The organism is Paenibacillus sp. UNC451MF (genome assembly GCF_000686845.1).
GTDB lineage: Bacteria > Bacillota > Bacilli > Paenibacillales > NBRC-103111 > Paenibacillus_S.
On record NZ_JMLS01000023.1, the window covers coordinates 57,672 to 147,352 of the forward strand.

Annotated in this window: 83 protein-coding genes and 1 riboswitch (1 of these 84 only partly in view); of the genes, 65 read left to right on the forward strand and 18 right to left on the reverse strand. The window is 46.7% G+C overall.

From position 1 onward, the window contains the following. The 17 genes from BP97_RS0122380 to BP97_RS0122470 all read left to right on the forward strand — a co-directional run. Positions 1–2,222 carry the 3' portion of a cobyric acid synthase gene (locus tag BP97_RS0122380; RefSeq protein WP_028551115.1) on the forward strand. It extends 643 nt beyond the left edge of the window, so only the last 2,222 of its 2,865 coding nucleotides appear in the window; its start codon lies beyond the left edge, outside the window; it ends in the stop codon at positions 2,220–2,222. Positions 2,223–2,244: 22 nt separating this feature from the next. After that, positions 2,245–2,811, forward strand: a complete 567-nt coding sequence (locus tag BP97_RS0122385) for a cob(I)yrinic acid a,c-diamide adenosyltransferase (RefSeq protein ID WP_028551116.1) — start codon at positions 2,245–2,247, stop codon at positions 2,809–2,811. After that, positions 2,808–3,761 (forward strand): RluA family pseudouridine synthase, encoded by a 954-nt coding sequence (locus tag BP97_RS0122390; RefSeq protein ID WP_028551117.1) that lies wholly within the window; start codon positions 2,808–2,810, stop codon positions 3,759–3,761. Before BP97_RS0122385 ends, BP97_RS0122390 begins: the two co-directional genes overlap by 4 nt. A 169-nt stretch (positions 3,762–3,930) precedes the next feature. Then, entirely contained in the window at positions 3,931–4,296 is a 366-nt protein-coding gene (locus BP97_RS0122400) for an arsenate reductase family protein (RefSeq protein WP_028551118.1), read from the forward strand. 63 nt (positions 4,297–4,359) lie between these two features. After that, positions 4,360–5,385: a site-2 protease family protein gene (locus BP97_RS0122405; protein ID WP_156043287.1), complete on the forward strand. Its 1,026-nt coding sequence runs from the start codon at positions 4,360–4,362 to the stop codon at positions 5,383–5,385. 26 nt (positions 5,386–5,411) lie between these two features. Further along, complete coding sequence (locus BP97_RS0122410) at positions 5,412–6,608, forward strand: LL-diaminopimelate aminotransferase (protein WP_028551120.1); 1,197 nt, start codon at positions 5,412–5,414, stop codon at positions 6,606–6,608. A 244-nt stretch (positions 6,609–6,852) separates the two neighbouring features. Next, positions 6,853–7,935: a Gfo/Idh/MocA family protein gene (locus BP97_RS0122415; RefSeq protein WP_028551121.1), complete on the forward strand. Its 1,083-nt coding sequence runs from the start codon at positions 6,853–6,855 to the stop codon at positions 7,933–7,935. Positions 7,936–7,995: 60 nt separating this feature from the next. After that, positions 7,996–9,018, forward strand: a complete 1,023-nt coding sequence (locus BP97_RS0122420) for a Gfo/Idh/MocA family protein (protein WP_028551122.1) — start codon at positions 7,996–7,998, stop codon at positions 9,016–9,018. A 92-nt stretch (positions 9,019–9,110) separates the two neighbouring features. Then, on the forward strand, positions 9,111–10,088 hold the full coding sequence (locus tag BP97_RS0122425; RefSeq protein ID WP_051620881.1) for an AraC family transcriptional regulator: 978 nt from the start codon (positions 9,111–9,113) through the stop codon (positions 10,086–10,088). 184 nt (positions 10,089–10,272) lie between these two features. Beyond that, positions 10,273–11,154 carry a 5'-3' exonuclease gene (locus BP97_RS0122430; RefSeq protein ID WP_442952384.1) on the forward strand — a complete coding sequence of 294 codons (882 nt, stop codon included), beginning with the start codon at positions 10,273–10,275 and terminating at the stop codon, positions 11,152–11,154. 366 nt (positions 11,155–11,520) lie between these two features. After that, a complete protein-coding gene (locus BP97_RS0122440) occupies positions 11,521–12,282 on the forward strand; it encodes a DeoR/GlpR family DNA-binding transcription regulator (RefSeq protein WP_028551125.1) in 762 nt (253 codons plus the stop codon). Between the two features lie 84 nt (positions 12,283–12,366). Then, the gene (locus BP97_RS0122445; protein WP_028551126.1) at positions 12,367–13,458 is read left to right on the forward strand and encodes an alcohol dehydrogenase catalytic domain-containing protein; all 1,092 of its coding nucleotides are present in this window, start codon (positions 12,367–12,369) and stop codon (positions 13,456–13,458) included. A gap of 211 nt (positions 13,459–13,669) precedes the next feature. Next, on the forward strand, positions 13,670–14,551 hold the full coding sequence (locus tag BP97_RS0122450; RefSeq protein ID WP_028551127.1) for a carbohydrate ABC transporter permease: 882 nt from the start codon (positions 13,670–13,672) through the stop codon (positions 14,549–14,551). A 103-nt stretch (positions 14,552–14,654) separates the two neighbouring features. Then, on the forward strand, positions 14,655–15,482 hold the full coding sequence (locus BP97_RS0122455) for a carbohydrate ABC transporter permease (RefSeq protein WP_028551128.1): 828 nt from the start codon (positions 14,655–14,657) through the stop codon (positions 15,480–15,482). A gap of 29 nt (positions 15,483–15,511) precedes the next feature. Beyond that, the gene (locus BP97_RS0122460) at positions 15,512–16,807 is read left to right on the forward strand and encodes an ABC transporter substrate-binding protein (RefSeq protein WP_028551129.1); all 1,296 of its coding nucleotides are present in this window, start codon (positions 15,512–15,514) and stop codon (positions 16,805–16,807) included. Between the two features lie 25 nt (positions 16,808–16,832). Beyond that, positions 16,833–17,600, forward strand: a complete 768-nt coding sequence (locus tag BP97_RS0122465; RefSeq protein WP_156043283.1) for a glycerophosphodiester phosphodiesterase family protein — start codon at positions 16,833–16,835, stop codon at positions 17,598–17,600. Between the two features lie 97 nt (positions 17,601–17,697). Beyond that, complete coding sequence (locus tag BP97_RS0122470; protein WP_028551131.1) at positions 17,698–18,015, forward strand: cupin domain-containing protein; 318 nt, start codon at positions 17,698–17,700, stop codon at positions 18,013–18,015. Between the two features lie 98 nt (positions 18,016–18,113). Here the strand turns inward: BP97_RS0122470 and BP97_RS0122475 are convergent, their stop codons facing one another. Beyond that, a complete protein-coding gene (locus BP97_RS0122475; protein WP_028551132.1) occupies positions 18,114–18,407 on the reverse strand; it encodes a DUF3055 domain-containing protein in 294 nt (97 codons plus the stop codon). A gap of 207 nt (positions 18,408–18,614) precedes the next feature. On the opposite strand from BP97_RS0122475, the gene ilvD reads away from it, so the two are divergent. Further along, positions 18,615–20,300, forward strand: a complete 1,686-nt coding sequence (gene ilvD, locus BP97_RS0122480; RefSeq protein WP_028551133.1) for a dihydroxy-acid dehydratase — start codon at positions 18,615–18,617, stop codon at positions 20,298–20,300. 68 nt (positions 20,301–20,368) lie between these two features. On the opposite strand, the gene BP97_RS0122485 is transcribed toward ilvD, so the two are convergent. Further along, complete coding sequence (locus BP97_RS0122485) at positions 20,369–20,680, reverse strand: hypothetical protein (protein WP_028551134.1); 312 nt, start codon at positions 20,678–20,680, stop codon at positions 20,369–20,371. A 204-nt stretch (positions 20,681–20,884) separates the two neighbouring features. On the opposite strand from BP97_RS0122485, the gene BP97_RS0122490 reads away from it, so the two are divergent. Then, positions 20,885–21,901, forward strand: coding sequence for an HRDC domain-containing protein (locus BP97_RS0122490; RefSeq protein ID WP_028551135.1), 1,017 nt, complete (start codon positions 20,885–20,887; stop codon positions 21,899–21,901). Positions 21,902–22,012: 111 nt separating this feature from the next. Here BP97_RS0122490 and BP97_RS0122495 read toward each other — a convergent pair whose 3' ends face one another. Together BP97_RS0122495 and corA are read right to left on the reverse strand one after the other, a co-directional pair. Beyond that, positions 22,013–22,444 carry a universal stress protein gene (locus tag BP97_RS0122495; protein ID WP_036746368.1) on the reverse strand — a complete coding sequence of 144 codons (432 nt, stop codon included), beginning with the start codon at positions 22,442–22,444 and terminating at the stop codon, positions 22,013–22,015. Between the two features lie 117 nt (positions 22,445–22,561). Further along, positions 22,562–23,497, reverse strand: coding sequence for a magnesium/cobalt transporter CorA (gene corA, locus BP97_RS0122500; protein WP_028551137.1), 936 nt, complete (start codon positions 23,495–23,497; stop codon positions 22,562–22,564). A gap of 541 nt (positions 23,498–24,038) precedes the next feature. After that, positions 24,039–24,180, forward strand: a riboswitch (SAM riboswitch). A 119-nt stretch (positions 24,181–24,299) separates the two neighbouring features. Between corA and metA the strand changes: the two genes are divergently transcribed. The 21 genes from metA (at position 24,300) to BP97_RS0122615 (ending at position 44,787) form a co-directional block, all read left to right on the forward strand. Then, complete coding sequence (metA, locus tag BP97_RS0122515) at positions 24,300–25,226, forward strand: homoserine O-acetyltransferase MetA (protein WP_028551138.1); 927 nt, start codon at positions 24,300–24,302, stop codon at positions 25,224–25,226. Then, complete coding sequence (locus BP97_RS0122520) at positions 25,223–26,401, forward strand: aminotransferase class I/II-fold pyridoxal phosphate-dependent enzyme (RefSeq protein WP_028551139.1); 1,179 nt, start codon at positions 25,223–25,225, stop codon at positions 26,399–26,401. The genes metA and BP97_RS0122520 overlap by 4 nt, the downstream gene beginning before the upstream one ends. Positions 26,402–26,408: 7 nt before the next feature. Further along, positions 26,409–27,581 carry a trans-sulfuration enzyme family protein gene (locus tag BP97_RS0122525; RefSeq protein WP_028551140.1) on the forward strand — a complete coding sequence of 391 codons (1,173 nt, stop codon included), beginning with the start codon at positions 26,409–26,411 and terminating at the stop codon, positions 27,579–27,581. Positions 27,582–27,798: 217 nt separating this feature from the next. Continuing rightward, positions 27,799–29,175: an EAL domain-containing protein gene (locus BP97_RS39055; RefSeq protein WP_028551141.1), complete on the forward strand. Its 1,377-nt coding sequence runs from the start codon at positions 27,799–27,801 to the stop codon at positions 29,173–29,175. Between the two features lie 162 nt (positions 29,176–29,337). Continuing rightward, entirely contained in the window at positions 29,338–30,474 is a 1,137-nt protein-coding gene (mqnC, locus tag BP97_RS0122535) for a cyclic dehypoxanthinyl futalosine synthase (protein ID WP_028551142.1), read from the forward strand. A gap of 126 nt (positions 30,475–30,600) precedes the next feature. Next, positions 30,601–30,945: a DUF3870 domain-containing protein gene (locus BP97_RS0122540; protein ID WP_028551143.1), complete on the forward strand. Its 345-nt coding sequence runs from the start codon at positions 30,601–30,603 to the stop codon at positions 30,943–30,945. Positions 30,946–31,146: 201 nt separating this feature from the next. Then, complete coding sequence (locus BP97_RS0122545) at positions 31,147–32,064, forward strand: 3-hydroxyacyl-CoA dehydrogenase NAD-binding domain-containing protein (RefSeq protein ID WP_028551144.1); 918 nt, start codon at positions 31,147–31,149, stop codon at positions 32,062–32,064. A 12-nt stretch (positions 32,065–32,076) separates the two neighbouring features. Further along, positions 32,077–33,408, forward strand: a complete 1,332-nt coding sequence (locus BP97_RS0122550; protein ID WP_028551145.1) for a short-chain fatty acid transporter — start codon at positions 32,077–32,079, stop codon at positions 33,406–33,408. Between the two features lie 24 nt (positions 33,409–33,432). Then, positions 33,433–34,110, forward strand: a complete 678-nt coding sequence (locus tag BP97_RS39060; protein ID WP_028551146.1) for a cyclase family protein — start codon at positions 33,433–33,435, stop codon at positions 34,108–34,110. Positions 34,111–34,290: 180 nt separating this feature from the next. Then, entirely contained in the window at positions 34,291–34,986 is a 696-nt protein-coding gene (locus tag BP97_RS37140; protein WP_036746386.1) for a CoA transferase subunit A, read from the forward strand. Next, positions 34,973–35,611 (forward strand): 3-oxoacid CoA-transferase subunit B, encoded by a 639-nt coding sequence (locus tag BP97_RS0122565; protein ID WP_028551147.1) that lies wholly within the window; start codon positions 34,973–34,975, stop codon positions 35,609–35,611. The genes BP97_RS37140 and BP97_RS0122565 overlap by 14 nt, the downstream gene beginning before the upstream one ends. Positions 35,612–35,624: 13 nt before the next feature. Beyond that, on the forward strand, positions 35,625–36,830 hold the full coding sequence (locus BP97_RS0122570) for a thiolase family protein (RefSeq protein ID WP_028551148.1): 1,206 nt from the start codon (positions 35,625–35,627) through the stop codon (positions 36,828–36,830). Next, positions 36,830–37,891 (forward strand): zinc-dependent alcohol dehydrogenase, encoded by a 1,062-nt coding sequence (locus BP97_RS40295; RefSeq protein WP_028551149.1) that lies wholly within the window; start codon positions 36,830–36,832, stop codon positions 37,889–37,891. The genes BP97_RS0122570 and BP97_RS40295 overlap by 1 nt, the downstream gene beginning before the upstream one ends. Then, complete coding sequence (locus tag BP97_RS0122580; RefSeq protein ID WP_028551150.1) at positions 37,888–38,292, forward strand: VOC family protein; 405 nt, start codon at positions 37,888–37,890, stop codon at positions 38,290–38,292. The genes BP97_RS40295 and BP97_RS0122580 overlap by 4 nt, the downstream gene beginning before the upstream one ends. After that, entirely contained in the window at positions 38,292–39,035 is a 744-nt protein-coding gene (locus BP97_RS0122585; RefSeq protein ID WP_028551151.1) for a carboxymuconolactone decarboxylase family protein, read from the forward strand. The genes BP97_RS0122580 and BP97_RS0122585 overlap by 1 nt, the downstream gene beginning before the upstream one ends. A gap of 188 nt (positions 39,036–39,223) precedes the next feature. Continuing rightward, positions 39,224–40,153, forward strand: a complete 930-nt coding sequence (gene ytxC, locus BP97_RS0122590) for a putative sporulation protein YtxC (RefSeq protein WP_028551152.1) — start codon at positions 39,224–39,226, stop codon at positions 40,151–40,153. A 312-nt stretch (positions 40,154–40,465) separates the two neighbouring features. Beyond that, positions 40,466–42,406 carry a threonine--tRNA ligase gene (gene thrS / locus BP97_RS0122595; protein WP_028551153.1) on the forward strand — a complete coding sequence of 647 codons (1,941 nt, stop codon included), beginning with the start codon at positions 40,466–40,468 and terminating at the stop codon, positions 42,404–42,406. Between the two features lie 157 nt (positions 42,407–42,563). Next, positions 42,564–43,268, forward strand: a complete 705-nt coding sequence (locus BP97_RS0122600; RefSeq protein ID WP_028551154.1) for a 3D domain-containing protein — start codon at positions 42,564–42,566, stop codon at positions 43,266–43,268. Positions 43,269–43,333: 65 nt separating this feature from the next. Beyond that, on the forward strand, positions 43,334–43,462 hold the full coding sequence (locus BP97_RS41450) for a hypothetical protein (protein WP_269321922.1): 129 nt from the start codon (positions 43,334–43,336) through the stop codon (positions 43,460–43,462). Between the two features lie 229 nt (positions 43,463–43,691). Beyond that, positions 43,692–44,072 (forward strand): hypothetical protein, encoded by a 381-nt coding sequence (locus BP97_RS0122610; protein ID WP_197035517.1) that lies wholly within the window; start codon positions 43,692–43,694, stop codon positions 44,070–44,072. Positions 44,073–44,304: 232 nt separating this feature from the next. Then, a complete protein-coding gene (locus BP97_RS0122615; protein WP_156043285.1) occupies positions 44,305–44,787 on the forward strand; it encodes a hypothetical protein in 483 nt (160 codons plus the stop codon). 80 nt (positions 44,788–44,867) lie between these two features. Here the strand turns inward: BP97_RS0122615 and BP97_RS0122620 are convergent, their stop codons facing one another. Further along, on the reverse strand, positions 44,868–46,160 hold the full coding sequence (locus BP97_RS0122620) for an ammonium transporter (protein WP_028551157.1): 1,293 nt from the start codon (positions 46,158–46,160) through the stop codon (positions 44,868–44,870). Positions 46,161–46,351: 191 nt separating this feature from the next. On the opposite strand from BP97_RS0122620, the gene BP97_RS0122625 reads away from it, so the two are divergent. From BP97_RS0122625 to glnA, 8 genes are all read left to right on the forward strand, one after another. Further along, the gene (locus BP97_RS0122625) at positions 46,352–46,768 is read left to right on the forward strand and encodes a YugN-like family protein (RefSeq protein WP_028551158.1); all 417 of its coding nucleotides are present in this window, start codon (positions 46,352–46,354) and stop codon (positions 46,766–46,768) included. 604 nt (positions 46,769–47,372) lie between these two features. Further along, positions 47,373–48,929, forward strand: coding sequence for a S1C family serine protease (locus BP97_RS0122630; RefSeq protein ID WP_028551159.1), 1,557 nt, complete (start codon positions 47,373–47,375; stop codon positions 48,927–48,929). 122 nt (positions 48,930–49,051) lie between these two features. After that, a complete protein-coding gene (locus BP97_RS0122635) occupies positions 49,052–49,744 on the forward strand; it encodes a response regulator transcription factor (RefSeq protein ID WP_028551160.1) in 693 nt (230 codons plus the stop codon). A 1-nt stretch (position 49,745) separates the two neighbouring features. Further along, complete coding sequence (locus tag BP97_RS0122640) at positions 49,746–51,275, forward strand: sensor histidine kinase (protein ID WP_028551161.1); 1,530 nt, start codon at positions 49,746–49,748, stop codon at positions 51,273–51,275. Between the two features lie 24 nt (positions 51,276–51,299). Continuing rightward, positions 51,300–52,256, forward strand: a complete 957-nt coding sequence (locus BP97_RS0122645) for a 4-hydroxy-3-methylbut-2-enyl diphosphate reductase (protein WP_028551162.1) — start codon at positions 51,300–51,302, stop codon at positions 52,254–52,256. A 22-nt stretch (positions 52,257–52,278) separates the two neighbouring features. Further along, complete coding sequence (locus tag BP97_RS0122650) at positions 52,279–52,818, forward strand: DUF2062 domain-containing protein (protein ID WP_028551163.1); 540 nt, start codon at positions 52,279–52,281, stop codon at positions 52,816–52,818. 189 nt (positions 52,819–53,007) lie between these two features. Next, entirely contained in the window at positions 53,008–54,051 is a 1,044-nt protein-coding gene (aroF, locus tag BP97_RS0122655; protein ID WP_028551164.1) for a 3-deoxy-7-phosphoheptulonate synthase, read from the forward strand. Between the two features lie 252 nt (positions 54,052–54,303). Beyond that, positions 54,304–55,728 (forward strand): type I glutamate--ammonia ligase, encoded by a 1,425-nt coding sequence (gene glnA / locus BP97_RS0122660; protein ID WP_028551165.1) that lies wholly within the window; start codon positions 54,304–54,306, stop codon positions 55,726–55,728. A gap of 95 nt (positions 55,729–55,823) precedes the next feature. Here glnA and BP97_RS0122665 read toward each other — a convergent pair whose 3' ends face one another. Continuing rightward, positions 55,824–56,297 (reverse strand): GNAT family N-acetyltransferase, encoded by a 474-nt coding sequence (locus BP97_RS0122665; protein ID WP_028551166.1) that lies wholly within the window; start codon positions 56,295–56,297, stop codon positions 55,824–55,826. Positions 56,298–57,025: 728 nt separating this feature from the next. Between BP97_RS0122665 and BP97_RS0122670 the strand changes: the two genes are divergently transcribed. Together BP97_RS0122670 and BP97_RS0122675 are read left to right on the forward strand one after the other, a co-directional pair. Continuing rightward, a complete protein-coding gene (locus tag BP97_RS0122670) occupies positions 57,026–58,342 on the forward strand; it encodes a DUF1800 domain-containing protein (RefSeq protein ID WP_036746371.1) in 1,317 nt (438 codons plus the stop codon). Positions 58,343–58,361: 19 nt separating this feature from the next. After that, positions 58,362–59,603 (forward strand): DUF1501 domain-containing protein, encoded by a 1,242-nt coding sequence (locus BP97_RS0122675; RefSeq protein ID WP_028551168.1) that lies wholly within the window; start codon positions 58,362–58,364, stop codon positions 59,601–59,603. Positions 59,604–59,696: 93 nt separating this feature from the next. Here BP97_RS0122675 and thpR read toward each other — a convergent pair whose 3' ends face one another. Further along, entirely contained in the window at positions 59,697–60,269 is a 573-nt protein-coding gene (thpR, locus tag BP97_RS0122680) for an RNA 2',3'-cyclic phosphodiesterase (RefSeq protein ID WP_051620883.1), read from the reverse strand. 175 nt (positions 60,270–60,444) lie between these two features. Between thpR and serC the strand changes: the two genes are divergently transcribed. Then, on the forward strand, positions 60,445–61,533 hold the full coding sequence (serC, locus tag BP97_RS0122685; RefSeq protein WP_028551170.1) for a 3-phosphoserine/phosphohydroxythreonine transaminase: 1,089 nt from the start codon (positions 60,445–60,447) through the stop codon (positions 61,531–61,533). A gap of 144 nt (positions 61,534–61,677) precedes the next feature. On the opposite strand, the gene BP97_RS0122690 is transcribed toward serC, so the two are convergent. Then, positions 61,678–62,391: a response regulator transcription factor gene (locus BP97_RS0122690; protein ID WP_028551171.1), complete on the reverse strand. Its 714-nt coding sequence runs from the start codon at positions 62,389–62,391 to the stop codon at positions 61,678–61,680. 151 nt (positions 62,392–62,542) lie between these two features. Between BP97_RS0122690 and trmL the strand changes: the two genes are divergently transcribed. Further along, on the forward strand, positions 62,543–63,007 hold the full coding sequence (gene trmL / locus BP97_RS0122695; RefSeq protein ID WP_028551172.1) for a tRNA (uridine(34)/cytosine(34)/5-carboxymethylaminomethyluridine(34)-2'-O)-methyltransferase TrmL: 465 nt from the start codon (positions 62,543–62,545) through the stop codon (positions 63,005–63,007). 130 nt (positions 63,008–63,137) lie between these two features. Beyond that, complete coding sequence (locus BP97_RS0122700) at positions 63,138–63,383, forward strand: AbrB/MazE/SpoVT family DNA-binding domain-containing protein (protein WP_028551173.1); 246 nt, start codon at positions 63,138–63,140, stop codon at positions 63,381–63,383. 302 nt (positions 63,384–63,685) lie between these two features. Here the strand turns inward: BP97_RS0122700 and BP97_RS0122710 are convergent, their stop codons facing one another. The 4 genes from BP97_RS0122710 to BP97_RS0122725 are packed head-to-tail and all read right to left on the reverse strand — an operon-like array spanning position 63,686 to position 68,646. Next, complete coding sequence (locus BP97_RS0122710; protein ID WP_028551174.1) at positions 63,686–64,762, reverse strand: phosphodiester glycosidase family protein; 1,077 nt, start codon at positions 64,760–64,762, stop codon at positions 63,686–63,688. 10 nt (positions 64,763–64,772) lie between these two features. Continuing rightward, complete coding sequence (locus tag BP97_RS0122715; RefSeq protein ID WP_028551175.1) at positions 64,773–65,204, reverse strand: hypothetical protein; 432 nt, start codon at positions 65,202–65,204, stop codon at positions 64,773–64,775. Then, entirely contained in the window at positions 65,201–66,817 is a 1,617-nt protein-coding gene (locus BP97_RS0122720) for a response regulator (protein WP_028551176.1), read from the reverse strand. Before BP97_RS0122720 ends, BP97_RS0122715 begins: the two co-directional genes overlap by 4 nt. Before the next feature lie 44 nt (positions 66,818–66,861). Then, on the reverse strand, positions 66,862–68,646 hold the full coding sequence (locus tag BP97_RS0122725) for a cache domain-containing sensor histidine kinase (RefSeq protein WP_028551177.1): 1,785 nt from the start codon (positions 68,644–68,646) through the stop codon (positions 66,862–66,864). Positions 68,647–68,798: 152 nt separating this feature from the next. Here BP97_RS0122725 and BP97_RS0122730 point away from each other — a divergent pair, with 152 nt between their 5' ends. The 5 genes from BP97_RS0122730 (at position 68,799) to BP97_RS0122750 (ending at position 74,938) form a co-directional block, all read left to right on the forward strand. Further along, on the forward strand, positions 68,799–69,683 hold the full coding sequence (locus BP97_RS0122730) for a carbohydrate ABC transporter permease (protein ID WP_028551178.1): 885 nt from the start codon (positions 68,799–68,801) through the stop codon (positions 69,681–69,683). Beyond that, positions 69,683–70,519, forward strand: a complete 837-nt coding sequence (locus BP97_RS0122735; protein WP_028551179.1) for a carbohydrate ABC transporter permease — start codon at positions 69,683–69,685, stop codon at positions 70,517–70,519. Before BP97_RS0122730 ends, BP97_RS0122735 begins: the two co-directional genes overlap by 1 nt. A 176-nt stretch (positions 70,520–70,695) precedes the next feature. Then, positions 70,696–71,997, forward strand: a complete 1,302-nt coding sequence (locus BP97_RS0122740; RefSeq protein WP_028551180.1) for an ABC transporter substrate-binding protein — start codon at positions 70,696–70,698, stop codon at positions 71,995–71,997. Positions 71,998–72,464: 467 nt separating this feature from the next. Beyond that, positions 72,465–73,697 (forward strand): MFS transporter, encoded by a 1,233-nt coding sequence (locus BP97_RS0122745; protein ID WP_231506366.1) that lies wholly within the window; start codon positions 72,465–72,467, stop codon positions 73,695–73,697. 296 nt (positions 73,698–73,993) lie between these two features. Continuing rightward, on the forward strand, positions 73,994–74,938 hold the full coding sequence (locus BP97_RS0122750) for an NAD(P)/FAD-dependent oxidoreductase (protein WP_028551182.1): 945 nt from the start codon (positions 73,994–73,996) through the stop codon (positions 74,936–74,938). Here the strand turns inward: BP97_RS0122750 and BP97_RS0122755 are convergent. After that, positions 74,935–75,801, reverse strand: coding sequence for a polysaccharide deacetylase family protein (locus BP97_RS0122755; protein WP_231506367.1), 867 nt, complete (start codon positions 75,799–75,801; stop codon positions 74,935–74,937). The genes BP97_RS0122750 and BP97_RS0122755 overlap by 4 nt on opposite strands. A 176-nt stretch (positions 75,802–75,977) precedes the next feature. Then, positions 75,978–76,817: a DUF2161 family putative PD-(D/E)XK-type phosphodiesterase gene (locus BP97_RS0122760; RefSeq protein WP_028551184.1), complete on the reverse strand. Its 840-nt coding sequence runs from the start codon at positions 76,815–76,817 to the stop codon at positions 75,978–75,980. Positions 76,818–76,931: 114 nt separating this feature from the next. On the opposite strand from BP97_RS0122760, the gene BP97_RS0122765 reads away from it, so the two are divergent. The 3 genes from BP97_RS0122765 (at position 76,932) to BP97_RS37145 (ending at position 80,844) form a co-directional block, all read left to right on the forward strand. After that, positions 76,932–78,263 carry a sn-glycerol-1-phosphate dehydrogenase gene (locus BP97_RS0122765; protein WP_064745730.1) on the forward strand — a complete coding sequence of 444 codons (1,332 nt, stop codon included), beginning with the start codon at positions 76,932–76,934 and terminating at the stop codon, positions 78,261–78,263. Positions 78,264–78,460: 197 nt separating this feature from the next. After that, positions 78,461–80,356, forward strand: a complete 1,896-nt coding sequence (locus BP97_RS0122770; protein ID WP_028551186.1) for a PrkA family serine protein kinase — start codon at positions 78,461–78,463, stop codon at positions 80,354–80,356. A 209-nt stretch (positions 80,357–80,565) separates the two neighbouring features. Further along, entirely contained in the window at positions 80,566–80,844 is a 279-nt protein-coding gene (locus tag BP97_RS37145; protein ID WP_028551187.1) for a hypothetical protein, read from the forward strand. 72 nt (positions 80,845–80,916) lie between these two features. Here BP97_RS37145 and BP97_RS0122780 read toward each other — a convergent pair whose 3' ends face one another. The 4 genes from BP97_RS0122780 to BP97_RS0122795 all read right to left on the reverse strand — a co-directional run bounded on the left by BP97_RS0122780 (position 80,917) and on the right by BP97_RS0122795 (position 84,995). Beyond that, the gene (locus BP97_RS0122780; protein WP_028551188.1) at positions 80,917–82,455 is read right to left on the reverse strand and encodes a PAS domain-containing sensor histidine kinase; all 1,539 of its coding nucleotides are present in this window, start codon (positions 82,453–82,455) and stop codon (positions 80,917–80,919) included. Between the two features lie 56 nt (positions 82,456–82,511). Further along, a complete protein-coding gene (locus tag BP97_RS0122785) occupies positions 82,512–83,801 on the reverse strand; it encodes an arsenic transporter (protein ID WP_028551189.1) in 1,290 nt (429 codons plus the stop codon). A 224-nt stretch (positions 83,802–84,025) separates the two neighbouring features. Continuing rightward, a complete protein-coding gene (locus BP97_RS40300; protein WP_156043286.1) occupies positions 84,026–84,181 on the reverse strand; it encodes a hypothetical protein in 156 nt (51 codons plus the stop codon). A gap of 46 nt (positions 84,182–84,227) precedes the next feature. Beyond that, on the reverse strand, positions 84,228–84,995 hold the full coding sequence (locus BP97_RS0122795; protein ID WP_028551190.1) for a YwaF family protein: 768 nt from the start codon (positions 84,993–84,995) through the stop codon (positions 84,228–84,230). A gap of 207 nt (positions 84,996–85,202) precedes the next feature. Between BP97_RS0122795 and BP97_RS0122800 the strand changes: the two genes are divergently transcribed. From BP97_RS0122800 to BP97_RS37150, 4 genes are all read left to right on the forward strand, one after another. Next, positions 85,203–85,970, forward strand: a complete 768-nt coding sequence (locus BP97_RS0122800) for a class I SAM-dependent methyltransferase (RefSeq protein WP_028551191.1) — start codon at positions 85,203–85,205, stop codon at positions 85,968–85,970. 201 nt (positions 85,971–86,171) lie between these two features. Beyond that, on the forward strand, positions 86,172–88,097 hold the full coding sequence (locus BP97_RS0122805) for a DUF2334 domain-containing protein (RefSeq protein WP_028551192.1): 1,926 nt from the start codon (positions 86,172–86,174) through the stop codon (positions 88,095–88,097). 114 nt (positions 88,098–88,211) lie between these two features. Further along, positions 88,212–88,907: a response regulator transcription factor gene (locus tag BP97_RS0122810; protein WP_028551193.1), complete on the forward strand. Its 696-nt coding sequence runs from the start codon at positions 88,212–88,214 to the stop codon at positions 88,905–88,907. A 175-nt stretch (positions 88,908–89,082) separates the two neighbouring features. Then, on the forward strand, positions 89,083–89,376 hold the full coding sequence (locus tag BP97_RS37150) for a MerR family transcriptional regulator (RefSeq protein WP_051620889.1): 294 nt from the start codon (positions 89,083–89,085) through the stop codon (positions 89,374–89,376). Positions 89,377–89,681 lie beyond the last annotated feature (305 nt).

Below are 89,681 nucleotides of genomic sequence, written 5' to 3' on the forward strand. Positions count from 1 at the left end.
ATTCGATTCCCGGCCTTCGCCTCGGTTTCATCGTGGCTCACCCTGATGTGATTGCACAGATGCGGAGCCAACAGGTGCATTGGAGCGTCAATACAATGGCACAGTTGATCGGCACCGCTGTATTGGACGATGAAGCTTACGAGCAGAAGACTCATGCTTGGCTGGCTGAGGAGCGCCCGTGGCTAATAGGCCAACTGCAATCTCTAGGCCTCATCGTCACACCAAGCGATACGAACTACCTTATGTTTTCACTCCGTGGTTTAGGTCTTACGGTGAAAGCTTTACAGACCGAAATGGGGCAGCGCGGTGTATTGATACGGGACGCTTCGCTTTTTCCAGGTCTTGACGAGAATTACGTAAGGGTTGCGATTCGGCTGCGGGAGCACAATGAGCGTCTGGTAGCTGAGCTGCAAGCCTCAATTCAAGCCTTGCTCGAACGATCCGGGCCGACGATACTTTATTCTCAATCGGAGGCTGTTCATTCAAGCTCAGGCCTCACACGCAGTGCATCAAGCAATTTACAAGAACAATCTTTTACTTTATCCGTGTCGGGTCAAGGCTTGAATCCTGAAACAGGCAACAATTCAAAGGATCTTGCTGAAGAGCTCCTATCTGCATCTGAAGGATCGACGGTAACTCCTATAGCCGCAACGCTTATGGTCCAAGGTACCTCCTCTGATGCCGGAAAAAGCCTGATTACGACGGCGCTATGCCGAATTTTATTGCAGGACGGTCTGCGCGTAGCTCCTTTTAAATCGCAAAATATGTCGCTTAACTCCTACGTGACCCCGGACGGCAAAGAAATCGGCAGAGCGCAGGGAATGCAGGCAGATGCCTGCCGCATTCCAGCGACTACAGATATGAATCCAATACTGTTAAAGCCGAAGAAGGATATGGTATCGCAAGTCGTAGTTCACGGGAAGCCGTATCGCGATTTGGATGCCCGAACTTATCGGGAGAAGTATTTAAGCGAAGCCGAATCTATCGTCAAGGACTCTCTGTACAGGCTGCGGCAATCATATGACGCGGTTGTTCTAGAAGGTGCGGGCAGCCCGGCTGAAGTTAACTTGAAGGACAGAGACATCGTTAACATGCGACTTGCAGGTTGGGCGGATGCTCCTGTCGTACTTGTAGCCGACATCGATAGAGGAGGCGTATTTGCTTCCATTGTAGGTACCATGGACATCTTCACTCAAGAGGAAAGGGACCGCGTGCAAGGCTTTATTATTAACAAGTTTCGCGGTGATGTGACGCTGCTGTATCCTGGTCTTGATTGGCTCGAAAAACGGACAGGGAAGCCGGTGCTGGGTGTCATACCATACCTGCCTGACCTGGAGCTCGAGGACGAGGATTCCGCATCGCTCGACCGGAAGCTTGCTACGGGTATTTTGGCCAAAGGCAGCCCTGGAGTGCCCAACATGAAAGGCGATGCAGAGAAATTGGAAGCCGATAATGAGATGCTAGATATCGCTGTTATCCGATTGCCTCGCTTATCCAACTTCACGGATATCGATCCGCTGCTGTATGAACAAGACGTACGCCTTCGTTTCGTCAGCTCTCCTGAAGAGCTGGGGCGTCCGGATGCCGTCATTTTACCGGGCAGCAAAAATACCGTCGATGACTTGCTGTTTCTTAGAGAAAATGGCTTGGATCAGGCGCTGCTGCGACATGCGGAGCAAGGCGGAACCATGGTTGGCATTTGTGCTGGCTATCAGATGATGGGCAGCAAGCTGCTTGATCCAGAGCTGGTGGAGTCGGATCGTCCGGAAACAGCTGGACTTGGCCTGCTGCCTACGGAAACCGTGTTTACTTCCGATAAGCGGACGGTACGTGCTGAAGGAACTACTCAAGCGCGTGAGTTAGGCAACAACACGCTGCCGATTTATGGCTATGAAATTCACATGGGCCGGACGCGATTCTTGGAACCAGTGAAGCATCCGTTTCAAATCAGGGAAGTGGGCGGAAGCGAGGCCTATCATGAAGATGGCGTGATCACAGTGGACGGCAAGCTGTGGGGAACGTATGTGCACGGCATTTTACATAATGACGATTTCCGCCGAGAATGGCTTAACTCGATTCGGAAGGTGAAGGGTTGGCAGCCAAAGGCTGCAGAGCTTCGCTTTCAAGAACGAAGAGAGGCAGCATTTGACCGGTTGGCGGATCATGTGAGACGCCACTTGGATATGAAGCGGGTCTATGAGATGATAGGAATACAATCCTAAAAAAGCTGAGGGAGGCGAATATATGAGAATTTATACGCGAACAGGCGATGCTGGACAGACTGGAGTTATCGGCGGAAGGGTCGACAAGGATGATGTACGTGTAGAGGCTTACGGTACAGTCGATGAGTTGAACTGTTTTGTTGGGCAAGCGATGGGGTTTTTGGATGCAGAGAAGTGCGCCGATTTGTTAGCGGATCTGCTGGAGGTGCAGCACGAGCTGTTCGATTGCGGCTCTGACCTGGCTCTCCTGAAGCAGGAGCTTCGTCCATATAAAGTGACGGCCGAGATGGTCGATCGTTTGGAAGCATGGATCGATAAATATGATGCAGAGACACCGGACATCAAAAAGTTTATTTTGCCTGGAGGTGTTCAGGCATCCTCGGCTCTTCACGTGTGCCGGACAATATGCCGCCGTGCTGAGCGTAGGGTCGTTACATTGGCGAGGACACAGCCGATTAATGAGCAGGTTCGTCGTTATTTGAACCGATTGTCGGACTTCTTCTTCACTGTAGCAAGATTGGCGAACGTCCGCAGCGGCGTCAATGATGTCGAGTATGCGCGTAGTGCCGAGGTGTTCCGCCGTAAATGAATGCGTATTATGAACCCTTAGTGTACCATGTGTCGTCTGAGGAGGAAGGGTTCCTTCTGAAGACAATTTTACAAAATCGAATGCATTTGTCCCGCAAGCTGCTGTCCCGCTTGAAGCTGACGGAACAAGGTATTACGGTGAATGGCCAGCGTCAATATATCAGTGTTCGTGTTCATGAGGGAGATGTGGTAGAGGTTCGGATGATGCAAGAGGAATCCGATGATATTTTACCTCAGGATCTGCCCATCTCGATCATGTATGAGGACGAACATCTGCTTGTTTTGAACAAGGCAGCCGGAATGATCGTACATCCGACGCATGGACATTACGTGAATACACTAGCGAATGGCGTCGTGTACTACTGGCAGCAGAAGGGACTGAGCTTTCGCTTCCGGCCAATTCATCGGCTCGATCAGGAAACGTCGGGAACGCTTGCTGTGGCCAAAAATCCATTCGTTCATCAGCAGGTATCCGAGCAGATGCAGGTTCATCAGGTGAAGAAGGAATACATCGCATTAGTCCATGGCGTTATGGAAGAGGATGAAGGCACGGTTAACGAACCGATCGATCGAGATCCCGAACAGCCCCATATCCGGATCGTGACGGAGACGGGCTACCCTGCGGTTACCCATTATAAAGTGGAGCGCAGGTTCAAGGAAGCTACAATGGTGCGGCTGCGGCTCGAAACCGGGCGGACGCATCAAATCCGGGTGCATATGAAGCATCTCGGCCACCCGCTCCTGGGTGACAAGATGTATAAGCTTGGGATTGTGAATGACGTGGACGAAGCTGATAAGGAGTCGTCTCAAGTTTACGGGCTGGAGCGGCATGCGCTGCATGCTTGTACATTGGGATTTGTTCATCCTTCGACGAAGCAGTGGATTGAGTTCCATGCACCGCTTCCTGAAGATATGGAGCATTGCATCTGTCTGCTGCATGATCTGACTTGAGATTAAAGGATTCTGCGGAAACCGCAGAATCTTTTTTTCGTAATACATATAGATGGTTGCATTACAGTGGGAGCCAAGCGGGTCATGATGCTTCGACTTGACAATACATCGGCTTTCGCCGAAAATTTAATGAAAACCAATGATTTTCCAAAAGGAGCCTTTGACCATCATGAGTAAATCCGTAGTCGTATATCAATATCCACAATGCGGTACTTGCCGAAATGCCTTAAAATCACTAAAGCAAAAAGGCTTGGACGTACAAGCCGTGCACATATTCGATAATCCTCCGAGTCGTGAAGAACTCAAGAAATTGATCTCCGATAGCGGACTCGACGTTAAAAAATGGTTTAATACGTCCGGTGAAGTCTACAAAGAAATGCAGTTGAAAGACAAGCTTGCTCAAATGACCGAGGATGAAAAGATCGATCTGCTCGCTTCTAACGGCAGACTGATCAAGCGTCCTGTTGTGACAGACGGCTCTACCGTGACGGTAGGCTACAAGGAAGAGCTGTATGAAGAGGTTTGGGGCCGTTAAAGCGATACGCGAAGGAGCGTGACAGGATTGCAGCGAAACAATAAGAAGAAAAATCCGTTCTGGATGATCGGCACGGCTGTTGTTTTTCTGTTGGCAAAAGGAAAATGGCTGCTGTCGTTGTTAAAGTTCGGAAAATTCGGCGGCGTATTTATTTCTATGCTGCTTTCCATCGGCGGTTATGCGCTTTTATTTCCTTGGAGATTTTCCATAGGGCTTGTGCTGCTCATACTGGTGCATGAGCTCGGACATGTTGCAGCAGCCAAGCAGAAAGGACTACCCGTTAGCGCGCCTATATTTATTCCTTTTCTCGGGGCGTTGATTAATATGAAACGTCACCCGAGAGATGCGGTTACCGAAGCCTATGTTGCTTTCGGGGGCCCCATTCTTGGGACAGTGGGGGCACTCGCGGCGTTCGGCCTCGGCTACTTACTCAACAGCCCGCTGCTCTATAGCTTGGCGCTAGCTGGTTTTTTGATTAATTTATTTAACCTCATACCGATCCATCCACTGGACGGAGGACGAATCGCAACTGCGGTATCGCGATGGCTGTGGCTTGTAGGCTTAGTCGGCGGACTCGTATTGATCGTGTACAATTTCAGCTACATTTTGCTCATTATCTGGGTTATGTTTGCCTACGATTTGTATAAAAAATTCGTCAAGCACCGCAAGCACGGAGAGCAGCGAATGGTCAGTGCAAGCTTCCTTGTTCCAGCGGAGCCGCTCATTGAACAGGGATATATTATCCCGGGAGAAGAGCATAAACGTGAGCTTCCTTTTGTGACTTATTCCGATTTGGAAGGTCAGCAGTTCGTACGGGTCGTATGGGAAGGCTTGAATTTCCAAGGGACGATTCCGCTAATGCAGCAGGGAATTATCCAGAAGGTGCATGTAACACGACTTGAACGGCTTCAGAAGGAAGAGGGACTGCACTTGATGGTTCATTGCCAGGTCGATTATGAGCCGTTTGAGAATGACAGGTATTATGATGTGCCTAACGCTGTGCGCTGGAAATACGGGATTACGTATCTGGCTCTGGCCGCATTTTTAATCGCTATGATGTCGGTAGTTCATAAAGTTGGAAATATATAATCGAAAAGCAAAGAGGTCGTTGATCGATGAAACAATTTCAATCCAAGCGGTTATCCCATCTGGGATCCGCTATTTTTTCTGAAATGGCGCAGTGGAAGGAAGAGGTTCGCCGACAAGGTGTGGACGTTATTGACCTGGGTATCGGCAGCCCAGATCGGCCGCCTTCCGAGCGAGTAATTAGAGCAATGGAGCAGGCAGTTCGTAAGCCTGAGGTATACGGCTACCCAACTTCGGAGGGGAGTCCGGCATTTCGGCAGGCGGTAGCACAGTGGTATAAGCATCGATTCCAAGTATCTCTCGACCCGGAGACGGAAATCGTTGCACTGATGGGCTCACAAGACGGCTTATCTCACTTGGCGATGGCGGTTGCCGACCCGGGAGATGTCGCCATGGTGCCTGACCCTGGGTATCCGATTTATTCGGCAAGTTTGGTGCTTGCAGGTGTAGAACCGTATTTTCTACCGCTAAGAGAAGAGAATGGATATTTGCCGAAGCTGGATGATATTCCAGAGGAAGCAGCTCACAGAGCCAAGTTTATCTTATTGAATTACCCGAGCAATCCATTATCGGCGGTTGCGACAAGGCCTTTCTTTGAGGAGCTTATAGCCTTTGGTAAAAAATACGACCTGTTGGTCGTTCACGATTTGGCTTATTCGGAAATGGCGTTTGACGGATTCCGTCCGATGAGTATTTTGGAAATCGAAGGTGCGAAGGAAATTGCAGTAGAGTTTCACTCCTTGTCCAAAAGCTTCAATATGGCAGGCTGTAGAATCGCATTTATGGTGGGGCAGCCCGACGCGGTAAGAGCACTGCGTGTCTTGAAGTCAAACATAGATTACGGTGTGTTTTTGGCCGTACAGGAGGCGGGAATTGCGGCACTAGAGGAAGATATGGAGCATAAGGAAACCGTTGCTGGTCTATACGAGCGGAGGCGTGACATCGTTATAGACGGTCTTGCTGCCGCTGGCTGGGTGATCCCTCGCCCGAAAGCGACGATGTTCATATGGGCGCGTATTCCTAAGGGTTGGACCTCTCGACAAATTTCCCGGGAAATTCTGTATCATGCCGGAGTTGTCGTCATTCCGGGCGATGCGTTCGGCAAGGAAGGCGAAGGGTATGTACGGATTGCGATTGTACAGGAAGAGGAGCGTTTACGCGAAGCAGTGAGCAGAATAGAAAGATTCTTACTGACGGTGAAGCCTCCAGAGCAGGTTCAATCGTAACATAGAAGCTGTGGATAAAAATCTCTGATGGCGTTGACCAGCAGGGATTTTTTACGTTTATAGAATTCAACAATGTTGTGGATGCGATATGATGGAATTTTGAAGGATCTAATCCGAGTAGATAACTACCGTTCATGCTATGTCGCCTTTTTGCACTTTTACTTGTCATTTATTTGAAATTTAAACGATTTTACAAACGTGCTAAGATAAAGCCAAGTCGTTATTTCAAAGGAGAGATTATCGAATGTCAGAGAAGCTAAAAGTAGCAATTATCGGCTGTGGAGGCATTGCCAAAGGGAAGCATTTGCCGAGCTTAGTCAAGTTGGAACAGGTGGAGCTTGTCGCTTTTTGTGACATTGTTGTGGAGAGAGCCGAGCAGGCTGCCGAGAAGTACGGTGTCGCCGGAGCAAAGGTGTATGAGAACTATAAGGAGCTTCTGCAGGACCGAAGCATTCAAGTTGTCCATGTGTGCACGCCTAACGATTCTCATGCCGATATCTCGATCGCTGCACTCGAATCGGGCAAGCATGTGATGTGCGAGAAGCCGATGGCCAAGACGGCAGCGGATGCGCGTCAGATGGCAGAAGCGGCAGAGCGTACCGGTAAAAAACTGACGATAGGCTACAATAACCGTTTCCGTTCAGACAGTCTTTATTTAAAGCAAGTTTGCGATTCAGGAGAGCTAGGGGACATTTATTACGCCAAGGCCCATGCGATCCGTAGACGGGCAGTGCCGACATGGGGAGTATTCCTGGATGGAGAGAAGCAAGGCGGAGGACCGTTGATCGATATTGGTACTCACGCACTCGATTTGACGCTCTGGCTAATGAACAACTATGAGCCTAAGGCTGTACTTGGCACGACCTTCCACAAACTTTCGCAAAAAGAAAACGCTGCCAATGCTTGGGGCCCATGGGATCCGAAAAAGTTCACAGTCGAGGATTCCGCCTTCGGCATGATTACGATGAAAAACGGAGCGACGATTGTACTGGAGTCCAGCTGGGCGCTGAATACGCTGGATGTGAAGGAAGCGAAGAGCACGCTATGCGGCACTGAGGGTGGCGCAGATATGGAAGAAGGCTTGCGCATTAACGGAGAGAAGCATAGCCGTTTGTTCAAGAACCAGGTACAACTGGATTCGGGCGGCGTCGATTTTTATGACGGGAAAAAAGAAAGCATGCAAGACACGGAGATTCGTCTGTGGATCGATGCGGTATTGAATGACAAACAGCCGATTGTTACGCCGAAGCAGGCATGCGTTGTGTCGGAGATTCTAGAAGCGATTTATAAATCTGCGGAGACAGGCGAAGCGGTCTATTTCGATTAATATCTTTATAGTGTTCGTGCTGGAAATACGATATGATTTTAACAGGCGGAGGTACATAGGATGATCAGAGTAGCAATGTTAAGCTTTTGGCATGTGCATGCCAACGACTATGCCCGGCAGGCAACAGAGCACCCCGGCACGGAAATTGTGGCTGCATGGGATGAGCTCCCCGAGCGGGGACGCAAGCAGGCGGAAGAGCGCGGCGTACGATTTTATGAGGACTTGAACGAGCTTCTCGCTCAAAAGGACATTGACGGAGTCATTATTGACACACCGACAAATATACATCGGGAAGTACTGATTGCGGCTGCGCGTGCAGGCAAGCATATTTTCACCGAAAAAGTTATAGCGACAACGCTAAAGGAATGCAATGAAATTTTGGCAGCAGTCAAAGAATCCGGAGTGAAACTAACCGTGTCATTGCCTCGTTTGAACGCGGATTATACACTCGCGGTACAAGACATTTTGCGCCAAGGCGCTTTAGGAGACATTACACTGGTTCGCACCCGATTGTCTCATAACGGCGCTATACCGTCCGAACGCGGTCAGCAAGGTTGGCTTCCTGCTCACTTCTTCAATAAAGAGCAGTGCGGTGGCGGTGCTATGATCGATTTGGGCTGCCATCCGATGTACTTGGCGCGTTTGTTCCTGGGGCTGCCTGACAGCGTTTCTGCCAACTACGGCTATGTGACAGGTAAAGATGTAGAGGATAATGCGGTGAGTGTTCTTAGATATGCGAACGGCGCTTTGGCGATAGTCGAGGCCGGCTTCGTAAACCGCTTCTCTCCATTCGTTATCGAGGTGCATGGCACCGAAGGCAGCTTGCTGTATTCTACTCATGACAATAAGCTGCTTGTCCGGAGCTCGAAGCTTGGGGATGAATCGGCGAAGGAATGGCAAGTGCAGCAGCAGCTGCCGGAGAACCGTCCCTCTGCGTTCCATCAGTGGGTAAGCCATATTGAGAACGATACGAACGCTGATGAAAATATTCAACTTGCTTTAGATTTAACCCGCTTAATGGAAGCATCCAATATCTCGGCTAGCAACGGAGAGGCTTTTAAGCTTAGCGATTTGGCGCAATAGTTGTTACGAAAAGTACGGGAAGGGCTTGATCTGACCTTACGTGTGTAAGGAAGGGCGGGCTTTTCCCGCCTATGCTGTACACGGAGGTGAAAATGAATTTGGAATGTTCAACAAGAGTAACCTCTAAACCATATGCTTTCGATCTGATGCAGGAACAGCCCTATGCACTGGATCGGCTTGACCTTGAATTCCGTTGGGGAAACTATGGAATTCGTATGCTGAAATTTCATCATACTAGCTTTCCTCCAGGGCGAACCGTCAGCTTTCACAAGCATTCCGATTACGAATTTCACTATATTCCTCGCGGGAGGGGGAAAGTGATCCTGGGTGAGGTTCCCTACGCACTTCAGGAGGGGATGCTGTACCTGACCGGACCGAATGTGCTGCATTATCAGGAGGCTGACGAGCAGGAAGCAATGGATGAGCTCTGCCTGCATATCGACATTGTGAAGCTTGAGGTTGAAGCAAGCCACGGCAGTTCGGATACGAAGGATTGGGGCATAAAATGGGAGGTAGCCGAGGCAGAGGCTTGTATTCAACAGCTTCAGTCGCTTCCCGTAAGGCCGGCGGTCGACCAGTATCGGGCGATGGATTGCTTTCTGACCGCATACCGGGCGTGGCATGAGAATCAGCCGGGGCTGTTTACGGTGTTGAAGCAGGCGATTATTCAAATTTTGCTTCGCACAGCGCGTACCTATGCATCCGTACCTCAACCGGATTTGCCTTCCCGTGACATGAAGCATTATCGGTATCAGCAAGCGGTTCAATTTATCAAAGACAATTACATGGAACCTTTAACCCTAGAAGTTGTGGCCGAACGGGTTCAGATCAGTCCGAGGCAGCTCCAGCGCATTTTTCGCGAGCATACCAACGCAACCTTCAGCGAATATATAGAGCAGCTGCGCTTGACTCACATTTGCAGCGAGCTCAGTTTAAGCTCAGAGACGATTGATCAAATTGCTTTTCGTAACGGCTTTTCCAGCTCCAATTATTTGCATTACGTGTTCAAAAAGAAATTTGGGATCACACCGATGCAATATCGGCAGCAGCACCATGTCGTGTCCCCCTAGCCTTATTAATTGTTGCGACCAGGCCCAAATCAAAAGACTGTAACCTTGTTATATTTCAGGGTCTATGGTCTTTTTGCATAATAAGGTCACTTAAGCCTTCGGTTAAGGCAAATTCGACCAACTCGCCCCGTTCCTCTTAGTGCCATGGTATAATATATACAAAATGGCTTTGGGAGAGATGATTTTGAATTCATATGAAGAACAACCGCAATCCGTATTATTAGTCGATGGCATGGCTTTGTTGTTTCGTGCTTTTTATGCGACTTCGTACAGCGGGTACATAATGAAAACTAGCGCCGGGGTGCCGACGAATGCCGTCTTTGGCTTCGTCAAATACTTTTGGGACGCCATACAAACCTTTAAACCGACTCATGTCATCTGCTGCTGGGATATGGGCGGCAAGACGTTCCGCAATGAAAAGTTTTCGGATTACAAAGCTAATCGTGTGGATTGTCCGGAGGAGCTGATTCCGCAGTTTGATCTTGTCAAAGATGTCGTCGAAAGCTTCGGCGTGCCAAACGTCGGGTTAAGCGGCTATGAGGCGGACGATTGCATAGGAACTTTAGCCGGTACATATAGCTTGGAGAATGAGGTATATATATTGACTGGTGATCACGACATGCTTCAGCTGCTGCAGGAGCGGGTGAAAGTAGTCATAATGAAGAAGGGACAAGGCAATTACGCAGTATACAGTCCGGAGACGCTAATGGAAGAGAAGCAGCTGACACCTCAGCAGTTTATCGATCTGAAAGGCTTGATGGGAGATACGGCGGATAATTACCCTGGAGTGAAGGGGATTGGAGAGAAGACAGCTTTAAAGCTGCTTCTGGAGCACGGTTCTGTTGAGGGAATTATAGAGAACTTGACTCTTCTGCCCAAAGGAGTACGAACGAAAATCGAAGCAGAGCTTGAAATGCTGCATCTTTCCAGAGATTTGGCGCGGATTCGTACCGATGTTCCAGTAGTATGTGAGTTGGCTGCTGCCAGCTGGGAGGTCGATCGTGAGAAGGTCGTTGCCAAGTTTGAAGAGCTGGAATTTAAAGGGCTGTCCAAGTTATTAGGTTGATCATACATAGCACGTTCTTATTATTTGCACTTATTAAGGCCTCTTAATCCTCCATTGATTTGAATGAAGGAGGAAGGAGGCTTTTTATTATTATAAAAAGGTGCTTGTATGAGAGTGAACCATCTCATTTTGTTGCAATATGCTCGGATAATGCTTGAAAATGTTTGTATGCTTGAGAATATTGAAAAAGAGCATAATCAAGCGGTATTCTTATTTAGAAATATTTGATTTAAGTCCGTGAAAATAGTAATTTTCTATTGACAAATGGCATTTTGACAATGTAATCTAAAGTTACAAAAACAAGCATAAATGAACATATAAATGCGCATTGGTGTTTGTTTTGTTGAGTGTGAAGGGGGGAACATAGTGCTGGCTGCCGAGAGAAAGTGGAAAATCGTTGAATATGTGAGGCTGTATCAAGCGGCTTCGGTTGCAGCACTGGCTCAAGAATTCGGCGTGCATGAAGCGACCATTCGAAGGGATCTGGCGGAGGTTGAGCAGGAGGGCTTGTTGAAGCGAACTCACGGTGGAGTCATTGTTGAGAAGCTCACTAATAACGAGCCATCCTTTAATGAGAGAACGAATGTGCAGCTTGAGCAGAAGATGCGCATCGGCAAAATGGCTGCAAGCCTGGTTGAAGACGGCGATCATATTATTATCGACTCGGGTACGACTACGCTGCATATCGCCAAGAACCTGGTCCACCACACTAATGTAACCGTTGTTACTAACGATATGAACGTAGCAGCGGAGCTAAGGGACGCTCCGGGAGTCAAGGTGACTGTGACCGGGGGAGAGCTGTACCCGTCGAGCTTCATGCTTAATGGCATGTTCACCGATCATGTACTTCGATCACTGCACGTATCGAAAGCGTTTCTCGGGACGCCTGCGATTCACCCTAAGCACGGCTTAATGCATCCGGAAGCTCAGCTCGTACTGGCTAAGCAAGGAATGATTGCTGCTGCCCAGGAAGTCATCGTCGTAGCTGATGACACCAAGGTAGGCAAGATTTCGCTGCACACGGTTACACCGAACAGCTCTATCCATACTTTAATTACCGGCAAGGAAGTATCTGAATACGACATCAAACCGTTTCGGGATGCCGGTATCAATGTTATGACAGTTTAACTCCAGATGAACCTTTCCTGACAGGCTATAACCGGTCGGAAATTCATAATATACAGGATTATTTCCATGGAGGTGTTACGGTAAGTGGCAACAGCAGCAGCGACAGTAAATTCGCGCACATTACGATTGACTCAGCCTTATACCGTTCAAGAGCTGTTCATCGAACGAGGGGTAAGGGAGGGATTTGTAGTCGTTGAACCGACGATCGCAAGCATATGTCATGCCGATCTTCGCTACTTCGGAGGTCAAAGAAAGCCGGAAGTTTTGGCGAGAAAATTACCCATGGCTTTGCTTCATGAGGGTATAGGGACTGTCGTTGGAAGCAATTCGCAGCAGTTTACTCAAGGTCAGAGAGTGGTTATCGTTCCTTATGTTCCGGGTTATCTTCTTCGAGGTCTGCAGCCAGAACAATGCTGCCCGGCATGCCGGGGAGAGATTGAAGATAATTATTGCTCTAACAGTGAGTTTCTAGGGAGTGGCACGGATGGGATAGCTCAAAGCAGATTGGTGCTTCCAGAGCAATGCTTAATCCCTATTCCCGATGACGTGTCTGATGAAATTGCTGTATTGGCAGAGCTGTGCAGCGTTTCATACCGGGCGCTTAGAGGGGTCAGGCATTTGTTGGATAAGGCAAAAGTTGCTGTATTCGGGGATGGACCCGTTGGTTATCTAACCGCAGCGATGCTTCACCACGCATATAAGATCAACAGCGATCGCTTGACTGTATTTGGAGCCATACGAGAAAAGCTGGACGAATTTTCATTTGCTGAAACGAGAATGGTGCAGAGCTATGATTTTGCTGCCGGTGACAAGGTAGATATTGTAGTGGAGTGCACGGGAGGCCGTTTTAGCGAAAGTGCTATCAATCAAGGGATCAGCATTCTGAAGCCGGGAGGTCATCTCATTGCGATGGGGGTGAGCGAGGACCTTGTTCCAATTAACACGCGTGACATACTGGAAAAAGGCATAACGATGCATGGGAGCAGTAGAAGCTCAGACAAAGATTTCCGAGAAGTACTCCATGTGATGGAGCAAGCGGATTGTCAAGCAACGTTAAGGCGGTTAGTGCCCGACCAATTCACCGTAGTGAGCAAAGCAGACGACCTAGCTGGCGCAATGGAATCTGCTCTGGCTCACAGGGACTGGAAAAAAACTTATCTCGACTTTCACTGGTGACACAGTGAAAGTCGTGTAAAAATTGTACTACAGAAACAAGATGAAGTAAACCGAGCACCATGTGCAGACAGGAAAGTAAATCATGTTATGAAAGCGCAATCATTAAGGTTTCGTAAATATTGTCCAAATCAAATCAAGGGGGGATAAGGTTGGCATCGATGGAATGTGCGTTTCATTATTTCGGTGTTGCAAGCAGAAGGAGGTCGACAGCATGAATACCAAAAAACTATGGGAAACCACAGTCCGCCCTTATGTCATGATTGCACCGGCTATGATCGGTATTATCTTGTTTGTCCTTTATCCGGTATTGTATTTGGTCAAGTTAAGCTTTTATAAATACAATTTGCTGAATAAGGACAAAAGCAAGTTCATCGGACTCGATAACTTTATCGAGATTTTCTCTCGAGAGGACTTCTACCAATCTCTGCTAAATACCGTTATTTATACGGTTGGAGTCGTTTTCCTAACCATGTCCTTATCCTTGCTTATCGCTGTTTGCCTGAAGCGAAAGTCGCGTATTAACGAAATTGTGCAGGCCGGTATTTTTACCCCCCACATTATTTCTATCGTATCGGTTGCCCTAGTATGGATGTGGCTTATGGAGCCAAGCCACGGGGTACTCAATTTTATTTTAAAGTCGGCAGGTCTGCCTTCCATGCCTTGGCTTCAAAGCTCCAGCACCTCTTTGTTTTCGGTCATTATTGTCTCGGTATGGCAAAATATCGGCTACTATACGCTGATTATTGTCGCCGCCCTTCACGGGGTCAATCCTCAAATTTATGAGGCGGCTGAACTAGATAACGCCAGCAAGGCTCATGTTTTTTTCAAAATCACGCTACCGCTTATATCTCCACAGCTGTTCTTTATTCTAGTTATTATGACGATCGGCTCATTCAAGGTATTTGACACTGTAAAAATTATGACCGGAGGCGGTCCGAACGGTTCAACGACTACGCTTGTTTATTACATATACGAGTTCCGGTCCAACAGTATAGGATATGCTTCGGCAACCGGAGTCGTATTGATGGCGATTATCGCCGTTCTCACCTTCATCTACTTTAGAGTGCTGTCCAAGAAGGTTCATTATCAATAAGTCTTATATATGTTCAAACGACGCGCAACAAGGAGGTGCTTAACGGGTGCTTGCACAACGAGAAAAGAGTGTAGAAGCAGCTCAAGCTTACAGCATTCGTTCAATGACAGCAGCCAAATCGGCCAAACGGTCTATAAGCTTTTTGCTGAAATTGCTCGTGCTTATGACGTTTATTTTCCCTTTTTTATGGATGATTTCGACCGCTCTACAGACGCTTGAGGAGACGCTGACGTTTCCTCCGACCTGGGTTCCATCCGTTCCTCAATGGATCAACTTTGTTAAGGCAATGAGTGCGGGACCGTTCGCGACCTATGCGAAGAACTCGGTTATTATTACGCTATCCATTATCGTTTTGCAATCGGCTGTTATGATTCCGGCGGCCTATGCTTTTGCCAAGTACAAGTTCAAAGGAAATACGCTCATGTTCGGAATGGTTCTTCTGGCGTTTATGATTCCAGGTCAAGTTACCTTCATCCCTGTATATTTGATGCTGGCGGATGCAGGACTCATTAAGTCGCTGCTTCCTCAAATTATTCCGTTCATGTCGAACGCCTTCGGCATCTTCTTACTTCGGCAATATTTTATGCAGATCCCTCAAGAGCTCATAGAAGCGGCCAGACTGGACAATGCGAGCGAGCTTCATATAATGCGCTCTATTATGATCCCTATGTCGATGCCTGCACTGGCCACAATTGCGCTGTTCAGCTTCGTCAGCCATTGGAACGATTACTTCTGGCCTCTGGTTATGACGGATTCGGCCTCTGTTCGCCCACTTACTATGGGGATCGCTATGCTAAGAGAGACAGAAGGAATTAGCAATTGGCATATTATTATGGCTGGCAACGTAGTTCTAGTCGTTCCAATCCTCATTGTGTATTCGTTTGCTTCCAAGCAAATTGTTAAAGCTTTTGTACATTCGGGCATCAAATAAAAAATGGATAAAAAGAAGGGGATATTCCGATGAAAAAAAGGCTTCCAGCAATCGTAATGGCAACGGCAATGACTACCGGCCTGCTTGCAGGATGTTCGGGAAACCAAACGGAGCAAGCTACTACGAATCCTTCAGGCTCAACCGCTGGAGGGAAAACTACCGTACAGTTCTGGCATTCACTAGGCGGGAAGAATGGAGATTACATTAACGAGCTGATCAAACGCTTTAACGAAACCCATGACAAGATCGAAGTGGTAGGCACGTTTCAAGGCTCTTATGATGAGACGGTAACGAAGCTTCAGCAATCTGTCGCTGCAAAAACAGGACCGGACGTGACGATGCTTGAGCGCGCTTATGTTCAAATGTTTGCGGACGCGGATGTATTAGAGGACTTGACGCCCTATATGAAAAAATCGCAGCTATCCACCGATGATTTCCCACAGGGACTCATGGGACACTCCACTTTTAATAAAAAGCTTGTTTCCTTGCCGTTCAATCGTTCTACTCCGATTCTACACGTTAATAAGACGATGCTGGATGAGAAGGGCCTGGCGATTCCAAAAACATGGGATGAACTTAAGAAAGTGGCGAATGCCCTGGTCATTAAGGAAAATGGGGAATACAAGCGCTATGGCGTCAGCATGCCATATGATACCTGGTACCCTATAGCGATGATTTCCCAAGCAAAGGGTAAATTTTATAACGATGCCGGCACTTCCATTGGCTTTACGAACGGGGAAGGGGTCAAAACGTTCAAGTATCTAAAGGATTTGCAAAGTACGGGTGCACTTTATTATCCTCCGGCTCAGGACTCCGGCAATATCGTCAATCAGATGTTCACAAGCGGAAAGATCGGCATAATGTACCAGTCCACAGGCGTGATCGGAAGCTTAAAGGACAATGTCAAATTTGAGTATGTGACGGCTTACCTGCCAATGGATCAAGTGTATGCCACTCCAACCGGCGGGGCGAACCTCGCATTGATGTCTGGCTCCGCAAATAAAAATGCAGCTTGGGAATTTATGAATTGGGCAATGACCGATCCGAAGGGCGGTCTGCAGTTTATTCTGGATTCCGGATACTTGCCGTTTACTAAGAAAATGGCGGATTCACAGCAAATGAAGGCGTTGTGGGAAAAAGAACCAAACCGCAAGGTAGCCTACGATCAGCTGCAATACGCAGTCGATACGAATAAGCACGTAGCTTGGCCGCAGGATATGCAGGAGTTCTTTAAAGCCATTCAAGCCATTATGTATGACAATAAAGATATCGAAAGCACACTCGACACGTTCAAGAAGGAAACCGAACGAATTCTCAAGAAATAAACATAAAGAATGGAAAGGAACGTTTATGAAAATGATATCTAATCTTCAAAATAACCAATCGATCATCGTCGCAGGCCATAGGGGCTGGAAATCGGAGTACCCGGAAAATACGCTGCTTTCTTTTCGGAAAGCGATCGAATTGGGTGTCGATATGCTGGAGTTCGATCTGCGTTTCTCCAAGGATAAAGTGGTCATGGTCATCCACGACGCGACTGTGGACCGGACGACTAACGGTTCCGGGAAGGTGAGCGATTTTACATCAGCGGAGCTGAAGCAATTGGATGCTGGAGGCTGGTTCGGTAAGGTGTATGAAGGACTTAAGATTCCTACTTTTGAGGAATTTTGTGATTTGATGAAATTGTATCCGGATGTTCTCCTTAATGTAGAGATCAAGCCCAGCCCAGATGCCAAAGAAGTGGCCGATGCTGCCATTGCGATTCTTAGCCGTTACGAGTATCTTCCGAGATGTGTGTTTACTTGCTTCGATGCCGAGGTGCTCGCTTACATTCATGATAAATACGAGCTAAAAACGCAGGGATTTCCCGGCGAGCTTATGTCTAACTACGTTGCTGGAGCTGAAGGCACCTTGTCCAAAATGTGGGCGGTAGGAATCAGCATGAAGCTGCTGACCCCGCAGCGGGTCCAGGAATATGAACAGCAGGGAATTCTCCCGTGGTGTTATTGTCCTGATACGGAGCAGCAGGTGTTCTATGCGATAGGCACAGGCTCCTTGCTTATGACGGTTAACAACCCGCAGCCGGCATTGCAAATCCGTCAGCAACTGAAGCGTTAGGATAGCCAAAGCTTGCGCTAATCAGGTATACTAGATTTCGTTAGCAAACGTTACCAATGATAGGATTAGCGTCTAAATGCAGAGGAGGCCCTAACGGATGAGCAATATCGGAGTATGGGAAAATGCGGAGCCGGGCGTTAAACGTAAAATTTTCGCGCCAGGTCAAACGATTATGATGATGGAAGTCCACTTTGAGCAAAATGCAGAAGGGTATCAGCATAGCCACCCTCATGAGCAGCTGTCTTACTGTCTTAAAGGAAAGCTTGAATTTACTATCGACGGAGAAGTACACGTGATTTCGCAAGGAGAGACGATCTTCATTCCTAGCGGAGCCAAGCACGGCTGCAGAGCGCTTGAGCCAAGCGCATTGCTGGATTCGTTCACTCCGGTACGCGAGGATCTGGTGAAGCGTTAATAATCTTTATCTTTGCTAGTTTACTAGATGGATAATAGACAAAAAGACCGTTTGTACCTGCCATGCGGCAGCTGCAAACGGTCTTTTTATGGACCCGACTAAATGTCGGTGAAATTAATGACTCCAACTACTTGAGACAGGAAATTGGTCAGCTCTACGGCTTCCTCTTCCGTAATTTTGTATACATGCTCCAAGTAGCCTTCTTCCTCCAAATCGTCGGGTCCAATGACCGCAGTCCGTCCGGATTGCAAGTCGGTTACGAGCTTTTTACCAAAGAAACGGTTCGTATTGGTAATGGCCAAATCAAAGCGGCGCATCGATTCGCCAACGAAGCAAACAAAACGTGTCGTTGTATCCTCGCTAGAATCATATAAGTAATCCAAATCTGACATGTAAGCGTCACCCCGTTCTCGCATTTCAATCGAATTGTATTCTGTATTATACATGAAGAATCGCTTGCGGGCAAAAGGCAAACATAATATTTCGCATAAGAACATTTTACATTTTCATTTCTGTGCAAACATGATAGAATTTAAAGAATGATAGAACGACGAAAGTCTGTTTACTAGCCAAAACTAACCTAGGAGGTCACACCAGATATGTCTAAACCGAAAATGAGAAGCGACATGATTAAAAAAGGCTTTGACCGTGCCCCTCATCGCAGCTTGCTGCGTGCAGCCGGTGTTAAAGAAGAAGATTTTGACAAGCCGTTCATCGCGGTTTGTAACTCTTATATCGATATCGTTCCAGGTCACGTTCACCTGCAGGAATTCGGTAAAATCGTTAAAGAAGCTATCCGCGAAGCGGGCGGCGTTCCTTTCGAGTTTAATACCATCGGCGTGGATGACGGTATCGCCATGGGACACATCGGCATGCGCTACTCGCTGCCAAGCCGCGAGATCATTGCAGATTCACTTGAAACTGTAGTATCCGCACACTGGTTTGACGGTATGGTATGTATCCCTAACTGTGACAAAATTACACCAGGGATGATGATGGGCGCACTTCGCGTGAACATTCCTACTATGTTCGTCAGCGGCGGACCGATGAAAGCCGGCAGAACAAGCGATGGCCGTGCGATCTCCTTGACCTCCGTATTTGAAGGCGTTGGTGCTTTCCAAGTTGGTAAAATCGATGAGAAAAGCTTGCTCGAGCTTGAGCAATATGGATGTCCGACATGTGGTTCATGTTCAGGTATGTTCACAGCCAACTCTATGAACTGCTTGGCAGAAGGTCTTGGTCTTGCACTTCCTGGTAACGGAACGATTCTTGCGATCTCTCCAGAACGTAAAGAATTCGTTAAACGCTCCGCTACTCAATTGATGGAGCTTATCAAACAAGATATTAAACCTCGTGATATCGTCACTATCGAAGCTATCGACAATGCTTTCGCATTGGATATGGCTATGGGCGGTTCTACGAATACGGTTCTTCATACTTTGGCTTTGGCTCATGAAGCAGGATTTGAATATCCAATCGAGCGTATCAATGAAATCGCTAACCGTGTACCTCACTTGGCGAAAATTGCTCCGGCTTCCGATTATCATATCGAAGACGTGCACAACGCAGGCGGCGTGAGCGCGATCATCAACGAGCTATTGAAAAAGCCGGGCGCTCTGAACGGCGACTGTATCACGGTAACAGGCAAAACCCTTCGTGAAAACGTAGCGGGCTGTGAAATTGCAGACAAAGACGTTATCCATCCGTTGGATAACCCGCACTCCGAACGCGGTGGCTTGGCTGTATTGTTCGGTAATCTGGCTCCTAAGGGCTCCATCATTAAAGTGGGCGCCGTTGACAAATCGGTTGGCGGCTATCACAAAGGTCCTGCTATCTGCTTTGATTCCCAAGAGGATGCTCTTTATGGTATCGCTAACGGCCATGTAAAAGAAGGACATGTTGTCGTTATCCGCTATGAAGGTCCTAAGGGTGGCCCAGGTATGCCGGAAATGCTGGCTCCTACTTCCCAAATCGTGGGTATGGGTCTTGGCGCGAAGGTTGGTCTGATCACAGACGGCCGTTTCTCCGGCGCATCCCGTGGTATCAGCATCGGTCACATTTCTCCAGAAGCTGCTGAAGGCGGACCTATCGCATTCGTAGAAAACGGTGATATTATCGAGCTGGATTTGGAAAACCGTACGATTCAACTGCAAATTTCGGACGAAGAATTCGAAAAACGCAGATCCAACTGGAAAGGCTTCGAGCCGAAAGTAACTACAGGCTACCTGGCTCGTTATTCCAAGCTCGTTACAAATGCAAGCACAGGCGGAGTTATGAAGGTTTAATTTCATAGCGCAGCTTAAGTAAATGAAGGCAGAGAGGAACTTTTCGTTCCTCCTGCCTTTTTTTGCAGCTATTCCTCTGGTACTCCATGCTCTTCATCGCCGTCAATGTATGAATGAGTTGGATGAGAGCCAGGGTAGTCTCTGGAGATACCAGCATGAAGCTCGCGGTTCTCGTACGTAAACCGATTCTGCGGACGTTGGTCAATACGCCAGGGAGAGCTTTTTTCTGTAGTAGCTTCGTGCAGGTTTGCCCCATAAGGACCCTCTGGAAACTCCTCAGCAGTAAGATCGTTTCTTTGCGATTCAACGGTCTTGAGATCCGTATATTTATGCCGATCCTCTTTGAGGAAGCCGTCTTTTTGATCATCGGTATGACTCATAAACGTAAATCACCTTCCTTGCTGTGATAGTTGCTTATATTAGAATGCCCTTTATCCAACAGCGGCTATGCGGATTGCTTTGAGTGACAGTTTATGATAAAATAGGAATAATTTCAAATCGTTGAGGAAGCACCTCTCTTACCATGTGTCATGTGTAGGAGGGGTGCTTTTTTGCGTTTGAATACGAAAAAAGGAGGGGTTTGTATGAAGCTGTTGTTTTTGAACAGTATGGAGAAGCAAGTAGGAGAGGGGCGCGCTCGAAGCGCTCAGGTTTCGGTGGGAGAGAGCAAGGGGCGTTGGTTTTCGGGATGGCAGGAAACGAAAGAGGATGGGAAGCTGGTTCAAGAAACCTGGTATGAAGGGACGAGCTGGGACGAACTGCAAGCTTCGATTCGCAGGCATCTCATTATGAAGCAGCATGACGGGTTTAAGCCGATGCTGAGGGCGGGTTTGTTTGCTGAAGCGGCGCCTGTTAGCAGCAAATCCGAGTACGCACAGCTCTTGCATTATTACAGCGAAGAGAATTCCGATGAGAAGCTCTATGAAGAGCTGCGGCAATGGCGGCTCAAGCAGGCGAGCAAGGAAGGCAAATCCCCATTTCTCGTCGCAACCAACCGTCTTCTGCGAATGATATGCGCTTATTTGCCACAAACACCGGAAGAGTTGAATCAGCTCCCTGGCTTCGGACCTAATAAAGCGGCAATGTATGGTGCTGAGTTGATTCAATTTACTCAAAATTGTACTAGGACAACTTCATTCCCTCTCGATTGGGTCGAAGCGCAGGTTAATCTCGTAGAGTTCCATGAATGGAAGCAGCGAGAGAAAGAACGAAGAGACCAGGCGGAACAAAATAAAAGAGAGCTTAAGAGCAAGCTCCTTGAAGCGATTTCCCGCGGTGATAGCCTGGAGTTGATTCAGGATGAAACGAAATTACAACGAAGAGACTTAGCAATGTGGATTGAAGAGCTAGATCGCGAGGGGTATGATTTGGATTCCTACATTGAGGCTGTGCTTCAAGGGGTACCCGATGAGGAGCTTCAATTAGCGTGGGATGCATTTGAGCTTCAGGGAGATCGCTTTTTGAAGCCTGTGCTTCAAACGCTTTATAAACAGGACGAGCTTGATACCAAGCAGATTGATACCATCTATGAGTGGCTCCGACTGCTCCGGATTAAGTTTAGACGTATTCAAAATAGTAAAACAACAGCGGCTGCTGGTTAAGTAGTAGCGCAGATGCTGAAAGCGGGGAAGTCGGGTTGGTTCCGAAATTATTAAAGAGAAACTTGGCCTCCCCGCTGCCTAAATAAACTTGAATACTCGCGGCATATAGGATTATTTAACCACCAGCACAGGAATTTGGGCATGCTGTACAATTTCATAACTCACACTGCCTAGAAGAAGTTCTTTGAACGTGCCAAGCCCGCGGCTTCCGACAATGATAAGATCGAATAGATTGGCTTCGGCATAGTCAAGAATCATCTGAGCGGGGGCTCCGCCTTCCAGCAGAGTTGTTGTAGCTAATCCAAGATACGCGATCCGCTGCCTTGCTTCGTCAAGCACTGCTTCTGCAGCATCATGCAGCTCGTCTTGCACTGCAGCGGAGCTGGTGATAAAAGCATCGCCGACGACGATATTATTCAATTGGGCTACATGGACAATTTCCAATATGGAATCCGGAAGCAAGATCTTCATTTCCATCGCTTGCTCTAAGGCATTTTTTGCCGTTTCCGAGCCGTCATAGGCTAATAAAATTTTGCCGAACATAACCAATCACCTCAACCTTCCTGTAATGCTTACTATTACACGCCAAGCCATTGTGGTGAAACAGGAACAAAAAAATCTTGCCCCAGCAGCTTTAGCAGCCAAGGCAAGATTTTGAGGTTACAGCCAATTTTTTTTGCGAAATAATACAAACATAGATATCCCTATGATGAACATAAAAATGACAGCAGCTACTCCGCCATATTCCCAATGAATGCCGGGGATATGCTCGAAATTCATCCCATAAATACCGGTAATGAAAGTCAATGGCATGAATATCGTCGTTAAGGCAGTAAAAATGCGCATAATTTCGTTGGCGCGATTTGATAGGCTGGATTGGTAAGCCTCACGTAAGTTGCCCATCAGATCCCGGAATGTATCGAACGTTTCCGAAATTTTTACGGCATTTTCATAGATATCTCCAAAATATTTTTTGAGCGGATCGCTGATCAGGCGAAGCTCTTTTTTATTAAGCGTATTGATTACTTCTTTTTGCGGTACGAGCACTTTCTTAAGCCATAATATTTCGCTTCGAAGACCGATAATCTCATTGAGATGCGATTTTTTCGTGTTCATGAGGATATCCTCTTCGAGCTTCTCTATCTTCGCTTCGATCCGGTCACCGACATTCGTATAATTATCGACGACAAGGTCGATCAAATGATATAAGAAGCGGTCGGGTGCAGTAACTTCCTCTTCCCACAGCACCGGCTTCAAAACACGCAGCTCGTTAATTTTTTGCCTCGTAACCGTAATAATGTAATGTTTGCCGAGAAATATATTCAAGGCTCTCAGGAAAATTTCTTCATCATCGAACCGGATGCTATTGACCACAATAAAATAATGCGTGTCGTACAGCTCGATCTTTGGCCGCTGCTCTTCCTCAGTTAAACAGTCTTCCACCGCTAATTCGTGAAGATGAAATAAAGGCTGTAAAATAGTCAAATCATCAACGTCGGCATCGATCCAATAAAAACCGTGCTCCGGCGGTTCCATCGTTTGGGTAATATCCTCAATTAAAGTAAAAATGCCGTCCTGAACCAAACGTGCTTTCATCTGCTCCACCCCTTCACATGGCTTGCTAAAGGCCTACCCTAGATATGTAACCATAAGGGCAGCCTTAAATCGGCTCGTGAGGAAATACAAACGGAAGAAACGTCGTTGATTCGTACGGACGGCACCTTCACCAGTAAATGAATTTATGGTTAAAGATAAGCTTGATCGCTGTGCATATGAATAAGCAAAGGAGAAGCCGGCGCATTGAAATCAACGGCGTAAGCCGTCGGCATTCCAAACGAAATATTCGGTTGTAGTTGAACGCAGATACTACTCCTCGGGTCTCCGTCCATTTGTTTGGTGCACCCCTTTGCTAGTGTTGTCGAATTACTTGTCTAGTATAACTGTTCATTTGTTATGCTTCAAGGTGAAATCGATCGATTTTTGTTGTTTTCACTCTATATTACAGTATGCGATTTAAGGACATTGGTGCTTGATAGGGGAAGGGTTTTCCATCGCTGGATATTATTTTAACGTCTTGACGATAAAGTCGTTTTCGTATACAGTATGACTATAAACAACTTCATATCTAAGTTTCAAACTCTTATCAAGAGCAGGTGGAGGGACTAGCCCGATGATACCCGGCAACCGACAGACCTTTCGGCATTCTCGCTATAAGCGGGAATGGAAGGAATGCACGGTGCTAAATCTTGCGGAAGCGTATGGCTTCTGAGAGATGAGAGAGGACATTGTTAAATTGACAAGGCCTTTCTCGTGCGCGCGAAAAAGGCCTTTTTTAGTGCCTTTTTGCAGGAGTTTGCTTCCAAAAAATGAACACCTACAAAAAAGGAGTGACTGACCAATGCCTATTAAAATTCCTGATCATTTGCCTGCAAGAGAAATTTTGCTGAACGAAAACATTTTCGTCATGGATGAAACGGTGGCTTTCCACCAAGATATTCGTCCGTTACGAATTGCTATATTAAACTTGATGCCAACCAAGGAAACAACAGAGACTCAAATATTGCGTCTTATCGGCAATACGCCGCTGCAAGTGGAATTCGTGCTGCTGCATCCGAGGACGCATACGTCCAAGAACACTTCCGCAGAGCATCTGGAGCAATTTTACAAAACCTTTGATGATGTGCGTAACGAAAGATTCGACGGTCTCATCATTACAGGTGCTCCGGTAGAGCAGCTTGACTTTGAAGAAGTGAACTACTGGGAAGAGCTGACGCAAATTATGGAGTGGAGCAAAGAGAATGTGACATCGACCCTGCATATATGCTGGGCTGCTCAAGCCGGCTTGTATCACCACTTCGATGTTCCTAAATATCCTTTGGAGCAAAAGATGTTCGGCGTGTTTACTCATCTCGTGAACACCCACAACGTGAAACTGCTTCGCGGCTTTGACGAAATGTTCTTTGTTCCTCAATCCCGTCATACGGAAGTACGCAGAGAAGATATTGAAAATCATCCTGAGCTCGAAATCTTGTCCGAATCTCCGGAAGCGGGAGTGTATATCGTCGGGACGAAGGACGGCAAGCAAATTTTTGTAACCGGACATTCGGAATATGATGCGTGTACACTGAAATATGAGTATGACCGTGACGTGAACAAAGGTATGGATGTGGCGGTACCGAAAAATTATTATCCGAAAGATGATCCGACCCAACCGCCGCTCGTATCCTGGAGAGCGCACGCGAACCTGTTGTTTTCCAACTGGTTGAACTACTATGTTTACCAAGAGACGCCGTTTGATCTGCACAAGGAGGAGTACTGTATATGAACGAAAACAAGAAGTTACAAATAGAGAGCCGATTGGCACAAATCGGTTCGCAAGAGGAGCCGGTAACCGGAGCGGTCAGCTTTCCGATCTACCAATCCACGGCTTTCCGTCATCCGAAGCTTGGTCAAAGCACCGGCTTTGATTATGCCCGTACAAAAAGCCCTACACGCAAGGTGTTAGAGGATGCTATTGCAGGTCTAGAGTCCGGCGATGCCGGATTCGCCTGCAGCTCCGGTATGGCTGCACTGCAAACGATTTTTGCGCTGTTCAGTCAAGGCGATCATTTGATCGTTTCGCTTGATCTGTATGGCGGGACTTACCGTTTGCTGGAGAAGATCATGTCGCGTTTTGGTGTAACCGCAACATATGTGGACACGAATGATCTGGATGCACTCGAGTCCAACTACCGCTCTAATACGAAAGCTGTGTTGATCGAAACCCCGACGAACCCGCTGATGATGATTACCGATCTGGAGCTTGTTTGCGGCTGGGCCAACAAAAAAGGCATTTTGTCTATCGTAGACAATACGCTGCTGACACCATTTTTCCAACGTCCGATCGAACTCGGAGCCGATATCGTCATTCATAGCGCCACCAAATATTTGGGAGGACATAACGATGTCCTCGCAGGTTTGATTGTTACCAAGGGTAAAGAGCTGTCGGAGCAAATGGCATTTTTGCATAACTCCATTGGAGCTGTATTGAATCCGCAGGACAGCTGGCTGTTGATGCGCGGCATGAAAACATTGGCGATTCGCATGGAGCGCCATCAATATAATGCAACGAAAGTCGCTGAGTTCTTGTTGAATCACCCTCAAGTGGAATCCGTATACTATCCTGCATTGGAAAGTCATCCGGGCCACGAGATTCAGAAGAAGCAATCGTCGGGTAATACCGGTATTTTCTCCTTCAAAATGAAGGATGCCCGTTATATTGAGCCGATCCTACGCCATATTCAACTGATTGCTTTTGCTGAAAGCTTGGGTGGGGTTGAGTCATTGATGACCTATCCTGCGGTTCAGACGCATGCGGATATTCCAGAAGAGATTCGTCGTCAAGTAGGTGTTGACGACCGTTTGCTTCGATATTCGGTAGGGATCGAGCATGTAGATGATCTGATCGCGGATCTGTCGAGAGCTATTGATTTAGCGCAAGAGGAAATTGAGGGGGCTTAAAGCTGGAATGGCCGGGAATAACAACAAGAGCCCACACGCGAATCGACAATTTGCAACGAAGCTGATTCATTTCGGAGCAGAGATTGATCCAAGAACGGGCGCCTCAAGTGTACCCATTTATCAAGCTTCTACCTTTCATCAGTTTTCTCTGGATGAGCCTCAGGAGTATAATTATTCCCGCTGGGGGAATCCGACACGTCAAGCGCTGGAGGATTATATCGCTCTCCTGGAGGGCGGTACCCATGGTTTTGCTTTCGCTTCAGGAATGGCGGCCATATCGGCGGCTTTCATGCTGCTGTCTGCCGGGGATCATGTCATTTGTACAGAGGACGTCTACGGCGGAACGTATCGACTTCTGAACTCGATCATGACTCGGATGAACATAGAAACTACATTTGTCGATATGACCGATCTTGATCAACTGAAGGCGGCACATAAGCCGAATACGAAGGTTGTCTACTTGGAGACCCCGTCAAATCCGACGCTAAAGATTACCAATATTGCTCAAGTTACAGCTTGGGCTAAGAAGCAGGGCCTTCTGACGATACTCGACAATACGTTCATGACCCCATATCACCAGCGCCCAATCGAATTCGGAGTCGATATCGTATTACACAGTGCGACCAAATTTTTGGGAGGCCATAGTGACGTAACGGCTGGCTTGGCTGTTGTAGCTGACGATACTCTTGGAAACCAGCTGATGCAGGTGCAGAACGTGCTTGGAACGATTCTAGGAGTATACGATTGCTGGCTGCTGATGCGCGGCATGAAGACGCTGCAGACACGGATGGAAGCGCATGAAATCAGTGCAAGGCGTCTTGCTGACTGGCTTTCTTCTCATCCATTCGTAGACAAGGTGTACTACCCTGGACTGCCGAATCACCCAGGTCGAGAGATCCATGAGAAGCAATCCAAAGGCTATGGAGCCGTCGTTTCCTTCGACGTAGGCTCGGAAGAGCGCGCCAAGCAGGTGCTTGGCAAAGTACAAATACCGCTCGTTGCTGTTAGCTTGGGAGCTGTTGAGAGTATCTTGTCATATCCCGCTTTGATGTCTCACGCGGCGATGCCTAGGGAAGTGCGGCTCGAAAGAGGCATTACCGACGGCCTTGTTCGCTACTCCGTTGGCTTAGAGAACATAGATGATATTATCGAAGATTTGGACCAAGCTTTGCGCGATTAATAAATATAGGAAAGCCGGTTAGATGCCTTACGCATTTGACCGGTTTTTTTGTGTTTGAAGCCGGTATAGCAACGGTTGACAGCATATTTCGACAAGGGTAGTTCTAAAGCATTATTTTGGGCCAATAGCCTCTTTCCTAGGACATTATGTCTATTCAACGTTAGGGTCTCATGTTATGATGGTTCAAAAAGGTGCTCGCAGGTAGAGGGGGAAAAAAATGCCGTCGCTTTTTATCAATATGTGGAAACAACGATTCAAAATGCTTTCCTATTTACCCTTCTCCAACCGTTCCCTGAAATATTTTCCTCCTGAGTTTATATTACGCGATCCCGTTACCTCGATGGTAAAGCAGCAGCGTCTCCAAGGTAAGGGCTGCAATTTGATCTTGTTTCATATGGAGGATGTTCATCAGCTATTCTCAACGTACTCTTATTCAAGCATTCAAAAGCTGCAGCAGCAAATCAATGATACGATAATGGACATGCTGCCGCAGTACTTTAAGCATCAGGATATAATCGGCATTAAACGATTCGGTCATGAAGATATTTGCTTGTTTGTGAAGCAGCAGCCAAGCTTTTCCTATGATACCCTTCAACAAAAAGGGCAGCAGTTGTGCGCGGAGCTGCAAGCCAGCTTGCGTATGCCAGGCTTTGCCAAGCAAGAGAGCTCTTTTTCCTTCCAATCCGGCTGTTATATGATGGGTCCTGAAATGGAGAATATCGAAGTAGCGATTCAATTCGCCTATCGGTATGCTTTGTCTATTGCTACAAAGAGGCTGCCTGTTCATTTCTCCCAATCAAGGCAACAGCTAATTGATATAATAGAGACGGAGAATATTTCCGTATTAGCCCAACCAATTATGAATTTAACGAGCGGAGACATCTTTGGATGGGAAATATTGACCCGCGGTCCACAAAATACTCCTTTTCACAGCCCTGCCGAGCTGTTTGATTTTGCTTATCAGGCGGATGTGCTGTCTAAAATGGAGTTTTTGGTCATGAAAAAAGCTTTCGAGGAAATGTCTAAACGAAGCATCAAGGAACAAGTGTTTATTAATATAACGCCTGTGACGTTATCTCATCCGTTATTGCTGGAGCAATTGCTGATGCTTCTAAAAGAGCATCCTTCGGTGGCTCCGTCCCAGATCGTACTAGAAATAACGGAGCGGCATGCAATTCGAGATTTTAATTTCATGGGAGCGTTGATGGCCAAATACCGTTCTCTTGGCTTCCGATTCGCCGTAGACGATGCGGGTGCAGGTTATTCCAGCCTTCAATCGATCACAGAGCTCATTCCCGACATCATCAAAATTGACAAGTCCGTCATTCAAAATATCGATCAAATGACCGTGAAGCAATCCCTGCTTCGCTCGCTCATGCATTTTGCCGAAAACATTAATTGTCAGGTTATTGCAGAGGGCGTAGAACGCGAAGAGGAAGCGGAGATGCTGTACGATTTGAAGGTGCAAATGGGACAAGGCTTCTACTTTGCAAGACCGGAGCCTTTGGCGGCAGACCAGGAACGAGTGCAGCGGTTCGATCTGCTAAAAGCAAAAATTCAACGCAGCCGCCAAGCGAACATGGTGCTGGTATAATTGCCAAAAGTGTGTCAGGAGATTGTCGGAGCGGGGAGAAGCCTCGATCTGCCAGTCTCTTTTTTAATGACTAGGCCCTCGGTTTGTGGTACGATTATTGTAAAGTTTTTTCGTATGCAAAATATTTTTTGTCATTAGCTAGCAAAAAGGAGTGAGCACAGGATGAGTTCAATCGACCGCATCCTCGATAGTGCGCTGGCCGGAAACCGAATCAGTCTTGAAGACTGTATTCAATTATATGAATCGGATCAGATTGAAAAGATGGGCCATGTCGCAAATCAAATTATGTTGAGGCATCATCCGGACCCGATCACAACCTTTGTTATCGGTCGCAATATTAATTATACGAACATATGTGATGTGTACTGCCGTTTTTGCGCATTTTACCGTGCGCCAGGCTCTAGTGAAGGCTATGTGCTTCCAGATGAGACCATCTTCCAGAAAATCCAGGAGACACTGGACGTTAACGGTACAGAAATTCTCATGCAGGGAGGAACGAATCCGAACCTTCCTTTTACGTATTATACGAATTTGCTTCGCGAGATTAAGAAGCGCTTTGATATTACGATGCACTCTTTCTCTCCTGCCGAGATATTGAAGATGAAAGAAATGTCTGGCGGTTTAACGCTCGAAGAGGTTATGAGAGAGCTGAACATGGCTGGATTAGATTCTCTTCCGGGAGGCGGAGGCGAAATCCTAGATGACCGTACAAGACGCAAGATCAGCCGTTTAAAAGGCTCCTGGCGGGATTGGATGGACGTTATGCAGATGGCTCATAAGATCGGCATGTCCACCACTGCCACGATGGTTATCGGCTTCGGAGAATCGATGGAAGAGCGCGCGCTGCACTTGCTTCGCGTTCGTGATGCTCAAGACGAATGTATTGCGAACAAGTATAATTCGCCTGGATTTTTGGCATTTATTTCTTGGACGTTCCAGCCGGATAACACGAATCTGAAGGCCGACAAACTCGGACCTCAGGATTATCTGAAGAACGTTGCCATTAGCCGCATTATGCTGGACAATATTCCTCACTTCCAATCCTCGTGGGTTACGATGGGTCCGGAGGTCGGCAAGCAGTCGCTCCATTTTGGCTGCAACGACTTCGGCAGCACCATGATCGAGGAAAACGTCGTTTCCGCGGCAGGAACGACACACAAGGTCAACATCGGCTCGACGCTGCAAATCATCCGCGAAGCCGGCAAAATCCCGGCACAGCGAAATACACGCTACGAAATCCTGCGTGTGTTTGACAATGAGGAAGATAAGGTTGACAACGACTTTGTAATGCAGAACTAATAAGCTCCAGATCCTGTGAAGATACCTCTTTCGCAGGGTCTTTTTTCTATGTTTAAAATTTGTTGTTGCTATCTTTTGAGAAAAAGGGCATTATAAACACGAGTAAAGGACAACGGGGGAGTACACATGAGCAAGCAGTACGAGATGAATACAGTATTAGTTACGGCTTATGCCAAGGCACCTCAAGGCAGCGCAATGTATGAGGTTTATAAGCATGCAGGAATCATATTGGAGATTGATCCCAGCGATGACACCATTGTAGATGTTGAGTTTACTTTTATAACGGATTTGGCGAAAGATTTCATTCGGCGGCTGTTGGTCGGCTATTCATTATCTAACGGGATTGAAGATTTGATCAAGCGAATCGAGTCTCATTACCTTACACCTTCGACGAATTCCGTGATTGTCGCTTTAAAAGCAGCGAACAAACGTTACTTTGAGAAAAAACATTTGACGAATTCTGTCGAATAGGCGTATAATGAAACCGTAATCAAAAAAGAATACTGAAGTCTTCGAAGAGCATATTCTTAATGATGAAATTAAACATTTCATATTAATTTAAGAAAACCTAGCTTTTCCAAAACGACGATAAGAGATTTTTATTTTCTTATTTCTTTTGGTAAGCCTAGGTTTTTTTTGTTTTCATTTTTATTTTGTAAAGGTGATGATCTGATGGAAAATCATGTTTCGATCATTGGTGCAGGGACAATGGGAAGCGGAATCGCCCAATTGCTTGCCAGTCGAAATGTAAACGTTCTCTTGGTTGATCAGAATGAGGATGCATTACAGCGAGCCCTGGGGAGAATCAGAGAACAGCTTCATTCTCTACAAGAAGATGTCGATCAGGTTATTTCTCGAATCCAGTTATCGACCGATATTCAGAGCGTTCAGGACTCATGGCTAATAATTGAAGCCGTTCCGGAGAACCTAAGCTTGAAGCAGCACATTTTCAAACAGTTAGAAAGCGTTTGCAGTTCTGAAGCGATTCTTGCAACCAACACCTCCGGGCTTCCTGTAAGCGACATAGCTGCTGCTTTGAATTATCCGGGCCGATTGATCGGTATGCATTTCTTCATGCCGGCTCACGTCGTTCCTCTGGTAGAAGTCATTAAGGGAACCGCAACCGAAGCTCATACAGCAGAGAAGGTTATGGAGTTTCTTAAACAGATGGGTAAGAAGCCCGTTCTGGTCCATAAAGAGCTTCCGGGATTCATCGGTAACCGCATTCAGCATGCGCTTGCAAGGGAGGCTATATCCCTTCTAGAAAAAGGCGTGGCTTCGGCTGAAGATATCGACACTGTGGTCAGATACAGCTTGGGTATCAGGCTGCTGTTCACAGGACCCTTGGAGCAAAGGGACTGGAACGGTCTCGATGTCCATTGCCATATTGCTTCTTACTTATACGAGGACTTGGAAAATCGGACAGAACCGTCCCCGCTTCTAACAAATAAAGTAGAGCAGGGTAACTTAGGAGTGAAAACAGGGAAAGGCTTTTATGATTGGCAGGATAAAGATGTCCCTTCCATCAGCCAGAACAAAAATCGTCAGCTGCTTGAATTGATCAAGTGGTTAGATACAAAGGAAAATTAGGGAGGTCTTTTTGTGGAAAAATTGACTCGCTTTTTTACCAATCTGATGAAAAAATACTTGCCTGACCCGTTCGTATTCGCCATCGGATTAACCCTATTGACGATCATCCTTGCGATTGTGGTTCAAGGGCAAGGCTTGACGGAGGCAACCTCCAACTGGGGGAAAGGCTTCTGGAACTTGCTCGCCTTCACTACGCAGATGGCCGTCATACTGGCAATGGGCTACGTTCTGGCAAGAGCGCCATTGGTAGATCGTCTTCTAAACAAAATTGTCAGCCGCATTCATACTCCTAGAGGGGCCATCATCGTCGCAACGCTCGTCGGCGGAGTCGGCAGCTATTTAAACTGGGGCTTCGGACTAGTCATTGGCGGTATTATAGCAAAGAAATTGGCTGTAAAAGTAAAAGGCGTCCATTACCCGCTCATCATTGCATCCGCTTACAGCGGTTTTACGCTTTACGGTCTCGGGCTTTCCGCCAGTATTCCGGTGCTTATTTCTACAGCAGGGCATCCTTTGGAAAAAGCGATGGGTGTCATTCCGCTTAATCAAACTATTTTTTCAGTGCCGATGCTTATTACGACTTTGATTGTTATTATTTCGCTGCCGCTCTTAAATGCTTGGCTGCATCCTAAAAAGCAAGAGAACATAGTAGAAATTCTTCCTGAGCTAAGAGAAGAGGAGAGCGTAGTCGAAAAAGTGGCTGTCGAAGAGCCTACGCTTGCTAACAAATTAAACAACAGCCGTATTCTTTCGTTTCTGATTGTTATTGTTGCAGCCATTTTCATTTTTCAAGATATTAGACAAGGCGGATCATTCGACCTGAACCGTATCAACTTTATTATTCTTTTCTTAGGTATTCTTCTTCTCGGTACGCCTGCCAAATATGTGGCTACGTTGAATGAAGGAATCAAATCGATTTCAGGTATTTTTCTGCAATATCCTTTTTATGCAGGTATCATGGCCATTATGGCTGGTTCCGGGCTGGTTGAAACTTTGGCGCACTGGTTCGTGCAATTTTCAACTGAGCATACATTGCCGTTCTTCGGACTTGTCAGCTCCTTTGTTATCAACTTCTTTGCTCCATCTGCAGGCGGACACTGGGTAGTTCAAGGTCCGTTCATGATCGATGCGGCCAAACAATTAGGGGCTTCGATCAGCCAAACATCGATGTCTGTCATGCTTGGTAACGCATGGAATGATCTGGTGCAGCCGTTCTGGATTTTGCCGGCGCTTGCTCTCTCCAACTTGAAGCTGAAAGACGTTATGGGCTATACGGTCGTAATGATGATCTGGATCGGCATTGTGTATTCCGGTGCGGTATTGATTTGGGGCTATATCGGTTAAAATAACTTCCTGGAGGTAACTATCATGAAAATTGTAGACTTATCCGTACTCTTATATGATGGCTTGACATCGTTCCCATCTCATCCTAAAGTGGTCATCATGGATCATGTTACTCATGATTTTTCCAAGCCTAGATATGTGGCTCCCTGTGAGGGCTACGCCAGTAAGATTTTTATGATGTCTGACCATGGCGGAACTCACGTCGATGCCCCTTATCACTTTTTCAAAGATGGCTTGACCATCGAACAGATTCCAATTGATGCTACAATGGGGAATGCGCACGTTGTTGATGTTTCTTTTAAAGACCCTAGCGAACCGGTTACCCGTGAAATGATCGAGAAGGTAGTCGAGGAGAAAGGGTTGGATATTAAAGAAGGCGACATCGTCTTGTTCCGCTGTTGGCCAGGTGAATGGAATGGCCCCGGGTTCCATGATTGCAAGGCTCTTGCCGCCTCGGTCGGAGAGTGGGTTGTTGAGAAGAAGCTGAAAGCGATTGGATTAGATTTGGCCAATGCTGACATCAACGACAACATGAAGCGCGATGTGCATCTTGCGTTACTGAGCCGCAATATCTTGATTATCGAAAATGTGGTCAACCTGGACAAGCTGAGCAAAAACAGCTTCTACTTTATGGGGACACCTCTTAATATGAAGGGATTATCCGGATCGCCGATTCGCGCTATCGCAATTGAAGAATGGTAAGAAGCACTGCATTTTAATTAAATAATTCATTAATGATATGGAGAGATGAACTTTCATGGTGAGGACGGTTTACCCCGTTCTCACATAAATGAAACAGCCCAGCCTTTCCAAAAGATAAGCGTATGCTTAGTTCTTTTGGAGATGCTGGGCTTTTCTTATTTTACCAAGGAGTGGATCATAATGCGAAAGCTAAGAGAAATCGAAGAGGTTATTAAACAGATACAATCGGGAGATACATTGATGGTCGGTGGCTTTGGTCTGGTTGGAGCACCATTAACCCTTATTGATGAACTGACGCGGCTGGATGTAGATCAGCTGACCGTCATTAGCAACAACCTTGGTGAAGCCGGTAAAGGATTGGGCATTTTGCTGAGACAAGGAAAAATCAAAAAAGCGATAGGCTCTTATTTCACCAGCAACCGGGAAGTTGGAGAGAACTTCAATGAAGGCAAGCTTGATATCCAATTAATGCCTCAAGGAACGATGTCGGAATCGATACGTGCCGGCGGCGCAGGAATCGGAGGCTACTATACACGCACAAGTGCCGGAACCGAACTAGCTAAGGGGAAGGAAGTCAGAATCATCAATGGCGAGCAATACGTGCTCGAAGAGCCTCTTAAAGCTAATGTTGCGCTTATAAAAGCGGCCAAAGCCGATTCTCTTGGGAACCTTGTTTTTTATAAAACGGCACGTAACTTTAATCCGTTGATGGCAACAGCTGCTGATTTCGTCATTGCGGAAGTGGATGAGATCGTAGAGGCCGGTGAGCTGTCACCGGAAGAAATCGTCACTCCTCATTTATTCGTTGATGCCATTGTGGAAAGCAAGCTAGTACTAACCAAAGAAGGAGTTGTGCCAAAACATGAGCTCAAATAAAGAAATTCAAGAAATGATCGCGAAACGTGCGGCTAAAGTGCTGCAGCCCAATTCTGTCGTCAATCTTGGAATCGGTATACCGACGTTGGTTGCCAAATATGTCGATCCGACCTCGGTTCATTTCCATACGGAGAACGGCATGCTTGGGGTCATGGAGCTGACTTCGGATGAAGATTTTGATCCAAGCTTGGTCAACGCGGGAAAGCTTCCGATTTCTGAAGGAATCGGCGCATCGTATTTTAACAGCGGTGAATCGTTCGCTATGATTCGCGGAGGGCATGTCGATGTCGCCATATTGGGTGCGCTGCAGGTTGACGAGCAGGGTTACATTGCCAACTGGGCAATACCAGGTCAAAACATTATGGGAGTAGGCGGAGCGATGGATCTATTGAGCGGTGCAAAAAAGGTCATCGTAACGACGAATCACACCTCCAAAAACGGCGAGCCGAAAATTGTTAAAACCTGCAATTACCCGATTACTTCATTGCGTAAAATCAATCTGATTATTACAGAATTAGCGGTGTTTGAATATAAAAAGGATCGGTTGGTGCTTATAGAGCTAATGCCGGGTGTTTCATTGGAGGAAGTACAAGCCAAAACAGAAGCAAGCTTTGATATTGAATAGGAGATGATTAACCATGGATAATCGAGTATTTGTTGTAAGTGCGCATAGAACGGCAGTAGGGAAACTGGGTGGAGCACTGAAGGATATTGATCCGGACGATCTGCTCGTTCCATTATTCAATCAATTGAAAAAGCAAAGCCTGGTGCCAGATGAAGAAATCGACGAAGTGATCATCGGTCAAGCCAAGCAAAGCCAAGATCAATCCAACATTGCCCGTAAAGCGCTGCTGAAAGCTGATTTGCCTGAATCGCTGCCAGCCTATACAGTTCACCGCCAATGCGGATCAGGCATGCAAGCAATCCATAACGCTTTCACTTCTATTCGGGCAGGATTAGGACATGCCTTCATCGTGGGCGGGGTCGAAAGCATGAGTGCTGCACCTTATTATATCCGTAACGCACGGTATGGATTCATTGCCGGGAATTCGGAAATTCTAGACCCTAACAAAGAAAGCCAGCCGGGTTCCCAGCCGGAAGAAAAATACGGTCGTCTTGTTATGGGAATGACTGCTGAAAATCTGGCGGAGGATTATGCTATCACGCGTAACGAGCAGGATGAGTTCGCCTATAACAGTCAGTTAAAGGCACATAACGCCATTCAAAATGGCGAGTTCAATGATGAAATTGTTCCTGTTTCGATTCCGCAGAGGAAAGGAGAGCCTGTTATTTTTTCAGTTGATGAGCATCCGAGAAAGACTGATATGCAGCAGCTCGGTAAGCTCAAGCCTGTTTTCAAAAAGGATGGTACAGTAACTGCGGGCAACGCATCCGGTCTTAATGATGGCGCATCCTTACTGCTTGTCGTTTCCGGTGAGATGGTCAAAAAATATCAGTTAAAGCCGTTGGTTGAAGTTTGTGCGCTTGGAGTATCAGGGTGCAAGCCAGATCGCATGGGGATCGGACCTGTGGAAGCTACTGCGAAAGCGCTAAAGATGGCGGATATCCAAATGGAGGATCTGGATTTGGTGGAGCTTAATGAAGCTTTTGCCGCACAATCGCTCGCTTGCATTAAAGAGATGAAATTGCCGATGGACAAAATCAACGTCAACGGCGGTGCCATTGCTCTTGGACACCCTATTGGAAACAGCGGAGCCAGAATTAGTGTCACGCTTATTCATGCCATGCGCAAAAGAAAAGCGAAATGGGGTCTGGCGACCCTTTGTATAGCTGGGGGTCAAGGGATTGCTACCGTATTCCGTTCCGTGGAGGAGGAGAACTAATGAAAGCCGTTGTTAAAACAAATCGCGAACGTGGAGTCGAGTTCAAAGAAATAGATCCGCCCGAAATGAGCGAGCAGGATGTATTGGTGAAAGTCGAAGCTGTCAGCATTTGCGGCAGTGATTTGCACATGTACGAGGGCATGAAGGCTTACGAATGGGTTGCGACTCCAGTGATACTGGGACATGAGTTCGCCGGTACGGTGGTCAATGTCGGCAAGCCTGAATACGAGCATTTATTAAATCAGCGCGTCATTATTAATCCTTATGTACCTTGTGGAGATTGCTATAACTGCCAAAGAGGGAACACCAACCTTTGCGACTACGGTTCCAATGCAATGGCCAAGGTGCCGGCCAAATCGCTTCGGTACGGCTTTCGCACCAATGGCGGTATGGCTGAATATGCAGCCATTCATTATAAAAATGTTCTCCCTATTCCAGATGAGCTGCCTATTGAAGTTGCCGGCATGCTGGAGGCTCTAGCTATTGGTGTGAAGGCACTGGAACGCTCCGATATTAAGCCGGGCGATACGGCTGTCGTTATTGGACCCGGCCCGATAGGTCTTTCTATGGTTGCCTCCCTGTCCAATTACGGCTTAAGAAAGCTGATCATTACGGGGCTGCATGCAGATGAGGAAAGATTGCAGCTTGCTAAGGAGCTGGGAGCTACAGACATCGTGTATGCTGATGAAGTCAATGATGTGGAAGCCGTGAGCGCAATTACAGACGGTCAAGGGGTCGACCATATTTTTGAAACAAGCGGCTTCCACCAATCTCTTGTTTCGGCAGTGCGTATGTGCACAAAGGGCGGTGAGGTTCTTCTAGTCGGCATATCCGCTAAAGAAACAACCTTGCCAACACATGAGATTGTTCGTGGCGAAGTCACTGTCAAAGGGGTTTATGGCGTTACGGAAACAACGCTTAGACGGACTATATCGATGGCTGCGAGCGGAAAATACCCGTATGCCAAGCTAATTTCTCATGTACTTCCATTGGAAGATGTCGTAAACGGGTTTGAGTATGGTCTCAAGAAACAGGGAGCGAAGGTGATTCTTAAGCCATGATACGTAAAGTGGAGCACACGGCAATAATCGTCAACGATATGGACAGATCCATCGATTTTTATTGTAACTATTTTGGCTTTATACTTCGAACGAGAGGCAAGACACCGGCTAAGGAATTGGCCTTTTTATATCATCCCAACCAGTCTGGCTTTGAAATTGAACTGATCAATAATCTCACACCGGATTATAGCTACGCAAGCAAAGGCATTGTAAATCACTTGGCGCTAACGGTGGATGATATCTATGAAGCGATTCGTTTTTATCGGGAAAAAGGGATCCATTTCAATACGGAAGAACCAAGCCCGTCCATTGATGGAGGAAAGACGATATTTTTTTACGGACCATCTCAAGAGCTGCTTCAACTGGTACAACCAAGCAAGGAAAGAAAGGGTGAACAATAATGGCTTCTTTTGATGTGCTGAAATATTACGAAGAGGTGTACGGTAAAGTTCCTGAATGGGTGGATATGTTGTATCATTTTTCTCCAAAAGCAATGGAACACTATACGCTGCTTAGAAACGAAATTTTAGTCGACGGTGCTCTTCCGCGCAAAGAAAAGGAGCTTATTCTGGTTGGTGTCAATGCGGCGCGTCGTTATGAAAGAAGCATGATTTATCATACGCAAGGAGCTGTCGATGCTGGCGCTAATCTTGAAGAAATTGCCGATGTCGTTGCAGCCTGCATTATCTCCCGTGGAATACCTGCTTGGTTTACGGGGATGAAGGCGATTCAGTTCGCAGCCGAATATTTGGGCATTGAAGGTACAGAGGTTAAAGAATATAACGGAGAGCTTCCTTCCATCACGTCCTTGGAGGATGCTTATGCATACTATGAAAAGGAATCGGGATTGACTCCTTCGTGGGCTCAACTGCTGGAAAAAGCCAATCCTTCCGCTATGGTCGGATATACCAATTTAAGAAATGTCGTTCTAAGAGACCATGTAGTATCAAGAAAGCTGAAGGAGCTCGTATTAATTGGCGTTAATCTTGCCGAAAGATACCCTGAAGGAGTTCAGGTGCATGTCAACGGAGCGAAGAAATGGGGAGCTACGGATGCAGAAATCGCAGAAGTATCCCTCGTTTGTGTGCTCACAGCCGGAATTCCTTCCTGGTTTGAGATCAGTGAGTTTTTGCAAAAAGCTTAAGTAGTACCTTATATCATCCCTGCATCCTTTAGTTGCACTGTCTTAGCTGCTGTGTGGCCTAAAGGATGCATTTTTTATGTTTGTTTTCAATTCACTTACTATTCCATGGGAAATTGTTGTTTGTATATATGCCCCCTCCCGACCATATACTTAAAAAAGAGAAGTAAGGGAAGGAAGGAGTGAATAGGATGAAGCTGTTTGCCTTAACCTTAACGAAAACATCGGATACATCCGTTCATAAGCTTCATGCGGCGGTGGATGATGCTGTCAGAAACGTATATTCCAATAACGTGGCAACATATGTCGAGCAAGACCATACGACCTTTGTTATTCATGCTGAAGGGATATTTCCCCTTTTTCAATTGGATAAAAAAACCGATGAGTTGTATTCAAAGGTAGCTGAGGCAGTCTCTGAATGGATTATTCAGGAAGAAGAGGGACGATTGATTCGTGCCATGATTGCCCGAGATTTCGATTACAAGCTGGAAGAGGATATCGCCTCTATTCTTAGCTATTGCCGCCCTGCGCAGTCGTCCGAAGAGGATGAGGAAGCCTTTGAACCTACCTTTGAGCAGGCGGTGGCACGCCGCAAGCAAATGATTACACAGGCGGTTTGCGCATTTTTGCAGGAATTTACGGATTTGAACTTACAGGGCTTTATTAAATTTCGCTTGCAGGACTATATGAGTGAGCTTCACGAAGTGGTTGAATATGCAATTGACGAGTTCCTGATGGATCAGCAGTATCAGGAGTTCATTTCACTGTTAAAATATTTTGTTTACATTCAGGAAGCCAAAATTCCAACGGCTCACTTGATACATAAAGGCGGCAACGAATTTACTCTGCTGAACGATCGTATGGAGCCTATTGATACGAGCCAGACCGATGCGACTTTAACTGTGGAAATGCTCGAGAAGGACATCAACTTTGAAGATGTCATTGTCAGTACGTTGATTTCGGTATCTCCTCGTCAAATATGCATCCATACAAGAGACCCGGAGGTTCAGGTCATTAAAACGATCACGCAAATTTTTGAAAATCGCGTTCAGCTCTGCGAATATTGCAGATTATGTCACAATCTTGACCGATCGGCAGCAGCTGACTATAATAAAGGTTAGGGCAATAATCAAAGACAACAATGGTTGAAGTGCTGTACAGAGAGAGGGGACTTGGCTGTAATCTCCTTCAGTGAACGACAATCATTTACCCCTTTGTAGCTGAGATATGGAACACGGCATGCTATAATCGGCATTTTCGTTTAGTATATATCTCCGGTTCATTCCCGTTAAGGAATGCTTACGAGGATTCGCAGGAAGCTTGAGCGGATCGAACTAGGGTGGAACCACGAGACCAAGCGCTCTCGTCCCTTTTGGGATGAGGCGCTTTTTTTGTTTTGCTAAAAGCTTCAATAATTCAGGAGGTTGAACAAGATGGCAGTAAAAGTTACTTTTCCGGATGGAGCGGTAAGAGAATATGAGCAGGGAACTACGATTGAAGAAGTAGCCGGTTCCATCAGCTCTGGATTGAAGAAAAATGCGGTAGTCGGCAAATTAAACGGCAAAGCGGTTGATTTGAACACGGCTATCGATCAGGATGCAGCCTTGGAAATCGTAACGCTGGATAGCGAAGCGGGACTTGAAGTATACCGTCATAGTACGGCTCACTTGATGGCGCAGGCGCTTAAACGCATTTATGGTGAAAAAACAGTAAAGCTCGGTATCGGTCCTGTAATTGAGGACGGCTTTTACTATGATATTGATTTGGAAACACCTGTTACTCCTGAGGATCTGTCCAAGATCGAGAAAGAAATGGAGAAAATCGCCCAGGAGAACCTGCCGATCCGCCGCAGAGTGGTCAGCAGAGAAGAAGCTATCCGTATTTTCACTGAGCTCGAAGATCCGCTGAAGCTGGAGTTGATCCGTGATTTGCCAGAGGATTCCGTGCTGACGATCTATGATCAAGGCGAATTTTTTGACTTGTGCCGCGGACCTCATTTACCGTCCACTGGACGTATTAAAGCATTCAAGCTATTGAGCGTAGCAGGGGCTTACTGGCGTGGAGATTCCAAAAATAAAATGCTGCAGCGTATTTACGGTACGGCATTCCCTAAAAAGGCTGAACTGGACGAGCATCTTCACCTGCTCGAAGAAGCTAAAAAACGCGATCATCGTAAGCTGGGCAAAGAGCTTCAAATGTTTACCTTCTCCCGTGAAGTTGGACAAGGCTTGCCTCTATGGCTTCCTCACGGAGCCAAAGTACGCCGCACGATGGAGCGCTATATCGTAGATTTGGAAGAGCGTTTAGGCTACCAACACGTGTATACGCCTGTTCTGGCCAATGTAGAGCTTTATAAAACATCCGGGCACTGGGAGCATTACCAAGAGGACATGTTCCCTAAAATGATTATGGACAATGAGGAGCTCGTTCTTCGTCCGATGAATTGCCCGCATCATATGATGGTGTACAAAAGCGACATGCGCAGCTACCGCGATCTGCCGATTCGTGTAGCTGAGCTTGGAACGATGCACCGTTACGAAATGTCCGGAGCCTTGACAGGCTTGCACCGTGTACGTGCAATGACTCTGAACGATGCGCATATTTTCTGCCGTCCGGATCAAATCAAAGAAGAATTCGCACGCGTAGTCAATCTGATTCGCCAAGTGTATGAGGATTTCGGAATCAAGGAATATCGTTTCCGTCTGTCTTACCGTGATCCTGCGGATACCGAGAAATATTTCCCAGACGATAACATGTGGGAAATGTCCCAACGCATGCTGCGTGAGGTTGTAGAAGAGCTTGGTTTGCCGTTCTATGAAGCGGAAGGCGAAGCAGCATTCTATGGTCCTAAGTTGGACGTACAGATCAAAACAGCCCTGAAAAAAGAAGAAACGCTGTCTACAGCACAGCTCGACTTCTTGCTGCCAGAACGTTTCCAATTGGAGTATGTAGGCGAAGATGGACAGAAGCATCGTCCGGTCGTTATTCACCGTGGTATTATCTCAACTATGGAACGGATGACGGCTTTCTTGCTCGAGAACTTTGCGGGTAACCTTCCAACCTGGTTATCTCCGGTTCAAGCGAAAGTCATCCCAGTTTCAACGGCATTTGAGAGCTATGCTAAAGAAGTTGAAGAGAAGCTCCAGTTTGCAGGTATTCGCGTTGAATCCGACCTGCGCAATGAGAAGCTGGGTTACAAAATCCGTGAAGCGCAGCTTGAGAAAATTCCTTACATGCTCGTTGTAGGTGAGAACGAAATGAATAACAACAGCGTTTCGGTTCGTAAGCGCGGCGAAGGCGATTTGGGTGTACAAAGCCTGGACAGCGCAGCTGCTTTAATCAGCGAAGCGATCCGTTCGAAGCAAATCGACTAAAGTGACATTAAATGATATGAGAACAATTCCTTTTCGAAGGGATTGTTCTTTTTTTGTAAGTTTGGTATCAGGTGAGATAGTGCTTGTTTGGCGATTTTGTATATTCCTAGTAGTAATTGGATAGCCTCTTATATTAAGGGGAGGTTTTAAACCAAGTATGTTACCAAAAGCCGTAAGTCATGCGAAATGGATCTGTTTCATTGCCGTTCTGCTCGGATTGTTTTTGGCACTAGAACAGGAACAGCAGTCACTGGCACAAAACGGTCCTGTCGATCACGGTCAATTCAGTCAAGCCTTGCCAACGTTGTCCCAAAACGTTCAAGCAGCTGCTCAGCCGCAGGCTGCGTCCCAACAGCAGGAAAATAATGTTGCTAAAGAGACAAAGGCTGTTTCTGCAGTCAAACAAAACACTACCGTTAACTATAACAAAAAGAGCGACAAATATACCTTTTTGCCTAATCTGAAGAAGGACATATCCCACTATACTGCGGTGGAAGTGACTGCAACCGGTTATTATGCGGGTAAGGAATCGACAGGTAAAACGCCTGGTCATCCTGAGTATGGAGTCACTTTTTCCGGGATGAAGGTTCAGCGCGATAAAAACTCTTTCTCAACCATCGCTGCTGACCCGAGCGTTTTTCCTCTTGGAACGGTTCTATGGATTCCGGGGTATGGATACGGGATTGTAGCCGATACAGGTAGTGCGATTAAAGGCAAAAGAATTGACTTGTACTTTGAAACCAAAGATCAAGTGTACCGTGAATGGGGCAAAAAAACGTTGAATGTATTCGTCGTCAAAAAGGGCGACGGCAAAATTACGAAAATGATTTGGAGCCAGCTGGAGAACGAGATACTGTTTTAAACTTCCAACATAAATGGACTTCACCTTACCCATACTAATGCTTGTAAGGGGAGGTGAATAACAACATGGCTAAGAACAAAAACAAAAAGCAGCAAAACGATACTGAGTTTGCTGAAGAAGTAGTAGCTAAAAACGTGAAGCAATCAGGACAAAACAATGCAAGCGAAGGTGCCAATCAAAACGCTAAATACTAATTTAACGGTATGTGAGATATGATGCAGAAGAGGCGGACGCAATATAGCGTCTGCTTCTTTTTTTGTTACGATTTATCAGAAAAAAACATACGATATGCACAATCTGCAAGGATTATCGGGTTAATTCCTGACATTGTTAACGAAATAGAGGTTTTCAAAGCTTATTTTTTAGTGTAAAATGAGGATTATACTGTGATAAAAGTTAACATGAAGAGATAGGTGATGTCCCATGGAAGAGGTTTTATTGATGGGGAATTCGGTGCAGGTAACGAGACGAAAAGCGGCGGAAGTACTGCCTTTTTTAGAGGTCTATGTGGCTCGCAAAGAAGAACAGATTGCTGAAATTGAGCAGGTCATCGAGCGTTATGAAAAGAAAAGGATTATGGAAGAACGCAGCTATCGGGCCATGTCATCTTTTCGTCGAATGTTTGCCGGGAAAAAGCCAGACCATCATCTGGCTGTAGAGTATATTCATTATGTGAAAAAACCCATGGAGCAAATCCGGCAGCTGCGTCTTGAAATCGAGAAGGCGAAGGCAGTGTTGAACGGAACAGAGCAATCGGATGATGTTGCGATCAGTGAGGAAATGGTTAAAGAGCTTGGCTTGTAGCTCAGATATCTCATCAGGCCGTTTATATGAAATTTCAGCCCGTGCTCCGGTGCGCGTTGCTTCTATATGAAGCAATAGCGACGGGGTTATTTTGTGTTTAAATATCGATGGGCGAAACTGGAATCGACTTAAGACTTTGCTTTACGACAAAAAAATCGTTATAATGGGTTCAGTCGGGCGGCTGCAGGGTTCAATATCATCTCTGAAATACAATCATGAATGGAGGGATTTGATGATGCGCCAAGTACTCATCATATTTTTTGCCGTAGCATTATTAGTATCAGGATGCACCACCAAACCAGCGGACCAGGCTCAGCCGGATGCGTCCAAGCAAGAGCAGACACCGTCACCTAGTCCAACGACTTCACCAGCTCCTAACGATGCCAATAAAGGGGATCAAGCCAACAACACAGCTAAGCCTGCCGACCAGTCCTCTAATAAAGAAACGCCTGCACCTGTGGAAGCCCCAAAAGGAGCGAAGGAGCAGCCTATCGTGACGCAGGATCAATATGGCAAAGTCGATTTTGGCATGACGTTTGATGAAGTGTCCAAGAACATGGGAGAAATGGGCAAGCTGATTAGCGAGTTCAAAGAAGGCGACGGCAGTAATCCTGTTCAAACCTACGAATACAAATTAAAAGACGGTGGTTCGGTTAAAGTCACGTTCCGTAATGGTAAAGTGACATCCAAATCGGATAGTGCCGGAGGAAAATAATAATATGAAGGGCTGGCAGAAAGCAAACATGATTTGCTTCCTGCCAGCCCTTTTTGTATATATGATGCACTATGGTTAAATTATCGTTTTTTTAATTGATTCAATTCGATGAAGTCATGATCCTGGCTGTAAGCAGGCACGCCGTGGATACCTACGTCCAGACCGACGAGTTCCTCGTCACGGCTAACCCTAACGGGAACAAGCCGGTTAATAAGCTTCAAGGAAAGCCAAGTCAGCGTGAAGCCCCATACAGAGACGATGATAAGTCCTAGTGCTTGTACTCCGAGAAGATTCCATCCACCGCCGTAGAACAATCCGCTGTAGCTTTGACCGATGCCCTCAGTTAATTCCGGCTTTGCAAACAAGCCAACGGCAAGAGTGCCTATGCTGCCGCTAATACCGTGGACCGCAAAGGCGCCTACGGGATCATCCACTTTTTTGGAATCCAAATACTCTGTTGCAAATACCATGGCGATGCCGCTGACGGCACCGATAAAAATGGCTGCTCCATCACTTACGAAAGCACAGCCTGCTGTGATACTAACCAAGCCGGCTAAGGAACCGTTAATAACCATCGGGGGATCTGCTTTGCGATAACGGAATAAGGTGAATAGAATGCAAGTGGCGCCACCCGCAGCAGCGGCAAGCATGGTCGTTACGGCAATGTGCCCGATAGAACCGTTCGTTGCACTTAGCGTACTGCCGGAGTTAAAGCCGAACCAGCCGAACCAAAGGATAAAGGCGCCTACTGAGGCTAAAGGAAGGTTCGATGGGGGTACGATATTCGGAGTTCCGTTATCGGAAAATTTCCCGATACGCGGACCAATGAAGATGGCTGCAGCCAGTGCTGAGAATCCTCCCATCGCATGAATGACAGCGGAGCCTGCAAAATCGATCATGCCGAGACTTCCGAGCCAGCCGCCGATACTCCAAACCCAATGTCCGGCGATAGGATATATGAGACCTGTCATAGCTATGGTGTAGAGTATATAAGCGTGGAAGTGAATACGTTCAGCGACGGCACCGGACACAATGGAGATGACTGCAATAACAAAAGCGCATTGGAACAGCCAATACGTATCGTTGGAGATAGAGAGCTTAATGTGTGTTAGGTCTCCTCCCATCATAAACCCGCTTGTTCCGATGAAGCCAAAGGCATCCTTGCCATACATAAGACCGAATCCGATAAAATAGAAGATAAGCGCGCCGAATGTGATGTCCACGAATACTTTCATTATGATGCTGACAGCGTTTTTCTGCCGTACGAAGCCTGCTTCCAGAAGGGCGAATCCTCCTTCCATCAACAAGATCATCGCGGCTGTTAAAACGACCCAGATCGTATCCAATCCACTCGCCAAAGCGGACAAATCCATATGTTCAACTCCCTTGTAAACTGCATTTCGGTCCTTCTACGCCAATCATTATACGGTTTCAATGATAGTTATGTCAACGAATGACGTAAGATAAAATGACATATGATGACGAATAATCGGTTTTGTGATGAAAGGGATAAATTTTGTGCGCTCCGTTCATTCTATAACTAAAAGAAACAGGAGGATGGACAATGATTCCATTGGATTCTGCCCTGGTAAACCGGGAAGAAGCTTACGATCAAATTCGCGATTATTTGCATGATCATCAATTTACTCTAGGTGGCAATTGGGATTACGATCACGGTTATTTTGACCGGGCAATAGATAATGAAAATAAAGTGTGGCTGCGTATTCCTTTCGGAGTGACTCACGGTGCATTAGACGGAGATACAAATTCGACAGATGCAATTATTCGCATCGGTTCTCCTTTTGTCTTGAAGCATTTATATAATGAAGGCTTGGATAAAGAGGCTCAGGTTAACACCTATGGCGCACTAGTTGATCAATTTCAGGAGCCGGTCGATAAAGATGCTCCTGTTGACGATGAGTGGGTCTCTAAAGCGAAGAGTATTTTGCGGGAAGTCGAAGCGAACTGGGCGGCTCCGTAAGTATCTTTCCTTATAAATTTGTGATCTAAGCATGATCGTGAGCAATGAATAGTTACAATAAGTAGTATTAGTGGCATGGGAGTCTGTTATGAGTAGGCGCATTTAAATTAAGAAGAGAAGTTGTCGGGGACAACTTCTCTTCTTATTTAAACAGCACGGCAAATATTACTTTTTTTGCCCTATGCTGCCAAAACTAAAGCGTGTCCAGGCAAACTTTGCTTGCAAAGGAGCCTGGACAGACGCGCCCCTTAGACACTCAACGTCCCTCCAACCACAAGCCTGTTACCGTACTCATGCAAGCGTGTCCTGATGTTTTTTGCTGATAAGCAAAGAACCTTCAGGACGAACGCGATCCACCCACTAACGTACCATCGAAGTTGCACACCCTACTCCCACCACCGAGTTTGCGGGGTCCAGGGGCGCCAGCGCCCAGGGTCCCCCTTGAGAGCAAGGGGGGATATAGGGGGATAGACTCTATTGACCTTTCTTTTTAACTCCGATTCATTTAATTTTAAGGTTTCTTTAAGGTTACAAATGCATTATATAGTCAAAGATAGCAAGTAGCACTCAGAACCTTAAAGCCTGATGAACGGAGGGTTTTACAATGGATGATAAAAAAAATTATGACGACTTCTTTCGCCGTCAAGACGGTGAAACTAATGATACTTCATCACGTGAGACCGACAAATCGGATGTGAATGAATCGCAGCAAGAACGACCTTCATACTATTATTCCTACGGGCCTTATAAATCTTCGATGGGAAATGAAGAAACGCCGAGTTCTACAACAGCGAGCTCCAGCGAAGGAGATACTCGAGTTGAAATGACGCCTCCCAAACCGCTGCGCAGCTTCTCGTACAATGGACAGGACGGTGGAATGCCTCAAGATCCAATGAGAAACTGGCAGTACGAACCGAAGAAGCGAACATCTTCGTTCAGAAGCGCATTTATCTCTTTTGTGGCGGGTGCTGTAGTCGTAGGAAGCTTAATGTTCGCTTCCGATAAGATGAACTGGTTTACTGGTTCTCAAGGAGTAATGGGCAGCAGCGCGAACTCAGGAGCAACCGCCCAATCCTCTAGCGGCAACGGAGCGGTCAAGCCTACATCCCTTAATCTCGGCAGACCGGATAATATTGCGCAAATCGCCGAGCAATCCGGGCCGGCAGTAGTCAAAATTGAGACGAAGGTGAAGGCTAAGGCAAGCAGCGGCAATTCGATCTTTGATGATCCGTTTTTCCGCCAGTTTTTCGGAGATGACGGACGCTCCCAGCAGAAGCAAAAAGGAAAAGACAGTGAGCAGCTTCAGCCTGGTGGGATGGGGACAGGATTTATTTTTGAAAAGTCCGGCTACATCTTAACCAACGAGCACGTTATTGACGGTGCTGATGAAATTTGGGTAACCGTGCAAGGGTATCAACAACCATTTAAAGCTCAGCTATTGGGTAACAGCTATGATCTTGATCTGGCTGCTTTGAAAATTGATGCGACGGACGGCAAAGATTTTGCTTCCCTACCGCTAGGTAAAGCAGAAGATACGAATGTAGGAGATTGGGTTGTTGCTATCGGGAATCCTTACGGATTTGACCACACAGTAACAGTTGGGGTGTTGAGCGCCAAAGAACGCCCGATCTCTATTCTGGACACGCAAGGAACCCGAGAATACAAGCACTTGCTGCAAACGGATGCTTCCATTAACCCTGGTAACTCCGGTGGACCTCTGTTGAACTTGAATGGTGAGGTCATTGGGATTAATACCGCGGTTAGCGCACAAGCTCAAGGCATTGGTTTCGCTATTCCGACAAGTACGATTTCAAGCGTTCTGGATAATCTCAAAAATAATGTGAAAATTCCTAAAGAACCATCTCCTTATATTGGGGTAGCGATGGCTGCTATCGATAAGGACTGGGTTTCCGAACTGAAGCTTGAAAATACGGATGGGGCTATTATCTCGGATGTCGTAAGAAAAAGTCCTGCCTTTAAAGCCGGCTTGAGACCGTACGATGTCATCGTTGAAGTCAATGGTGCCAAAGTAAAAACGACTCAAGAAGTACAAGATAAAATTAAAGCATTGAAGGTCGATGATAAAGTGACGCTCGGCGTCATGCGTGATGGCAAAAAAGAGAATGTGACCGTTGTCGTCGGCGATAAAAACGCGGAATAAAACCTACACAGAAAAGGGTTAGAAATAAAAGAAAGAAGTAGAGCGAAGCCTAGTCTGTTGCTCTGCTTCTTTTTGTATCCGGAACATGTATTTTGTTACAATAGAATGAAGGTGGTGCTCAGATGAGAGAAAAAATATTGGTAATAGATGACGACGAGAAAATTACATCCATGCTTAGACGGTCTCTGGCATTTGAAGGTTATACCGTATTCACAGCTAATCATGGTATGGATGGGTTAAAGCAAATATTAGAGCACGACCCGGATGCCGTGATTTTGGATGTTATGATGCCACAGCTGGACGGGTGGGAGGTTGTAAGACGTATACGAGAGGGTGGAGCGACGGTTCCTGTACTCATGCTGACGGCCAAGGATGAGATCGCAGATCGGGTGAAGGGTTTGGATAGCGGGGCTGATGATTATTTGGTCAAGCCTTTTGCGTTGGAGGAGCTTCTTGCGAGAATTCGTGTGCTGCTGCGCAGAAAGACAGCTGATAAATCGGAGCAGGCGACGAATCGGCTGCAGTATCAAGATGTGTTCATGGATCTGGACACGCGAGAAGTATTTCGCGGCGGTCAATTGGTTGAATTGACGACCAAAGAATTTGAGCTTTTGCATCTATTTATGCAAAATCCGAAGCGGGTGCTCTCGCGAGATCTGATAATGGAAAAAATATGGGGTTACGATTACAGCGGCGAGTCCAACGTGCTTGAGGTCTACATTGCTCTGCTACGACAAAAAACGGAGGAGCATGGGCATAAGCGGATGATACAAACCGTTCGCGGCGCCGGATATGTACTGAGAGGAGAGGGATGACGTGAGCATACGTCTTCGTCTGACTTTATGGTATACGGGCATCTTGTCGGTCACCGTGCTGTTGTTCGGCTTTGGCTTGTACGGATTGCTCTACTATAATAACTATACTTCGTATAAAGATAACTTGATCAATCAGACGGAGGATGTTTACACGCGTATTCAGCCTCGAATGGTGGTTACTTTGGGCGGCGGTGTCAGTTGGGACTTCTTTATGCCTCAAGGTCGCGAACTACTTAAAAATTCGACGACGTTTTACCAACTGAACAACTATTTAAACGGAAAATCCGATCAGTCGGCGAATCTGAAGGAACTTAACATGTCATTGCCGGATCTGACGGAAAAACAGCGGCAGGTTTTAGTGGAAGATGGGAAGCTGTTTCAAAAAGTGAAAATCGAAAACATGGATTTCATGGTGTACAGTCTTCCGATCCCCGCTTTGAAGAACGGTCAGCAGCAGCTTGCTGGGGTGTTTCAGGCGGCCGTATACACTGCGGACTTCGAGAAATTGTTTTCACTTCTAAGGATAATTTTAATTTTTGCATCTGCTGTAACGATCCTTCTGGCCGCTTCCGTAGGCTGGTTTATGGCACGTAAAGCGTTAAGGCCTATCGATCAAGTTATCGACGCGGCGAATCAGATTGAGAAGGGTGCCGATTTGGGGAACCGGATCAACTATGATGGACCGGAGGATGAGATCGGGCGCTTGACGAATACGATCAACGGTATGCTGGGACGGCTTCAGACAACTTATTCCGATCTGGAGGAAGCTTACAGGAAACAGCGCCGCTTCGTATCCGATGCTTCCCACGAGCTGCGCACACCGCTGACGACCATTCGTGGCAATGTCGATTTGCTTGAGAAGATGTGGAAACGTACTGCAGCCAATGGAACAGTTGAAGAAAGACAACAGCTTGAGCTTTCGCTTGAAGCCATGCATGACATCGCCGGTGAGTCCGAAAGAATGACTCGTTTGGTGAATGATCTTCTGGCTCTCGCTCGTGCCGATGCAGGCTTTGTAATGGAAAAGTCGGACATTGAATTAAAGCCTGTTGTTGAGCAGGTCATTCGGAAGGCTCAGATGCTTCCGCGAGCTGTGGATTGGGTAGCCGGTGATTTAACCGCGCTTGAAGGAGTTCACGTTAACGGGAATAAAGATTACCTGCAGCAGCTGATCTTCATTTTTGTGGAAAATGCTTTTAAATATACCGAGAGCGGAGCCGTCCGACTGGATGCTCAAATCATGAATGAGCAGATAGGCATCCGGATCGAAGATACGGGCATAGGTATGGATAAAGAAGAGGTACCGTTAATTTTTGAACGTTTCTACAGAGCAGACCCTTCAAGAGGTCAAACCGCGGGTACTGGTCTCGGACTATCCATTGCCAAGTGGATCATAGACGAACATCAAGGCTCTATAGAGGTCACCACCCGTAAAGGGGAGGGGAGTACATTTATCATTTGGCTGCCCTTGGTTCGGGTATCGACAACATTCGAGCACAGGCATTCCCTAGACGCGGGGAATCAGGTATAATGAACTAGAGAGGCAGGTGCAGGGATGGATGTAATCAAAATCTCTCCGAGAGGCTACTGTTACGGAGTTGTAGATGCCATGGCATTAGCCATGCAAACGGCAAAAAATCTGAATCTGCCGAGACCGATTTATATTTTAGGCATGATCGTGCATAATTCCCATGTGACGGATTATTTTGATAAAGAAGGCGTTGTAACTTTGGACGGTCCGAACCGGCTTGAAATACTGCAGCAGGTAGAGACGGGCACTGTTATTTTTACAGCTCACGGCGTTTCTCCTGAGGTTCGCCAGCTTGCAAGAGAGAAGGGACTTACCGTTGTTGACGCGACTTGTCCGGATGTGACCAAGACGCACGACCTGATCAAGGAAAAAACAGCTGAAGGATATCATATTATTTATATAGGTAAGAAAGGCCATCCTGAGCCTGAAGGAGCCATTGGTGTCGCACCTCATCAGGTTCACTTGATCGAAAGGCTTGATGAAATCGATCGATTGCAAGTCGATGCTTCATCTAAAATCATCATCACTAATCAGACGACAATGAGCCAATGGGACATCAAGCATATTATGAACGGATTGCTGGAGAAATTTCCAAAGGCCGAAATTCATAATGAAATATGCTTGGCTACACAGATTCGTCAGGAAGCGGTGGCTGAGCAGGCGATGGATGCTGATCTGGTGCTTGTGGTCGGTGACCCGCGGAGCAACAATTCGAATCGTCTGGCTCAGGTATCAGAAGAAATTGCAGGAGTTAAAGCGTACCGTATTGGGGATATTACGGAGATCAAGCGCGAATGGCTGGAGCCTGTAAGACGCGTTGCCGTTACTTCCGGTGCGTCTACGCCGACACCAATTACTAAAGAAGTCATAAATTATTTGGAACAGCTTGATCCACAAAATGAATCATCCTGGGAGATCAAGCGAACGATTAATATGAGCAAATTGATTCCATCGGTGAAGCAAAAGGCTAGTATTGAATAACATAACGTTAGGATGAAGGGAAATGCAGCTGAAGAAGAAGGCAAGTAGCAAAAAACCTTTTCACTTCCGAAATATTAAACGTTGGTTTAAATTAAAGTACTTGCTGCTGACTCGGGCCAAGGGAGGACCGGGTATGGTAGCCGCCGGTTTCTCCGTTGGCTTAGCGATAGAGATGTTTACGCTGCCTACCGTTGGATTGGCATTTTTCTTAATCTTCCCGTTGGTTTATTTGTTTCGCGGCAGCATGGCTGCGGCTTTAATCGGTTTTGTATTCGGGAAGGTTATTTATATCCCGATGACGTACTTTCACATGAAAATCGGCGGTCTCCTATTGCCGCGCGGCACCAGACAGTTTCTGGCTGATCATCTGCCAGATTGGATGGATACATTTATTCGGTCCAATCTGAAGCTGTTTATCGGCGGTGTAGTGGTGGGTATCATTTTGGGCCTTATTGTATATTACCCAATACGGTGGGGACTTGAATTGTACGATTCCAGAAGGAAAGAAAGACGTAAACAAAGAAAAGCTCAATTAATGATAAGCTCTGAGTCAACTCATTAAGAGGAAATTATAAGTTCCTCTACTTGACGAGGAGCTTTTCTCGTTGTATAGTTACTTTAGTGATTAAAAGCTTAAAAGCGTATAAGCGTTGAAGTGAGTCAGTGGATTGTCTATTGTATTTGTAAGTATTAGTTCATGGAGTCACTTATCCACGATTTCTAACATTATATAAATAGGAGTGTTGTCGTTATGATCGTTATTATTTCTAATAAAGTGTCGGAAGAACGTATTCAAGAAATTGTTCACCACATCGAAAAGCATGAAGTTCAAGCTCATGTATCCAGAGGGGTGGATCGGACGGTCATAGGCATTATCGGCAAAGCAGATCCGATGCTTGCTGAACAACTGCGTCAGTTATCCGGTGTAGAGCAGGTGGTCAAAATTTCAAAATCATATAAATTGGCGAGCCGCGATTTCCATCCGAATGATACGGTCATTAAAATCAAGGATATCGAGATCGGCGGAGAACAGCTCGTTATTATGGGAGGTCCATGCGCAGTTGAATCTCCTGAGCAGATTGATGAGATTGCGCGTCTTGTCAAAGCGGCAGGTGCCCAAGTGCTGCGCGGCGGGGCATTCAAACCTAGAACGGGTCCTTACAGTTTCCAAGGCGTTGGCGTAGAAGGCTTGGTAATGATGGCCGAAGCGGGCAAAAAACACGGACTTCTGACGATTACTGAGGTTATGACACCTGAATACGTAGATGTATGTGCTCAATACGCGGATATACTACAGGTGGGTACACGGAATATGCAAAACTTCGATCTGCTGCGCAAGCTCGGAACGATCCAGACACCGGTTTTATTGAAAAGAGGGTTTAGCTCCACGTACGATGAATTTCTGAATGCGGCGGAATACATTTTGGCCGGAGGTAATCCAAATGTCATGCTCTGTGAACGCGGAATCCGAACATTCGAACCTTACACGAGAAATACGTTGGATTTGGCTGCCATCCCTGTACTCCAATCCTTAAGTCATTTGCCGGTTATCTCTGATCCGAGCCATGGAACAGGCCGAAGAGAGCTGGTAGAGCCAATGAGTAAGGCCTCCGTTGCTGCCGGTGCTAATGGTTTAATAGTAGAAATGCACACAGATCCGGACAATTCGATGACAGGAGACGGCGTACAGTCGTTATTCCCGGATCAATTTGCCAAGCTAATGATCGATTTAGAAAAGCTTGCTCCGCTCTGCGGCAAACGATTTGATACGAAAAAAGAAGAAATAACTGTTTAATCTAACAGAGATGTTAACAATTAACAAGGCTTGATTCCTTGCTTCAAGGGGGATCAAGTCTATTTTTGTCGAAATTATGAACGAAACCATATGGATGTGTAAGAATACCTCACACATCCACAAAAAATACCTTACATAAGTATTGACGATCATTCATGAAAAGTTTTATAATAACACCATGATAAACAAAAAACTTGAACAATGTACGAACAAACCAAGAAGAATGTTCGGAAATTAGGAGGTTGGCTATTCATGTCAGTTCAAAACGTATTAAACATCCTTAAAGAAAAAGGCATCGAGTGGGTAGATTTTCGTTTTGTGGATCTTTCCGGTAGAGCTCACCATATTTCCTTGCCAGCTAATGAAGTTGACGAAGCTACATTTGAGAACGGGGTAGCATTCGACGGATCTTCCATCCCAGGATTTAAAGGTATTGAAGAGTCTGACATGGTTATGCTTCCTGATACCGAGACCGTATATGTAGATCCTTTCACAGCTCATCCTACATTGATCGTAATGTGTAACATCCACACTCCAGAAGGCGAGCGCTATGATCGTGACCCGCGCAGCATCGCTCAAAAAGCGGAAGAGTACTTGCAATCTGCTGGAGTAGGTACAACAGCATTCTTTGCTCCAGAATCCGAATTTTTCATCTTTGACGAAGTTCGTTTCCAAAGCGGACAAAACGAATCATCTTACTTTGTAGATTCAGAAGAAGCTCATTGGAACTCCAACCGTAAAGAAGAAGGCGGTAACCTTGGATTTAAAGTCGGCCACAAAGGCGGATACGTTCCAGTAGGTCCTACAGATACTCAACAAGATATCCGCAGCGAAATGTGTCGTCTGTTGATGGAAGCTGGTCTTCGCATCGAGCGTCATCACCATGAAGTTGCAACTGCAGGACAAGGTGAAATCAACTTCCGTTTTGATACATTGACTACTACAGCTGATAACTTGATGAAATACAAATATATTGTACAAAACACAGCTAGACAATATGGTAAAGTAGCAACTTTCATGCCTAAACCATTGTTTGGCGATAACGGTAGCGGAATGCACGTTCACCAATCCATTTTTGATGGCGATACTCCTCTTTTCTATGAAAAAGGCGGCTATGCTAACCTGTCCGAAATGGCTTTGCATTACATCGGCGGTATCTTGTACCACGCACCGGCTTTGATTGCTTTGACGAACCCATCCACGAACTCGTTTAAACGTCTGGTTCCTGGTTATGAAGCACCAGTTAACCTGGTATTCTCCAAAGGTAATCGTTCCGCGGCTGTTCGTATCCCGGTTGCTGCAGTAACTCCAAAAGGCTGCCGTATCGAGTTCCGTACTCCGGACTCCACAGCTAACCCTTACTTGGCATTCGCAGCTATGCTGATGGCTGGTTTGGACGGAATCAAGAAAAAAATCGATCCTCGTGCTCTTGGATACGGTCCATTGGATAAAAACATCTATGACCTGTCCGATGCAGAAAAAGGCGAAATCCGCAGTGTACCTGGTACATTGGATGAAGCTCTTAACGCTTTGGAAGCTGACTATGAGTTCTTGACTGAAGGCGGCGTATTCACTAAAGATTTCATCGATAACTACATCGGCTTGAAACGCAGCGAAGCTAAAGCAGTTGCAATCCGTATTCATCCGCATGAATACTCCCTGTACTTCGATCTGTAAGAACTTATTTATCTTTCATATAGAGAACAGCCCTCCGGTTTCCGGTGGGCTGTTTCTCCTTCTTGCTGTGCAGGAAGTTTCAGCTTACTCTCTCCTTAGGAGCGCCAACCGTTCATAGGGTACATGTAGACTATCTTTTGCTCCATCCAGAGAAAGCCTAACTTTTCATATAAAGGTCGCGCTGCTGCGTTATTAAGATCGGTTTCCAGCTGCATCCGATTAGCACCTTCCTTCTCAGCTATCGCACGGGCATGGAGAAGCAGCTGATGCGCTGCTCCCCTTCGCCGGTAGCGAGGGGCGGTATACACATCTTGAATTCGCATGATAGGCAACGCCCTCGATGTAGAGAAGCCCCAATTATAGGTTAAAAATCCGGCATATTCATCTTCGATGCGGGCCAATAAGCAGAAGGCATGCGGATACCGGAGAAGCCGCATCAGCGTCTCTTTGCATTCCGAAAGCTGCAGTTCATTTGAGCAGTCTAGGTTCTTGTGTTGACCTATTAGCCGACTTGCCTCTGGAATGATGTCTTCATTTAACTCGACAACCTGTACGTTAACATGATCCATAGCTAAATTAGCCTCCTTTTTTATAATGCATTGGAAATTATTTCATAAATTTAGAAAAAATAATAGACTTATCCTGAACTGATTGTTATGATGTTGGATTAGGTATAGTTGAATTTTCGGACTCCTTATGCAAGTTCAGAACTTAATATATAAAAGATCAGACCGTTTACTAAGCGGTCAGTGTTTGTAGAGAAACCTATTTCTCCGAGAAATTTGCTATATGGGTAGGTGGGGTATGCCTCGGAAGAGCGAAAGCGTCCGCCTTTGTTCTTGGGAAATCCCCGCTGTTAAGCGAATAAATTGAAAATTTCCCAAGAACAACAGCGGCTGGAGGGGCATACCCCACCGGAGTATACTAGCAATATTTCAAGTTTATGGGTTTCTCGTCAATCTGAGACCGCTTACTAAGCGGTCTTTTTGTTTTAAGAAGAAAGCTGCAAGTAAAACAAAAGAGGGAATGGGTATGGGGTGGATAAGCGATAGCGTCCGCCTTGAAGTTCGTTTTCCAACCGCTATAAACTATAATTCAAGGAGCACGCACTTCAACAGCGGCCGCGGAATCCTACACCCATCCCTCCTTATGCACTAGCGATTGGGTTTAAGCCAAAGAGAACCGTCCGGCGATTTTTTGACGGCTTAATTCATTTTTGTGTACTCGTCACCGTTTTGTAATATTTCTTCATTATAATGGAAGCAATGAAACCTAGTTAGGATGGGTGGTGCAATGGATGGGAGCAGCTTGGACGGAGAAGGAAATTGTACATCTGCTGAACCGTACAGGGTTCTATGTAGATAAAAGTAGTGTTAGCGCTTGCATGGATATGGGCAAGGAGGAGACGGTCCGGCGATTGATAGCAGGCGAATCGTTAACAGGAGCAGCGAGCGAACTGCTGCCATTGGAGCAAATTAAGGCGGACGGCAAAGAATTAAAGGTCGATTCGATCGGCGACCAGCAAACCTATTGGCTTCATCGTATGGTCACCTCGGAGGCCCCGTTGATTGAAAAAATGACGTTGTTCTGGCACGGTCATTTTGCAACCTCTTACCAAAAGGTGAAGGAAATTCCTCTCATGATTCGGCAAAATGAGCTTTTTCGAAAGTATGCGATGGGTAGTTTTCATGATCTGGTGTTGGAGGTTGGTAAAGATCCGGCGATGATGCTCTATCTCGATTCCAACAATAACAAGAAGGGTAAGCCCAACGAGAACTATGCCCGCGAAGTGATGGAACTGTTCACGCTGGGGATTGGCAACTATACGGAGCAGGACATTAAGGAAGCGGCGCGAGCCTTTACCGGTTGGTCGTACAATAAAAAGCTGGACGAATTGAAGTTTAATAAAGGACAGCACGATAACGGCAGTAAGACGATTCTGGGGGAAAAGGGAGATTTCGACGAGAGCAGCACAGTCGATGTGCTGTTCAAGCAGGATGCTCTATCTCATTTTATGGCTACGAAGCTGCTTAAGTTCTTTGCAACAGACGAACCTTCTGAGGAGTGGGTTAATCAGGTGGCATCTGACTTTGCCAACACCAAGAATGTAGGTGAAGTGCTATCTAGGCTGTTTCTATCGGATGCATTTTATAATGCTGAGCACCTGGTAAGCTTGATTAAGACACCTGTAGAATACGTCGTAGGCATTCTGAGAGCGTTTCGGATCCCCATGTCCAAAGGCTTCGCGCAAGCATCAAGGAAAATGGGACAAGAGCTTTATTTGCCACCGGATGTGGCGGGGTGGAGAGGCGGTACGGCCTGGCTGATGACCACAAGTCTTTTGGCACGTTATCAATTCGCTGAATCAGTGGCGAAACGAATTAACAATACCTTATTGACAAGTAAGGATTATAAGCTCGAATCAACAGCAGCAGCGGAGGATTGGGTAAGCCAATATGCGCAGAATGCAGGGGTATGGTATCTTGGGGAGCAAACAAGTCAGGTGCTTGCCAAATATGCTGACGAGACGTTCGTCCATTCTACGCAAAAAGCCGCGGGAATGAAAGGGCTGCTGCAGCTTATCATGCTGAGTCCCGAAGCGCAGATGAAATAAGAGGGGAGTGAGAAGGAGAATGAAGCTGACAAGAAGGGATTTTTTGTTAAAAGGCACGGCGCTGCTGGCTACTCTCGGACTGGGAGGTCCGATGATTTTTGCTCAGGATGGATCTCCGCTTAGCAGTACCTCCGATGATGATCAACAGAATGTAGAGTCGCCTGTCCTTGTCGTCATCCAGTTGTCCGGCGGCAATGACGGGATCAATACTCTCATTCCTTATGGTATGGGAGGCTATTTTGATGCTCGTCCAACGCTTAAAATTACGGAAAAAGAAGTGCTGGCCATTAACAATGAAGTTGGTTTGCATCCAAGTCTGGCTCACATGAATGAACTATACAAGAACGGCAAGCTAGCCATCATTCAAGGTGTGGGATATCCGAAGCCGGATCATTCTCATTTTCGTTCCATGGAAATATGGCAAACTGCAGAGCCGGAGAAATATATTCGATCCGGTTGGCTGGCACGGTATGTAGAATCATCGTTAGCCCAGTCGGCGAACCCGCTCAAAGCGCTTCAGATCGGGAACAATGCCAACAAAGCGTTTCATTCCGACACCATCAACGTCCCGGTTATTCAAACGGTAGAAACCTACAATATGTTTGATCCCAAAACGCCGAAGGCTGAACAGAACCGCTTGGCCAAAGCCTTCATGGATATGTACGATCCCAATAGGCAGGGAACACAAATCAAGATAACCTGCCAACGGGGGGCTGATGCGTACCAAAGTGTCGATGCGATTCACGGCTTGACGACCGGTTACCAAAATAAGCTGGAGTACCCGAAATCGAATATTGCTCGCGATCTCCAATTGGTCTCGAAGCTGTTGTCAGGCAAATCGGGAACCCGTGTTTTCTATTTGGAGCTAGGCGGCTTTGACGATCATGCCCAGGAGAAGGATCAGCATGCAAAGCTGTTGAAGCAGTTGGACGAAGCGGTAGGAACGTTCTACAAGGACTTAGAAGCACAGGGCTTGCAAGACCGTGTCGTCACTATGGCCTTCTCTGAGTTCGGACGAAGAGTGAAGGAGAACGGCAACGGCGGAACAGACCATGGAACGGCCGCACCAGTGCTTGTGCTTGGCGGCAAGGTGAAAGGCGGAATGTACGGCGTCATGCCGAGTCTCACGAATTTAGACAACGGAGACTTAAAGTATGAGGTCGATTTCCGCTCCGTTTATTATACATTGGTGAATAATTGGTTGAAGGGCGATACTGCAAGCGTGCTGCAAGGAAGCTACGAAAATTTGGCCTTTATTTAAATTTTTATCAATAATATATAGATTTCTGATCCGATTCATTTTCTTAAGAGAATGAATCTTTTTTTTCAGCAGGCGTCATTGCACCTCAAGCTGCTAACGCCCGCCAAGCGGAAAGCTCCCTATGATCTCATACATGGGCTGAGAATCCATATGCGTACGGTACAATACAATCTGTTGTACTGTCCAGCGAGCAGGTCTCTGGGCCGATTGTTCGGCAGTCAGGAGCAAAGCTTCTGAGAAGTCGGCTTCGCCCACATATTTCTTCGCAATGGTAATATGGGGTCTATAGGTCCGATTCTCTGCTTTAAAGCCGAGGGGCTCCATCGCTTGCTCGATTAGAGCTTGCAGGTGCCGTAGTGGCTCCATCTCGCCGTGCACGCCCACCCACAAGATTTTGGGAGCATTAGGCTTACCGAAGGTACCCAGCTCTCCTAAATCCAATCTGAACGTTTGTATGGACGCTGTGAGCTCCAATAAGGTGTCTTTTACTTTTTCCGCGGTGTCTGGGTCGGTATCTCCTAAAAAGCATAAGGTAATATGCAAATCCTCGGGATGCACCCATTTTTTAAAGGGATGCAAAGACTGGAGCTCTTCCATCTTGATTTGCAGTATGGAGCGCTGTTCAGTCATTATAGGAATAGCAATAAATAGTCGATCCTTATTCATCATCAGGCTCCTTTCATTTTTTCTTCTAAATTAAGTTATCCGGCTGTATGTGAAATATGTATCAATGATGTGAAGAATACACATAACTACTTGATGGATAGGGACAAACTTTGCTATCATACCTATATCAAATCAAAAGATGCTGATGTTAATAACAAGGTGAAGGTGTGAAACCATGACAAAACGAGCGTATAATTTTAACCCGGGTCCTGCGGCGCTTCCGTTGGAAGTATTACAGCAAGCTCAAGAGCAATTTGTAGATTATAACGGAATTGGCATGTCCTTGATGGAAATTTCCCATCGCAGTAAAGAGTATGAAGCTATCAATGCGGAAACGCAAGCTTTGCTGCTTGAGCTTTTGGGAATTGAATCTGGATATAAAGCATTGTTCATGGGCGGCGGAGCAAGCACTCAGTTTGCCACTATCCCAATGAACTTCCTGAAGCCGGGTAAAGTGGGCAGCTACATTATCACTGGTAGTTTCTCCGAAAAAGCCTACGAAGAAGGCAAAGTAGTAGGAGAAGCCGTCATCGCAGCATCCAACAAAGAAGGTAAATGGAGAAGCCTGCCAAAAGCAGCGGATATCCACATTGATCCGAACTCAGCGTATGTCCACATGACTACGAACAATACAATCGAAGGCTCCCAGTTCTCGTTCATTCCGGAAACAGGCGACATTCCATTGATCGGAGATATGACAAGCGGAATTTTGAGCCGTCCGATCGATGCGAGCAAATTCGCTATGATCTATGCGGGTGCACAAAAAAACCTCGGTCCATCAGGTGTAACCGTAGCGGTAATTCGCGACGATCTGCTGGCTGAAGAACCGAAGCACATTCCTTTCATGCTTCGCTATACAACGCATGCTAAGAACAGCTCCCTGTACAACACACCTCCGGTACACTCCATCTATATGGTGAACCTGGTGCTGAAATGGGTTAAGAACAATGGCGGCGTTGCAGCAATGGAGAAAAACAACATCGAGAAAAGCAAGCTAGTGTACGACGTCATTGATGCAAGTGGCGGCTTCTACAGCGGCAACATCGACACGGATAGCCGTTCAATCATGAACATCACCTTCCGTCTTCCGAGCGAAGAGCTGGAGAAGAAATTTGTGAAAGAGTCCGAGCAGCACAACTTCGTTGGCTTGGCGGGTCACCGCAGCGTAGGCGGTATTCGTGCTTCCGCTTATAACGCAGTACCTTACGAGGCTTGCAAAGCGTTGGCAGACTATATGATCGATTTCCAAAAACGCAACGGGTAATAAATGAAGCGGCAGTCCTTACTGCACAAGGGGGACTGTCTTTTTTTGTGACTCGGATCGGAGATGCAGACAGGCGCAGGACAATAAAAAATGAGCACCGCTACCTGAGTAAGGCGGCACTCATTTTTAACGAATAAAATCGGGTTATGCAAGGGATTCCTTCATTGCCGGTTCGGTCAGCTTGTAGCCGACATTCCGAATAGTGACAATGTATTCAGGATTTCGCGCATTGTGCTCAATTTTATCTCTCAGATGACTGATATGCACATCAACGATCCGTGTATCGCCAAGAAAGTGATAATCCCACACGCCGTGCAGCAGCTGCTGCCGGCTTAATACTTTCCCGCGGTGCTTGCAGAGGAACAGCAGCAAATCGAACTCTTTGGGTGTAAGCTCAATAGCTTGCCCGCGAATGGTAACCTCCCGCTGGTCGGCTTGAATCTCAATTTGACCTACAGCCAAAGGAGCATTGTCGACGGAGGATGGAAGTGTCTGCAGTCGGCGCAGAATAGCTTGGATTCGAGAAATCAATTCCTGAGGGCTAAACGGCTTGGTCATGTAGTCGTCGGCTCCATTATCCAGACCAGCTATTTTATCGGATAAGTCCTGCATAGCGGTCAGCATAATAATGGGAACCAGGTTGTTTTGTTCACGAAGTTTGCGGCACACTTGAATACCATCCATTTTGGGCAGCATCAGGTCCAGTACGATCACATCAGGTCGAAAATGTTGAATGGCTTGAAATACCGCTTCGCCGTCATATACGCAGTGCACCTCGAAGCCTACCAGCTTCAGGTTAAACTCTATAAGCATCGAAATGGAAGGTTCGTCGTCAACAACAAGAATTTTCTTCTTCATCCTTCGAATCTCCTTTTGTATGTTAGCATTTGATAGTTATATTATTGCAAGCTTCTATCATCCGCATATTAAGAATAGGTAAAACGAATGTTAAATTTCAAAGCTTATGTATAAAATAGTAAAGTAGAATAAACGAGGTGACTATTCGGCTATGGCGTTTCATATTGTACTGGTGGAACCGGAAATTCCGGCAAATACGGGCAACATATCAAGAACATGTGCAGCGACGGGAACTTGGCTGCATCTGGTAAGGCCGCTTGGCTTCAACACGGACGACAGAACTTTAAAGCGTGCGGGACTAGATTACTGGCACTCTGTAAAGCTTGAATATCATGATTCATTTCAAGAAGTGAAGGATAAATATAAAGACGGACGCTTCTTTTTTGCAACAACCAAGGCAAGTCGCGTTTACACAGATTTTACATTTCAGGACGGAGATTTTCTCGTGTTCGGTAAAGAGACGAAAGGATTAGCACCGGAAATTTTGGCGGAGCACCCGGAGACTTTGATGCGTATGCCGATGTCGGATGCGGTACGTTCGCTTAACTTGTCCAATTCAGCGGCGATTATTTTATATGAAGCATTGCGTCAAAACGGGTTTCCAGGGCTGACTTAAATTGCAACAATTAAGGGGGGTATGGCAGGAATTTTGACATACGCAACGAATAGTATAAAGACAAGCTTCCGTTCGTTTTAAGGCTTGGTTATACTGTTCTTTTTGTTGTGGAAAGTGAGGTGAATTAATGATGAAACCGGCAGGTGTAGTTAGAAAAGTCGACCAGTTGGGCCGTATCGTACTTCCGAAATCGCTGCGCAAACGTTATCAGATGAATGAAGGGGACCCTGTTGAAATATTAGTTAGCGGAGATCACATTATTTTGGAGAGATACCGCCCTCGGTGTGTTTTTTGCAGCTCTATGGAGCAGGTTAGCGAGTTCAAAGAGCGTCACATTTGCGCTGAATGTTTGGGAGAAATGAGCGTCCTGAAATAGAACGATGTAAGCAGTAAAAAAGCAGAAAGCATCACGGATTCCTTGAATCAAGGAGCGTGATGCTTTTTTCGATCTTAGCTTCCGGTAAACCGGAAAAGAAGATTATCTCATTATGAATCTGTAGAAAGGTCTTAATTAAAGACCTTTCGTTTTGTCATCATTATAAGATGCAGTGCACATAGCTACAATAAACATCAAGAATACTAAGTTCACAATCCAAAATGTTGCTGACATCGGCTGCACCCCCTGCACATTATTATAACCAATCACTGCCTAAAAAAATATTACCAAAATGTGAACATTTATTTAAAAAACAAGAAATGAGTGGGTAGAGGCCGTAATTTCCCGTCCGAAGGACGATTGATGATTTGTCCATCATAAATCAGGCTAGAGGAGCCTCCACCATCTAGATTGTAAGCATCCTTGACACCAAGCTGAAGGAGCTTGTCCTGCAGCTCAGCAAGCGTAGCCCCCGAATTTCCTCGTTCATCATAGCCGTCAGTGACCAAAAACAACAGTTGATCGTTCTTGAAGTTACCTACGACCGTTCTGGGCGCTCTGGCCGGCGAGGTTTGCCATTGAGGGGGGATCGCTTGCTTCTTGCCGTTCTGCAGCAGCACCGGAACGAAGGTGGCTCCGAAGGCTGGCTTCAGCTTATCCAAATCCTCTTGGCGTGAGAATCTTCCGCCGATCAGCTTCCTATTCGTGCTTAATCCAATGAAGGCAAGATCCTCGAAGGTCGGCTCAAAGCCGTATACGTACTTGCTGTTATATACCGTTGTGCTGAGCGGAAATCGCTTGCCCGTCTTGTTGTCGTCTGCGAAGCCGCCAGCATTGATACCAGCAACGGCACCATATCTCCGCGCTGCATCCAGCGTAGTCTCACTCCCACCTACGGCATCCTTCCCAAGCACCATCTTCATAGCTTTGTCGGATTTCATATTCACCTTCAAAGCATAGCCTTTATAGTTTTTATCACTAAAATTATACAGTTTCATATCGATATTGGAGCTGCTCGTTTGTCTGGCGACACTGCCGCCGAGCTTGGTCATAATGCGTGAATCGAAGACTGCATTAGGCTTAGCAGAAGCTGCGTCAGCTGTTGCCACCATGGCCGTGACGTCTGATGCGCTTTTATCATAAAGCTGAAAGAATCGCTCAATCGTCGATTTGGTTTGCGTTGCGTCGACTTTGGCCTTGTCCAGCTGCTGAGCCGAGGCTTCTAGCTGAGTCTGAATCGAAAAGTCGGTTTTGGCGAACCGCTGCAGGTCCGGAAGCTGAACCGACTGCTGAGTACAAAGTAAAAAGATCATAATACCGATAAAAGGCGCTATCGCCAATAACAGAGTACGGTTTATAAGTTGAATAGGATTATTCATGAGGCTCTCCTTATTGCAGTACATCCAGGTTTTTCTTCAACTCATCGAGCTTGTTCTTCACTTCATTAAGCTGTGTGTACAGCTGATTGCTGTTATCGGTCTTATTGTTGGCGCTATCCTTAGTAAATGCGAGCAGCTCGTTCAACGAGTCGATTTTTCCTTGCATCTTCGTAAGGTCGCCGCTAACGCTCTCTTTTAGCTGGGCAATTTGCTTCTGATAGTCCTCCTGCACAGCCTTCAGCTGCACTTCGGTCTGCTGGGCAATCTCCGCGGCGATCTGCTGTCGCAGATGATCCGTATATAGCTTGGCGCCGAGCGCACCCAGCGCGATGAGCAGCGTCCATCCCATAAATAGAAATACGTATGTTTTTTTTCTTCCTTTAGCCGGTTTGCTTTTTCGCACCACAAGCTGCTCGGAAGCAGGTTCGATGGGCGTATTCATGGTTGATTCACCTTCCTGTACTCGTTAGGTGAGAGGCCAACCGTCTTTTTAAACACTTTACTGAAATATTTCTCATCATCGTAGCCTACCATCTCGGCGACCTGAGCAATCCTTAGATGAGGATTTAACAGGAGAAGCTTCGCTTTCTCAACACGAATGTCACTAAGATAATCGGATAAATTGACTTTAAACTCTTGTTTGAATTTACGGGAAATATATTCACGGCTTAAATAGAAATGATTGGCAATCTCTTGAAGCGTAATATCCTGATGATAATGGTTTTGAATATACTTTGCAATCTCATAAATGACGTTCTGATCTCGATGCTGATGCTCAAGCAAATGCTTGGACAGCTCAGTTAAACTCTCGGTCAATTGCTTCTTCCACAATGGAATGGACAGGGAACCCGTCTCATCCGAAGGGATAAAGAAGGGAGCGGAGTTCATTGAGGTTTGTAGGACTGGCGGCTGATCCCCGAACCATTCTGCCAGCCATCGGCTGCGCAGGACGTTGTATTCGCTCCACCATAGCTCCAACTGCTCCAAAGTGATGGAGTCCAGCTTGCCAACAGCTGCAATCCATTCTTCAACCGACTTGCTGATTTGCTCGGGACTGCCGCTTTGGACAGCTAGACGGATCCGCTCCGCATAATCACTAAATGAAATCACAGTTTGCTGAGTAGGCAGCGGGTCTGGAAGCAGATGCACCTGCTTCTGCTTGGACAATAGGTTACGTCTACGCAAAGCGGTGCGCGCATCTTTGTAAGCTGGGGGCAAGCCGCTCGGAAACGGCTGAACACGGCCGATGCCGATATCGAAGCTGCTGCGCAGCGCAGATTTCATACCCTGTTGAATGGAAGAGAGAATCTGGTTCCATGAATCATCGGAGCCGAACAGCAGAAGAATGATTTCTCCTTCGCTGTTCCAGTAACGATAGGCAATCCCGCGTTGGCCTGCTCGTAATATTTCATTACATATATTCGTAATGGAAAAGAATAATAGGTCTGAATTGGCATCGAACTTCTTTTTGAGCGCTGCGTTCATGGTATCCAGGGTCATAATGGCTAATCGGCATTCTTTGACGTTGCGGTCCAAGCCGAATTCCTGGCTCAAAGCCGCAGCCGAGGCTTCATAAGCAGATGGCTCGGCAATCAGATTAGATAGTAATTTCTCCCAATAGACGGGGCGGAATTGGTTCATCTCGATATTGCTCTGCCGCTGCCGGTGGCGCTCGTTCTCATCGCGAATCCAGCTTTCCAAAGCTTTGCTGACCGCAGCATGGAGCTGCTCAGCGTCGATAGGCTTCAATATGTAATCGACACCCCCGTGCTTGACGGTATGCCGCACCAATTGAAAATCATCATGCCCGCTGATGACGATCGTTTTGCCGCAAGCGTAATGGGCGGCGAGCCACTCCAGCAGCTCTAGACCGCTTTTGACCGGCATCATCATGTCCGTAAAAATAAGCTGAGGCTGATGCTCACGGATCAGCTCAATCGCTTCTTCGCCGTCCTGGGCTTCGAAAAGGGCATCGATCCCGAAATACTTCCAGTCTACAAGCAGTTTGACTGCTTCCCGGACATGCTTCTCGTCGTCTACAATGATGGCTTTCATGCTGAAGTTCCTCCTAAACAGCCTCTACATGTGCAGAAGCGATACTAACTGAGATTTGGTGCATGCAGTGGGATCGTGATCGTCACCTTCAACCCGGACGGGCTGCAGGCATCTATGTTCATAGCTGCCCCAGGGAAGTAGAGTTGCAGCCTTGAGCTTACGTTAAGCAGTCCGATACTCTCCGACGGCTCCGCCGCTGCGTTCATGTGCTTGCTCAACTGCTTTTGCAGCTTGGTAAGCTGCTCCACTTCCATACCTTTCCCGTTGTCTTCAACAATAAGCTCCAGCTGCTGACGCTCTTTAAGCGATCCGGCAATGAGCAGACTGTTTAACTTCTCCCGAGGGTCGAAGCCATGCTTGAAATAGTTTTCGACTAACGGCTGAAGAATCATCTTGGGTACCATGATATCCAGCGTATCATCATCCACCTCGAATGAAACGGATAGATCATTTTCAAAGCGCTGCATTTGCAGCTGCAAGTACGACTTCACATGATCCAGTTCCTGCTTGAGCGGGACGATCGTTTCATTTGTATTCATACTGTATCTCATCATTTTGGCCAAAGACGAAAGCAGTGAATAGATCTTGGGTGCCTGGTGCTGCAGCGCAAGCGTCCCTATCGACTGAAGGCTGTTATATAAGAAATGCGGGTTGATCTGCGCCTGCAGTGCCTTCAATTGGTTCGTCTTATTAGCTAAATCGAGCTTGTATTCACTCAAAATCAAGTTGTTGATCGTCTGCATCATGAGACGGAAGCGACGCGCGAGAATACCGATCTCATCATTACTGCTCACTTGAATATCGACCTGCATGTTGCCGGTCTGAATTTTGTTGATATAACCGATCAAATTTTTGATCGGCGCCGTGAACCGGAACGAAATATAGAGGGTTGCCGAGATGACGACGATCAAGAACAAGCTGAAAATGAGTGTATTGATTTTCGTAAGCTCTCGTGCATTTTTGTACAAGCTTTCGTACGGAATCCGTTTCACCAACGTCCAATTCATGTATGGCGTCGACATGCGTTCGTAAATATGTATGCCAGAGAATGGCTTGCTCTTCCACTCGAAGCTTCCTTTGCTTGCAGGCATTGCCATTAGATGATCCACCCATTCTTCATGCAGCACATGTCCCACCGCAGCAGGATCTGTCCCGTAGACGACCGTTCCGTCGCTATCCAGTATGTACAGCTCATCTTGCCCAGGCGTATACAATTGCTCGCTAATGGAGCGTATGACATCCACGCTGAAATCAATGGACAGAATCCCCAGCTCCTGCTGCGTCAGAGCATTTCGGATGGAACGGTGAAGTGTAATAACGGATGATGGAGGGACGTAAAAGATACCTCCCATCTTGTAATCATGAATGAGATGAGTCGGCTCCAGACGAAGCTCGGAGTTCAGCATATCGGGATGGTACTTGTCTCTTGCACCTTCGTTACGCAATGGATTACCAAGTAATATGGAGAACGAACGATCGCTTTGAGCGATATATAAATACGTCTGTTTGATCTCCTTAACCGAGTTGAACAAGGTTTGCAGCCCTCTGGATATTTCGCTGATGCTAATATAATCCGAATCTCCGCTCTCGATAATTTTGTACAGCGTTGTGTCGTTGTACACCGATAAGGAACTCTGCTCGATCACCCTGAGGTAGTTCATAATATTCGTCTTTCCCTGGTAGATGAGGTTCGAGTTGCTTGCTATCGTTTCTCCCGAAATGGACTGCTTAGTGAAAAAATAGGTAATGACCATCGAAGTGGAGATCGGAATGATCGTAGCGGCGAGCAAAAATATGATCAGCCTATTGCGAATGCTGTTACGAATCATAGACGGCCCCCTTCGTGATCTTATCTGAATGCCAAGTTTATTGTAACAAGCGACATCAATAAATTCCACCTGATGGGTCACCATAATCGGTGTTTTTCAACCGCATTCGTTTCTATACTAGGGTTATACTTATCAAAAGGGGGAAAGATGCTATGAAAGCTAAGCATCGCTTGTCGGATTGGATGCTCCAGACGGTATTCGTCGGTCCGGCGCTCGTCTTTTTCTCCATTATCGTGATCGTACCGTTTCTAATGAGCATTTATTATTCGTTTACCGAATGGAACGGAGTCACTTCGACGATCAAATGGATAGGACTCGATAACTTCAAAAAAATTATAGTGGACGATAAAGATTTTCACTCGTCTTTCTGGTTTACAGCCAAGTTCACCATCACGAACGTGGTGCTTGCGAATGTGGTCGGCTTCTCATTAGCGCTTCTGCTGACACAGGCACTGAAATCCCGAAATATTTTACGTACAGTATTCTTTATGCCTAACGTCATTGGGGGCTTGCTGCTCGGCTTCATCTGGCAATTCATTTTTGTCAAAGGGTTTGCAACGATCGGCGAGGCGACGAATATCGGATTTTTCCAGCTGCCTTGGCTCGGAGATGCGCCAACTGCTTTCTGGGGTCTTGTGATTGTGAGTGTATGGCAAACCGCAGGTTATTTGATGGTTATCTACATTGCGGCGCTGGCAAATGTGCCGAAAGATATTATAGAAGCGGCCTATATCGATGGTGCAAGCCGTTGGCAAACGCTTCGCCGCATTACGATTCCGCTGATTATGCCGGCTGTCACCGTGTGTTTGTTCCTGACGATCTCGTGGGCGTTCAAAATGTACGACCTTAACGTATCGCTGACAAAAGGCGGACCGTTTAACTCAACACAATCTGTTGCGCTTAACATCTACGATGAGGCGTTCCGTAATAACCGGTACGGACTAGGGACGGCCAAAGCGTTTATATTCTTTATCGTGGTGGCACTCATTACGATGGTTCAAGTTTGGATGACGAAGAAGAAGGAGGTTGAAGTGTAATGGAAGCGAAACACACTTACAATCTTCGCTTGCTATCGTTGGAAATTATCGGTATTATCGTTGGATTGCTGTTTTTGGTCCCATTTTATTTTGTTATCGTCAACTCCATGAAAAGCTTCGGTGAGCTGCTGATCAACTCTGCCAGCCTGCCGCAGTCTCTCAATTTCAGCAATTACGTTAAAGTATGGGGGATCATGAAGTTTCCGCAAGCATTCTGGAATTCGCTGCTCATTACGGTATTCAGCAACCTTGGGCTTGTCGTGATCAGCTCGTTGGCCGCCTATCGATTGGTCAGAGTTCCGTCACGCTTCAATAATCTGGTGTTTCTTGCCTTTGTCGCAGCAATGGTCATCCCGTTCCAATCGATTATGATTCCATTGGTGCGTGTAGCCAGTGAAGTTGGTCTTATGGACAGCATTCCCGGCCTTGTCATTTGTTATTTTGGCTTTGGAGTTTCACTCAACGTATTTTTGTATCATGGATTTATTAAATCGATTCCTTTGGAAGTAGAGGAATCAGCCACGGTGGACGGTTGCTCCCCATTGGGCGTATTTTGGAAGATTGTATTCCCGCTGCTGAAGCCAATGACTGTGACGGTTATTCTTCTGAACAGCTTATGGATTTGGAACGACTTCCTGCTTCCGATGCTTATATTGAACAGTCCCGATTTGCGGACGATTCCATTGACCACCTATTCGTTCTTCGGTCAATATACGAAGCAATGGGATTTAGCTCTCGCGGCACTCGTACTCGGTGTTATTCCGATCGTACTGTTTTTCCTGGCGATGCAAAAGCATATTATCGAAGGCATTACGGCCGGCTCTGTGAAAGGGTAAAACATTGTAGATGGATTTGAATTGGATCCGGTTACAGTCGGTCAATAGGTTACACCTTTTCGTTCAATATAGTCCGTGTTCGCAGTAACCATTATTTTTTACAATAAAAGCGTAAACACCAAACAATAAATATAGACGCTTCATAGAAACTATCAACTTTAAGGGAGGCTTCTCTAATGAAAAAGAAGATTGCAATATTAGGCTTGACCACGGTAATGCTAGGCTCCTTACTAGCTGGCTGCGCGAAGAGTGATCCGGCTCCTGGAGCTGGAGGCACGACTGGCGGCGATGCCGGAGCAAAAAAAGTAACGCTCAAGATGTTCCAATTCAAGGTTGAAATCGCTGAGCCATTGGCTAAGCTTGCCGCTGAATATGAGAAAGCAAACCCAGGGGTAAAGATTCAAATCGATACAGTAGGCGGAGGCTCGGACTATGGAGCTGCGCTTATGGCAAAGTTTAACTCGGGGGATAAGCCGGATATTTTCAACAATGGCGGCTTCTCCGACCTGGATAAATGGATCGAGCATTTGGAAGACTTGTCTGATCAGCCATGGGTTAAAGATATGGTTCCTGTAGCAAAAGAGCCAATGACCAAAAACGGCAAGCTGTACGGTCAGCCGTTGAACTTGGAAGGCTATGGCTTCTTGTATAATAAAGACTTATTTACTCAAGCAGGCATTACGGAGCTGCCTAAGACGCTGACTCAGCTGGAAGCTGCGGCTAAGAAGCTGCAGGATAAAGGCATTCAGCCTTTCGTGAACGGCTATGGAGAATGGTGGGTACTGGGCAATCACTTCGTCAACATTCCATTTGCTCAACAGCCTGATCCTAATGCATTTATCGACGGCTTGAATAAAGGTACAGCCAAGATTCAAGGCAATGCGGGATTCGAGAACTGGATGAAGCTGTTTGATCTTCAGTTGAAATACGGCAATAAAAACCCGCTGCAAACCGACTACAAAACGCAAGTAACTGAGTTTGCAACAGGCAAAGCCGCTATGACGCAGCAAGGTAACTGGACACAGCTGCAAATTACGCAAACAAACCCTAACATTAAAGTAGGCTTCCTGCCGATGCCGATCAGCGACGATGCCGCAGCTAACGATAAGCTTCCAGTCGGCGTACCTAATAACTGGGTTATTAACAAAAACTCGCCTAACAAAGAAGAAGCTAAGAAGTTCCTTAACTGGATGGTTACTTCCGATATCGGTAAGAAGTATATTACGGAGGAATTCAAGTTCATTCCTGCCTTCACGAACATTCCGGCTGACGAGAAAATCTTAGGTCCATTGGCCGCAGATATTATCAAATACAGCAAAGAAAACAAGACGCTCAGCTGGAACTGGTTTAAGTTCCCGGGCGGAGAGGCGAGCAGCCAGAAGTTTGCCGCTGCGATGCAGGCTTATGTTGCTAAGCAAAAAACGAAGGACCAAATGCTCGAAGAGTTCCAAAAAACATGGGATAGCCTGAAAAAATAATATTACTAACTTAGACCTCGGCGGAAGCCGGGGTCTTTTATTTTTTAAAAGAAGCTTTATGACGGAAAGTGGGGGATCTTTCAATTGTCTAAGAACTGATAACTTACAGAAAAAGTATGGGGATACCCTATCGGAGCAGCACTAACTATGAATGTAGTTATACTCAGAAATTTTAGGCACCGAAATAAGTCGGGTCTTTGATGTGCAAAAGAACTTGGATACCAGGGAACTATTTTACAGCAAAGCGAGCATTAGGAAGCAATGGGGACGAAATAGCTATCAAGGAATGATTAGCCAGTAAAACCAATGCTAAATCCGCTTACAAGTGCTTACGTCGGGTTTTGGCGTGGCTGTATCCGTTTAACAGAAGCGGGGTATCGCTGTTACAATGAGTATGATTAGCGGCCAGATGGTGACGGGGGATGGACATGATAACAAGGCTTATTTCGGGTAGCAGGCAATGGTATGTGGCAAAAAAACGTTATTTACCTGAGGATAAGCGGTTATCCAGGGATGCGATAGTATCCTTATTTATTCACTTTTGTTTTCAATTCGGTGCCTCCATGTCAGGTATATTTTTGACCCTGTATTTGTGGAGACTAACCGAAAGCTTATGGATTAACGGTATGTACTACATTGTGAACTATGGAGCAGCACCTCTTGCGTTTGCTCTTGGCGGCTTCATCATTAAGAGAAAAGACCGCATGGTATCTTACCGTATCGGTATTGGACTGATTGCGCTGTTTTACCTGATCGTTGTATTCGCTCAGGAGAAGGTCGTAGACTACTACGTGCTGTTTGCGATTTTTGGAGGTGCAGCTGGATCGTTCTACTGGGCGGGGTATTTGACCCTGATGTACGACGTGTCCACGGAGCAAAACCGGATTCGGTATTTAGCCATTAATATGATTGTGTTTACGCTGGCTGGGTTGATAGGTCCTGCATTGGCGGGATTTATTATTCGACAAAACGACGGATTGCAGGGATACACGATCGTGTTCTCCATCGCCTTCCTCATGTTCCTGATTGCTACGCTCGGCAGCTTGAAGATTAAAACGAAAGTATCTCATCATAAAGCTTATTATTTAAAATTCGTCGGATTATTGATGAACAAAAACAAACGCTGGTTCAAGTCCCTGATCGGCTTCTGGGTGATGGGGCTGTTCCAGGGGATTATGCTGTTCTTGCCAAATATATTATTATTTCAGATCGTTGGCAGAGAAGACCTCGTAGGCTATTTAGGGGTACTGTATGCGACCTTGAGCATTGGAATGGGCATGGTCCTTACCCGTTATGGACGGGAAGACCGGGCGCGCAAGTTTTTGATTATATCTACAGTGGGATACGTTCTGGGAACTGTGTTTATCTTATGGAAGCTCACCTTGTTAACGGTCATCTTGTTCATGGTGCTTTACTCTATTTGCTCACCACTGCAAGGGAATACGATAACTTCCTTCTACTTCCGTCTGATCGGAGCGCTTCCGTTAAAAGGGCAGTTGAGAGTGGAGTCGGTTGTTATGCGTGAGACGTTCCTTAACTTTGGGCGGGTTGTTTCGATTCTAGCTTTGATTCTTGTTACCAGATATAGCGGAAATGAGCTGCTTCCCTGGGTACTGTTCTTCGCTGCTATTGCCCAAATAGGGATGGTGTGGCTGCTTGAGCGTGTGCCGGAGGTTGAAGCGGGGAAGCAGAGCTCGTGAAAGAAGAGCAGAAAATAAAAGAGAAAGAGAGCTAGCATTGTAGGCTTAGCTCTCCTTTTTGCGTGAGGAGCTGCCTAAGGACTAGTAAGTAATGGTTTGATCCGTCAGTTTAATCATGTCCGATACATTTTTCATCCATTCCTTTCACAAGGAAAATGACGAATAGTTATAATCTTTAGTTGCTCATTCTATTTGAAATTTTTGTAAAAACAGCCCTTGTGCTTCTTGTGCATGGACTATTCTCAGCTTGGATAACCTAATGGGAAAAATCGTTATGAAAGGGATGTTTATGGAAGGTGAATAGGGAAGAGGAATACGACTGCATCATCGTTGGGGGCGGGATAGCTGGTCTTCAGGGAGCAATTCAGCTAGGAAGATACAAGCACAGAACACTCGTTATCGATAAAGGGGTTGGCAGATCGACGTTGTGCCAATGCTATCATAATGTGCTGGGATGGCCGGATGGAGTGTCTGGACCGGAGCTTAGACGACTCGGGCGGTTGCAGGCGGAGCGGCTCGGCGTGCAATTTATGAACGATGAAGTTAGTGGGCTAAGTGCAGAGGAAGATGGGTTCAAGGCGTTAACGAAGCAGGGAAGGAAAGAACTGAAGACAGCGACGATTCTTCTAGCTACGGGTCTTATGGATCGGTTTCCGCAGCTTCCCGGATTGGAAGAATGCCTCGGATTGACCGTATACGTCTGTCCGGATTGCGACGGATATGAGGTTAGCGGCAAAAGGACGATTGTACTTGGAGCAGGCCATGTGGGCGCCTCCATGGCTTTGACTCTATCGTATTGGAGTCAGGAGCTTGTCTATATTAATCATGAATCGCATCAGTCGGCAGTTTCCACTGATTTGCTGGAGCAATTAAAAGAAAAAGGGATTTTGATGGTCGATCAAGCGATAGCTGAGGTTTTGGTTACGGAGACTGGAGATTTTAGCGGAGTACGTTTGACAGATGGCAAAGTTATAGAGGGAGAGCGTGGGTTTATAGCCTTCGGCGGAAATAAGGTACAATCCGAACTGGCGGCACAGCTTGGAGTGGAACGGCTCGAGAACCGTCATATCTCCGCCGACCCCCGATCCAAAATGACGAATGTGCCGGGAGTCTGGGCGGCTGGAGATGTGGGCGTACACGCCGAACAAGTGACCATTGCGATGGGCGAAGGCTCACAAGCGGCCATATGGATACATAAAGAGCTTTTGAAACGACAGCAAAAGCAGCCTGCGCTGCATTAATTCGGTGCCAAACGAGATATCCACTTATTAATCGACTCTTCTCCATTGACGAAAATCCGAGTCAGCTTCAGAGGGTCTTGCTTGGAAGTAGTTTTTCCTTGCTCAATCGTGAAGGCATATCGGAACTCATGGTCCTTGAGAACTTTGAGTGTCGTTTGATTCCATTCACCGTAAGGGTAGCAATACACATCCGCCGTCGTTCCTAATTGTTCTTCGATCTGTCGCCTGGCTTCAGTGATTTCGTATTCTTGTTTGTCTTTCTTTAAAAGGGGCAGATGAGGGTGAGTCATTCCATGGGGTTGGATGTCCCAACCGGCCTCATGCATTTCTTTAACTTGGTCCCAGTTAAGAAAATATCCGTCATCGACCATGCCGGGAGTCATGAACAATGTGGCATGGAAGCCAAGCTTCTTGAGCAGCGGAAGCGCATGCTCGTAATTATCGGCATAGCCGTCGTCAAAGGTAAGCAGCACCGGTTTGTCAGGAGCACTCTCGGTGCCCTCCAAAATATCTATAAATTGTTGTAGAGTTAGAGGTGTATAGCCGTTCTCCGATAAATAGTTCATCTGAGCTTCGAATTTCTCTGGGGTAATGGTAGCGCGGTTGCCGGGATCGACGGTAATGCTGTGGTAATTCAGCACGGGTATGGGCGGTGGCGGCTTAACAGGCTGAGAGTCACCTGCCTTGGCTGTAGCGGTCTCCTGCTGGAGAAAGGCAGTCTCTTCGGGTGAGGCTGAGGCATACGGCAGCAGCCAATCCCATGTAATGAAAAGCATGGCGAGCAGGCAGGAAAAAACAAGGAAACAGCGGCGTGGTACGGCGCGGACCGACTGGGAACGCATACATAGCTCGAATGGGTTCATAGACAGACTCCTTTGCATAGAACTCTAGTACTCTATTTATATAAGGAGCTAGACGGGAATATGTCTGTTTGTCTGGAATAACCGAGTCGGTCATGCGAAGGAAGAGAGGAAACATGCTCTTGCATTGCATGACACCTACGGATAAGGAACGATGGGTCAATAAACGGAATGAGGAATTATGTAGGAGTCGATGCAGGCTCGGGCTGGGGCAGCCGCTCCACCACTTGAGCGTAGGTTTGCAGCGCTTCCTCTCCTATCGGCGTAAGGGAGTACACGCCTCTTTCCACCCGCTGGAACCAACGGTAATAATTTTTTTGCAGCAGGCTGGCTGCATTGGCAATACCCGTTTGATCACGCAGCCGACGCGGACTCATCGGTCCGTTCTGCTGAATCAGGAATGCCATATGGAGCGCCTTCTCCCTATAGGAAGTGATTAGCTTGCGCTTGCTGCTGCCTCCTACATTGTAATCGGCACGACGTTCCTTGAACTCTCGTACGATGCGCTCGGCAGCTCTTTTGTTATGGCGTGGCAGCACGGTCGGAGCAGCGGGAGAAGTAATAGCTTCCGCCGCCGCTGTGTAATCGGTGGGTTCCATTAAGCTCTCTAATATCGGGGCTAAGGGCAGTACACCTTGTTTGGATGCCGTTGCTGCAGGAGGGTGGCATTCTATGATTACTTGCGGTTTTTTGCGTTTGTAAAATTGCACGGTCATCATACCGACCCCAAGCATCTGACAAAGCTTGCGCAGCTCAGGCCAGGTCGCTCCATGAGGAGCGCGGTTTTTATTCGGCATCTCGAAGGCAACGTACACCTGCCGAGTCAGGCGGAGCCTGTTAATGCCTTGGAGGAGCAGAGGAATCGAAAAGTTTTTTTTCAGCTCGACGATGACAGGAGGCTCCTCGTCTCGAATAGCTACAAGATCGCAGTGATGTACTTCTCCCCGGACGTGATAGCCCTGCTGCTCGAAGAAGCTTTTGACCGGAGCATACAGCTCCGTCTCGGTTTTGATCGCCACAGCGGTTCGTCTCCTTTGGAACCATGGGGTTCTTTTCTACGTAAAATTAATGTTCATTATAGCATAGTTTTGATAAGATAGATCCAAAAGACTTGCAATAGTAGAGAGGGAATCATGATGATAGAACAGGTCGGCCAGATAGAGCCGTGGTTAAGAAAACGTTTTGTATGCGATTGTGGAAAAGAGCATTCGACTTCCATCCGTAAGGTGATTATAGAGCGCGGCGCGCTGGCAGAGCTAGCGCCGTATGCTCAGGAGCGCGGCTACAGCGAGCTCCTGCTGGTTGCCGACCGGCACACGCTGGAGGCGGCCGGGCGAGAGCTGCTGCAGCAGTGCGAAGCGGCACAGCTGAAGGCGCGTTTGTGCGTGCTCGCAGAAGACGAGCACGGGGAGCTCGCCGCTGACGAGCGCGTTATCGTGCAGCTGATGCTGCACGTAACGCCGTCGGCGCAGGCGATCGTGGCCGTCGGCTCGGGCACGATCCACGACACGGTTCGTTTCGTCGCTCACCGGACGAACCGTGCGTTTCTTTCCGTGCCGACGGCCCCGTCGGTGGACGGCTTCGCCTCGGTCGGAGCGCCGCTCATTATCGGCGGCTTCAAACAAACGATTCCGGCTATGCCGCCGGAAGCAATATTCGCCGACTTGGCGCTGCTCGCCAAGTCACCGCAAGCGATGATCGCCGCAGGCTTCGGCGACATGCTGGGCAAGTACACCTCGCTTGCCGATTGGCAGCTCGGACAAGTGCTGTTCGGCGAGCCGTACTGCGAGCTCGCCGCTGAGATGACCCGGCAAGGTCTCGCGCTGTGCGTCGACCATGCCGAGGACATTGCCGCCGGGACGGAGCTAGGTGTCCGCAAGCTGATGGAGGGCCTGACCTTGTCAGGCATCTCCATGCTGCTTGTCGGTAACTCGCGTCCGGCCTCCGGCGGAGAGCACCATCTCTCCCATTATTGGGAGATGAAGTTCATTCAAGAGCGTCGCCGCGCCCTGCTGCACGGCGCCAAGGTCGGGGTCGCGGCCGTTAAGATGGCCGCGCTGTATGAGTCGGCCGCTGCGCTCACGAAGGAAGCGGCCGCCAGAGCTATCGCCGCCAAGCAAGCGAGCGGCGATGTACCGACAGCTGAGCGGGTGTGCGCTCAGATTAAGAAGGGCTACGGCAGCATCGCTGATCAAGTGCTTGCCGAGAATGGCCTCGAGGCAGGCTCAGTTTCCTCGCTGGATGAGGAGCTGCCTCAGCGGATCATCAAGCACTGGGACGCTATTCGCGACGTTTGCCGGAGCGTGCCGTCCCCTGCGGTATTGGCGGAAGCGCTGCAGCGAGCAGGCGGTCCTACAACGATTGAAGAGCTGGGCGTTGAAGAGGAGCTTTTGCAGGAAAGCATGCAATATGCTATGTATGTACGTAATCGATATACGATCATGCGGCTTGGACAATGGCTTTAAATTATCATTGTACAGCGGCAGCAGATTCTACTGGACGTTCCTGGGTATTGGGCGTCCTACAGAATCCGCTTGCTGCTGTTTTTTGTTTTTGTCTAAAATTTCGGGCAACTTATCCCTGTGCCCTGCATAATTATTTAATACACTTCGTTTCTTTGATGATGTGACCGCAAACTGCACCGTACGGAGGAGGTTAACTCATGGACATATTCAAGAAAATATCAGATTACCGCACAGAAACCGACAGACTAGCTTGGACCGGAACCTTTGCCGATTATATCGCTCTGGTTCGTAAGAACCCCCATTTGGCGATGACGGCGCATTCCCGTGTTTACGAGATGATCGCATCGCAAGGCATCGGAAACGATAACGGCAAGCGCAGGTATCACTTCTTTGAGAAGGAAATATTCGGTCTAGATACGGCCATCGAAAAATTGGTCGAAGAATACTTCCATTCAGCAGCCAGACGCCTCGATGTACGTAAGCGTATCCTCCTTTTGATGGGTCCGGTCAGCGGTGGTAAGTCGACGATTGTCACGCTGCTTAAGAAAGGACTGGAACAATTTTCGCGTACGGATCAAGGCGCGGTCTACGCAATCAAAGGATGTCCGATGCATGAAGAACCGATGCATTTGATACCGCAAGATCTGCGTCCTGAAGTGGAAACTGAGTTTGGAATCAAAATCGAGGGGAATTTATGCCCATCTTGTCAAATGCGTCTGAAGACAGAATACCACGGGCGCATTGAGGATGTTCTGGTGGAACGGGTGCTGATTTCGGAAGATAGCCGGACGGGGATAGGTACGTTTAGTCCGTCAGATCCGAAGTCACAGGACATAGCGGACTTAACGGGCAGTATCGATTTCTCGACGATCACGGAGTTCGGGTCTGAATCCGACCCTCGCGCTTACAGGTTCGACGGGGAGCTGAATAAAGCGAACCGAGGTATTATGGAATTCCAGGAGATGCTCAAGTGTGACGAGAAGTTTTTGTGGAATTTGCTTTCCTTAACTCAAGAGGGGAATTTCAAGGCAGGTCGTTTTGCCCTGATTTCCGCAGATGAGCTGATTATCGCTCACACGAACGAATCCGAGTACAAATCATTTATCGCTAATAAGAAGAACGAAGCGCTTCAGTCACGGATGATCGTGATGCCGATTCCTTACAATTTGAAGGTTTCAGAGGAAGAGAAAATATATACGAAGCTAATCCGGCAAAGCGACATGTCCCATGTCCACATTGCACCGCATTCCCTGCGGGCAGCGGCGATCTTCTCGATTCTCACTCGGTTGAAGGAATCGAAGAAGCAGGGCATGGATCTGGTCAAAAAAATGCGCATGTACGATGGGGAAGAGGTCGAAGGCTTCAAGGAAGCCGATTTGAAAGAAATGCAAAATGAGTACCTGGAAGAAGGGATGTCAGGCATTGATCCACGGTATGTTATCAACCGAATTTCAAGCGCATTGATTCGGCAGGGCTTGGAGTTTATCAATGCATTGGATGTGCTGCGTGCGCTGAAAGACGGTCTGGATCAACACCCTTCCATTACGAAGGAGGAACGGGAGCGCTACTTGAACTTCATTTCCGTTGCCCGCAAGGAATATGACGAGCTGGCCAAGAAGGAAGTACAGAAGGCATTCGTTTACTCTTTCGAGGAGTCAGCCAAAACGCTGTTTAACAACTACCTCGACAATATCGAGGCTTATTGTAACTGGGGCAAGATTAAGGATCCTTTAACTGGTGAGGAAATGGATCCGGATGAAAGACTGATGCGTTCCATCGAAGAGCAAATCGGTATTTCGGAAAATGCCAAAAAAGCATTCCGGGAAGAAATTTTGATTCGCATGTCCTCTTATTCGCGAAAAGGGCACCGTTTCAATTACAGCAGTCACGAACGGCTGCGCGAAGCGATTGAGAAAAAGCTGTTTGCGGATTTGAAGGATATCGTGAAAATTACGACCTCGACCAAAACGCCGGATGAAAATCAACTGAAACGGATCAACGAGGTTATTAAGCGACTTGTCGAAGAGCATGGTTATACTACAGCCTCCGCTAATGAATTGTTGAGATATGTTGGCAGTTTGTTGAATCGTTAAATGTTACTGTCATATTATATTACTTAAATAAATAGGAGTGAACCTAGAGGGGCCATCCGTTGATGGCTCTTACTGTTCTTTTTGTGACCGGGGTGCCGACATCTAGGTATCCGCCCATTTTCCTTATAGGCATTCACCCTCCTAAGCGCGCCTACATATATTTGAACTATACAGATGCCTACATTACTTACGGAAGTGGGAGATATCGAATGACGACAACTCAATTTGAAAATGATGAATTATTCCGACCGGTTGGTCACGGCGGGGAGTTTTATGGTGGCCATGGAGACGCATTTCATGGCGGTGGTTTCCATGATGGTGGCTTCCACGGGGGAGGCTTTCATGGAGGCGACGGGGGATTTTATCCTGAAGTAGGATACATTAATCCTTTCATTGTACCTATAGTTGTAACTGACGACGGAAGATATTATCAATATCCGCATCCATATCCATACCCTTACTATCCCTACTCTTATCCTTACTATTGATCCTACTGTTTCATTGCCATAGGACAGTTAAAAGCCTCCGGAACCACGAATCAAGTGGACCGAAGGCTTTTTTTAGTTCATAACAGGCATCGTAATTTCAACTACAGTTCCTTCATTAACAACACTGTGAATTTCCATCCGTCCCCCGTGGTTTTCTATAATTTTATAGGTTACCATCAAGCCGAGGCCGGTTCCTTTTTCTTTGGTTGTGTAAAACGGCTCTCCAAGCCGAGGGATACGTTCCTCAGGAATTCCACAGCCATGATCGGCGAAACGGATCAAAAGATGCTTGTCATCGCGAAGACAGAGCTCCATTTGGATTTCTCCGCCCTCAGGCATCGATTCGATCGCATTATTTAATATGTTGATGAACACCTGTTTGATTTGATTTTCGTCACAGTTAATATTCGGGAGAGACTCCTCGATTTTCATATTCAGCTTTACATTATGTATCATGGCCTGTGATCCGATTAAGGCGACGGTGCTTTGTAATATCTGGGCAACATCCCTCGGCTGAGAGCGCAGCGATTGAGGCTTGGCGATAACCAAAAATTCGCTGACTATGAAATTGATCCTGTCGAGCTCGTCCATCATGATGTTGAAATACGACTCGAAGCCTGATATTTTAGTTTGCATCAGCTGTACGAAGCCTTTAAGTGAAGTGAGCGGATTGCGGATTTCGTGGGCTACGCCGGCAGCCAATTGCCCCACAATCGACAGCTTCTCGGAACGGAGGAGCATTTCCTCGGCTCTTTTCCGTTCGCTAATATCTTTACCGATCATATAAACGCCTTTCATTTGACCGTTTACAACGATAGGTACGTTCAGGACACTTAATTCAACGGCACTACCGTTCCTATGTAAGAAGGTAATTTCATATTGAAGATTTTGTCCGTGAAGGGTACCGGCAAACTGCTCTTGCCACCTGGCCATATGCTCCGGAATGATAAGATGATGAATCGATTTATTCAGCAGCTCTTCTTCCGTGTAGCCGGTCATTTGGAATAAAGCGGGATTGGCGCTGGTACAATAGCCATAGCTATCGAACGAACATATAGGGTCGGGATTGTGCTGAAACAGCGATTTGTAGCGCTGCTCACTTTGCTCGAGCTTTTTCTCCGCTCTTTTCTTTTCATAAATGGCTTGTATCATGGCATAAGACCTGGCAAAACGGCTATCTTCCTCCTGAGCTAAGATGGATTCGAAGATATCGCTTTGAAACTCGTCCGGATCGCTGCTCTTGTCGAGCTTCTTCACTTCCCCGAGCATTGTCTGCACGTTTGTGATATGATCCTTATGAATCCAGGCGGCCGAAGCTGTTTTGGAGTGATTCTCCTGGTCGGTGCTCAAATAAACAATGCCCTTTTTGACATCGTATCCGGTTACGTGATTCATGTTGACGACGTTCATCTGGTCGATCAGCCTGAAGCCTTCTTCATACATCCATTCCTCGAAAGCTTCCAGAGAGGCAGCCCAATAGTATTTGTCGTTAATCGTGTGGATAACGTATTCCTTTTCTCTCAAGCATTCGATTTTGACGACATCGTCGGAATGCACGATCATAATATCGGAGCCTTTTTTTCCGTCTCGGGTGACGGGAATTTTTTGCATGTTCTTGGTTCACCTGCCTACCTACATCATTTCATTTATATGGAACCGTACTTTTGTTAAAACCATAGACGTATATAAAGCCCAAGTAGTGTAATGAACAGAGTGGGGATCGTAAGAATGATGCCTGCTTTGAAATAGTATCCCCAACTAACGTTAACGCCCTTGCGAGATAATATATGAAGCCAAATTAAAGTTGCCAGGGAACCGATCGGTGTTATTTTGGGACCCAAATCGCAGCCGATCACATTGGCATAAATCAGAGCTTCCTTAATGGTACCGCTGGTATGGGTCGCATCGATCGCAAGCGCTCCAATCATGACTGAAGGAAGATTGTTCATGATCGAAGACAGGAGAGCGGCCAGGAAGCCCATCCCCATGGTGGCGGCGAACAAGCCGTGCGATGCAAAGGAGTCGATCCATGTTCCGAGTAAAGACGTGAAGCCGGCATTTTTTAAGCCATAAATGACCACGTACATCCCTATGGAAAAAAGCACAATGGACCATGGCGCTTCTTTCAGCATGTTATTGGCGCTCATGACTTTGGAGCGATGGCCCGCCCAGACAAGTAATAAAGCTGTGAAGCATGCGATAATGCTAACCGGAATGCCGATGGCTTCGCCAAACAAATATCCAAGAAAAAGAATACCTAATATGTACCAGGACAGCTTGAACATCGGCATGCTTTTGATGGCTTCTCGTGGAGAATGTACAAGCGAGCCATCATAAACGGCCGGGATGTGCTTGCGGTAATATAAATAAAGGACGGAGATGCTGGCAAATAGAGAGAAGACGTTAGGAAGCATCATCGTCAACGCATAGTCAGAGAAGGATATATGGAAGAAATCCGCAGATACGATATTAACTAAATTGCTTATGATTAGCGGAATCGAGGTGGAATCGGCAATGAAGCCGCTGGCCATGACAAAGGGCAGCACAGTGAGGCTGGGAAGCTTGAGGGCCCGCATTTGTGCCAATACGATAGGGGTCAGAATCAATGCGGCTCCATCATTGGCGAAGAAGCAGGACACTATGGCTCCAAGCAGAATCGTGAACAAGAACAGCCGGATGCCTTTACCTCGGGATAACCGTACCATGTGCAGAGCGGACCATTCGAAGAAGCCCAGCTCATCAAGAACTAAGGAAATCACAATTAATGCAACAAATGTAAGTGTAGCATTCCATACGATATGCGTGACGGCGGCAACATCCGCCCAAGTTACAACGCCTGCCAGCAGGGCCAAAATCGCTCCGCCGGCAGCAGACCAGGCGATATTTAGCCCTCGCGGCTGCCATATGATCAACGTGATAGTAACAATAAATAACAGTATGGCAACAACGGAACTCATGACTTGGCCTCCAGCAAAATAAACACAATGAATTCATTATAGCCTTTTAACTTTTCAGAAGTAAATGCAATAATTAACAAAAACGGATTTAAAATGTGGACTTCGCACATATCGTACGTTTTTGGACGTTTTTTTATAAAATGAAGGACGTACGAATGAAAAAGCCGCCTTGGAGGCGGACTTTTTACAGAATTATGGATACATTTTCATAGCTTGGCTAGTCTTCAGGATTCATCGATATATTCGTCCTGATCGCTGCCCCAGATGAAATCTTTGGTGTAGTCAATGCCTGGATTTTTGCTCTGCTCCACATCTTTGCTTTCTGCAGCGGGAGTAGGCTCCTCGGTCTGGTCGGTTGATTGATTATTTGTAGTCGACATGGTCCCCCTCCTTTCATGAAGGGTATTTTTGCCAAGGATTAAGATATTATTCACTTGAGGTGTCGTTGGTGGAGATGAAGCTTTTACTCATTCGATTCCGCTTGCCGGGAAGTACGAAGAAAACCACATACATGATGGAAAACATGAATAGTGCAATGGCTTCCTCGGATAAGAGATAGTACGGGTGGGGACCCAGCAGGTCCAGAAGCGATGCGGTTAACGGCTTGTGCATAAGGAACATATAGTTGGCGTCTAACCAGTAGTTCAAAGCGCCGACGATGATAAGCAGTACATTAAGAAAAACCATAGTCCATCCGACCGCTTTCCAATTAGGTTTATATTGCTTGATCCAAGTCATGTATAATGCCGCAGCGATAATAGCAATGTGAACGATAAAAAAGTGGAAAAACCGAAAATGAGGAAACGGATACCAAAGGCTCGGTGTAATCATGGCTTGAAGAGCACCTCCGATACCAGCAAAAAATACTAAGGCGTATAGCATGCGGCTGCTGGTCAACAGCATGACAACGGACAAAATAAGCATGATGCTGCACAGCTCTAAAGGAAGTGTTTTCTGAGCATCCCACATTCCTTCCTGCACATACCATACATTCAACAACACTTCTGGAACGGCCAGGGCCATAAGGAGACTCCAGCGAATAAAGGATTGAAGCCTGGCGGACGCCTGTATAGCTGACCTGAATACATAGAGAAACGTGCTGATAATACACAATACGGCTATGGCTATAAGATGAGAAGGTGAATAATTCAAGAAAGGTTCCGCATACGAAGGATCCCAATAAGGATTCAACATGCTCTGTCCCCCTAATGTAAAATGATGGATTATGTTTAGTGTAACGATGAAGTGAATCGACCATAAGTACTAACTTTAAGTAGTACCATGAAAAGAGGGGATTGATTATAGGTATTACCTATAAAAGTGATATGTATTATATATTTCAAGTAATAAGGTAGTTGATGCATAATAGGTATTGAATAGAACATAGAGGAGCGGATTAAGATGAACGAAAAAGAGCAGAAATGGAATGCAACTTTCTACGATAGCAAGATTGGTTTTGTATCGCGTCTTGGCAAGGGGGTTGTCGAGTTGCTCTCACCGAGACAAGGAGAGCGGATATTGGATTTAGGCTGCGGGACTGGAGATTTGGCTTATGAAATTGCAAGCCATGGTGCCTACTGTCAAGGGATGGATAGCTCACAGGATATGGTGAACCAAGCCAGGGACAAGTATCCGGAGCTTCAATTCGATGCGGCTGACGCCCACACGTTTCGAGTTCCGGAGAAGTTCGATGCCGTCTTTTCCAACGCTGCACTTCATTGGATGAAGCGACCTGAGCAGGTGATAGATTCCGTAGGTCAGGCGCTCCATAAAGGCGGAAGATTTGTAGCTGAATTCGGTGGCAGTGGAAATGTCGAACGGATATACCGGGCAATCGCTGAAGTGCTGAAGCATGACGGTATCGATGCAGAGGAACGCAATCCGTGGTATTTTCCAACCATCGGCGAATACAGCGCTTTATTGGAGCAGCACGGTTTTGAGGTCCGGTATATGGAACTGTTCGATCGACCTACAGAGCTTGTAGACGGTGAGGAAGGTATGAATCATTGGCTGCATACATTCGCCGGTATGTTCTTCGTTGGATTAACAGAGGAGCAGAAGCGAGAGGCTTATACCCAGTGCTGTTCAATTCTCCGTAATGACTTGTATAACGGGAAATTTTGGACTGCTGATTACCGGAGACTCCGGTTTGCAGCTGTATTGAAATAGTTGGATTAAAGCCAAGAAGTGCTTTGCTGGCAGAGGCGCTTTTTGGCTTTATTTTCATAATGAAAACGCTTAATATTTTGAAAGAAAACAATATTCGCCGAGACCGAAATCTGATACAATCATCCTAGGCAAAATTGAAAGCGTTTCTGTGAGGCTCAAGCCTTTCCGTTTTGTACAGCAAGAGAGGAGCACGATGACCGGATGTCCGCCATATTTCGATCTAAATGGCTGCGTTATGCGATTTCTGTACTTATTATTTTTATGATGTTTACCTCGTATCATATTAAAGTTGAAGGGGAAGCGACCAACCCCCGTTTTGTGCTTATGAGGCTGGAGGATATTGGGCCTGGAGGGCAGTATGGTTCAATAGAGCAGTTGGGTAAGCTGAGGGCGGTCATGGAATACTTGCGAGATCAGCATGTAGCCTATCACCTTGCGGTCATTCCGCGTTGGCTTGATTATCCGGCGGACAGCACGCGTTATGACGTATCTTTGGACCAGACGGACAATCCTTATGTTGCTGCCTATCAGAAGCTGCTGAAGCAAGCCGTTCAAGACGGTGCGGTTCTCGGTATGCACGGTTATACGCACCAGTTTGGAAATGTACGTCGTGATGACGGACATCATGAATCAGGGATCGGCAATGAATTTGACGAACCAGGCGAGAAGTCAACCGTATCGGCTGCGTTTGCCGAACCACGTTTGAAGGCGGGCTTGGAGATAATGAGCAAAGCAGGGTTAACGCCGCAGTTTTGGGAATCGCCCCATTATCGGTCCACTGCTGAGCAGGATGAGCTGTTTCGTTCTTACTTCGGTTTGAATTATCAGGCGGATGTGCAGGTGAACCGTAATTCTCCTTCTGCGCAGTACATGAACATTCGCAATGGAAAATATGGTGAAACTAGCATGGGTGCAGCTTATGTGCCGACGCCTTTTGACTACATTCCATATAATAAAGATGAGAAAGTAATCGTCGATCGCCTAGGCAAGACGAATAATATCAATTCATTCTTTTATCATCCGTTTCTTGAGTTCAAATATTTGATTCCGGTTATGGACGAGGAAGGTCAGCCGGTCATACGGGATGGCTTGCCGGAATACAAATATCCAGATCAGGATAAAAGCTTGCTGCAAAAGCTTATTACTGGCATTCGTGCCAAGCGGTACGTATTTTATTCGATTCAAGACTACGTTCCATTCACTCCTGCACAAAGCATTAAGTGGAACACCGCAGAAGGTCAGGGACAAGGGAAGCCGCCTGAACTGAAAAAGCCTATGATGGTTGACGTAACAGGTGATGGGCAAGCCGATATGGTGACGTGGGATTTGAAAAATGGAGTTGTCACCGTTGCGGCAGGTTCATTTAGAGGACTGCGTAATGAACCTCAGGGAATGTCTTCTGTGTGGGCTAATGTCTCTTACACCAATGGTGCAGCTGCCGCTGTCAGCGGAAAAACAGCAAAGGATAATGCCAGCCTCTGGATCGTTCAGCCTAATGGAAAGCTCGAACGCTTCGTATCCGACGGACAACGATTTGTTTTGCAAAGCAGCTGGAAAACGGAGGCTCGCAGCTGGGCGAATCTGCAAGTGATCCAACAGGCGGATGGCGATGTGGTGTTAGCGGGTTTGTCGTCGGACCGCATGCAGGTGAATGGATTGTGTGTCAGCAAAGGCGAGGTCAAGCCGATGAAGCCTTACCAGATGAAAAGCGAGTGGAAGCATGAGCTTCAGCAGCGGACGGAGACTGATGGCGCTAAAGTGCTGTTTCTCTCGCGACCGACCACCATCGGCGGCTTGGAGCTTTTGGCAGATAAGGCATCCTTGGAATGGAAATCCAAGAAGATTCAGCTGAACGTTCCCGATGAATTCGGAGAAATTCGAATTGCTGATTTTAATGGAGATGGCAAGGAGGATGTTCTTCGTTGGAACCCCGATACTTCGCGATTCACTGTTTACTTGCGCAAAGGAGATAACGAATACCAGCTCTTGTCTACCTTTGGGCCATGGGGGAAACCGGGTTCGAAGTTAATCATTCATGATTTCGACGGTAACGGAAAAAGTGATCTTGGGTTATTGGATCGTCAGGGCGGATTTTTGGATACGGCTCTTTCCTTTGAAAGCAGGTAAAAAAGGACGACCTGGCGGCATCGCCGGGTTTTCTTTTTTATTGACCAATTGGAAAACTTTATTTATTCTTGAGTAAATCAAGAACGATCATTTGTTTTGGTGGTGTGAGGATTAGTGATAGATCAAACGATATTCATCGTAGAGGATGACCCGGAGATTCGTGAAATTATGCGAGTTTATTTGGAAGCGCATCAGTTTCGCGTTGCTTGGACCGATCGAGGTGACGATGCGTTGCAACTTGTCGAGACGCTGCGACCCGATTTAATTATATTGGATGTCGTGCTGCCGGGAAAAGACGGCTTTGAAGTATGCAAGGAAGTGCGTGAAATTTCATCGGCACCGATTATTTTCGTAAGCTGTCAGACAGAGGAGCATTATAAAATTACCGGATTGGCTCTTGGCGGTGACGATTACATCACGAAGCCCTTCAGTCCGAACGAGCTGATCGCCAGGGTCAAAGCCAATTTGAGACGACCCCATCTCTTGAGCGAGAAGACAGAGCCTTCTACCCTGCTGCGCTTCGGTGCTACGGAAATTGATACAGCCAGCCGTACGGTTAAGGTGCAGGATGAGGAAATCATTTTATCCAAAAAAGAGTATGAGCTGCTGATCTATTTGGCGGGGCATCCCGGACGCACGATTACTCGTGAAGAACTGTTCAGGGAAGTCTGGGGACAGGAAATATTCAACGATACGCGGACGATCATTGTGCATATCAGCAATCTTCGTAAAAAAATCGAGCGCGATCCAGCTAATCCAAAACATATTATCAATGTCCACGGAGTAGGCTATAAATTTATATATACGTAACATGCTTGGTACGGATTGTGACAGTCCGATCAGGCTTTTTTTGCTTTCGTGAAGATACGACAAAAAAATATTTGAAGTAGGGCGTGAATTAGTCCTAATTTCCCTATGTTTTTTAGGTGTATGTTATATAATTTCACATATAGATCTCATTCCGGAGCTCGATGGAGGGGTAGCCATGTCACTTTCGGATAAAAAAGTCATCAGTATCGGAACGGTAAGCAAATTGAGCGGATTATCGATCAGACAAATTCGATATTACGAGGAACGAGGGCTGCTGTTCCCGGATCGTACGAAGGGCGGGACGCGGTTATACTCGTTTGGTGATGTGGAAAAGCTGGTTGAAATCGCGGAGCGGATGGATGAAGGCTTCCAAACCCATGATATTCAGCAACTGGAGAAAAAGCGCTATAAGAATGAAGGGGGCCGGTCTTACCCAAGCTGGGGGACGGCAAATCCGGGCTCCGTGTGAGCTGTAAAGCGGGTCTGGACCCAGCATTTATGTGACTTGCTAACACTATTGCAGCTTTCACAAGCCTGTTGTTGATCTTAAAGAGGCCTTTCTCATTCTGAACTGCACCCCTTATAGTGGACATTGGTAAAACACCCTGGTGTTAATAACCGATGAAAACTGTAGGGGGTGCTTTTCGTTATGGCAAAAAAGGGGCAAAAGCTCACGACGTATAGCTTTGAGATAAGGAAAAAAGCAATAGAAATGCGACTTCAAGGGATGACAAAAGCGAAAGTGGCGGAAGAGTTGGGGATTGCTGATGTTGG

Bases quoted from the DNA above. Each gene is read 5' to 3' on its own strand.
- BP97_RS0122385 (WP_028551116.1), top strand. From the start codon at position 2,245: ATGAGAATTTATACGCGAACAGGCGATGCTGGACAGACTGGAGTTATC.
- BP97_RS0122390 (WP_028551117.1), top strand. From the start codon at position 2,808: ATGAATGCGTATTATGAACCCTTAGTGTACCATGTGTCGTCTGAGGAG.
- BP97_RS0122400 (WP_028551118.1), top strand. From the start codon at position 3,931: ATGAGTAAATCCGTAGTCGTATATCAATATCCACAATGCGGTACTTGC.
- BP97_RS0122405 (WP_156043287.1), top strand. From the start codon at position 4,360: ATGATCGGCACGGCTGTTGTTTTTCTGTTGGCAAAAGGAAAATGGCTG.
- BP97_RS0122410 (WP_028551120.1), top strand. From the start codon at position 5,412: ATGAAACAATTTCAATCCAAGCGGTTATCCCATCTGGGATCCGCTATT.
- BP97_RS0122415 (WP_028551121.1), top strand. From the start codon at position 6,853: ATGTCAGAGAAGCTAAAAGTAGCAATTATCGGCTGTGGAGGCATTGCC.
- BP97_RS0122420 (WP_028551122.1), top strand. From the start codon at position 7,996: ATGATCAGAGTAGCAATGTTAAGCTTTTGGCATGTGCATGCCAACGAC.
- BP97_RS0122425 (WP_051620881.1), top strand. From the start codon at position 9,111: ATGAATTTGGAATGTTCAACAAGAGTAACCTCTAAACCATATGCTTTC.
- BP97_RS0122450 (WP_028551127.1), top strand. From the start codon at position 13,670: ATGAATACCAAAAAACTATGGGAAACCACAGTCCGCCCTTATGTCATG.
- BP97_RS0122455 (WP_028551128.1), top strand. From the start codon at position 14,655: ATGACAGCAGCCAAATCGGCCAAACGGTCTATAAGCTTTTTGCTGAAA.
- BP97_RS0122460 (WP_028551129.1), top strand. From the start codon at position 15,512: ATGAAAAAAAGGCTTCCAGCAATCGTAATGGCAACGGCAATGACTACC.
- BP97_RS0122465 (WP_156043283.1), top strand. From the start codon at position 16,833: ATGAAAATGATATCTAATCTTCAAAATAACCAATCGATCATCGTCGCA.
- BP97_RS0122470 (WP_028551131.1), top strand. From the start codon at position 17,698: ATGAGCAATATCGGAGTATGGGAAAATGCGGAGCCGGGCGTTAAACGT.
- BP97_RS0122475 (WP_028551132.1), bottom strand. From the start codon at position 18,407: ATGTCAGATTTGGATTACTTATATGATTCTAGCGAGGATACAACGACA.
- ilvD (WP_028551133.1), top strand. From the start codon at position 18,615: ATGTCTAAACCGAAAATGAGAAGCGACATGATTAAAAAAGGCTTTGAC.
- BP97_RS0122485 (WP_028551134.1), bottom strand. From the start codon at position 20,680: ATGAGTCATACCGATGATCAAAAAGACGGCTTCCTCAAAGAGGATCGG.
- BP97_RS0122490 (WP_028551135.1), top strand. From the start codon at position 20,885: ATGAAGCTGTTGTTTTTGAACAGTATGGAGAAGCAAGTAGGAGAGGGG.
- BP97_RS0122495 (WP_036746368.1), bottom strand. From the start codon at position 22,444: ATGTTCGGCAAAATTTTATTAGCCTATGACGGCTCGGAAACGGCAAAA.
- corA (WP_028551137.1), bottom strand. From the start codon at position 23,497: ATGAAAGCACGTTTGGTTCAGGACGGCATTTTTACTTTAATTGAGGAT.
- metA (WP_028551138.1), top strand. From the start codon at position 24,300: ATGCCTATTAAAATTCCTGATCATTTGCCTGCAAGAGAAATTTTGCTG.
- BP97_RS0122520 (WP_028551139.1), top strand. From the start codon at position 25,223: ATGAACGAAAACAAGAAGTTACAAATAGAGAGCCGATTGGCACAAATC.
- BP97_RS0122525 (WP_028551140.1), top strand. From the start codon at position 26,409: ATGGCCGGGAATAACAACAAGAGCCCACACGCGAATCGACAATTTGCA.
- BP97_RS39055 (WP_028551141.1), top strand. From the start codon at position 27,799: ATGCCGTCGCTTTTTATCAATATGTGGAAACAACGATTCAAAATGCTT.
- mqnC (WP_028551142.1), top strand. From the start codon at position 29,338: ATGAGTTCAATCGACCGCATCCTCGATAGTGCGCTGGCCGGAAACCGA.
- BP97_RS0122540 (WP_028551143.1), top strand. From the start codon at position 30,601: ATGAGCAAGCAGTACGAGATGAATACAGTATTAGTTACGGCTTATGCC.
- BP97_RS0122545 (WP_028551144.1), top strand. From the start codon at position 31,147: ATGGAAAATCATGTTTCGATCATTGGTGCAGGGACAATGGGAAGCGGA.
- BP97_RS39060 (WP_028551146.1), top strand. From the start codon at position 33,433: ATGAAAATTGTAGACTTATCCGTACTCTTATATGATGGCTTGACATCG.
- BP97_RS37140 (WP_036746386.1), top strand. From the start codon at position 34,291: ATGCGAAAGCTAAGAGAAATCGAAGAGGTTATTAAACAGATACAATCG.
- BP97_RS0122565 (WP_028551147.1), top strand. From the start codon at position 34,973: ATGAGCTCAAATAAAGAAATTCAAGAAATGATCGCGAAACGTGCGGCT.
- BP97_RS0122570 (WP_028551148.1), top strand. From the start codon at position 35,625: ATGGATAATCGAGTATTTGTTGTAAGTGCGCATAGAACGGCAGTAGGG.
- BP97_RS40295 (WP_028551149.1), top strand. From the start codon at position 36,830: ATGAAAGCCGTTGTTAAAACAAATCGCGAACGTGGAGTCGAGTTCAAA.
- BP97_RS0122580 (WP_028551150.1), top strand. From the start codon at position 37,888: ATGATACGTAAAGTGGAGCACACGGCAATAATCGTCAACGATATGGAC.
- BP97_RS0122585 (WP_028551151.1), top strand. From the start codon at position 38,292: ATGGCTTCTTTTGATGTGCTGAAATATTACGAAGAGGTGTACGGTAAA.
- ytxC (WP_028551152.1), top strand. From the start codon at position 39,224: ATGAAGCTGTTTGCCTTAACCTTAACGAAAACATCGGATACATCCGTT.
- thrS (WP_028551153.1), top strand. From the start codon at position 40,466: ATGGCAGTAAAAGTTACTTTTCCGGATGGAGCGGTAAGAGAATATGAG.
- BP97_RS0122600 (WP_028551154.1), top strand. From the start codon at position 42,564: ATGTTACCAAAAGCCGTAAGTCATGCGAAATGGATCTGTTTCATTGCC.
- BP97_RS41450 (WP_269321922.1), top strand. From the start codon at position 43,334: ATGGCTAAGAACAAAAACAAAAAGCAGCAAAACGATACTGAGTTTGCT.
- BP97_RS0122610 (WP_197035517.1), top strand. From the start codon at position 43,692: ATGGAAGAGGTTTTATTGATGGGGAATTCGGTGCAGGTAACGAGACGA.
- BP97_RS0122615 (WP_156043285.1), top strand. From the start codon at position 44,305: ATGATGCGCCAAGTACTCATCATATTTTTTGCCGTAGCATTATTAGTA.
- BP97_RS0122620 (WP_028551157.1), bottom strand. From the start codon at position 46,160: ATGGATTTGTCCGCTTTGGCGAGTGGATTGGATACGATCTGGGTCGTT.
- BP97_RS0122625 (WP_028551158.1), top strand. From the start codon at position 46,352: ATGATTCCATTGGATTCTGCCCTGGTAAACCGGGAAGAAGCTTACGAT.
- BP97_RS0122630 (WP_028551159.1), top strand. From the start codon at position 47,373: ATGGATGATAAAAAAAATTATGACGACTTCTTTCGCCGTCAAGACGGT.
- BP97_RS0122635 (WP_028551160.1), top strand. From the start codon at position 49,052: ATGAGAGAAAAAATATTGGTAATAGATGACGACGAGAAAATTACATCC.
- BP97_RS0122645 (WP_028551162.1), top strand. From the start codon at position 51,300: ATGGATGTAATCAAAATCTCTCCGAGAGGCTACTGTTACGGAGTTGTA.
- BP97_RS0122650 (WP_028551163.1), top strand. From the start codon at position 52,279: ATGCAGCTGAAGAAGAAGGCAAGTAGCAAAAAACCTTTTCACTTCCGA.
- aroF (WP_028551164.1), top strand. From the start codon at position 53,008: ATGATCGTTATTATTTCTAATAAAGTGTCGGAAGAACGTATTCAAGAA.
- glnA (WP_028551165.1), top strand. From the start codon at position 54,304: ATGTCAGTTCAAAACGTATTAAACATCCTTAAAGAAAAAGGCATCGAG.
- BP97_RS0122665 (WP_028551166.1), bottom strand. From the start codon at position 56,297: ATGGATCATGTTAACGTACAGGTTGTCGAGTTAAATGAAGACATCATT.
- BP97_RS0122670 (WP_036746371.1), top strand. From the start codon at position 57,026: ATGGGAGCAGCTTGGACGGAGAAGGAAATTGTACATCTGCTGAACCGT.
- BP97_RS0122675 (WP_028551168.1), top strand. From the start codon at position 58,362: ATGAAGCTGACAAGAAGGGATTTTTTGTTAAAAGGCACGGCGCTGCTG.
- thpR (WP_051620883.1), bottom strand. From the start codon at position 60,269: ATGAATAAGGATCGACTATTTATTGCTATTCCTATAATGACTGAACAG.
- serC (WP_028551170.1), top strand. From the start codon at position 60,445: ATGACAAAACGAGCGTATAATTTTAACCCGGGTCCTGCGGCGCTTCCG.
- BP97_RS0122690 (WP_028551171.1), bottom strand. From the start codon at position 62,391: ATGAAGAAGAAAATTCTTGTTGTTGACGACGAACCTTCCATTTCGATG.
- trmL (WP_028551172.1), top strand. From the start codon at position 62,543: ATGGCGTTTCATATTGTACTGGTGGAACCGGAAATTCCGGCAAATACG.
- BP97_RS0122700 (WP_028551173.1), top strand. From the start codon at position 63,138: ATGAAACCGGCAGGTGTAGTTAGAAAAGTCGACCAGTTGGGCCGTATC.
- BP97_RS0122710 (WP_028551174.1), bottom strand. From the start codon at position 64,762: ATGAATAATCCTATTCAACTTATAAACCGTACTCTGTTATTGGCGATA.
- BP97_RS0122715 (WP_028551175.1), bottom strand. From the start codon at position 65,204: ATGAATACGCCCATCGAACCTGCTTCCGAGCAGCTTGTGGTGCGAAAA.
- BP97_RS0122720 (WP_028551176.1), bottom strand. From the start codon at position 66,817: ATGAAAGCCATCATTGTAGACGACGAGAAGCATGTCCGGGAAGCAGTC.
- BP97_RS0122725 (WP_028551177.1), bottom strand. From the start codon at position 68,646: ATGATTCGTAACAGCATTCGCAATAGGCTGATCATATTTTTGCTCGCC.
- BP97_RS0122730 (WP_028551178.1), top strand. From the start codon at position 68,799: ATGAAAGCTAAGCATCGCTTGTCGGATTGGATGCTCCAGACGGTATTC.
- BP97_RS0122735 (WP_028551179.1), top strand. From the start codon at position 69,683: ATGGAAGCGAAACACACTTACAATCTTCGCTTGCTATCGTTGGAAATT.
- BP97_RS0122740 (WP_028551180.1), top strand. From the start codon at position 70,696: ATGAAAAAGAAGATTGCAATATTAGGCTTGACCACGGTAATGCTAGGC.
- BP97_RS0122755 (WP_231506367.1), bottom strand. From the start codon at position 75,801: ATGAACCCATTCGAGCTATGTATGCGTTCCCAGTCGGTCCGCGCCGTA.
- BP97_RS0122765 (WP_064745730.1), top strand. From the start codon at position 76,932: ATGATGATAGAACAGGTCGGCCAGATAGAGCCGTGGTTAAGAAAACGT.
- BP97_RS0122770 (WP_028551186.1), top strand. From the start codon at position 78,461: ATGGACATATTCAAGAAAATATCAGATTACCGCACAGAAACCGACAGA.
- BP97_RS37145 (WP_028551187.1), top strand. From the start codon at position 80,566: ATGACGACAACTCAATTTGAAAATGATGAATTATTCCGACCGGTTGGT.
- BP97_RS0122780 (WP_028551188.1), bottom strand. From the start codon at position 82,455: ATGCAAAAAATTCCCGTCACCCGAGACGGAAAAAAAGGCTCCGATATT.
- BP97_RS0122785 (WP_028551189.1), bottom strand. From the start codon at position 83,801: ATGAGTTCCGTTGTTGCCATACTGTTATTTATTGTTACTATCACGTTG.
- BP97_RS40300 (WP_156043286.1), bottom strand. From the start codon at position 84,181: ATGTCGACTACAAATAATCAATCAACCGACCAGACCGAGGAGCCTACT.
- BP97_RS0122795 (WP_028551190.1), bottom strand. From the start codon at position 84,995: ATGTTGAATCCTTATTGGGATCCTTCGTATGCGGAACCTTTCTTGAAT.
- BP97_RS0122800 (WP_028551191.1), top strand. From the start codon at position 85,203: ATGAACGAAAAAGAGCAGAAATGGAATGCAACTTTCTACGATAGCAAG.
- BP97_RS0122805 (WP_028551192.1), top strand. From the start codon at position 86,172: ATGTCCGCCATATTTCGATCTAAATGGCTGCGTTATGCGATTTCTGTA.
- BP97_RS37150 (WP_051620889.1), top strand. From the start codon at position 89,083: ATGTCACTTTCGGATAAAAAAGTCATCAGTATCGGAACGGTAAGCAAA.